This is a genomic window from Streptomyces viridochromogenes (assembly GCF_001270495.1).
Lineage (GTDB): Bacteria > Actinomycetota > Actinomycetes > Streptomycetales > Streptomycetaceae > Streptomyces > Streptomyces viridochromogenes_A.
The window spans coordinates 1-83507 of record NZ_LGUR01000205.1; the positions used below are offsets into that span (position 1 = coordinate 1).

69 protein-coding genes and 1 pseudogene are annotated in these 83507 nt (G+C 70.8%); 25 read left to right on the forward strand and 45 right to left on the reverse strand.

Features of this window, described 5'->3' with window-relative positions:
• The 12 genes from ADK36_RS24560 to ADK36_RS24615 form a co-directional block, all read right to left on the reverse strand.
• On the reverse strand, window positions 1-603 hold a 603-nt coding region (locus tag ADK36_RS24560), incomplete at its 3' end, for an ABC transporter substrate-binding protein (protein ID WP_159391191.1).
• A gap of 207 nt (window positions 604-810) precedes the next feature.
• Complete coding sequence (locus ADK36_RS24570) at window positions 811-2145, reverse strand: sulfate adenylyltransferase subunit 1 (RefSeq protein WP_048582582.1); 1335 nt, start codon at window positions 2143-2145, stop codon at window positions 811-813.
• A 2-nt stretch (window positions 2146-2147) separates the two neighbouring features.
• A complete protein-coding gene (cysD, locus tag ADK36_RS24575; RefSeq protein WP_048582583.1) occupies window positions 2148-3095 on the reverse strand; it encodes a sulfate adenylyltransferase subunit CysD in 948 nt (315 codons plus the stop codon).
• Entirely contained in the window at window positions 3092-3688 is a 597-nt protein-coding gene (cysC, locus tag ADK36_RS24580) for an adenylyl-sulfate kinase (RefSeq protein ID WP_048582584.1), read from the reverse strand. Before cysC ends, cysD begins: the two co-directional genes overlap by 4 nt.
• A gap of 3 nt (window positions 3689-3691) precedes the next feature.
• Entirely contained in the window at window positions 3692-4402 is a 711-nt protein-coding gene (locus ADK36_RS24585; protein WP_048582585.1) for a phosphoadenylyl-sulfate reductase, read from the reverse strand.
• On the reverse strand, window positions 4399-4587 hold the full coding sequence (locus ADK36_RS24590; protein ID WP_053199054.1) for a hypothetical protein: 189 nt from the start codon (window positions 4585-4587) through the stop codon (window positions 4399-4401). The genes ADK36_RS24585 and ADK36_RS24590 overlap by 4 nt, the downstream gene beginning before the upstream one ends.
• Complete coding sequence (locus ADK36_RS24595; RefSeq protein WP_053199056.1) at window positions 4584-6281, reverse strand: nitrite/sulfite reductase; 1698 nt, start codon at window positions 6279-6281, stop codon at window positions 4584-4586. Before ADK36_RS24595 ends, ADK36_RS24590 begins: the two co-directional genes overlap by 4 nt.
• Before the next feature lie 129 nt (window positions 6282-6410).
• Window positions 6411-6494 carry a putative leader peptide gene (locus ADK36_RS51255; RefSeq protein ID WP_310591794.1) on the reverse strand — a complete coding sequence of 28 codons (84 nt, stop codon included), beginning with the start codon at window positions 6492-6494 and terminating at the stop codon, window positions 6411-6413.
• Between the two features lie 127 nt (window positions 6495-6621).
• Window positions 6622-7194 carry a GNAT family N-acetyltransferase gene (locus ADK36_RS24600; protein ID WP_053199060.1) on the reverse strand — a complete coding sequence of 191 codons (573 nt, stop codon included), beginning with the start codon at window positions 7192-7194 and terminating at the stop codon, window positions 6622-6624.
• 71 nt (window positions 7195-7265) lie between these two features.
• Window positions 7266-8555: a hypothetical protein gene (locus ADK36_RS24605; protein ID WP_048582589.1), complete on the reverse strand. Its 1290-nt coding sequence runs from the start codon at window positions 8553-8555 to the stop codon at window positions 7266-7268.
• Window positions 8556-8717: 162 nt separating this feature from the next.
• A complete protein-coding gene (locus ADK36_RS24610) occupies window positions 8718-10004 on the reverse strand; it encodes a helix-turn-helix domain-containing protein (RefSeq protein ID WP_048582590.1) in 1287 nt (428 codons plus the stop codon).
• Window positions 10005-10376: 372 nt separating this feature from the next.
• Window positions 10377-12011: an acyl-CoA dehydrogenase family protein gene (locus ADK36_RS24615; protein ID WP_048582591.1), complete on the reverse strand. Its 1635-nt coding sequence runs from the start codon at window positions 12009-12011 to the stop codon at window positions 10377-10379.
• Window positions 12012-12147: 136 nt separating this feature from the next.
• Between ADK36_RS24615 and ADK36_RS24620 the strand changes: the two genes are divergently transcribed.
• A complete protein-coding gene (locus ADK36_RS24620; protein ID WP_078916311.1) occupies window positions 12148-13293 on the forward strand; it encodes a YihY/virulence factor BrkB family protein in 1146 nt (381 codons plus the stop codon).
• Between the two features lie 46 nt (window positions 13294-13339).
• Here the strand turns inward: ADK36_RS24620 and ADK36_RS24625 are convergent, their stop codons facing one another.
• Window positions 13340-14191, reverse strand: coding sequence for an NAD(P)H-binding protein (locus tag ADK36_RS24625; RefSeq protein WP_048582593.1), 852 nt, complete (start codon window positions 14189-14191; stop codon window positions 13340-13342).
• A gap of 80 nt (window positions 14192-14271) precedes the next feature.
• Here ADK36_RS24625 and ADK36_RS24630 point away from each other — a divergent pair, with 80 nt between their 5' ends.
• Window positions 14272-15252, forward strand: a complete 981-nt coding sequence (locus ADK36_RS24630; RefSeq protein ID WP_053199061.1) for an AraC family transcriptional regulator — start codon at window positions 14272-14274, stop codon at window positions 15250-15252.
• Window positions 15253-15384: 132 nt separating this feature from the next.
• Window positions 15385-16062, forward strand: coding sequence for a helix-turn-helix transcriptional regulator (locus ADK36_RS24635; protein ID WP_048582595.1), 678 nt, complete (start codon window positions 15385-15387; stop codon window positions 16060-16062).
• Here ADK36_RS24635 and ADK36_RS24640 read toward each other — a convergent pair.
• From ADK36_RS24640 to ADK36_RS24650, 3 genes are all read right to left on the reverse strand, one after another.
• Window positions 16039-16446, reverse strand: coding sequence for a VOC family protein (locus tag ADK36_RS24640; RefSeq protein WP_048582596.1), 408 nt, complete (start codon window positions 16444-16446; stop codon window positions 16039-16041). The two genes, ADK36_RS24635 and ADK36_RS24640, sit on opposite strands and share 24 nt — an antisense overlap.
• A 51-nt stretch (window positions 16447-16497) precedes the next feature.
• Window positions 16498-17130, reverse strand: coding sequence for a VOC family protein (locus tag ADK36_RS24645; RefSeq protein WP_048582597.1), 633 nt, complete (start codon window positions 17128-17130; stop codon window positions 16498-16500).
• Window positions 17131-17204: 74 nt separating this feature from the next.
• Entirely contained in the window at window positions 17205-18230 is a 1026-nt protein-coding gene (locus tag ADK36_RS24650; RefSeq protein ID WP_053199092.1) for a DUF5954 family protein, read from the reverse strand.
• Window positions 18231-18403: 173 nt separating this feature from the next.
• On the opposite strand from ADK36_RS24650, the gene ADK36_RS24655 reads away from it, so the two are divergent.
• On the forward strand, window positions 18404-19051 hold the full coding sequence (locus ADK36_RS24655; protein ID WP_053199063.1) for a ThuA domain-containing protein: 648 nt from the start codon (window positions 18404-18406) through the stop codon (window positions 19049-19051).
• On the opposite strand, the gene ADK36_RS24660 is transcribed toward ADK36_RS24655, so the two are convergent.
• From ADK36_RS24660 to ADK36_RS24705, 10 genes are all read right to left on the reverse strand, one after another.
• On the reverse strand, window positions 19026-19952 hold the full coding sequence (locus ADK36_RS24660) for an aminoglycoside phosphotransferase family protein (RefSeq protein WP_048582599.1): 927 nt from the start codon (window positions 19950-19952) through the stop codon (window positions 19026-19028). The genes ADK36_RS24655 and ADK36_RS24660 overlap by 26 nt on opposite strands.
• 102 nt (window positions 19953-20054) lie before the next feature.
• A complete protein-coding gene (locus tag ADK36_RS24665; protein ID WP_048582600.1) occupies window positions 20055-21212 on the reverse strand; it encodes a ferritin-like domain-containing protein in 1158 nt (385 codons plus the stop codon).
• Window positions 21213-21402: 190 nt separating this feature from the next.
• A complete protein-coding gene (locus ADK36_RS24670; protein ID WP_107086911.1) occupies window positions 21403-21867 on the reverse strand; it encodes an SRPBCC family protein in 465 nt (154 codons plus the stop codon).
• Between the two features lie 171 nt (window positions 21868-22038).
• Window positions 22039-23091 carry a LacI family DNA-binding transcriptional regulator gene (locus ADK36_RS24675; protein WP_048582601.1) on the reverse strand — a complete coding sequence of 351 codons (1053 nt, stop codon included), beginning with the start codon at window positions 23089-23091 and terminating at the stop codon, window positions 22039-22041.
• 181 nt (window positions 23092-23272) lie between these two features.
• A complete protein-coding gene (locus tag ADK36_RS24680) occupies window positions 23273-24874 on the reverse strand; it encodes a family 43 glycosylhydrolase (protein ID WP_053199065.1) in 1602 nt (533 codons plus the stop codon).
• Between the two features lie 22 nt (window positions 24875-24896).
• Window positions 24897-25835 (reverse strand): carbohydrate ABC transporter permease, encoded by a 939-nt coding sequence (locus tag ADK36_RS24685; RefSeq protein ID WP_053199067.1) that lies wholly within the window; start codon window positions 25833-25835, stop codon window positions 24897-24899.
• Window positions 25835-26719, reverse strand: a complete 885-nt coding sequence (locus ADK36_RS24690) for a carbohydrate ABC transporter permease (RefSeq protein WP_048582604.1) — start codon at window positions 26717-26719, stop codon at window positions 25835-25837. The genes ADK36_RS24685 and ADK36_RS24690 overlap by 1 nt, the downstream gene beginning before the upstream one ends.
• A gap of 10 nt (window positions 26720-26729) precedes the next feature.
• Entirely contained in the window at window positions 26730-28061 is a 1332-nt protein-coding gene (locus ADK36_RS24695) for an ABC transporter substrate-binding protein (protein WP_053199069.1), read from the reverse strand.
• A gap of 471 nt (window positions 28062-28532) precedes the next feature.
• Window positions 28533-29624, reverse strand: a complete 1092-nt coding sequence (locus tag ADK36_RS24700) for a LacI family DNA-binding transcriptional regulator (protein ID WP_048582606.1) — start codon at window positions 29622-29624, stop codon at window positions 28533-28535.
• Window positions 29625-30095: 471 nt separating this feature from the next.
• Complete coding sequence (locus ADK36_RS24705; protein ID WP_199830237.1) at window positions 30096-31109, reverse strand: hydroxyacid dehydrogenase; 1014 nt, start codon at window positions 31107-31109, stop codon at window positions 30096-30098.
• Between the two features lie 610 nt (window positions 31110-31719).
• Between ADK36_RS24705 and ADK36_RS24710 the strand changes: the two genes are divergently transcribed.
• The 8 genes from ADK36_RS24710 to ADK36_RS24745 all read left to right on the forward strand — a co-directional run bounded on the left by ADK36_RS24710 (window position 31720) and on the right by ADK36_RS24745 (window position 43672).
• Window positions 31720-33066, forward strand: a complete 1347-nt coding sequence (locus ADK36_RS24710; protein WP_048582608.1) for an extracellular solute-binding protein — start codon at window positions 31720-31722, stop codon at window positions 33064-33066.
• A complete protein-coding gene (locus tag ADK36_RS24715) occupies window positions 33063-34061 on the forward strand; it encodes a carbohydrate ABC transporter permease (RefSeq protein WP_048582609.1) in 999 nt (332 codons plus the stop codon). The genes ADK36_RS24710 and ADK36_RS24715 overlap by 4 nt, the downstream gene beginning before the upstream one ends.
• Window positions 34058-34930, forward strand: coding sequence for a carbohydrate ABC transporter permease (locus ADK36_RS24720; protein ID WP_048582610.1), 873 nt, complete (start codon window positions 34058-34060; stop codon window positions 34928-34930). The genes ADK36_RS24715 and ADK36_RS24720 overlap by 4 nt, the downstream gene beginning before the upstream one ends.
• Before the next feature lie 47 nt (window positions 34931-34977).
• On the forward strand, window positions 34978-36762 hold the full coding sequence (locus ADK36_RS24725; RefSeq protein WP_048582611.1) for an Ig domain-containing protein: 1785 nt from the start codon (window positions 34978-34980) through the stop codon (window positions 36760-36762).
• Between the two features lie 30 nt (window positions 36763-36792).
• Complete coding sequence (locus ADK36_RS24730; RefSeq protein ID WP_053199071.1) at window positions 36793-40122, forward strand: alginate lyase family protein; 3330 nt, start codon at window positions 36793-36795, stop codon at window positions 40120-40122.
• A 26-nt stretch (window positions 40123-40148) separates the two neighbouring features.
• Window positions 40149-41396: an alginate lyase family protein gene (locus ADK36_RS24735; RefSeq protein WP_048582613.1), complete on the forward strand. Its 1248-nt coding sequence runs from the start codon at window positions 40149-40151 to the stop codon at window positions 41394-41396.
• 93 nt (window positions 41397-41489) lie between these two features.
• Window positions 41490-43082, forward strand: coding sequence for a carboxylesterase/lipase family protein (locus tag ADK36_RS24740; RefSeq protein ID WP_199830238.1), 1593 nt, complete (start codon window positions 41490-41492; stop codon window positions 43080-43082).
• A 53-nt stretch (window positions 43083-43135) separates the two neighbouring features.
• On the forward strand, window positions 43136-43672 hold the full coding sequence (locus ADK36_RS24745) for a hypothetical protein (RefSeq protein ID WP_048582615.1): 537 nt from the start codon (window positions 43136-43138) through the stop codon (window positions 43670-43672).
• Between the two features lie 49 nt (window positions 43673-43721).
• Here the strand turns inward: ADK36_RS24745 and ADK36_RS24750 are convergent, their stop codons facing one another.
• The 3 genes from ADK36_RS24750 to ADK36_RS24760 all read right to left on the reverse strand — a co-directional run bounded on the left by ADK36_RS24750 (window position 43722) and on the right by ADK36_RS24760 (window position 47962).
• Window positions 43722-44783 carry a LacI family DNA-binding transcriptional regulator gene (locus ADK36_RS24750; RefSeq protein ID WP_048582616.1) on the reverse strand — a complete coding sequence of 354 codons (1062 nt, stop codon included), beginning with the start codon at window positions 44781-44783 and terminating at the stop codon, window positions 43722-43724.
• A gap of 88 nt (window positions 44784-44871) precedes the next feature.
• Entirely contained in the window at window positions 44872-45789 is a 918-nt protein-coding gene (gene mmuM / locus ADK36_RS24755; RefSeq protein ID WP_048582617.1) for a homocysteine S-methyltransferase, read from the reverse strand.
• A gap of 64 nt (window positions 45790-45853) precedes the next feature.
• Window positions 45854-47962 (reverse strand): autotransporter, encoded by a 2109-nt coding sequence (locus tag ADK36_RS24760; protein ID WP_048582618.1) that lies wholly within the window; start codon window positions 47960-47962, stop codon window positions 45854-45856.
• Window positions 47963-48162: 200 nt separating this feature from the next.
• Here ADK36_RS24760 and ADK36_RS24765 point away from each other — a divergent pair, with 200 nt between their 5' ends.
• Complete coding sequence (locus tag ADK36_RS24765) at window positions 48163-49284, forward strand: glycoside hydrolase family 43 protein (protein WP_048582619.1); 1122 nt, start codon at window positions 48163-48165, stop codon at window positions 49282-49284.
• Window positions 49281-50696 (forward strand): RICIN domain-containing protein, encoded by a 1416-nt coding sequence (locus ADK36_RS24770; RefSeq protein WP_048582620.1) that lies wholly within the window; start codon window positions 49281-49283, stop codon window positions 50694-50696. Before ADK36_RS24765 ends, ADK36_RS24770 begins: the two co-directional genes overlap by 4 nt.
• Window positions 50697-50703: 7 nt before the next feature.
• On the opposite strand, the gene ADK36_RS24775 is transcribed toward ADK36_RS24770, so the two are convergent.
• Window positions 50704-52368 (reverse strand): rhamnogalacturonan lyase B N-terminal domain-containing protein, encoded by a 1665-nt coding sequence (locus tag ADK36_RS24775; RefSeq protein WP_048582621.1) that lies wholly within the window; start codon window positions 52366-52368, stop codon window positions 50704-50706.
• A gap of 208 nt (window positions 52369-52576) precedes the next feature.
• Between ADK36_RS24775 and ADK36_RS24780 the strand changes: the two genes are divergently transcribed.
• Together ADK36_RS24780 and ADK36_RS24785 are read left to right on the forward strand one after the other, a co-directional pair.
• Window positions 52577-53653 carry a rhamnogalacturonan acetylesterase gene (locus ADK36_RS24780; RefSeq protein ID WP_048582622.1) on the forward strand — a complete coding sequence of 359 codons (1077 nt, stop codon included), beginning with the start codon at window positions 52577-52579 and terminating at the stop codon, window positions 53651-53653.
• A 233-nt stretch (window positions 53654-53886) separates the two neighbouring features.
• Window positions 53887-55593 carry a DUF2264 domain-containing protein gene (locus ADK36_RS24785; RefSeq protein ID WP_053199074.1) on the forward strand — a complete coding sequence of 569 codons (1707 nt, stop codon included), beginning with the start codon at window positions 53887-53889 and terminating at the stop codon, window positions 55591-55593.
• On the opposite strand, the gene ADK36_RS24790 is transcribed toward ADK36_RS24785, so the two are convergent.
• The gene (locus tag ADK36_RS24790; RefSeq protein ID WP_048582624.1) at window positions 55574-56998 is read right to left on the reverse strand and encodes a hypothetical protein; all 1425 of its coding nucleotides are present in this window, start codon (window positions 56996-56998) and stop codon (window positions 55574-55576) included. The genes ADK36_RS24785 and ADK36_RS24790 overlap by 20 nt on opposite strands.
• Before the next feature lie 104 nt (window positions 56999-57102).
• On the opposite strand from ADK36_RS24790, the gene ADK36_RS24795 reads away from it, so the two are divergent.
• Both ADK36_RS24795 and ADK36_RS24800 read left to right on the forward strand, forming a co-directional pair.
• Window positions 57103-57594, forward strand: a complete 492-nt coding sequence (locus ADK36_RS24795) for a hypothetical protein (protein ID WP_048582625.1) — start codon at window positions 57103-57105, stop codon at window positions 57592-57594.
• Window positions 57591-58370: an isocitrate lyase/PEP mutase family protein gene (locus tag ADK36_RS24800; RefSeq protein WP_048582626.1), complete on the forward strand. Its 780-nt coding sequence runs from the start codon at window positions 57591-57593 to the stop codon at window positions 58368-58370. Before ADK36_RS24795 ends, ADK36_RS24800 begins: the two co-directional genes overlap by 4 nt.
• On the opposite strand, the gene ADK36_RS24805 is transcribed toward ADK36_RS24800, so the two are convergent.
• The 11 genes from ADK36_RS24805 to ADK36_RS24855 all read right to left on the reverse strand — a co-directional run bounded on the left by ADK36_RS24805 (window position 58362) and on the right by ADK36_RS24855 (window position 72224).
• On the reverse strand, window positions 58362-58964 hold the full coding sequence (locus tag ADK36_RS24805) for a TetR-like C-terminal domain-containing protein (protein WP_048582627.1): 603 nt from the start codon (window positions 58962-58964) through the stop codon (window positions 58362-58364). The genes ADK36_RS24800 and ADK36_RS24805 overlap by 9 nt on opposite strands.
• A gap of 102 nt (window positions 58965-59066) precedes the next feature.
• Entirely contained in the window at window positions 59067-60386 is a 1320-nt protein-coding gene (locus ADK36_RS24810) for a jacalin-like lectin (protein ID WP_053199076.1), read from the reverse strand.
• Window positions 60387-60546: 160 nt separating this feature from the next.
• Window positions 60547-61287 carry an ABC transporter permease gene (locus ADK36_RS24815; protein ID WP_048582651.1) on the reverse strand — a complete coding sequence of 247 codons (741 nt, stop codon included), beginning with the start codon at window positions 61285-61287 and terminating at the stop codon, window positions 60547-60549.
• 70 nt (window positions 61288-61357) lie between these two features.
• A complete protein-coding gene (locus ADK36_RS24820; RefSeq protein WP_048582629.1) occupies window positions 61358-62164 on the reverse strand; it encodes an ABC-2 family transporter protein in 807 nt (268 codons plus the stop codon).
• A 1-nt stretch (window position 62165) separates the two neighbouring features.
• Entirely contained in the window at window positions 62166-63188 is a 1023-nt protein-coding gene (locus ADK36_RS24825) for an ABC transporter ATP-binding protein (protein WP_053199096.1), read from the reverse strand.
• A 137-nt stretch (window positions 63189-63325) separates the two neighbouring features.
• Window positions 63326-66196 carry a glycoside hydrolase family 2 TIM barrel-domain containing protein gene (locus tag ADK36_RS24830; RefSeq protein ID WP_053199078.1) on the reverse strand — a complete coding sequence of 957 codons (2871 nt, stop codon included), beginning with the start codon at window positions 66194-66196 and terminating at the stop codon, window positions 63326-63328.
• Between the two features lie 28 nt (window positions 66197-66224).
• Entirely contained in the window at window positions 66225-67121 is an 897-nt protein-coding gene (locus tag ADK36_RS24835) for a carbohydrate ABC transporter permease (RefSeq protein WP_053199080.1), read from the reverse strand.
• Complete coding sequence (locus ADK36_RS24840; protein WP_048582632.1) at window positions 67118-68083, reverse strand: carbohydrate ABC transporter permease; 966 nt, start codon at window positions 68081-68083, stop codon at window positions 67118-67120. Before ADK36_RS24840 ends, ADK36_RS24835 begins: the two co-directional genes overlap by 4 nt.
• Window positions 68084-68103: 20 nt before the next feature.
• Complete coding sequence (locus ADK36_RS24845) at window positions 68104-69369, reverse strand: ABC transporter substrate-binding protein (RefSeq protein ID WP_053199083.1); 1266 nt, start codon at window positions 69367-69369, stop codon at window positions 68104-68106.
• A gap of 192 nt (window positions 69370-69561) precedes the next feature.
• Window positions 69562-70812: an ROK family transcriptional regulator gene (locus tag ADK36_RS24850; protein ID WP_048582634.1), complete on the reverse strand. Its 1251-nt coding sequence runs from the start codon at window positions 70810-70812 to the stop codon at window positions 69562-69564.
• A 158-nt stretch (window positions 70813-70970) separates the two neighbouring features.
• On the reverse strand, window positions 70971-72224 hold the full coding sequence (locus ADK36_RS24855) for an FAD-binding protein (RefSeq protein ID WP_048582635.1): 1254 nt from the start codon (window positions 72222-72224) through the stop codon (window positions 70971-70973).
• 131 nt (window positions 72225-72355) lie between these two features.
• Here ADK36_RS24855 and ADK36_RS24860 point away from each other — a divergent pair, with 131 nt between their 5' ends.
• The 6 genes from ADK36_RS24860 to ADK36_RS24885 all read left to right on the forward strand — a co-directional run bounded on the left by ADK36_RS24860 (window position 72356) and on the right by ADK36_RS24885 (window position 80113).
• The gene (locus ADK36_RS24860; protein ID WP_048582653.1) at window positions 72356-73369 is read left to right on the forward strand and encodes a hydroxyacid dehydrogenase; all 1014 of its coding nucleotides are present in this window, start codon (window positions 72356-72358) and stop codon (window positions 73367-73369) included.
• Window positions 73370-73675: 306 nt separating this feature from the next.
• Window positions 73676-75013 carry a radical SAM protein gene (locus ADK36_RS24865; RefSeq protein ID WP_048582636.1) on the forward strand — a complete coding sequence of 446 codons (1338 nt, stop codon included), beginning with the start codon at window positions 73676-73678 and terminating at the stop codon, window positions 75011-75013.
• Window positions 75014-75202: 189 nt separating this feature from the next.
• Window positions 75203-76690, forward strand: a complete 1488-nt coding sequence (locus ADK36_RS24870; RefSeq protein WP_053199085.1) for a cellulose-binding domain-containing protein — start codon at window positions 75203-75205, stop codon at window positions 76688-76690.
• Between the two features lie 239 nt (window positions 76691-76929).
• The gene (rsgA, locus tag ADK36_RS24875) at window positions 76930-78033 is read left to right on the forward strand and encodes a ribosome small subunit-dependent GTPase A (RefSeq protein ID WP_053199087.1); all 1104 of its coding nucleotides are present in this window, start codon (window positions 76930-76932) and stop codon (window positions 78031-78033) included.
• 164 nt (window positions 78034-78197) lie between these two features.
• Window positions 78198-79598 (forward strand): DNA-3-methyladenine glycosylase 2 family protein, encoded by a 1401-nt coding sequence (locus tag ADK36_RS24880; protein ID WP_048582639.1) that lies wholly within the window; start codon window positions 78198-78200, stop codon window positions 79596-79598.
• Window positions 79599-79600: 2 nt separating this feature from the next.
• Window positions 79601-80113: a methylated-DNA--[protein]-cysteine S-methyltransferase gene (locus tag ADK36_RS24885; RefSeq protein WP_048582640.1), complete on the forward strand. Its 513-nt coding sequence runs from the start codon at window positions 79601-79603 to the stop codon at window positions 80111-80113.
• On the opposite strand, the gene ADK36_RS24890 is transcribed toward ADK36_RS24885, so the two are convergent.
• The 3 genes from ADK36_RS24890 to ADK36_RS24900 form a co-directional block, all read right to left on the reverse strand.
• Window positions 80073-80807, reverse strand: a complete 735-nt coding sequence (locus tag ADK36_RS24890; RefSeq protein WP_053199090.1) for a glycoside hydrolase family 95-like protein — start codon at window positions 80805-80807, stop codon at window positions 80073-80075. The two genes, ADK36_RS24885 and ADK36_RS24890, sit on opposite strands and share 41 nt — an antisense overlap.
• 337 nt (window positions 80808-81144) lie before the next feature.
• Window positions 81145-81627, reverse strand: coding sequence for a DUF456 domain-containing protein (locus ADK36_RS24895; protein WP_048582642.1), 483 nt, complete (start codon window positions 81625-81627; stop codon window positions 81145-81147).
• A gap of 101 nt (window positions 81628-81728) precedes the next feature.
• Entirely contained in the window at window positions 81729-82718 is a 990-nt protein-coding gene (locus tag ADK36_RS24900; protein WP_048582643.1) for a helix-turn-helix transcriptional regulator, read from the reverse strand.
• Window positions 82719-83191: 473 nt separating this feature from the next.
• Between ADK36_RS24900 and ADK36_RS50380 the strand changes: the two are divergent.
• A pseudogene (locus tag ADK36_RS50380) lies at window positions 83192-83507 on the forward strand (protein phosphatase 2C domain-containing protein); the annotation flags it as partial.

Sequence of the window (83507 nt, forward strand, 5' to 3'; positions counted from 1 at the left end):
GGCGTCCGGCGTGATCTTGTTGTCCGTACGGACGACGGAGACGTCACCCTTGCCGCTCTCCGCGTCGACCTTCCAGCCCTGCCCGGAGATCCAGTTGAGGAACGCCACGTCCTGGGTGTTGCCGAGCTGCGGCGTGGCGATCTTCCTGCCCTTGACGTCCTTCAGGGACTTGATCTTCTCGGGGTTGACGACCAGCTTCACGCCACCCGAGGCCGACCCGGAGATGATCCGCAGGTTGGTGCCGTTCGACTTGAGGTAGCCGTTGATGGCGGGGGAGGGCCCGATCCAGCCGATGTCGATGGACTGGGAGTTGAGCGCCTCGATCTCCGAGGGGCCGGCGTTGAACGTGGCGTACTCCGCCGTCGTGCCGCCCAGCTCCTTCTGGAACAGCCCCTCGTGCCGGCCGACCAGCGCCGTGGCGTGGGTGAGGTTCCCGAAGTAGCCGATCCGCACCGAGTCCAGGCCGTCGACCTTGGCCGCCCCGGCGATGGCGTGCTCCGTGTTCTCCTTGGCCTGGGAGCCGTAGCCGCAGGCCGCGAGGGCCAGCAGCGGCAGCGCGGCCAGGACGGCGAACGTCCGTCGGAGGGCGGGGGTGGCAGGCACGGGAGGTGTTCCTCTCGGTGGCCCGGCGCTACGCCCGTGTCAGGTCGTGGCCGGGGAGTCGGCAGGTTCGTACGGAACGGCGCGCATGCGGTGCACGCGGGTCAGCGCACACATCGCGCCACTCCGCCCTGCCCGCTGCCGACGGCGCCGCTGCCGACGCGGCCGCCCTCCTTCGCGAACGTGGAGTAGACGTCGTGGGCCTTCATGTCAGAAGTCCCACCCGTCGTCCTCGGCCTCGTCCTTGACCGGCTCCGGCGAGGCGAACGACTCGCCGACCATGCCCGCGGTGAGCGTGGTGCCGTCGTTCGGGTCGATCAGGATGAACGATCCGGTACGGCGGGAGTCGGCGTAGGAGTCGACCGGCAGCGGCTCGGCGGTGCGGATCTTCACCCGGCCGATGTCGTTGGCGACGAGCTGTCCCGGGTGCGGGTGCAGGGACAGGTCGTCGAGCGTGAGCCGGGACGGGATGTCCTTGACGATCGCCTTGACCGTGCGGGTGCCGTGCTTGAGCAGCACCCGGTGACCGACCGTCAGCGGGGCGTCGGCGACATGGCAGACGGTGGCCTCGATGTCCTGGGTCGTCGCGGGCGCGTCCTTGGTCGGCACGATCAGGTCGCCGCGCGAGATGTCGATGTCGTCCTCCAGCAGGAGGGTCACCGACTGCGTGGTCCACGCGATGTCCACGGGCTCGCCCAGCAGGTCGATGCCGGTGATCTTCGACGTACGGCCCGACGGCAGCACGGTCACCGACTCGCCGACCCGGAAGGAACCGGCGGCGATCTGACCGGCGTAGCCCCGGTAGTCGGGGAGCTCGGCGGTCTGCGGCCGGATCACGTACTGCACGGGCAGCCGGGCGTGGCAGTGGCTCAGGTCGTGGGTGACCGGGACCGTCTCCAGGTGCTCCAGGAAGGTCGGCCCGCCGTACCAGTCCATGTTCGCGGACGGGTCCACCACGTTGTCGCCGGCCAGCGCCGAGATCGGGATCGCGGTGATCTCCGGGACGCCCAGTTCGAGCGCGTACGCCGTGAACTCCTCGGCGATCGCGGCGAACACGGGCTCCTGGTAGTCGACCAGGTCCATCTTGTTCACGGCGAGCACGACGTGCGGCACCCGGAGGAGGGCCGCGATCGCCGCGTGCCGGCGGGTCTGCTCGACGACGCCGTTGCGGGCGTCGACGAGGATCACCGTCAGCTCGGCCGTCGACGCGCCGGTGACCATGTTGCGGGTGTACTGCACATGGCCGGGGGTGTCGGCGAGGATGAACCGGCGCCGGGGCGTGGCGAAGTAGCGGTACGCCACATCGATCGTGATGCCCTGCTCACGCTCGGCCCGCAGGCCGTCCGTCAGCAGCGCCAGGTCGGGCGCCTCCTGGCCGCGGTTGCGGGAGGCGTGCTCCACGGCCTCCAGCTGGTCGGCGAGCACCGACTTGGAGTCGTGCAGCAGCCGGCCGACCAGGGTGGACTTGCCGTCGTCGACGGAGCCCGCGGTGGCGAACCGCAGCAGGGTGGTGGCCGAGAGCTCCTCGGTCGTGATCGTGCTCATGCTTAGAAGTACCCCTCGCGCTTACGGTCTTCCATCGCGGCCTCGGAGAGCTTGTCGTCGGCACGGGTGGCGCCGCGCTCGGTGAGCCGGGAGGCGGCGATCTCGGCGATCACCTGCTCCAGGGTCACGGCGTCGGAGTCGACGGCACCCGTGCAGGACATGTCACCGACGGTCCGGTAGCGGATGAGCCGCCTCTCGACGGTCTCGCCCTCCTTGGGCCCGCCCCACTCGCCCGCGGTCAGCCACATGCCGCTGCGGGCGAACACGTCACGCTCGTGCGCGAAGTAGATCTCCGGCAGCTCGATGCCCTCACGGGCGATGTACTGCCAGACGTCGAGCTCGGTCCAGTTGGACAGCGGGAACACGCGCACATGCTCGCCGGGCGCGTGGCGGCCGTTGTACAGGTTCCACAGCTCGGGCCGCTGGCGGCGCGGGTCCCACTGCGAGAACTCGTCCCGCAGCGAGAAGACGCGCTCCTTGGCCCGCGCCTTCTCCTCGTCCCGGCGTCCGCCGCCGAACACCGCGTCGAACTTCTCGCTCTGGATCTTCTCCGTCAGCGGCACCGTCTGCAGCGGGTTACGCGTCCCGTCCGGGCGCTCCTTGAGCACACCCCGGTCGATGTAGTCCTGCACCGACGCGACGTGCAGCCGCAGGTTGTGCTTCTCGACCGTACGGTCGCGGTACTCGATGACCTCGGGGAAGTTGTGCCCCGTGTCGACGTGCAGCAGCGTGAAGGGCACCGGCGCCGGCGCGAACGCCTTCAGCGCCAGGTGCAGCATGACGATGGAGTCCTTGCCGCCGGAGAACAGGATCACCGGCCGCTCGAACTCGCCCGCCACCTCACGGAAGATGTGGACGGCCTCGGATTCCAGCGCGTCCAGGTGGGAGAGGGCGTACGGGGAGTCCGTACCGTCTTCGCCCCCCTTGACCGTGGCAACGGTCGTCGTCATGCCAGTCCCCTCTCGGTGAGCAGCGCGTGGACCGCGCCCGCGGATTCCTGGACGGTCTGGTTCTGGGACTCGATGCGCAGATCGGGCGACTCGGGCGCCTCGTACGGGTCGTCGACCCCGGTCAGTCCGCTCAGCTCGCCGGCGGCCTGCTTGGCGTAAAGACCCTTCACATCGCGTACGGAGCACACCTCGACCGGAGTGGCCACGTGCACCTCGATGTACGCCGTCCCGCTCTCCTGGTGGCGCCCCCGCACCGCGTCGCGGCTGTCGGCGTAGGGCGCGATCACCGGGACGAGCGCCTTCACGCCGTTACGGGCGAGCAGTTCGGCGAGGAAGCCGATGCGCTGCACGTTGGTGTGCCGGTCCTCGCGGCTGAAGCCGAGGCCCGCCGAGATGAACTCGCGGATCTCGTCGCCGTCGAGCACCTCGACGCGGTGGCCCTCCTCGCGGAGCCGGCCGGCCAGCTCGTAGGCGATGGTGGTCTTGCCGGCGCTCGGCAGACCCGTGAGCCAGACGGTGGCTCCGCTCGTCACGTGGTTCTCCAAATTCGCAGAATCCGCGGAAAACGCAGAAAACGTAGAAAACTCGGTCATGGGTCAGCCGTGCAGCCCGCACTCGGTCTTGGCGCGGCCCGCCCAGCGGCCGGCGCGCGCGTCCTCGCCCTCCAGGACCCGGCGGGTGCAGGGCGCGCAGCCGACGGAGGCGTAACCGTCCATCAGCAGCGGGTTGGTGAGGACGCCGTGCTCGGCGACGTAGGCGTCCACGTCGTCCTGGCTCCAGCGGGCGATCGGGGAGATCTTCACCTTCTGGCGCTTGTCGTCCCAGCCGACGACCGGGGTGTTCGCCCGGGTCGGGGACTCGTCGCGGCGCAGTCCGGTCGCCCAGGCCACATAGCCCTTCAGGCCCCGCTCCAGCGGCTCGACCTTGCGGAGCTTGCAGCACAGGTCGGGGTCGCGGTCGTGCAGCCGGGGGCCGTACTCGGCGTCCTGCTCGGCGACCGTCTGACGGGGGGTGAGGGTGATGACGTTGACGTCCATCACGGCCTCGACCGCGTCCCGGGTGCCGATGGTCTCCTCGAAGTGGTAGCCGGTGTCGAGGAACACGACGTCCACCCCGGGCCTCGCGCGGGACGCGAGGTGGGCGACCACCGCGTCCTCCATCGACGAGGTCACGCAGAAGCGGTCCCCGAAGGTGTCGACCGCCCACTGGAGGATCTCCAGCGCGGAGGCGTCCTCCAGGTCGCGGCCCGCCTGCTCGGCGAGCGCCTTCAGATCGTCTGTCGTGCGCTCTTCCTGAAGTGTCGTCATATCTGTTTTCCCCCTGCGTCGTGGCGCTGAAGGCCCTGGGCGAGCACCCCGAGGAACTTCAACTGGAATGCGCGGTTGCACGCCGCGCATTCCCACGCGCCGTGGCTGCCCTCCGAGGCTTCACTGGGCCGGAGGTCCTCGTCGCCGCAGTAGGGGCAGTAGAAGGGGGCGGCCCGCTCGCTCATGAGAGGGCCTCCTCGGAGGCGCGCGCGGCCCAGGTGGCGAACCGCTCGCCTTCCTCGCGCTCCGCCTGGAAGCGCTTGAGGACCCGCTCGACGTAGTCGGGCAGCTCGTCGGAGGTGACCTTCAGGCCACGCACCTTGCGCCCGAACCCGGCCTCCAGACCGAGCGCGCCACCGAGGTGCACCTGGTAGCCCTCGACCTGCTCGCCCTGGTCGTTCAGGACCAGCTGGCCCTTGAGACCGATGTCCGCAACCTGGATACGCGCGCAGGCGTTCGGGCAGCCGTTGAGGTTGATGGTGAGCGGCTCGTCGAAGTCCGGGATGCGGCGCTCCAGTTCGTCGATCAGCTGGGAGCCGCGCGCCTTCGTCTCGACGATGGCGAGCTTGCAGTACTCGATGCCGGTGCAGGCCATGGTGCCGCGCCGGAACGGAGAGGGCTTGGCCGTCAGGTCCAGTGCCTCCAGGGCCTCGACCAGCGGCTCGACCTGCGCTTCCTCGACATCGAGGACGATCATCTTCTGCTCGACGGTGGTCCGGATCCGGCCCGAACCGTGGGCCTCGGCCACCTCGGCGATCTTCGTCAGCGTGGCGCCGTCGACCCGGCCGACGCGTGGCGCGAAACCGACGTAGAAACGGCCGTCCTTCTGCCGGTGCACACCGACGTGGTCACGCCAGCGCTCGGTGGGCTCGGCGGGCGCGGGACCGTCGGCCAGCTTCCGCTTGAGGTACTCGTCCTCCAGGATCTGGCGGAACTTCTCCGGGCCCCAGTCCGCGACCAGGAACTTCAGACGGGCCCTCGTGCGCAGGCGCCGGTATCCGTAGTCGCGGAAGATTCCGACCACGCCCGCCCAGACGTCCGGGACCTCCGCCAGCGGCACCCAGGCGCCGAGCCGGACGCCGATCTTCGGGTTGGTCGACAGGCCGCCGCCGACCCACAGGTCGAAGCCGGGGCCGTGCTCGGGGTGGTCGACGCCGACGAACGCGATGTCGTTGATCTCGTGGACCACGTCGAGGAGCGGGGAGCCGGAGATCGCCGTCTTGAACTTGCGGGGCAGGTTGGAGAACTCCTTGCTGCCGATGTACCGCTCGTGGATCTCGTCGATCGCCCAGGTGCCGTCGATGATCTCGTCCTCGGCGATACCGGCGACCGGCGAGCCGATGACGACGCGCGGGCAGTCGCCGCAGGCCTCGGTGGTGGACAGCCCGACGGCCTCCAGCCGGTCCCAGATCTCCGGCACGTCCTCGATGCGGATCCAGTGCAGCTGGATGTTCTGCCGGTCGGTGATGTCCGCGCTGCCGCGCGCGAACTCCTGCGAGATCTCGCCGATCACCCGCAGCTGCTGGGTGGTGAGGCGACCGCCGTCGATCCGCACCCGCAGCATGAAGTACTTGTCGTCCAGCTCCTCCGGCTCCAGGATCGCGGTCTTGCCGCCGTCGATCCCGGGCTTGCGCTGGGTGTACAGGCCCCACCAGCGCATCCGGCCGCGCAGGTCGTTGGGGTCGATCGAGTCGAAGCCCCGCTTGGAGTAGATCGTCTCAATGCGTGTCCGCACATTGAGACCGTCGTCGTCCTTCTTGAACTGTTCGTTGCCGTTGAGCGGGGTGTGGTGCCCCATCGCCCACTGACCCTCACCGCGGTGACGGCTCACCTTGCGGCGGGGAGTCGTGGCGGCAGGTTTCTGCGGGGTGGCGGCCATGGTTGATACGTCCTTCGGGACAGGCGGGAATGCGGCTCTGACCTGCGCATACGCGCGCATGGGTAGATGTGCGCGTCATTGCGCGGGAATGAAGCGAGAAGAGGGAGATGTCGGGCGCTGCGGGGGCTGTCAGCGCGCCGGACAGATGGCGCTGGACATGCGGCCGAGGTCGACGTGCCGCCGACTCACCAAGGCAATTCCAGTTCCAGACATGACGGAAGCGTGTCACGGTGATCTGGACAGCGTCCAGCTTCGCCCAATATGTGGACACCCTTGTCTCGTAGCGTGAGACAAGGGTGGTGTCGGTCACATGGCCCGTAATGGACCGTTTCTCCCCGGCTCAGCCAGGGTAAGCCCCGGGCCACGGACCGGGCGAGGCCACCACGGCCTCCTCCTCGACCTTGGTGTCGAAGAGCTTGAAGCCACGCCGCAGATAGTTGTCCATGGCGTGCTCCCCGTCCTTGCTGCACGTGTGCAGCCAGACCCGCTTCGTCTGCGCCAGCCCCGGCCAGCGGTCCGCGAGGTCCCAGGCGCGGGCGGCGCCGTACGAGAGCAGATGTCCGCCGATGCGGCGTCCGCGGAAGGCGGGAATCAGCCCGAAGTACTCGATCTCCACGACCCCGTCGTCCTGGGCGCTCAGCTCCACGTACCCCGCGGGCGTCCCCTGGTCGTAGGCGACCCACGTCTCGACACCCGGACGCTCCAGGTGCTCCCGCCACCGCGCGTACGTCCAGCTCAGCCGGTCCACCCAGCGGATGTCCCCGCCCACGGACGCGTACAGGAACCGGCTGAACTCGGGGGAGGGCACCCCGGAGCGGACGATCCGAACGTCGCCCTCCGGGCCGGCGGCCGGGAGGAGGTCGGTCGGAGAGGTCTGCTCCAGGGACCAGGTGGTCACGGGGATGTTGGTCATGACGGCCAGGGAACCATCCGAGTGGCCGGTCTGTCGATCGGGATCCCCGTGGGCCCGCCCAGGGCGGTCCGCTACCCCAGCGCCCTGTCGATCGACGCCAGCGGCACGGCGAACAGCGCCCGGCCCGACTGGGACCAGACCTCGCCGGTCTCCTGCCAGTACGACAGCGGGCCGGCCTGGACGCCCCAGCAGCGTGGGGCATCCTCCGAGCCGCAGCGGGTCGCCTCGGCGCCCTCGCTGTCCTGGCGCCACAGGCTGCCCTGCCGGTCGGTGGAGCCCGGGGCGCGACTGACGTACCAGTCGGAACGGTCCGTCCCGGCGGAAGGGTGCGACAGGACCCCCGCGATGCCGGAGGCCTCCGTCTGATAGGCCTCGACCGCCGACGCGGATCCGGTGGCGTCGGTGGACAGCAGACCGGGGCGGGCCGGGTCCTTGCTGAAGTCGTAGCGCCACAGACGGGCGGGCCGGTCGCTGTCGGCGGCGGTCCGCTCGCTCGCGACCAGGCTGTCGGGTGCCGTGCCGCGGTCGAGGGAGATGCCGCCGAGGGCGGGGGCCGCGCTCCCGCCGGTCAGGCGGTACGAGCCGACGGCCGGCAGGACGAAGCGGTAGCCGTGGGCCGACCAGCCTTCCTCGACGCGGCCCACCGCGGCGCTGTCCACCGTGGTGCGCTGGACGCGGTTCATGTCGTACACGTACAGCCCGTCGCCGGCGGTGACCAGCAGCTTGTCCTGGTACCAGACCATGCCCGACAGCCGGGACGTCAGAGCGCGGTAGTCCCGGCCGCCGTCCACCGGGACGACGAGGAGGGCCGACGCGTACCGGAGACGGCCCAGGTCGTTCGCGTCGACGAAGGCGACCCGGGCGAGACCGCGGTCGGCCGTGCCCTGGTTCCAGCCGGAGAGCAGCACCCGGTTGTCGTTCCACCAGCCGTCGTCGTCGGCGTCCCCCGAGGTGGTGACCGCGCCGGCCCGCCAGGCCCGGGTGTCGGCGGCGTCCCAGCAGTACGCGCGCGTGGCCGTCGGCGCGACCGGAAGCGCCGTGCGCTCGGTCGCCGTACAGGCGGACGCGGTGCGCAGGCTCCGGTCGGCGGTCTCCAGGACGGCACGGACACCGACCGGCTTGCCCATCCCGGAGGCGAGTTCATCGAGGGTGGCCTGCGGGACCAGCTGCTCCTGAAGACGCAGAGCGCGGGTCTCCGCGGCCCTGGTGAGAGGCTCCAGCGCCCCGGGGTTGTCGCCGACCGTGGCCTGTGACGCGCTGATCATCGTCGCGGCGGCGGTGAGGGCCAGGGCGGTTCCGGCGAGGAACGCGCGCGCCGCGCGGCCCTGCTTGCGTCGACGGTGTCTGCCGCGGTGCTTCATCACAACCTCCCGAGGCGGGCCAACTGCGGCTATTGGTCCGTGCGTTGACCAAAGGAGCAGGTGGGGTGGCCCGTACAGGGATGCTACGGCAGTCGAGCACGGTTGCGGACTAAGACCCCGCAAATATGCGGAAGATGCACCCCGCGGGCCGCTGGACTCAGGTCAGGCCGGCCGGGATCCGCCCCGCACCACCACCGCCGGCGCCGTCGAGTGCGGCAGCAGATCGCGGGGGTCGTCCGGCAGCAGCACCTCGACCTCCGCGTCCTCGCGGAAGCGGTACGGCCGATGCTCCAGGAACGCCCCGAGATAGCGCCGTACCCGTGACATCTCGGCGCGCACCGTCACCGTACGGCCCGCGTCGCCGAACATGTCCTCGGCCAGCTCCGCCGCGCTGCGGCCGGACCGGCGCAGGGCCAGCAGGTACAGCAACTCGGCGTGCCGGGGGCTCAGTTCGTGGCTCCAGGTGCCCGCACCGCCGGACACCGTCACCGACCAGCGGCGCGGCTGGGTCAGGTCCAGCGCGATCCGCGTCGCCCCGGGCGGCACCGGCTCGTCGCAGGCCCGCAGCAGCCAGCCGCCCGCCAGCGGCTCCACCGAGCACAGGCCCAGCGGCGTCAGCCACCGGCGGCCCGGCGACAGCGACTTGGGCAGCGTGATCCGGTGCGTGTACGGCATCCCGGTCACCGCCGCGGTCCAGCCGTCCCGGTCCACCGCCAGAGCCCGGCCCGGCAGCCGGGCAAGCAGCGGCGCCGCCACCGCGCGCAACCGCTCCAGCGAGGTCAGATGCAGCTCCCGCAGCCGGGCCTCGGCGAGCTTGGCCACCGAGTCGACCCAGGCGAGCGTGGCCGGATGCATGGTCTCCAGCGGCCCGCTGACGTCCACCACACCGATCAGCCGGCCGTCCCGCGGATCCGTGATGGGGGCGCCGGTGCAGGTCCAGGAGGTCTGCGAGCGCTGGAAGTGCTCGGAGGCGAACACCTGCACCGGCCGGCGTACGACCGCCGGGGTGCCCACACCGTTCGTGCCGACGACGCTCTCCCGCCAGTCGGCGCCGAGTTCGAAGCCGAGGCCGTCCGCCTTGCGCAGCACGGAGGAGTTGCCCTCCCGCCACAGCACCCGGCCCTCGTCGTCGGCGACGACCATGATGTGGTGGGCGATGTCCGCGACCGTCAGCAGGCCCTCGCGCAGCACCGGCAGGACGTGTCTGAGGGTGGTGTCCTCCCGGCGCCGCTGCACCTCCTCACGGGACAGCAGCCCGGACCGGAAGTCGTGGTCCGGATCGACACCGCTGCGCAGCAGGCGTGACCAGGACTGCTCGATCACCGGGCGCGGCGCGATGGGCGCGCGCTGTCCGGAGAGCGTGGCGGAGCGGACCTCGCTGAGTACGCGCGCCGCCCGCGCCGCGTCCACGGCGGCCAGCTGCGTCACGTTCGTCGGCGAGAGCGGCAAGGGTCCTCCTGGTTCGGCTGCGCTGTTCGGCTGGATCGTGACCGTGTGTCTCATAGTGCCGCTCGACGCTCGTGGAAGCACACACTCCGCACACAGTCGCCAACAAGTTGCAACCCCTTGCAACCCTGGTGGACCGGCCTTGCCTGATTGAAGCTTGAGCAACGCCGTCCCGAGCGGCGTTCGCGGCCTCGAACGGGCCATGGTGGGGGTGGTGCCGTGTCGGCGCAGCACCACCCCCTACCTCCGGCGGTTGAGCAGGGCGCCTTGGGTGGGTGCCGGGTGGTGTCTCGTTGGCGTCTGCGGGTTCGTTGTGGCTGGTCGCGCCCACGCGGCGGAGCCGCACATCGACACAGCCCCGCGCCTCTGGGTCGGTCAGCTCACCGGCGTTGCACGGTTCACGACGGCCGTCAGTCCCGAGCTGTGCGGCAGCGTCCCGAACGCGGCGCCTCCGTCTACGCCCAGCCGCGAGGCACAGAACGCGTCCGCGACCTCCGGTGGTGCGAACCGGGCCAGCAAGGAACCCTGGAGGACCAGGGCGAGGCGTTCGGTGAGGCGGCGGGCGCGGGACTCGATGCCCTCCAGGTCGGCGAGTTCTGTCAACAGTCCCTTGATCGCCGCGTCCAGGCGGTGGTCGGCGCCGCGGGCCTTGCCGACCTCCTGGAGGTAGGCGTTGAGGGCCGCGGGCTCACGTTGCAACGCGCGCAGTACGTCCAGGGCCTGGACGTTGCCCGCGCCCTCCCAGATCGAGTTCAGGGGGGACTCGCGGACCAGGCGGGGCATGCCGGACTCCTCGACGTACCCGTTGCCGCCCAGGCATTCGGACGCCTCGACCGTGAGCGGCGTACAGCGCTTGGTCACCCAGTACTTGGCGGCCGGCACCGCGATCCGCAGCAGGGCGCGCTCCTGCTCGCCGCCGTCGTCGTAGGCGGCGGCGAGGCGAAGCGCGAGAGTGGTCGCCGCCTCGGACTCGACGGCCAGGTCGGCCAGGACGTTGCGCATGAGCGGCTTGTCGACGAGCTTTCCGCCGAACGCCTCGCGGTGGGCGCAGTGGTGGATCGCCTGCGCGACCGCCTGACGCATCAGTCCCGCCGAGCCGAGGACACAGTCGAGGCGGGTCGCCGCCACCATCTCGATGATGGTGCGCACCCCGCGGCCCTCTGCGCCGACCCGACGCGCCCATGTCCCGTCGAACTCGACCTCGGCGGAGGCGTTCGAGCGGTTGCCCAGCTTGTCCTTGAGGCGCTGGATCAGGAACACGTTGCGGCCGCCGTCGTCCAGGACGCGCGGCACGAGGAAGCAGGTCAGCCCGTCCGGCGCCTGGGCGAGCACCAGGAAGCCGTCCGACATCGGCGCCGAGCAGAACCACTTGTGGCCGGTCAGCGTGTACGTCCCGGCCTCGGTGAGCGGGGTGGCGGCCGTCGCGTTGGCGCGTACGTCGCTGCCGCCCTGCTTCTCCGTCATGCCCATCCCGAACAGGGACCCGGCCTTCTGCCCGGCGGGCCGCAGCTCACGGTCGTAGATCAGGGACGTCAGGCGCGGCTCCCACTCGGCGGCGAGCTCGGGGTCCGTGCGCAGGGCGGGGACCGCCGCGTGGGTCATGGACAGCGGGCAGCCGTTGCCGGCCTCGACCTGGGTCCACAGGAGGAACGCGGCCGCCCGTCGCACATGCCCGCCCGGCCGGGCCCAGGCCGCGGTCAGCCCCGCCGCGACGCCCTTGCCGAGCAGCCGGTGCCAGGACGGATGGAAGTCGACCTCGTCGATGCGGTGGCCGTAGCGGTCGTGGGTGCGCAGTGTCGGCGGGTTCTCGTTGGCCAGCACCCCCCACTCCTGCACCTGGGCCGATCCACAGGTCTTCCCGAGCGCCGCCAGCTCGCTCCGGGCCTCGGCCAGCACCTCCGGATCGAGATGACGTTCGACGGCCGCGCTCAGGGCCCGGTCAGAGGTGTAGGCGTCGTACCCGACGAGGGGCGGGGGCTGGTTGGTCACGATGTGCGTGCTTCCTGCCATGGCTGTGAACCTATCCCTGAGTGGGGCGCCGGTCTCCACCCTGACACGGCACCGGCAGAGGGGATCGGGCAGGTGACGGGCGTCTGGACCCGGCGCCGCGGTGAGTGCGCCCCCGCACGGCGGATACCTTTAGGTCGTGCAGCCAGCAAGTGAATCCCCCCAGCGGCCCTCCGGTCGTCTCCACCGCGCGCGTGTCCTCTACCGGAACGTCTCGAAGCGCAGGACCGCCTGGCTGTTGATCAAGGACACCGTCAACTCCTGCATCGAGTACCGCATCCTGGGCCTCGCCGCCGAGGCCGCGTTCTTCACGCTGCTGTCCGTGCCGCCGCTGCTGCTCAGCATGATCGGCCTCCTCGGCTACGTCGACGACTGGACCGGCACCGACACCATCAGCAGCCTGGAGACCAACCTCATCGAGGCCTCGCGCACCGTCCTGTCCGACAAGGGCGTGCGCCAGATCGCCCAGCCGATCCTGGACGACGTGATGCACGGCGGCCGCCCCGACGTCATCTCCGTCGGCTTCCTGTTCGCCCTGTGGTCGGGGTCGCGGGCGGTGAACGTCTTCATAGACACCATCACCGTGATGTACGGCCTCGACGGCGTCCGGGGCATCGTCAAGACCCGGCTGGTGGCGTTCCTGCTGTTCATCGCCGCACTGCTGATCGGCTCGGTGGCGCTGCCGCTGATGGTGGCGGGGCCGGACGCGGTCGTACGGATCGTGCCCTGGTCGGAGACCCTGGTGCAGGTCCTGTACTGGCCCGTCGTGATCGTCCTGTCGATCGCGTTCCTGACCACGCTCTATCACGTGTCCGTGCCGGTCCGCTCCCCCTGGATCGAGGACGTGCCCGGCGCGCTGGTCGCCCTCGGCATGTGGGTGCTGGGCAGCTTCCTGCTGCGCATCTACCTGACGAACACGATCGAGGGCGCGTCGATCTACGGCTCTCTCGCCGCCGCCGTCGCCGTGATGCTGTGGATCGGCGTGTCCGCGTTCGCCGTGCTCGTCGGGGCCGCGGTCAACGCCGCGATCGACCGCGTCTGGCCGGCCGCCGCGACCGCCGCGGCCCGCGCCGCGAACGAACGGCTGCGCGAGGCCCAGGTCGCCGAGTACGTGGCCCGCACGGCCGCGGTCCAGGAGCAGGATCCCGAGGACCCGGACATGCCGTCGGAGTTCCCCGAGCGGTGGACGCGCTTCCTGCCGCCGGAGGACGTGACGTCGCGGCTGCGGACCCATGTGAAGAGCCCGCACCACCACCATCCTCCGCACAAGCCGGAGGACTCCTAGGGCCTGTCGTCCGGACCCTTGGCCGCCCGGACGGCCGCCCGTCGGCTCAGGCCTTCCACGCCCCCGCCGCCGCGGCCTCCCGCGCGAAGTCGGCGAAGTCGCGCGGCTCGCGGCCCAGCACCTCGCGGACGTCGCCCGTGACATGGGCGTTGCGGCCGTCCATGAGGGTGTCGAAGACCTCGATCAGGAGCTCGACCTCCTCGGCCGGCACCCCGAAGCCGGTCAGGGCCTGGCCGTAGGCCCGGGTCGGGACCGGCGTGTACGTGATCGTGCTGCCCGCCGCCTCGGAGATCTCCGCGACCGCCTCCCGCCAGGACAGCAGCCGCGGCCCGGTCAGCTCCAGTGTCCGTCCCACATACCGGTCGCCGGACGTCAGCACGGCCGTCACCACGTCCGCGATGTCCCGCACGTCGACGAACGGCTCCTTCACCTCGCCCGCCGGGAAGACCAGCTCCCCGTGGACCATGCCCTCCACCAGCGGCCCTTCGCTGAAGTTCTGCGAGAACCACGTGGCCCGTACGATCGTCCAGTCCGCGCCGGACGACGTCAGCGCCGCCTCGGTCGGCAGCGCCTGGTCCTCACCGCGCGCCGACAGCAGCACCAGCCGCCGCACCCCGAGCCCGACCGCCTCCCGGGCGAGCGCCCCGACCCCCTCGGCCGCCGCCGGGGAGCCGACGTCGGACGGGTACATCAGATACGCCGCGTCCGCGTCCCGCAGGGTCTGAGCCCATGTCGTCGGGTCCTCCCAGTCGAAGCCCCGCGCCCGGGACGCGGCCCGCACCGTCAGCCCCGCCCCGCGCGCCGCTTCCGCCACCCGGCTCCCCGTACGACCCGAGGCCCCGGTCACCACTACCGTCATCCGCTGCGTGTTCGCTGTCTCGGCTGCCTTGTCCGTCATGCCTCCAGTCAACGGCCGTGCGCCCCAACAGCCCATCGCTGAACGGCTCATTCCCATACGTGGACGTCTAGGCTGACGGCATGGACGCCCTTGCCGGCCTGTTGGAGGGTCCACGCGCGCGTGGCGCCTTCATGATCCGCGCGTGTTTCGAGCCGCCCTGGTCCATCCGCGTCGAGGACCGCGCGCCGCTCACCGTCATGGTCATGGTCCGCGGCGACGCCTGGGTGATCCCCGACCAGGGCGAGCGAAGCGAGACGGAGGTCCCCCCGGCCGAAGGCCGGGGGAGGATCCGGCTGCGCCCCGGCGACATCGCCATCGCCCGCGGCCCCGACTCCTACACCTGCGCCGACGACCCCGGCACCGCACCCCAGACACTGATCCTGCCGGGCGCCGAGTGCCGCTACCCCGACGGACGCACCCTCAACGGCTCGATGGACCTGGGCGTGCGCACCTGGGGGGACCGGCTCGACGGCTCGGCCGTGATGCTGATCGGCACCTATCTGTGGCAGGGCGAGATCAGCGGGCGGCTGCTGAACGCGTTGCCGCCGCTGCTGTCCCTCACGGCCGACGTGTGGGACTGCCCCCTCACGCCGTACCTCATGGAGGAGATCGTCCGCGACGAGCCCGGGCAGGAGGTCGTCCTGGACCGGCTGCTGGACCTGCTGGTCATCGCCGCGCTCAGGGCCTGGTTCTCCCGTCCGGAGGCGGCGGCCCCGGCCTGGTACCGGGCCATGGCGGACCCGGTCGTCGGCCGCGTGCTGCGTCTCGTCCAGGACGACCCGGCCCATCCCTGGACGGTGGCCTCGCTGGCCACCAAGGCGGGGGTGTCCCGGGCGGCGCTGGCCCGCCGGTTCACGGAGCTGGTGGGGGAGCCGCCGATGACGTATCTGACGGGGTGGCGGCTCGGGCTTGCGGCGGATGCGTTGCGGGACAGCGATGACACGCTGGATGCGATTGCGCGGCAGGTGGGATATGGGAGCGCGTTCGCGTTGTCCAGTGCGTTCAAGCGGGTCTACGGGGTGAGTCCGCAGGAGCATCGGAGCCGGAGGGCCGAGGGGTAGCGGGGTTCGCCGTCGGGGTGCCGGTGCTTCACGGGGTGCGGGCGCGTCGTGGCTGATCGCGCCCGCGCGGCGGACCCGCACATCGACACAGCCCCGCGCCTCTGAGGGGCGTTGCGGCGTAGCCTCGCTCGTATGTACGCGGAGTGGAGGTCTCGGCTGCCTGGCGCCGTGGTGTGGACCAATGTGCCCGGTGGGCCCGGGCGTGTGCTGCCCGACGGGTGCATGGACCTGCTCTGGAACGACGGGCGGCTGCTCGTCGCCGGGCCCGATACGCGGGCGTACCTCACGCAGGGGCCGCCGAGCACATGGGTGGGGCTGCGCTTCCGCCCGGGCACCGCGCCCGCCTTCTTCGGGGCGCCGGCGAACGAACTGCGGGACCGACGTGTGGAGTTGGCCGAGCTGTGGCCCGCGGCGGAGGTGCGACGACTGCAAGGACGTGTCGCGGCCGCCGCTGACCCCGCGACGGCGCTCGAAGAGGTCGCACTGGAACGCGCGACCCCACCGGACCCCCTGCTGGACAGGCTGGTCCGGGCCCTCCACACCGGCCGACCTGTCGCCGCCACCGCCGACGAACTCGGCCTCGGCGCACGCCAGTTGCACCGCAGGTCGCTCGCCGCCTTCGGGTACGGTCCCAAGACGCTCGCCCGCATCCTGCGCCTGCAACGCGCGCTCGCCCTGGCCCGCGGCGGTACGCCCTTCGCGGACACCGCCGCGCGGGCCGGGTATGCCGATCAGGCCCACCTGGCCCGGGACGTCAAGGAGCTCGCCGGACTGCCGCTCGGGGAGCTACTCGGCCGGCGCGGCGGGTAGCGGCGCGAACAGGTCGACGCCGTTTCCGTCCGGGTCCTGCACGGAGGCGTACCGCTGGCCCCAGAAGGCGTCCCACGGCTTGAGCTCGCCGTGGTAGCCGGCGCCGACCAGTTCCTCGTACACCGCGTCGACCTCCGTCGGGTCGTCGCAGCGCATCGCCAGGGAGTGGCGGCCGCCTCCGCTGGGCGGCCGCCACTGCGGGAGGAAGGACCGCACCGATTTCTCGGTGTCGAGCAGCAGGCGTAGCCCGCCCGGGAGTTCGGCCTCGGCGTGGGGCTCGTGCTCGGCGTTCTCGGGGAACGCGAAGCCCAGGCGGCGGTAGAAGGCGACCGAGGCGGCCATGTCGGAGACGACGAGGCCGATGGCATCGAATCGTGGAGTCATGCGGCCAACGTAGGCAGCCGGGCCTCGTCGGGTCTTGAAGGAATCGGACACCTAGTGGAACGTGACCGGCCCCCTCGGCGTGTCCACCGTCCAGGAGATCCCCACCGGGCCCGGCGTGAGGTCGAGGTCCGTGCCGAGTGCCGACAGCAGGGGGCGGATCTCGTCCGGGTCGGGCGTGCTCGCGGAGAGGGACAGCAGGGGTGTGACGGGCAGGTCGGAGGCGGTGGGGTGGACCGTGGCGCTCCAGTCGATGAGGAAGGGGACGAGGCCGGAGGGGTGGGCGTCGTCACCGTCGGTGAGCCGCCACTCCAGCAGGGTGCCGTCGGGTCTGCGGCGGCGCATCGGCTGCGCCGCGCCGGGGTCGTACCCCTGGGCCCGGGCGGCCGCGATGGCCGCGTCCAGGTCGGGCGGGCTGATCGCCCAGGTGACCGTGCGCGGGGCGGTGAGCCCGTCGACCTCGAAGGGGCGGGGCTGTCCGGGCGCGGACTGCTCGGGGTCCGGGCCGATGATCTCCAGGTAGCGGGCGCCTCCGAGCGACACGAGATAGTTGCGGGTGCCGAGCCCGACATGTACGCCGCCCGGTGCGGGGGTCACGCCGGTGCGTCGGGCGAAGTCGGCGACGGTGGCGGACAGGTCGGGGGTCGCGAGGACGAGATGGTCCAGGAGCGCGGGAATGGCGTTCATCGCTGCCGAGGCTACGCAGAGCGGCGCGCGATATGGAACACCTGTGCGCCGGGCGGCAGAGGAAGGGGTGCGCCTCATTCGTCGTGGACGACCGTGCCGTCGTCGAGCAGCGTCGGGTGGATCTTCATCGGGCCGTACTCGTCCACGTCCGACGGGCGCGGGATCTCCGGGCCGTCCGGCCCCATGCGGAGAAGGCGCTCGGCCCGGCAGATCCGGAACACACGGCCGGCCACACGAGCCTCGTCGGCGCGTCCGAGCGCGCGGAACTCCTCGGCCGCCTTCGCGTACACGGCCTTCCGCTCGTCGTCGAACCGATAGAGCAGGGGCCACATCTCGACCATCGCGTCGTGCAGCACGCGCCGTGCGTCATGCGCGGTCGACTGGAGAGCGAGGGCCGGCTCCCAGCCGGCCCGTTCCCGCTCGACCACGCCGAAAAGGGTGGGCAACAGCACGATGTGAGGATGCGAGTGCACCGCCCGCTCCGAGTCACGGCGCACCGGGGCGGGGAACCGCACCCTCCGGTACGCGAACCCCCGCAGCCCCGCCCGCAGGGCGCCCGCCATCGGGCCGTCGTCCGCGATGTCCGGGTCGAGGACGAAGTCCAGGTCGGGGGAGGGCGTGTGGCAGGCTCGCAGGTCCCAGGTCCGTTCGGCGGGTTCCGGGTCGGTGGGCCGGGGCGGCTCCAGCCCGTCGTTGTCGTCGCAGCGCGTGAACTCGTCCCCGCGCACGATCCGGTACCGCACCCCGCACGCCTCGACCTCGTTCACCGGCTCCCTGCTCAACACGTCCACGGCGGCGAGCAGTTCGCGCCGTACGGCCGGATCGTCGGTGTCGTCCTTCGCGCGGAACCACAGGTGGGAGTTGAGCGAGTCCCGGCACACCTGCGGCATTCCGTTCACGACCGGCTGCAACACCCGCCACTGGGGCCCCGCCGCCGGATCCTGCGCGGCGACCCCGAACACCGGCCCCCGCAGGGCGAACCCGGGATACCGCAGAGAGGCATCCACGGCGTCGGCCTCCCGCACCCGGGCGGCAGGGTCGTCGCGCCGGATCAGCTCCTCGTGGAGCGCGTGGATCTGTTGCTGCCAGTCATGGGTCATGCACGCATGGTCGCGGAGTGGGTGCGCCCACAGGGGCGAACCGACCCAACCGACCGGGTTGTTGGCCCCGGCCAACCCTGTTGCCGGGCCGGCCCCTCCAGCCCCGTGATCCGAAAATTTCGGGTCCCTCGCAGGAGTGGGACCGCGCTCCCCGGCCACCTAGGCTCGGCCGCATGGCCGCACGACTCCTCGTCTACACCCGCACCACCGCCTACCGGCACGCATCCATCCCGGCCGGCGTCGAAGCCGTACGCACCCTCGGTGACTTCGAAGTCGACCACACCGAGGACCCGGCGGTATTCGACCGGCCCCTCGACGAATACGCGGCCGTCGTCTTCCTCTCCACCAGCGGCGAGGTGCTCACCCCCGCCGGGCGCGAGCGGCTCGCCGGGTACGTGGAGTCGGGCGGTGGCTTCGTCGGCGTGCACGCGGCGGCCTGCACCGAGTACGACTGGCCGTACTACGGCGAGCTGTTGGGCGCCCGGTTCGACCGGCACCCCGAGTACCAGCCGGGCAAGGCGGTCGTCGAGGACCACGAGCACCCGGCCACCCGGCACCTTCCCGCCGTATGGGACTTCGTCGACGAGTGGTACGACTTCCGCGGCAACCCCCGGGCTGCGGTACGGGTGTTGGTCTGCGCCGACGAGTCGTCGTACGACGGCGGCGGCATGGGCGAGGACCATCCTCTGGTGTGGTGCCGCGAGCAGGGAGCCGGGCGCGTCTTCTACACGGCCCTCGGTCACGCCGCCGAGGCCTACGACGACCCGGACTTCCGCGCTCATCTCCTCGGCGGCATCAACTGGGCGGCGCAGCCGGGCTAGCGAGCAGGCGGGCCAGTGCGGCGTGGCCGGGCGGGCCCCAGGTGGGCTTGCCGCCGGGGCGGCCGTGGACACCCGCCTCGCCGATGAAGACGCAGCCGAGGGCCTTCATCACCGCCAGGCCGCGGGCCCGGCGCAGGGTCGCGGTGTCCGGCGTCGGCTGGTAGGCGGCGTGAAAGCGGTCGGCGGCGCCGTCCGGCAGCAGGAGCCAGGCGGCGGCGAGATCGTAGGCCGGGTCGCCCGCGCAGAGGTCACCGAAGTCGATCACGCCGCAGAAGGTGCCCTGCGCGGTGAGGACGTTGGCCGGGTGCAGGTCGGCGTGGATCCACAGCGGCGGCCCCGTCCACCCGGGCGCGGCGACGGCGTCCTCCCAGACCGCGCGCACGGCGTCCGGGTCGGGAAGCAGGCCCAGTTCGGTGGCTGAGGCCAGCCCGTTGACGACCCCCTCGGCATGGTCCGTCAGCGGGCCCCCGCGGTCCCGGCCGGAAGGCGCCCCCGCGGGGGCGGGACGGTGAAGAGCCGTCAGGAAGGCGGCCAAGGCGTCGGCCGACGCCTCGGCGTCCGTGACGGGGGCGCGGTCGGCGGGTTCGCCCGGCACCCAGGTGGTGACGATCCAGGGCCGCGGAAACCGCTCGGAGGGGTGGCCGAGGCGCTGCGGGACCGGGACCGGCAGCGGAAGGTGCGGGGCGAGGGCGGGCAGCCAGGTGTGTTCCTTGTGCAGCAGCGCGTCCGCCGACTCCGTCGCCCAGGGCAGCCGGACCGCCAGGTCGTCGCCGAGCCGCCACAGCTGGTTGTCCCAGCCGCGGGCGCCGAGTGTCACGGGGCGATCGGCGAGATCGGGGTGCTGCTCGTGCAGCAGGTCCCGGACCAACTCGGCGGTGATCTCGATCTCGGTATGGGTCATGCGGAGCAACGGTAGCCGGACGGCCGCCCGGGCCGACGCGGGCGGGCCCCGGCGCGCTCGTCTCGCGCCGGGGCCCGCCGTGCACGGCTGCCGTCTACGGCGTCACGCCGCCGGCAGCCGCCTGGCGAGCGCGCGGAACTGGGGGCCGTAGGTACCGGGAACGTAGAGGTTCGGGGTCTCCATCAGTTCGACGGCGGGCCTCTCCAGGCCGCGCATGGCGTGGATGGCCGCGCCCAGGGTGCGGTGGCCGCCGCCGGCCCAGGCCGCTTCGAGGGTGTCCAGCACGGTGCTGTAGGTGGCGTCGAAGTGGTGCAGGAGCTGGCGGACCCGGGCCGGCGGGTTGGGCCAGCCGCCGACCGGGATCGGGGCCATGGGACGCACCTCGGGGAAGGGCACGGGCGCGCCGACGTACCGCCAGCCGTCGTCGGTGCGGCGCAGCTCCCGGCCGTGGTAGATCTCGCCGAAGGCGTAGTAGTGCGCAGGGTGGTCGTCCTCGAAGGAAGCCGACGGTGAGCTGGTGGTGCCCTCACCCTGCTCCATGATGATCCCGACGGCCTGCTCGACGTGGTCGAGGTTCCCGATCGGGGACAGGTCGTCGGAGAAGACGTACTGGGACAGCTGCCCCCGCACCGACAGCTCCGGCCGCACCGCCCGGAACGCGTTCAGCAGCTCCCCGTAGAACTCGCCGACGGTGGGGGAGGCCTGCGCGCTGCGGACGAGCGACTCCTCGGGGGCCTCGATCGCCATCATCACATCGCGTACGTAGGCCCTGGTGAGGCCCGAGAGGTAGACGGTCACCCCGGCCCGGACACCGCCGGGCAGCGGACCGGGGAAGACGGGCGCGGCGGCCTTGATCCGCGGCCTGCCGCCGACGGCCACAAGCAGGTTGCAGGCGATGCCGAGGTGGTACATCTCGTCGCCGACGATGCGCTGGATCAGCCGCGCGACCTCACTACGGCGGTCCTTGACGGACCACAGGCCGCAGAAGTAGGGCGGGATCGTGGCGAGTTCGAGTCCGACGGCGACCTGAAGGGCCGACCTGATCCAGTCGACCCCGCGGCCTTCCTGCGGAACAGCCAGCAGCCGCGCCACGGACCCGGCGGCGGGCGCCGCGAGGGCACCGCCCGCCGCCGGTGCGGCAGCCTGCGCGGGACCGGCGACCGCGACGGCGGCCGGCGCGCCGCTCGCCAACGCGGCCGACGCCAGGAAACTCCTGCGCCTGAACGGGGCAACTGTCTGCCTGTCCGGCTCTTCGCTCATACCCGTCACTCTCGACTCTCGCCTCAGCTCATCGCCACGGCCCCGCCACGGCTCGATGCCCGCGGGACCCTCGCACAGCTCGCGAAGCTAGCAATGATCAACGTCGCCACCAGAGCAGACGGGCCGGGCGGCGCATCAACCACCCTGTCGGTCCAACGCGATCAAGGAGGGCACGGCACCGGAGAACCGCTCAGTGACCGCGGGCGGCAACGGCGCTGTCGTCGGCCTCGCGCACCGCGATCCGGGCGAGTTTCGTCAGCATCATGCCGTTGCGGATCCGGACGAGATAGTCGACGGGGAGCCCGTGCATGCGCACGCCGGGGCCCCGCAGGGCGTGCCAGTCGAGGATGAAGAGGGTGTTCTCGCCCCAGGGGATCAACCGCATGGCGATACGGGCCGCGCCGAAGGGATCCGCCTTCGCCTCCAGCTCCAGACGCCGTTCGGGTTCGCAGATCCGGACGACGCAGGTGTCGTCGAGGACCAGCCGGCCGACCCCGACCCGGACCCGCAGACGGGCGCCCACGTCGGGCCAGTGCGGGTCGGCGGCGAGGACCTCCCGCGTTCCCGACACCCACTCCCCGTAGCGCCGGCCGTCGGAGAGCAGGCTCCAGACCTTCGACGGGGAGCTCAGGATCAGACGGCGGTTCCGGGCCACACCGACCACGCTCCTTCTGGAGGATCCCGAGCCGCCGGTGCTCCGACAGGCACTGGAACTGCCCTTCGACGCTAGCCGCCCCGTCCACCTCCGGCACCCGTAGTCCGGGCTCCGCCCGGCCAACCAGGTGACGGACTCAGTAACGGGCTCAGTAACGACTCAGAATCGGGCTCAGCAGGACGGCTCGCGTGGCCCGGCCGTGCTCAACCGTTCCACCAGCCGTGTCGACAGCTCCGTCCGCGTGCTCTCCGGCCGGTCCCCGTCCATCATCCGCACCAGCAGGCGCAGCGCCGTCGCCGCCATCTCCGACAGCGGCTGGCGGACCGTGGTGAGGGCCGGGGCGATCCAGCGGGCCTCCGGAAGATCGTCGAAGCCTACGACGCTCAGGTCGTCCGGCACGCTCAACCCCCGTTCCGACAGCGCCCCGTAGACCCCGAGGGCCATCCGGTCCGAGCAGACGAAGACGGCCGTCGGCGGTTCGGGCAGGTCGAGGAGTTCCAGCATCCGGCGCCGGGCGACCCCCTCGTCGAAGCCCGCGTGCCGGACGTACTCGGGACGGTGCCGCACCCCGGCCGAGGCGAGCGCCGAGCGGTACCCGGCCACCCGGGCGGTGCTGCACATCTTGCGCTGATGACCCGCGATGACCGCGATCCGCTCATGGCCCAGCGCCAGCAGATGCTCGGTCGCCGTCACACCGCCGTGCCAGTTCGCGGCGCCCACCGACACCACGCCCGGCGGCGGCTCCAGAACCGGGTCGATCATCACGAACGGGATGCGGTGCTGCTCCAGCCAGGAGTACTGCGACGCCGTCAGCTCGGCCAGGTTGAACAGCACCCCGGACGAGCCGCGCGCGGTGAGCTTGTCCAGCCAGCCGCGCTCCGGGCGCCCGCCCCGCGTCCGGGTCAGCCCGGCCGAGACCACCACCTCCAGCCCCGCGTCGTGGGCCGCCTCCTCCACTCCGTGCAGTACCGCACCCGACCACGAGGTGTCCAGCGAGTGCACGACCAGGTCGACCAGGCCGGGTGTCTTCGCCGCGTCGAAGCGCGGTCTGCGGACATAGCCGAGCCGGTCCAGCGCCTCGGTGACCCTGCGGCGTGTCTCGGGGGCAACGTCCTCCCGGCCGTTGACCACCTTGGACGCGGTCGGCACGGACACCCCGGCCTCGCGTGCCACGACGGCCAGGGTCGGCCCGGCCGCCACGCTCGCTCCGCCCGTACGGACCATCGGGAACCACCTCTCCGGCCCGCCCGAGGGCCATGAAAAGTTTCGAACAGCGCGGAAACAGTAAGCGCTTCCTACCCTAGGTTCGCCGCAATGAGTCCGGAAGGGGCCGGAGATCGCAGGTCTTCACGGTCCGCGACTTTCGAAACTTCGAACACGCCTGGGCTACCAGCAGGTGAGCGGGCTACCAGCAGTTGAGACGGAATGCCGTGAAATCGGCCGTGAACGACGCGTCCACGAGATCCACGGCATGGATGCCGGCCATCGCCCCGGTGAAGCGCAGCTTGGAGCCGTAGTCGTCGGACAGCTTGGTGAAGTCCAACGGCCGCCCGATCAGGGCGCGCACACCCCCGCGCACGTACCAGAACTGCGCCAGGCCGTCCTCGACCGTCACCCCCAGGGTCAGCGGCAGGCTCGCGTCCACGTCCACGACGGCGACCTGCCGGGTGCCGAACTCCTCCCGCTCCACGAGGCTCAGCACCGTACGGCCCCCGCCTCGCCACTGCTGCCCGTGCTGCCCCTCGCCCTCCGGTTCCGCCCAGGTGAGGTCGAGGCTCAGATAGGCCTCCGCGTTGTACCGCAGAACCAGCCCGGCGGCCTGGGTGAACGTGCGCGGCTCCGCCGCCACGGTGACCTCGGCCTCCGCACACTGCTCGGTGATCCGCCGGGCCAGCAGACTGTGCGCCCACCGTGACTCGGGACCGTGCCGACCGCGTAGCCGGATCCAGCCGGGGCGGGCGGTGGCGTCGGCCCAATTCGGGTCGGCATAGCCGCGGAGGGTGCTCCAGGGCCAGCCGAAGGGCTCGTCGGGATCGGCGTCGCGCGACCCGGGCTCTGGCTCCGGCTCGGCGGGCCGCGTCGGTACATCGACCTCGACCGCCGGATGCCACCCCCCGTGCCGCAACCGGGGCCACCCGCCCGCGTCCCAGGTCAGCACCTGGATCGCGGTCTCCCGGCCGAGTGGGCAGCGCGGGCCGTCGGGCGTCCGCAACGGCCGTGCCGTGAGGTGGCTCATCACCCACTCGCCCTCGGGCGTCTCCACCAGCTCCGCGTGCCCGGCCTTCTGCAACGGCACCGAAGGATCGTCGCGCGTCGTCAACAGGGGCTGGCTGTCGAGCTCGTACGGCCCGGTGATCGCACGACTTCTCGCCACCAGCACGCCGTGCTCGACGCCCGTGCCGCCCTCCGCGAGCACGAGGTAGAACCAGCCGTCCCGCTTCACCAGCTTCGGCCCCTCGATGAGCCGTTCGTGCTGGAGCAGCAGATGCGTTTCACCGATCGGGACGAGCGTCTCACGATCGACCTCGGTGAGGACGATCCCGGCGAACCGCCGACCGTCCGGACGGTGGTCGTTCTGGAGGTTGAGCAGCCACAGCCGCCCCTCGTCGTGGAAGAGCGCGGGGTCGAAGCCATGGCTCGCGATCCGCCGCGGCCGCGTCCACTCGCCGCCGGCCTCCGTGGCCGTACTGACATACGTGTCCGTGTCGAAGTACGGCGTGCCCACCGAGCGCACGACGGAGTACACCACCCAGAACCGCGCCCCGTCCCAGCTCAGCGACGGCGCCCAGATGCCGCCCGAGTCGGGCACACCGGCCAGGGAGTCGCCGGGGACCGCTCCCCGGACGTGACCCGCGTACTCCCAGTGGGCCAGGTCCCGGGAGCGGTGGAGCGGGATCGTGGGGAACCACTCGAAGGAACTCGTCGCCAGGTAGTACCAGTCGCCGACCCTGACCAGGGAAGGGTCCGGGGCGAAACCGCGGATGACGGGATTCTGCAGCAGAGTCACTCGAACACTCCCAGGACCACGGTCACTTGAGGGCACCCAACGTCACGCCGGTCCGCCAGTACCGCCGCATCGCGACCATCATGATCGCCATCGGCACGATGGACAGCAGCGCACCCGTCAGCACGAGACTGGTCACGTCGATGCCCGACTCCAGGCGCTTGCCGGACCAGTTGTACAGACCCAGGTTGAGCGTCCAGTTCTCCTCGCCGCGCAACACGGTCAGCGGCAGGAAGAACGCGTTCCAGGTGTTGACGAAGGCGAGCAGGAACACCGTCGCGCCGCCCGTCGTCATCATCCGCAGCACGATGCTGAAGAAGATCCGCAGCTCACCGGCGCCGTCGAGACGGGCCGCCTCCAGCAGCTCGAACGGGATGGTGGCCTCGGTGTACACCTTCGCCAGATACACACTGAACGGATTGATCAGACAGGGGATCAGCATCGCCCACGGGGTGTCGACCATCCCGATCGCCGAGAACAGCAGATACAGCGGCAGCGTCAGTAGCGCGATCGGAATCAGAAAGGACCCCACCACGCACGCGAAGACGGCACCGCGCCCGGGGAAGTCGAACCGTGCCAGGCCATAGCCCGTGGCGAGCGCGATGAGCGTGCCGCCGAGGGAGCCGACACCGGCGTACAGGAACGAGTTGGCGGTCCAGCGCAGGAAGATGCCGTCCTCGTAGGTGAAGACCTGCTGGATGTTGTCCCACAGGTGCCAGCCGGAGAACCACAGCCCGTTGCTCTGGTACAGCCCCACCCGGTCCTTGGTCGCGGCGATCATCAGCCAGTACACGGGGAACAGGCTGTAGGCACTGGCCAGGACCAGCCCGACCAGCATGAACCGCTGCCCGCCGCGCGAACGCGAGACGGGATCCGGCCGGGTACGCCGCCGGACACCACCCCCGCGAGGCGGCACGGCAGCCGTCCGCACCCCGCCCTCCTCGCGGTTTTCCGTCAGCGCCATCAGTCCGCCTCCTTCGAGGTCAGCCGGTAGAACAGGAGGGAGGCGATGCCGAGGATCAGGGCGAGCAGCACCGAAAGGGCCGCCGCGTAGTGGTAATTGCCGGCGTTGAACGCCTGGTTGTAGATGATCATGATCGGCGTGAAGCTGTCGCTGACGGTCTGCGGGGTCACGTTCCGGAACAGCGCGGGCTCGTTGAAGATCTGGAGCATCTGGATGATCGACAGCAGCGCGGTCAGGACGAGCGCCCCGCGTACGAACGGGATCTTGATGCTCAGCGCGATCCGCATCTCGGAGGCGCCGTCCAGTCGCGCGGCCTCGAACAGCTCGCGTGGCACGCCCTGGAGGGCGGCGTAGATGATCACCATGTTGTAGCCGATGCCGTGCCAGGTCAGCAGATTGCCGATGGCCGGCCACACCATGGAGGGCGCGAAGAAGTTCCAGTCGAACCCGAAGACCTCCCCGAGCGGGGTCAGCGGCCCCACCTCAGGGCTGTAGAGGTTGATCCACACGAGCGCCGCGACGACGCCCGGGATCATGTACGGCACCAGCAGCAGGATCCGGAACCGACCGGCCGCCCTGGAGCTGACGGCGTCCAGGAACAGCGCCAGCACCAGACTGACGAGCAGCATGAACGGAATCTGCACACAGGCGAAGAGAACGACCCGCAGGATGGAGGTCATGAACGCCGAGTCGGTGAGCCCGTTCTGGTAGTTCTCCAGCCCCACGAACTCCGTCGTGGCGCCGCCGAGCCCGAGCCCGGACTGCTTCTGAAGAAACAGCGACTGGTAGACCGCGTAACCGATCGGGAGCAGATACAGAAAGGCGAAGCCGAGCTGGAAGGGCACCGTGAAGGCGGCACCCTTCCAGCGCTGGGAGCGAATCATCGAGTCTGCCTCAGCCCTTGACGCTGATGCCGCGCTGCTTCAGGTCGTTGACCGTCCACTCCTGCATGTGGTCGAGCAGATCGGTGACCTTCTGCTTCTTGCTGACGACCGCGGCCCACTGGTCCTGCATCTCGGTGAACATCGCGGTCCAGTTCGGCCCGAAGGTCCAGTCGGTGGTGACGGTGCCCAGGCTGTCCGTGACGACCTTCTTGGCCGGCTCGTAGTTCTTGCCGAGCAGCTTCTCGGAAACCGCCTCGGAGACATACGAGTCGCTGTCGGCCAGCGCCGGCATCACACCACTGCCGGTCTCCGGGCTCGCCATGGTCTTCACCGCACCGGTGTCGGTGGACATCCACAGCGCCGCCTGGGCGGCCTGCTCCTTGTTCTTGCACTGCTCGCTGACCAGCGTCAGGTTGCCGCTCTGGTTGGTCGCGGCCGGCGTCTTGGCGGCCTCGCCCTTGAAGGTCGGCCAGGGCGACAGCGCCCAGTCGCCGAAGGACTTCGTGAAGTTCTGCACCATGCCGGACATCTGCCAGGTGGAGATCTGCCGGGTCGCGGTCCCGCCGTTGTCGTAGTTACGCTGCACGGCCGCGTAATCGGCGAAGGACAACTTCGAGTTCAGATCATTGTCGATGATCTCCTGGATCACCTTCGCGGCCTTGAGCGTGCCCTCGTCCTTGAAGTTCACCGCCCACGAGTCACCGTCGATGCTGTACCAGTGCGCCCCGGCCTGCATCGCCAGCACCTCCAGGGTGCTCGGGTCCTCACCGGCGTAGTTGGTGATCTTGATGTCGTGCTTCTTCAGTTCCTTGCCCGCGGCGATGAAGTCGTCCCAGGTGGCCGGCGCCTTGAGCCCGTACTTCTGGAAGAGATCCGTCCGATAGATGGTGAAGGCGGGCGCCGAGGCGGTCGGCACCCCGTACACCTTCCCCTGCACCTGACCGGTCGCCCACGACCCTGCGTTGAACTTGTCCTTGTCGCCCTCGACGTACTGGGTGATGTCGGCGAGCGCACCCTGCGAGACCCAACTGGTGACGTACTCGCCGGTGTTCTGCAGCAGACAGGGCGCGTTGCCCGCCTTGACGGCGTTGGTCAGCTGCTTCTGCATGGTCAGCTGGTCGGTGACCTTCGTGTACTTGAGCTGGACGTCCTTGTGGCTGGCGTTGAAGGCCTTCACGACCGCCTCCTGGCCGTTGGCCCAACCCCAGAAGTCGAGGGTGACCGGACCGGAGGACTCGGAGTCCTGGGAGTCGGACCCACCGCAGGCGGCGAGCAGACCCGACAGCGCGATACCCGCGACGGCGGCGGAGGCGAACCTTCTCCGGGGGCTGGTGAAGTTCATCTGACCGTGATCCTTCGGAATGAGTGCGTTCTTGCGGAACGGCGGCGGCTCGGTGGCGCCGGCCAGGAACGGCGGCCGGAAAATCGTCGGCTCGCGGTTGCGGGGGGTCGGCCAAGCGGAAGCTGTAGTAAGCGGTTGCAGGGACGGTAGGCCGAGGGCTCTGCTCATAGCAAGAGGTGCGCGGAAATTTGTTACGCCGTTTTGTCCGTGAGGTTAGGTCCGCGCGCCGGGTCGCGATCGGGCCGGGGAGCCGGACTCAGGCCCAGGTCAGACCCGGTCGGGGTGAGATCCGCAGGGGCGGCCGGGAGCGCTCCCAACCGCATCGGCGAGCTCTGGAAAACACAAAGAAACCGATTACGAAACGATCGCTTACCAGTCGATCGGACGGCCGATCGGACGGTCGGACGGTCGCCCGGATGGCTGACCGGCAGACCGTCCCTCGGAGCGATCGTCGTGAGGCTGAGACGTCCCTCAGTCGCGCCGTGCGGTAGGCGGCCGCACGGAGTTGCGTACGACGACATGGGTGCCCAGCACCAAGTGGTCGCCGTCTCCGCCCTTCCGGCGACCGGTACCACCCTCCCGCCGGTCGGCCACGGCACGCAGCGCCACCCGGCCCATCTCCTCGTACGGCACGTGCACGGTGGTGAGTTGGGGCGTGAGCTGGGAGGCGAGCGGGATGTCGTCATAGCCGACGATCGACACGTCCTCCGGCACCCGCAGCCCCGCCGCCCGCAACGCCTGCATGGCACCGGCGGCGACGACATCCGTCCCGGCGAGCACGGCGGTGAACTCCATCCCCTCCGCCAGGGCCTCCTCGACGGCCTCGTACCCGTGCTCGTAGTCGTACGGCCCATGCCGCACCATGTCCGGCTCGAAAGGCACGCCATAGGCATCGAAGGCCCGCCGGGCACCCTTCAACCGGCCCTGAGCCGTGGTGAGTTCGGCATGCCCCGGCAGCACGAGCACTCTCCGGTGCCCGGCGGACAACAGATGGCTGGCCATGGCATAGGCGCCGCCCTCGTTGTCGTAGTCGACGGTCGTCGCCGGCACGTCGCCCTCCAGCGGCGGCCTGCCCACCAGCACGAGGTGAGACCCGGCGGCATCCAGGGAACGGGCGAACCGGGCCATGCGCAGCTGGTACTCGTCGTAGTCGTACGCCCCACCCAGCAGCACCACGGCGGCGACGCCCTGCTGCCGCATGAGATTGACCAGGGCGAGTTCCCGCTCGGGATCGTCCCCCGTGGTCCCCACCAGCGAAAGCCAGCCACGCAGTGTGGCGGCCCCCTCAACTCCCTTCGCCACATGGGCGAACGCGGCGCCGGTGATGTTGTTGATGAGGATCGCCACGGTGGGCGTACCGCCGCCGGCCAGCGAACGGGCGTGGGCGTTGGTGACGTAGTCCAGGTCCCGGACGACCTTCATCACCCGGCGCCGCAGATCCTCCGACACCGGGTAGTTGCCCGACAGGACGCGCGACACGCTGGCGACGGAGACACCCGCGCGCTCCGCGACGTCCCGGATGGTGGCCCGACCGGCGTCGCCGGACACCTTGCGCTGACTCACCCTTGCGGCTCCTTCACCGTTGCGCCTGCCTCGGCATACGGCCGGAAAACGCGCCCCCACCGATACAGAAACCGTATCCCATGCTTCCCGCCCCAGCGCCTGCCGTCTGCGCACCCCGCTCGCTGGAGCGCGCCAACGCCGGGCACGTGCTCGCCAGCCTGTACTGGTCCGACGACGACACCGGTCGCGAGGAAGTCGAAGGGGCGCGCCGGTGGTCGCCCCGGCCGCCCCTACCCGTCCCATCCCCAGGGGCTTCGGGGCTTCGGGGCTTCGCCCCTTCGACCCCGGTCGTTCTTCGGGTGCGGGCGGGTGGGGGCTGGTCGCGCCCACGCGGCGGAGCCGCACATCGATACAGCCCCGCGCTCCTTCTGGGGGCTGCGCCTCCAGACCCCCGCGCTCCTCCTGAGGGCTGCGTCACCCAGACCCCCGCTATCGGCCCGAAGGGGCCTCGTCCTCCCTACCCCCAACCCCTCAAGCAACCCGAGCCATATCCGCATGCACCACCTCATGCCGCAACCCCCCGCCACCCCCCACCCGCTCCAACTCCTCCACCACGATCTGCCCCAGCCGCTCCAGCTCGTTCCCGAGCGACCCGGCGATGTGAGGGGTGAGGAAGACGTTGGGCAGGTGATACAGCGGTGACCCCGCGGGCAGCGGCTCCGGCTCCGTCACGTCGAGCACCGCGTGCAGCCGCCCGGAAACCAGCTCATCCGTCAGCGCCTCGGGGTCGATCAGCGCTCCCCGCGAGGTGTTGATCAGCACGCCCCCGTCCCGGATCAGCCCCAGCCGCTCAGCGTCCAGCATCCGGTAGGTCTCCGGGATGTCCGGCGCATGCAGGCTGACGATGTCGCTGTGCCGGAGAAGGTCGTCCAGCGACTGCAGCTCGGCGCCCAGCTCCGCGGCCTCGGCGGCGCTGACGTACGGATCGTGCAGCAGCACCGTGAAGTCGAACGGCCGCAGCAGTTCCAGCAGCCGTCTGCCGACCCGCGACGCCCCGATGAGGCCGACCCGGCGGCCGACGTTGCCGATCGCGGCGGTCTCGCGCTGCGTCGGGTAGGCGTGTGTGCTGCGAAAGCGCTCCCGATGCCCGAAGGTGTCCTTCCCGGCGAGCAGGATCATCGCGAGCGTGTACTCCGCGACCGGCAGCGCGTTGCCGGTGACCGCGCTGGAGACGGTGACACCGGCCTTCCACAGCGCGTCGCCGACGAGTGAGCGGACCGAGCCGGCGGCGTGCAGCACGGCGCGCAGCTTGGGCGCGGCGGTGAGGACGTCGGCGTCGAGGTGGGGGCAGCCCCAGCCGGTGATCAGTACTTCGGTCCGGGCGAGGACCTCGGCCGTCGCCGGGTCGGTGAAATCTCGTACGACGAGAGCGGGGTCCAGCTCGGACGCCTGCCTCAGCCGGGCCATGAGATGCGGCGGGAAGAGCAGGGGGAGGTGCACCGGATCCATTGCGAACACGGCCCTCGGCGGGTGCGGGCTGGGCATGACTCTCCTGAGGCGCTGAGTTGAGACGCTGGTTGAGGCATCGATCGCGGCCTCGATCGATGCACTGATCGCGGCACTGACCAGGCGCCGATCGATGAACCGGTCGAAGAAGCCGATCGATGAGTCGATCGACAGGCTGAGCGGAAACTGTTTCAGAAAGCGCCTTCTACCGTAGATCCGGAGCGAGGGCCGGTCAATCACCGGGATGAAGAGCGCAGTTCTCAGGGCTGACCGTGTGGCTGGCGTGTCGATGTGTTGCCCTGTGCCTGGCGCTGCGAAATCGGTTACTAGCCGTTCCCGGAGTGTGGGCCGCCACCGAAAGGCTTGGCGACAACCGGTTCCCGTCCAGACCGGTCGGATCGCCGTCCCCGTCCTTGCCGATCGCCCTGCTCAGGGAACACTTCAACGCCCCTGCGAGCCCTTGCTCATCGTGAAGCCGAGGTTACGCAGACTTTTCGAAAGTTCGTCAGGGCTCTTGACGCGCCTCCCGGCCCGGAAGAAGCTCTGCCCCAACGTCATAGCAACCGGTTGCCACATTGGCCGGTTCTCGACCGGCAGGCCGATTGTTGGCCGGTATACCGAACGAACCGAGCAGGGAGGTGGTCCGCTCATGCGCCCACATGCCGGCGCCCCACTGAGCCGCCGCCGTTTTCTCGCCCTCGCCGCAGGCGGCACCGCGGCCGGTGCGGCGTTGAGCGGCTGTGCCATGCAGGTGTCGACCGGGGTCGGCGGATCGGGTGAGACCGTCACCGTGATGGTCAAGTCCGGAGACATCCTCCCGGAGCAGATCCAGCAGGCCAAGAAGGAACTCGGTATCAAGATCGCCCTGGTGAGGTACGACATCACCAAGCTGATCGCGATGCTCACCAGCGGCAACCCGCCCGACCTGGTACGCGGCGTCGGTGCCGTGGACGCGCCGTTCTTCGCCGCGCGGGGGGTGGCCGAGGAACTGGACCCCTACTTCGCCCGGAGCGGCGTCCTCAAGCTCGACGACCTCGACCCCGTCAACGACCTGTGGCGGTTCGACGGCCGTACGCAGGGCAAGGGCCCGCGCTACGGCATGGCGAAGGACTTCTCCCAGGACTCCATGTTCTGGTACAACGGCTCGGCCTTCGACAAGGCCGGTGTCGACTACCCGTCGGCGACCGAGCCGGTCACGTACGAGGAGTGGCTGGACACCGCCAAGCGCCTCGTGCAGCGCAAGAGCGGACAGACCTCCGTCTTCGGCGGCAGCTACCAGGGCGTGACCCGGTCCACGCTCCTCGCGACCATGACGGCGTCCGCGGGCGGCAGCCTCTTCAACGACGACTTCTCCCGGGTCGACTTCACCACCCCCGAGGCCCGCAGGGCCCTGGCCTGGGTCATCGACTACTGCAAGACCAAAGTCGGGCCGAGCCTCATCCAGCCCGACCCCAACGGCTGGGACGGGCCCACCTACCAGGCCGGGCGGCTGGCCATGTCGAACGCCGGCTACTGGATGGGCGGCATGATCTACCCCGACAAGAAGCTCGCGGAGGCGTCCCGCCTGGCGCCCGCTCCCGTCTTCGCAGGCGGCCCGCGGATCAGCGCCTGCCAGGCCGGCACCGGCCTGTGGATGCCGCGCGGGGCGAAGAACAAGGACGCCGCGTGGAGAGTCTTCGAGTGGTTCTTCGGCGAGGAGCCGGCCAAGGCGCGAGCCTCCGGCGGCTGGGGCATCCCCACCCTGAAGTCCTTGCGTTCGTTGATGCCGGACCAGGAGGAAGCCCAGAAGCGGGCGCTTGAGGTGCAGGAGAACGAGCTGAAGCACTTCTCGGTGGTCTCCTTCACCCCCTACACCACAGCGGACGCGCTCGACGCCCTCTTCAACCAGATCGCCCCCGCCGCGATGAACGGCCAGATCTCCGTCGACACCCTCGCCGGGCGCCTCAACTCGGCCATCAACGAGCAGATGAAGCGCGGTAAGGAGCAAGTGGGATGACGGTCGACGAGATCTCCTCCGTCGCGAGCCGGCCCGACGCCGCCGCGAGGGGCGGACGCGCACCGGCCGCCGGCCGACCGCGGGCCTCCATGACCGCGCGCAGGCACCGGGCGTTCTACATGTTCACCTCGCCCTGGATCGCCGGGTTCCTCCTGCTGACCGTCGTGCCGATGCTGTACGCGCTGTGGCTGAGCTTCACCACGTTCGACGGCATCTCGCCCAACTGGAAGTACGTCGGACTCGGCAACTACCGCGAGCTGCTGAACGATCCGGTGACCTGGGACGCGCTCGGCCGCGCGGGCCTGTTCGCGGTGACCTCGGTGCCGCTGTCGATCATCGCGGGGCTCGCCCTCGCCGTCCTGGTCAACCGGCCGATCAAGGCGCGCGGTCTGTTCCGCACCCTGCTCTATCTGCCCGCGGTGGTGCCGCCGGTGGGCGCGGGCCTCGCCTTCAAGCAGCTCTTCGACCAGAACTCCGGTGCTGCCAACGGCATCCTGAATGTCTTCGGTATCGACGCCCTCGGCTGGCTCGCCGACCCCTACGCCCGCTACGTGCTGCTGATGACGGTGCTCTGGACTGCCGGAAACGTCATGATCATCTCGCTGGCCGGGCTCCAGGACGTACCCCGCGAACTCCACGAGGCGGCCCGCATCGACGGGGCGAGCGCCTGGCGCACCTTCCGCAGCATCACCGTGCCGCTGCTGTCACCCGTCCTGCTCTTCCAGACGGTGACCGGGATGATCGCCTCGGTGCAGACCATCATGCCGCTGCTGCTGGCCCCGCTCGGCGGCACGGAGGGCGTCACCTCGGTCCCGCAGTCCAACTACCTCTACATGATGCACGTGTTCGCGCAGTACTTCGCGCTCGGCCGCTACGGCTACGCCTCCGCGCTGCTGTGGGTGCTCTTCGTCCTGATCCTCCTCGTGACCGGACTCATCTTCAAGTTCACGTCCGGCGCGGTGTTCTACAACGTCGACCCGGAGGCGAAGAAGTGACCGCCACCACTCTGCCGCCCACGTCATCGACGACCGACAGTCGCGTGCGGGTGCGCGCCAAGCGCCTCGTCCTCTACACGGTCCTCGTCTCCGTCACCGGCCTGTTCCTCGGCCCCTTCGGCTGGCTGATCCTCTCCGGCCTGAAGACCCAGGGCGAACTGGCCGCCTCGCCCGTGCACTGGCTGCCCGAGGTCTTCCAGTGGCACAACTTCGCCGAGGCCTTCACCCAGATCGACTTCCTCGGCTACGCCCGCAACTCCCTGATCGTCGCCCTCCTCTACGCCACGCTCGTCACCCTCAGCTCCGCCTGGGTCGGCTTCGGCTTCGCCCGGCTCGACGCGCCCGGCAAGAAGGTGCTGTTCGGTGTCCTGCTCGGCTCGATGATGCTGCCCCAGATGGTCACCCTGCTGCCGACCTACCTGATCTTCGCCAAGCTAGGCATGGTCGACACGTACTGGCCGTGGGTGCTGTGGGGCCTGTCCGCCGCCCCGTATCTGGTCTTCCTCTTCCGGCAGTTCTTCGCGGGCATGCCGCGCGAGCTGGAGGAGGCCGCGATCGTCGACGGCTGCGGATACACGTCGATCTTCTGGCGGATCTTCCTGCCGCAGTCGTGGCCCGTGCTGTCCGCGAGCTTCATCATCGCCTTCACCTGGACCTGGGGCGACTACATCGCCCCGCAGCTGCTGCTGTCCACCGACCGCACCACGCTCGCCGTCGCCGTGATGACCACCTATGTCAACGAGGGCGGTGCGCCCGTTCCCGAGATCCAGGCCGCGGCCTCCGTCATGTACGTCGTCCCGATCCTGCTGATCTTCCTCATCGCTCAGCGCGGGTTCGTCGCCGGGATGTCCACGTCCGGCCTCAAGTGACCTTCCTCGTATCCCTCATCTGCCTCGCCCAACGAAGGAACCGCTCCATGAACGACACCCAGAGCACCGGTCTGTCCCGGCGCACCCTTCTCCAGGCCGCCGGCGCAACCGCCGCCGCGTACTCCCTGATCGGCGCCGCGGCCGGCACCGCGAGAGCCGACGACACGCCCTCATCCGCCGACAAGCTGGTGGTCTACCCCATCCCGAGCGGGGTCCCCACCAACTCCAGCTTCTCCGTCAAGGCGCGTACGCCGGGCGGCGAATGGCAGACGGTGCCCGTCTACCGCGCCCGGGCGAAGCAGATCGACGCGAACACGGGCAGCGGCCCGGTCTTCAACTCCTCCGTCGCCACCTTCGACTTCAGCGGCACCGTCGAGGTCGCCGTCACCTCGTCCAAGGGCGCCATCGGCTCCGCGCGGATCCGCCCCCTGTCGTACGACACCCAGTTCACGGTGGCCGGCGCCACGGTGAGCTTCACCCTCACCGAGCCGCGCAACCTCTCCATCGAGATCGACGGGGAGATCTTCAACAACCTGCAGCTGCACGCCAACCCGATCGAGACGAACGTCCCCGACCCGGACGACCCCGACGTCATCTACATCGGCCCCGGCCTGCACAAGACCACCGACAACGTGGTGAAGGTGCCCAGCGGCAAGACGCTGTACCTGGCGGGCGGTGCCGTGCTGACCTCCCGGGTGGAGTTCCAGAACGTCGAGAACGCCCGGCTGATCGGCCGCGGTGTGCTGTACAACTCGCAGAACGGCGTCCTGGTGAACTACTCCAGGAACATCGAGATCGACGGCGTCATGGTGCTCAACCCGAGCAGCGGCTACTCGGTCACCGTCGGCCAGTCGAAGCAGGTCACCGTCCGCAACCTGCACTCCTACAGCCACGGCCAGTGGGGCGACGGCATCGACGTCTTCTCCAGCGAGGACGTCCTCATCGAGGGCGTCTGGATGCGCAACTCCGACGACTGCATCGCGATCTACGCCCACCGCTGGGACTACTACGGCGACTGCCGCAACATCACCGTCCGCGACTCCACCCTCTGGGCGGACGTCGCGCACCCGATCAACGTCGGCACGCACGGCAACACCGACAAGCCGGAGACCATCGAGAACCTCGTCTTCAGCAACATCGACATCCTCGACCACCGCGAACCGCAGATGGACTACCAGGGCTGCATCGCGCTCAACCCCGGCGACAGCAACCTGCTGCGCAACGTCCGCGCCCAGGACATCCGGGTGGAGGACTTCCGCTGGGGCCAGCTGATCAACATGCGGGTCATGTACAACAAGAGCTACAACACCTCCGTCGGACGGGGCATCGACGGAGTGTTCATACGGAACCTGACGTACACCGGCACGCACGCCAACCCGTCCGTCATGGTCGGCTACGACGCGGACCACGCCATCAAGAACGTGACGTTCCAGAACCTCGTCATCAACGGCAAGTTCATCGGCAACGGGATGAAGAAGCCCGGCTGGTACAAGTTCACGGACATGATGCCGGCGTACGCCAACGAGCATGTGATCAACCCGCGGTTCCTGAACTCCACCGAGGCCACGTCGAGCGACGCGCCCAGGATCACCAGCCCGGAGAAGGCGGCCGCGACCAAGAACCAGGTCTTCAACTACCTGATCACGGCCAGCGGGCTCCCGACGAAGTTCAACGCGGACGGGCTACCGAAGGGCCTGGACATCGACACCGACACCGGTCTGATCTCCGGGACGGCCAGGGACAACGTCGGCACCTTCACGGTCACCGTCTCGGCCACCAACAGCGTGGACACCGCCACGCAGACCGTCACGTTCACCATCGAGCACGCGTGACGCGGCACCACTGAACCAGGAGACACCCCCGTGCATTCCTTCAGCCGACGGTCGTTCCTCGGCGCTGCCGGGCTCACGGCCGTGGCCGCGGGCGGACTGCTGTCCGCCTCAGCCACGGCCGCCTGGGCCCAGTCGGCCGCCGCAGCGGCGTTCTCGTTCAGACACCCCGGTCTCCTCCACTCCGAGGCGGACCTGGACCGCATGAAGGCCGCGGTCGCCGCGCAGGAGTCCCCGGTCTACGACGGCTACCTCGCGTTCGCCGCCCACGCCCGGTCGAAGTCCACGTACACGATCCAGAACACCGGACAGATCACCTCCTGGGGCCGCGGCCCCACCAACTTCCAGAACCAGGCCGTCGCCGACTCGGCCGCCGCCTACCAGAACGCCCTGATGTGGTGCGTCACCGGCAACCGTGCCCACGCGGACAAGGCGCGGGACATCCTCAACGTCTGGTCCAGGTCGCTCACCGCGATCACCGGGGCCGACGGGCCGCTCGGCGCCGGCCTCCAGGCGTTCAAGTTCGTCAACGCGGCCGAGCTGCTCCGGCACGGTGACTACGACGGCTGGGCGGACTCCGACATCGCCCGCTGCGAGCGGTCCTTCCTGAACGTCTGGTATCCGGCCGTGTCCGGCTACATGCTGTACGCCAACGGCAACTGGGACCTGACGGCCATACAGACGATCCTGGCCATCGGCGTGTTCTGCGAGGAGCGCACCCTCTTCGAGGACGCCCTGCGCTTCGTCGCGGCCGGCGCCGGCAACGGCAGCGTCCGCAACCGGGTCGTCACCGGCGCCGGTCAGGGGCAGGAGAGCGGCCGCGACCAGGGACACGAGCAGCTCGCCGTCGGTCTGATGGGTGACGCGGCACAGGTCGCCTGGAACCAGGGCGTCGATCTGTGGGCCTTCGACGACGACCGCATCCTCGCCAACGCCGAGTACGCCGCCCGCTACAACCTCGGCGGCGACGTCCCCTTCACCCCCGACCTCGACCGCACCGGCAAGTACATCAAGACGACCGTCTCCGACAAGGTCCGCGGCAATCTGCCCCCGATCTACGAGATGTACTACGCCCACTACGCCGGCGTCCGCGGCCTCGACACCCCGTACACCAAGGCGGCCGTCTTCCGCGGCACCGGCGGCGCCCGCATCGTCGAGGGCAGCAACGACGACCTGCCCAGCTTCGGCACCTTCGCCTACGCCGGGACGAAGGCACCGTCGCCGACCGCGCCGACGGCCCCGGCGGGCGTCACCGCCCTCGGTGACTCCGACGCCGTGACGGTGGCCTGGCTGCCGTCGGCGTGGGCGACCACGTACACCGTCCGCCGGGCGAGCCGTCCCGAGGGGCCGTACGAGGAGATCGCCTCCGGCGTCGACAAGCCGGCGTACACGGACGGCGACGTGCGCGCGGGACGGACGTACCACTACACCGTCACCTCCACCAACTCGCGGGGCAGCAGTGAGAGTTCGAGCCCCGTCACCGTCACCGCCGGACTCCCCGAGCCCTGGTCCACCCAGGACGTCGGCGAGGTGCGGATCCCCGGTTCCGCCTCCTTCGACGGCGAGCGGTTCGTGCTGGAGGCGTCCGGCACCGCCGACACCTACCGCTCCGTCCATCTCCCGCTGCGTGGCGACGGCACGATCACCGCGCGGATCGTGTACCCGCTCAGCTCGCAGTACGCCAAGATCGGCGTCACCCTGCGCGACTCCCTCGACGCGGACGCCGCGCACGCCTCGATGCTGATCCAGGGGCTGCCGCTGCACACCTGGAGCGGTGTCTGGAGCGTGCGGTCCCAGGCGGGGGCGGCCGTCTCCGCCACCGGCAGCACGCCCGTGCCGCCCTCCCAGCAGCAGGCCATCACCACGTCCGCCGCCTTCCCGATCTCCGACCTCGGCACGCTGCCGGAGTCGGCGACCCCGCTGGAGGCCCCGTACGTCGAGGGCGCGGGCGACGGCTACCGGCTGCGGGCGCCCTACTGGGTGCGGGTGACCCGCAGGGGCCGCCGCTGCACCGGCGCGATCTCCCCGGACGGCATCCGCTGGAACCAAGTCGGCTCCAGCGAGGTCGAGTTGGGCCGCACCGTGTACGCGGGCCTGGTCCTCACCTCCTGCCTCGGCGTCGACACGGGATACGCCGAGACCGGCACCGGCGCCTTCGACCACGTCACCGTCGCCTCGACCACGGCCGGTGAGGTCTGGTCCGCACCCCGCCCCGCCCGCCCCGCCACCGGCCTGAAGGCGTCCACCGGCGCCGACGCCGTGGAGCTGGCCTGGACCGACCCGGACCTCTCCGCCCGCTACAAGGTGCTGCGCGCCACGGGCGCCGACGGCCCCTACGAGACGATCGCCACCGGCATCGGGCCCGTCGGCTTCGGTGCCCGCGTCCGGTACGCGGACGCCACCGGCACGCCCGGGACGGCGTACCACTATGTCGTCGCGAAGACGAACTGCGGCGGCCGAGGCCCGCTCTCCGAACCGGCCGCCGCGCGGATGCCGACCCCGGACCTGCCCCAACCCACCTCCGCGACCATGGCGTTCGGCAACCAGGGCGTCCCCTTCCGCCACCTCCTGCGCGGCTCGCACGAGCCCGTACGGTTCGCGGCGACCGGACTCCCCGACGGCCTCCGCCTCGACAAGCGCACCGGCCTGGTCTCCGGAACGCCCACCGAGAGCGGCGAGTTCACTGTCACCACCACCGTGGGCAATGCGGCGGGCGACGGCACCGGCACGCTCACCCTCACCGTCGGCACACCCCCGCCGGCCCCCTGGACGTACGGCGACCTGGGCGACCCGGTGCTCGACGACCGCGACTTCGGGACGCTCGGCGTGGTCGCGATCCGCACCCCGGGCAGCACCTCGTACGACGGCGGCACCTTCACCGTGCGCGGTGCGGGCATCGACCTGAGCACCAACAACCAGGGAATGACCGGGCAGTTCGTGCGACGGCCCGTCACCGGTGACTGTGAGATCACCGCCCGGCTCGGCTCCCGCACGGGCGCGAGTGCCGACCAGGTGGGACTGCTGATGGCCAAGTCGCTGTCGCCGTTCGACCAGGCCGCCGGGGCGATCGTCACCGGCGGGACCACCGCGCAGCTCATGCTGCGCACGACCGTCGCCGGAAAGTCGGCCTTCACCGGGAGCGGCCCCGCCACCGCGCCCTGTCTGCTGCGGCTGAAGCGCACCGGGACCGCCTTCACCGCCGCCCTGTCCACCGATGACGGCGCCACCTGGACCACCCTCGCCACCGGCGGGATCCCCGGGTTCGGTGACGCCCCCTACTACGTGGGCCTCGTGGTCTGCTCCCGCAGCCAGCTGGCCCGCTGCACCACCGAGTTCGACGAGGTGAGTATCACCACCGACTGATCCCCCCACGGATTGGAGTCGTACCAATGAGCCGCACTTCCCCCCATCAGCACCGTGCCACAGGTGCCTTGAGCCGCCGCGGTCTGCTCAAGACCGCCGGTGGTCTCACCGCGGCCGTCGCCGTGGGCGCCGCGTCCGTCGCCACCACGGCGGACGCGGCGCCCGCGACCTTCACCCACCCCGGCATGCTGCACAACGCCGGTGACATCAACCGGGCCAAGGTCAGGGTCGCCGCGGGCACCGACCCCTGGCTGTCCGGCTGGAACCGGCTGACCGCCAACTCCCACTCACAGTCCACCTGGACGCCCCGTCCCACGGCCACGATCATCCGCGGCGGCGACGGCCAGAACTACCCCCAGCTCTACAACGACATCCACGCCGCCTACCAGAACGCGCTGCGCTGGCACGTGGCCGGCACCGCCGCGAACGGCGACTGCGCCGTACGCATCCTCAACGCCTGGTCGTCCACGCTCACCAGCATCACCGGAGACGCCGGCCGGTTCCTGGCCGCCGGCCTCTACGGCTGGCAGTTCGCGAACGTCGCCGAGCTGATGCGCGGCTACGCCGGGTTCGACCTCAACCGGTTCAAGACGATGATGCTCAACGTCTTCTACCCGCTCAACAACCAGTTCCTGACCGGCCACAACGACGCCTGCATCACCAACTACTGGGCCAACTGGGACCTGTGCAACATGGCCTCGATCATGGCCATCGGGATCCTGTGCGACGACGGCGCCAAGTACGACCAGGCCGTCAACTACTTCAAGAACGGCGGCGGCAACGGCGCCATCAAGAGGGCCGTCCCGTTCCTGTACAGCAACGTCGAGGGCTACGACCTCGGCCAGTGGCAGGAGTCCGGCCGCGACCAGGGCCACACCGTCATGGGCATGGGCCAGATGGGCGCGCTCTGCGAGATGGCCTGGAACCAGGGCGAGGACCTGTACTCGTACGACGGCCGCCGCTTCATGAAGGCCGCCCAGTACGTCGCCAAGTACAACCTGAACATGAACGTGCCCTACACCACCTACACCTGGGGCAGCGGCCAGAACTGCGCCCAGCAGTCACAGACCGTGATCGGCTCCGGCAGCCGCGGCCAGGTCCGCCCGGTGTGGGCCATGCTCCACTACCACTACGGGCGGCGCCTGCTCCTCGACGACAAGTACATCGCCCAGATGTGCTTCTCCGTCGCGCCCGAGGGCGGCGGCGGTGACTACGGCACCACCAGCGGAGGCTTCGACCAGCTCGGCTTCGGCACGCTGATGTACGCCAAGTAGCCCTCTGACCCGCTCGTGCACCGGAATATCGGGCCACAATGAGTTGCTCTGATCTTCACGGTGCACGAGCGCGGTGAGGAGGCTGGTGGACGTATGACAGAAGTCCAGACAGATTCCGGGACAGACCCCGTGGTGAGCACGCCTTACGGTGCCGTACGGGGCCGGTACGAAGGCGGCGTCGCGGTCTTCCGGGGCATTCCCTACGCGGCCCCTCCGTTCGGCCCACGCCGGTTCCGGCCGCCCGTGCCGCCGGAACCCTGGGACGGTGTGCGCGAGGCCGTCGCCTTCGGGCCGACCCCGCCGAAACCGCCGTACTCCGAGGCCTTCGCGCAGTACCTGTCCGACCCCGTCGTGCCTGGCGACGACTGCCTCAACCTCAACGTCTGGACCCCCGAGCCGGGCCCCGGCGCCCGGCTGCCGGTCATGGTGTGGCTGCACGGCGGCGCCCTGACCCGCGGCTCCGCGGGCATGCCCGTGTACGACGGCAGGTCCTTCGCCCGCGACGGGGTCGTCCTCGTCTCGGTCAACTACCGGCTGGGCGTCGAGGGCTACGGCTACTTCCCGGACGCCCCCGCCAACCCCGGCCTGCGCGACCAGCTCGCCGCCCTGGAGTGGGTGCACGAGTCCATCGCGGCGTTCGGCGGCGACCCCGACCGCGTCACCCTGTTCGGGCAGTCCGCCGGCGCGATCAGCATCGGCGCGCTGCTCGCCGCCCCGCAGGCCCAGGGCCTAATCCGGCGGGCCATCCTGCAGAGCGGGCCGCCCGAGGCCGCCGAACGGGACAAGGTACGGCGCATGGTGCGCCGTATGGCCACCCGGCTGAAGATCCCCGCCACGGCCGCCGCCTTCGCCGAGGTCGACCGCGAGCTGCTGCTGCGTACCCAGGCCGAGGTGGGGCGGCTCAGCAGCCCCGTGCTGGGCGGGCCCGCCTTCGGGATCGTCATCGACGGCGACCTCGTGCCCCGCCATCCCCTGGAGGCGCTCACGGAGGGTGACGCCGCGGCCGGAGTCGACCTGATGATGGGCTGGACGCGCGACGAGTACCGGCTGTGGCTGGTGCCCGGCGGGCTCCTGGAGCGCGTCGACCGGCTCGGCGCGGTCGCCCTGGCCGGTGCCATGGCCCGCTGCCACGTCGGCGCCGACGTGCCCCGCGGCTACCGCGCCCTGCACCCGGCGGCCGGCACCGCCGAGATCGTCGGCCAGATGGTCACCGACCACCTGCTGCGCGCCCCCCTGCACCGCCTGGCCGACGCCCGGCCCGGGTCGTCGTACGTGTACGAGTTCGCCTGGCCCTCCACCCTCCCCGACCTGGGCTCCTGCCACGCGCTGGAGCTCGGCTTCGTCTTCGACACCGGCGACGTCCCCGAGTCCCGCAGGCTGGCCGGCGAGGGGGCCCCGCGGGAGCTGGCCGAGGAGATGCACCGGGCTTGGGTGCGGTTCGCGGTGACGGGCGACCCCGGCTGGCAGTCCTGGGACGACTCGCGTCCGGTGCGGGTCTTCGGTGACGGTGAGACCCACACAGCGCTCGGCCCGCGCGACGCCGAGCTCGCCCTGTGGGCTGCGGCGGGCACCCCTCCGGAGCCCACACCCGCCGCGGTCCCGCCCCTCGGCCAGGCCGGACGCGGTACGGAACTGCGCGCGGTGGTACGACGCCTGCGACTGCCCGGCGTGGTACGCCGGCACTGACTCCGCGGGGGCGGGCATCCGGCCGGCCTCGCCCGTACGGCAAGATCCTTTGCATGTACGAATACGAGGATCCCTCGCGGTGGATGCCCGAACCGGTGCGGCCCCAAGGGCAGTTGACCCTGCTCTTCATCGCGAGCGTGGTGTTCTTCCCGGTGCTGGTCGTGGTGTGGTTGGCGGCGTTCGCCGTGCTGCTCGCCGTGGGCCTGCTGACCGAGGTGATCGCGGCGTTCAGCGACCGGTACGAGCAAGGGTTCCTGAAACTGATGGACCGGACCCTGGACCTTCTGGCGGGCCTGGCCTCCTGGTGCGTGACCTGGCCGGAGCTGCGGCACGAGGGCGACACGGCGTACTACCGGGCCCGTGTCGACAAGGTGGTCGCCCGCTGGACGGCCCGCGCTTCGGCGCCGGCCCGGCCGAACAGGGTGAAGCCGCCCGTGGAGTGCGCCATACGCCTGCGCGACTACCGCGGAGTGGGGGGCGGGTACGTCACCGAGGCGGCCCGAGCCCAGGGCTGGGAGCTGCGGCCCACGGATGTGCGCAAGGAGGTCCGCCTGCGGTGGGCGGCCGCCTCGCAGCCGGCGCCACGCTGACCGCGCCCGCGCCCGTCGGCGGGCCGGATGCCGTCTCCGGCATCGTGCGCTACGCGCCCCGCTCCGCCGGCCCCACCGAGTCCCGGACCACCACATGTGTGCCCAGCAGCAGGTGCTCGTCCGGGTTCTCCGGGGTCCGGCCGAGCGCGGTGCGTACGGCGAGGCGGCCCAGCTCCTCGTAGGGGACGTGGACCGTGGTCAGGGCCGGGTGCAGGTCGCGGGCGAACGGGATGTCGTCGTAGCCCGCCAGCGAGACGTCGCCGGGCACGTCCAGGCCGGCCTCGTGCAGGGCGGTGAGCGCCCCGGCCGCGACCATGTCGGTGGCGGCGACAACGGCCGTGAACTCCAGCCCCTGATCGAGGGCCTCGCGCATCAGCCGGTGCCCTGAGTCGCGGGTGAAGTCGCCGTGCAGGAGCAGTCCCGGGTCGGGGTCCAGGCCGCGGGCGCGGTGAGCGGCGAGATAGCCGCGCTCACGGCCCTGCGCGGTGGTGTGGTCGGACTTGCCGCCCAGGAACAGCACGCGCTGGTGGCCCTGGGAGAGGACGTGGGCGACCAGCGCGTGGGCGCCGCCCTCGTTGTCGTACTCGATGACGGTCACGGGCGCCCCGGGGCCGAGCGGCGGCCGCCCGCACAGCACCAGCCTGGACCCCGCCGACGCCAGCGAGTCGGCCATCCGGCGGGTGCGCTCGCGGTACTCGCGGGTGTCGGCCGAACCGCCGACCAGGATCACGGCGGCGGCGCGCTGGGCGCGCATCATCTCGACGAACTCGACCTCGTGCTGGACGTCGCCCTCCGTGGTGCACACCAGGCACAGATGCCCGAGCCGCCGGGCCTCCCGCTCCACCCCGTACGCCATGTGCGCGAACGACGGCCCGGTGATGTCCTCCAGCACGAACGCCAGCGTGGGCGTCCCGACCCCCGCGACCGCCTTGGCGCGCGCGTCGGCCACGTAGTCAAGGTCCCGCACCGCCCGCATCACGCGCGTACGCGTCGCCGAACTCACCGGATACACCCCGCCGAGCACCCGCGACACGGTGGACGCGGACACCCCCGCACGGGCCGCCACATCCCGGATGGTGCTCCGCCCCGCGTCCTCGCTCTTCCTGGTCATCCCTGCCTCGCCCCCTCGAACTGCGGGAACACGGCAGCAACCGGTTCCCGTCCGGAGGCTAGCAGTGCGGTGGGGGAGCCGACAGACGTTATGCCTTCAATGCCCCCGCGATCCCCGAGATCGCCTCCGGCCCCACCCGGCAGCACCCCCCGATCAGCCGCGCCCCGGACGCGCGCCACCCGCGCACCTGCTCGGCGGCGAAGGTGGAGCGGCCGTTCCAGGCCCGCGCCTCGGCGTCCCAGGTCTCCCCGCTGTTCGGGTAGACGACGACGGGCTTGCCCGTCACCCGGGCGGCGGTCTCGACGGCGCCCTCGACGTCCTGCGGCGCGCAGCAGTTCACGCCGACCGCGATCACCTCGTCGGCGTCGGCGGCCAGGGCGAAGGCATCCTCCAGCGGCTGCCCGGCGCGGGTGCGGTCGCCGGCGACGGAGTACGACAGCCAGGCCGGCACCCCGAGCCCGCGCACCGCCCGCAGCAGCGCCTGGGCCTCGTCGGCGTCCGGGACGGTCTCCAGCGCCAGTACGTCGGGACGGGCCCCGGCCAGCACCTCCAGCCGGGGCCGGTGGAAGCGTTCCAGTTCCTCGACGCTCAGCCCGTACCGCCCCCGGTACTCGGAGCCGTCCGCCAGCATCGCCCCGTACGGCCCGACCGACGCGGCCACCCACAGCGGCCGCGCGACACCCTTGCCCTGCGCCTGCCGGGCCGCCTCGCGCGCCAACTCCACGCTCAGGGCGAGCAGTTCGGCCGCCCGCTCCCGCCCGATCCCACGCCCCGCGAACCCCTCGAACGTGGCCTGGTAGCTCGACGTGATCGCCACGTCCGCCCCCGCCTCGAAGTAGGCGAGATGCGCCTCGGCGATCGCCTCCGGCTGCTCCGCGAGCAGCCGCGCCGACCACAGCTCGTCACTCAGATCGTGCCCGGCGGACTCCAGCTGGTTGGACATACCGCCGTCGAGCACGACGGTTCCGGCGGCGAGGGCTTGGGCGAGGGTGATGGTGCTGGTCATGGTGGTGACGGTAGCCGAGGTGGGGGAGCAGTTCACAGTTCACCGTGCCCTGCCCGTACGTCCCCTACGCCGCGTGCCGCCCACCCCGTCGGCGTCCCCGTCCCCGTCCGCGCCCGAACCTCGTCGCCGGTAGCGCCAGCCCGGCGAGGAGGCCCGCGGCCAGGACGTACGGCCACCAGCCGAGGCCGTTGGTCGTGGCGCTCGCGGTGCGGGGGGCCGAGGAGGTGAGTGCGTCGGCTGCTGTGTCGGAGGTGGGGGAGGGGCTGGGGGTGACGGCGGTGAGGACGACGTCGTTGCCGTCACCGCCTCGGTAGCTGATCCGGTAGGCGGCGTCGTCCAGCTGGAGTTTCGCGCCCTCATCGAGGCCGGTGAAGGTGCCGGTCGTCCTCGCGCGCCCCTGGTGGTCGAGGACGGTGATCCTGCGGGGGGAGCCAGATGCGGTGGCGGCGGTCGCGAGGTCCAGGTCGCCGGCCAGGCGGACCGCGCCCGTGACCTTCAACGGGCCGTCGCGCAGGACCAGCTCGCCCCGCGCCGACTGCGTGTAGTCACCGGAGACCGTCAGGCCGCTCGCGACCACGCCGGCGTTCGTCACCGCTCCCTGCACCCTGCCCTTGCCGGTCAGGGTTTTCCCCCCGCCCACGCGCAAACCCGAAGTCGACGCGTCCAGACGGGACTTGGCCGACGTGAGCCGGATCGCCCTGCTGCGGGCGAGCGTCGCGCCGCCGCGCAGGGCGAGGGTGCCCCGCTTGACCGTCGTCGTGCCGGTGTAGGTCACCGCGCCGCCCGTCAGGGTCGTCGTCGCGGTCCCCGACTGCGTGAGCGACCCGCTGCCGCTGATGCGGGACAGGGACAGGGGCTTGCTCGTGTTGTTCAGGACCAGTGAGCCGTCGTTGACGACCTTGTAGAGGTCGCCGCGCGTGTAGAGCCCGCCGTCGCCGCCCGGCCTGCCGCTGCCCAGCCGCAGCACGGCACCCTTCTCGACGGTCGTCGAGCCGTCGTAGTACTGCACGGCGGCGAAGGTGACGTCGTTGCCCCTCGTCCCCTTGACGACGATGTCCCCGGCGCCGGGCGCGGCGAGCGTGTCGTGGAACACGCCGCCGCCGATGGGGGCGCCCAGCGTCACCGGGCCGTTGTAGTCGAAGGTGAGGAGCGAGCGGGAGCGGGCCGCCAGCAGATTGATGTAGACGGTCTCCGCCGTGCCCGGCATGAAGATCTTGTTCGTCGTGCCGTCGCCCCACTGGACGTTCGCGCCCTTGATGTTGGTGCCGCGCTTGTTGACGTTCTTGCGCGCCGGGGTCCAGTTCAGAGCCGGGTCGCTGAGGGAGGGGTTGGTGTCGCCGCCCTGGTCCGACCAGCTGTACTGGCCCGTCAGGATCACCTTGCCGCCCGGTCGGGACTGGACGTTGATGTCGCTGCCGTACTCGCGCTGGTAGAAGTCCATCCCCATGGTCACGGTCTGGCCCAGCGGGGTGTCCACGGTGTACGTGCCCTGGTTGAGGAGCTTGCGCAGGTTCGGCAGCGACGTCGCGAACTCCGGGCGTCCCGCGTTCACCTGCGTGCCGTTGTCGATCACCCCGGAGAAGGGGTGGCTGCCCGACAGGTCCCAGGTGCCCCAGAGGAACCGCGGCTGGGTGATGAGCCCGGAGCCGCTGATCGTGCCCAGGTTGTAGGCGCTCCTCAGCGACAGCCGCAGGGTGCCGTCGACCCGGATGTTGTCCTGGTTGAGCCGGAATGCCGGGGTGTTGTACGGGAAGTGGCCGATCAGGCCGGTCGTGCCGCCGTTGCCGTACTGCAGGGTCGCCCCGCGCTCGACCGTGATCGCCGGCGGGTCCGCGGCGGTCGTCGTGACGTACGGGTGGTTGCCGCCGAGGACGCTCACCTTCTGCCGCTGCCGGGACTTCGGCAGGGTGAAGTCGCTGTCCCTGGTCAGGACCAGCGTGCCGGTGCCGCGCACGGTGAGCGTGCCCTCGCCGCGGAAGACGCCGTCGTACGTCGTCGTCCCCGACGGCACGGTGACCACCGTGTCGCCGCTGAGCGTCACGTCCCGGTCCGCGAGGACGTCGGCGGTCACGTCCCGGCCGGCGGCCGCCGCCGGGGGAGCGGCGAGGGTCAGGGCGGCCACCGCCGCGAGGGCGCCGACGGCCGCTGCTGTCTTGTGGGTATGACTGCGCACGTCATCGGAGACGGGCGGGGAGGGCGCCGATAACAGAAAATCGCGGCTTTTTGGAAAGCGCTCTCCCCGTCACGTCGAACCCGTTGACCTCCTGGTTCCACACCCTTACCTTTTCGGCGTTCGTAATAACAGATCATGTCCGTCATTTCGAACAGCCCCCCTCGAACAACTCCCCCCTGAGAACCCGAGAGGCAGTCCGCATGAGCCGCGCAGACGACCTGCCCCAAGCTCCTGAACTCCCCCAAGCCCCTCAAGTCCCCAGTCGCAGACTGCTGCTGAAGGGCGCCGCGGCCGCCGGCGCCCTGACCGCGGCCTCCGCCCTCCCCGGTGTCGCCCACGCCGCACCCCCGAAGGCGGCCCCCTTCGTGAACCCCCTCGTCCAGCAGCGCGCCGACCCCCACATCAACCGCCACACCGACGGCTTCTACTACTTCACGGCCACCGCCCCCGAGTACGACCGCCTCATCCTGCGCCGCTCCCGCACGCTGAACGGCCTGACCACGGCCGCCGAGTCGGTCATCTGGCGGGCCCACGCCACCGGCGACATGGGCGCGCACATCTGGGCGCCGGAACTGCACCGCATCGGCGGCAAGTGGTACATCTACTTCGCCTCCGCGCCCGCCGAGGACGTGTGGAAGATCCGGATCTGGGTCCTGGAGAACTCCCACCCCAACCCCTTCAAGGGCACCTGGGTGGAGCGGGGCCAGGTCAAGACCGCCTGGGAGACCTTCTCCCTCGACGCCACCACCTTCACCCACCGCGGCACCCGCTACCTCTGCTGGGCGCAGCACGAACCCGGGCAGGACAACAACACCGGGCTCTTCCTGTCCGAGATGGCCAACCCGTGGACCCTGACAGGACCTCAGATCCGCTTGTCCACCCCGGAGTACGACTGGGAGTGCGTGGGCTTCAAGGTCAACGAGGGCCCGTACGCCCTCAAGCGCAACGGCCGCATCTTCCTCACCTACTCGGCCTCCGCCACCGACCACCACTACTGCGTCGGCATGCTGACCGCCGACGCGGACAGCAACCTGATGGACCCGGCCAGTTGGGCCAAGTCCCCGACCCCGGTGTTCACCAGCAACGACACCACCAAGCAGTACGGCCCCGGCCACAACTGCTTCACCGTCGCCGAGGACGGCCGCAGTGACGTCCTCGTCTACCACGCCCGCCAGTACAAGGAGATCGTCGGCGACCCGCTGAACGACCCCAACCGCCACACCCGCATCCAGAAGCTCGGCTGGAACCCGGACGGCACCCCGAACTTCGGCATACCCGTGGCCGACGCCACCGCCGCGACCGTGAAGGAGAGTGCCGGATGACGAGACGTGCGTACGCGGTCCTGCTCGCCCTCTGTCTGGCCCTGGCCGGCGCCCTCGCCACCGCGGGACCGGCGCAGGCGGCACCGCAGACCGTCACCAACGGCACCCAGTTCACCGACCTCTCCGGCAACCCCGTGCACGCCCATGGCGGCGGGGTCATCAAGGTCGGCTCGTACTACTACTGGTTCGGTGAGCACCGCAACAGCGACAACACCTTCCGGTACGTGGACGCCTACCGCTCCACCGACCTGAAGAACTGGGAGTTCAGGAACCACGTCCTGACCCAGTCCAGCGCCGCCGAGCTGGCCACCGCCAACATCGAGCGCCCGAAGGTCATGTACAACGCCTCCACCGGCAAGTTCGTCATGTGGATGCACAAGGAGAACGGCAGCGACTACAGCGAGGCCCGCGCCGCCGTCGCCGTCTCCGACACCGTCGACGGCAACTACACCTGGCAGGGCAGCTTCCGCCCGCTCGGCCAGCACATGTCCCGCGACATCACGGTGTTCGTCGACACCGACGGAACCGGCTACATGGCCTCGGCCGCCCGCGAGAACTACGACCTCCAGATCTACCGTCTGACCAGCGACTACACCGGCATCGCGGCCCTCGTCGCGGACCCCTGGCACGGCGGCCACCGCGAGGCCCCCGCCCTGTTCAAGCGGAACGGCGTCTACTTCATGCTGACGTCGGGCGCGACCGGCTGGAACCCCAACCAGCAGCAGTACGCCACGGCCACCAGCATCGCGGGCCCGTGGACCGCGATGAAGAACATCGGCGACTCCACGACGTACGGCTCGCAGACCGCGTACGTCCTTCCCGTGCAGGGCACTTCGACCACCTCGTACCTCTACCTGGGCGACCGCTGGGGCAACTCCTTCGGCGGCACCGTCAACGACTCCCGCTACGTCTGGCTGCCGCTGACCTTCCCCTCCTCGACCTCGATGTCCATGTCCTGGTCCCCGGAGGTCACCATCGACACGGCCACCGGCTCGGTCAGCGGGACCAGCGCCACGTACAACACGCTGATCGCCCGGAACTCGTCCAAGTGCGCCGACGTGACCAGCCAGTCGCTGTGGCAGGGCGCCCAGATCAAGCAGTACGACTGCAACGGCGGCAACAACCAGAAGTACTGGTTCAAGTCGGTGGGCAGCGGCTACTACCAGCTGCTGGTCCGGAACAGCTCCCTGTGCGTGCAGGAGAACGCGAACACGGTGACCCAGGAGAACTGCAACGCCTCCTCGACCAGCCAGCAGTGGTCGGTGACCACCACCGGCTCCTACGTGAACATCAAGTCCCGCGCGACCGGGGAGTGCCTGGACGTGAACGGCGCGTCCACCGCCAACGCCGCCGCGATCATCACGTACACGTGCAACGGCGCGACGAACCAGCAGTGGACGCGCGGAACATGAGGAGCCGTCAGGCGAGCAGGTCGATCGCGTCGATCGCCGTGCCCGCGCTGAGATAGCCCGTCGTCCCCGAACCGCTCACCACGTCGATCTTCAGCACGTTGTACTGGCCGGTGTCCGTCTGCCAGGCGGACGCCGGCACGCTGTACGTGAACGTGTGGTTGTTGCCGCGGTAGGAACCGTTCGTCAGCGACCGGGTGTTCGGCTGCGTGGGCGGGGAGGGGATGGCGGACGTCCAGTTGCCGTTGACGGACACCTGGGGGCGGCCGTTGGCGTACGCCGTCGTCACCCCGATCCGCAGGGTGTGCGCGGCCGCCGCCTGGGCCGCCGTCAGCTTGAAGTACACCAGGATCCCGCTGTTGACGTCCTTCCAGAGGTAGCAGGGGAAGGACGCCGTCTCGTTGTTGCCGATCACCACGTTGCCGGTCCAGGAGGCGGCCCGGACGTCCGAGGGGTGCGCATACGTCATCAGGTCGGCGTTCTTGAAGCCGCTCGGCGCGCCGTTCCAGTCGCCGATCCGCCAGATCGCGGTGGCGTTGCTCGGGTCGTTCGAGGAGGGGATGGCGATCGTGTTGAGGGTGGTCGTGCCGCCGGCGGTGACCGTCACCGACCCCGTGTACACGGCGAGTTCGCCCTTGAAGACGGTCAGGGTGTACGTCCCCGGCAGCACACCCCCGATCGAGAAGAAGCCGTCCGACGAGCGCGCCGAACCCCAGTACTGGGCCGTCGAGTTGGCGATGCCGACCGTGTACGGGTAGGCCGTGTTCCGCCCGGAGATCCCGACCCCGGCCACCTTGCCGCGCCCGCTCGCGCCGACGTACCCGGACATGCCGAGCGAGTCCGCCCACGAGGTGGTGAGCGTGCCGGGGAACAGCGACGAGGAGGGTGCCCCGCCGTCGGTGAGGGCGATGACGTACGGGCCCTGGAGGCCGAAGCGCTGGGCCTCGGTCTGGTTCTGGCCGTAGTACAGGATCTCGTACAGGCCGCCGCCGTCCGCGCTCTGGTGCCGCAGCAGCGAGCGGTAGAACGGGCCGCCGGACGCCTTCTCGTGGTTGCTGCGCACGATCCACAGGCCGACGTTGCCGGTCTTCCAGCCGATGTAGTCGTAGTCCATCACCCGCAGCTTGGAGTAGTGCTTCGAGCGGGTCTGGCCGTCGGACTTCGCGAAGACGTCGGAGGCTTCGATGGTGCTGTTCGTGTACGTGTAGGAGTCGGGCTCGTCGTTGAGGAACAGGCCCTTCTTCACGCGCAGGATGTAGCGGGTCGCGGAGACCGACGTGTCGGCCTTGTTGGTCCACAGGTAGATGTTGTTCTCGCCGCTGCGGGCCGCGTAGTAGTGCCGCAGCGTGCCGTAGGCGACCGAGATCAGGATCGTCGTGCCCGACTGCCTGATGGACACGGTGGAGCTGCCGAGGCCGGACTCGATGTGCGAGTTCATGCCGCCGTAGCCCTGGTACTCCGTGCCGCGGTAGACCAGCGAGGTCAGGTCGCCGTTGGACTTGCTGACCTTGAAGACGAGGTTGGCGCCGGTGTTGACGACGTAGTTCGAGCCGTCGTCACTCCAGCCGAAGGCCGCGGCGGAGGCCGTGCCGCTCAGCGCGGCCGTGCCTGCGGCGGCCGCGGTGCCGAGTACGAAGGTGCGGCGTCGGACCGGTCTGTTGGCGGATCCGGACATGGGGGTGCCTCCTTCGAGAGGTCTGTGGGGGTGGTGGTGAGGGGGTGGTGCGGGTGAGAGCGAGGGTGACAGTTGAATCGATTTCGCGAAAGGGCTTTCGTGACGGAGAAGTTGGCAGTCTTATGAAATCGGGCCTAGGTCTAGAAAGCGCTTGCGGAACCGGGTACGGTCCAGCGCCAGACCTTGTCGTCTGTGGAGGAGCCGACGAATGAGACGTTTCAACCTCGCCGTCCTGGCGGCGGTGACGCTGAGCACCGGCCTGTCCGCCGTACCGGCCCAGGCGCACGGGTCGTACGACGGCCGGCGCCCCCTCGGCCTCGCCGACTGCACCGCCACCGCCTGCCACTTCGACGTCCCGCCCGGCACGTACGACGTGAAGGTCCTCCTCGGCGGCGAGGCCGCGTCCAGCACGAGCGTCACCGGCGAGACGCGCCGCGCCCTGCTCCCCGAGACGGCCGCCCCGGCCGGCGAGCGTGTCTCCCGCAGCTTCACCGTGAACGTCCGCACGCCGGAGGGCGAGCCGACGGGCCCCGCAGGGACCCCCGGCCTGGACCTCGTCCTCGGCGGCTCGGCGCCCGCACTCGCCGACATCAGGGTCACCCCGGCCCGGCACTCCCGCCAGATCTTCCTCGTCGGTGACTCCACGGTCTGCGACCAGCCCGGCGACCCGTACTCCGGCTGGGGCCAGCAGCTGCCGCAGTACCTCCGCAAGGGCGTGTCCGTCGCCAACTACGCCGACTCCGGCGAGAGTACGGTCACCTACTTGGGGAACCCGCAGCTCTGGGCCACCGTCCAGCCGCAGATCCGCCGCGGCGACCTGGTCCTGATCCAGCTCGCCCACAACGACAAGACGACCGACGAGGCGACGTACCGCGCCAACCTGGAGGCGCTGGTGGCGGGCGTGCGCGAGAAGCGCGGCGAGCCCGTCCTCGTCACCCCGATCGTGCGCCGCTGGTTCAACGCCGACGGCACGCTCAACAACGGCACGGCCCTGCTGGTGAACGGCCTGGGCGTGGACCATCCGGCCGTCATCCGCTCGATCGCCGCCGCCGAGGACGTCCCGCTGATCGACCTGACGGCGAAGACGAAGGCGGTGGTGGAGTCCCTGGGCGTCGAGGCATCCAAGGCGCTGTACCTCTACAACGAGAAGCGGGACAACACCCACACCTCGGTGCACGGCGCCACGGTGTACGCGGGCCTGGTCCGCGACGAACTCTTCGCTCAGCATCTGGTGCCAGGACCTGTCTTTCGGCCCGGCCCGACCTTGCCCGACGGCACCTCTTGAACCAGGGTGAGCGGGGTCTGGTGCGCGTAGCTGCAAGGCGGAGGAGGGAGTCGACGCGATGGGGGAGTCGGCGACCGACGACAAACGCGGCAGATGTGCGTGCCAGACCCCGCGACCAGGGCTGGGCCGAAAGACAGGCCCTGGGCCTGGTGCGGGTGGGATGAACCCCTGGGGCGTTCCGACCGGAACCGGGGCGCCCCAGGTCTGAACCAAGCCGGCGAGAAAGAGAACCGATGCACCTGCCTCCGGATGACCGCACGCTGAGCCCGCGCACCGGCTACACCCGCGCCCACTGGGAGGCGGCCGCCGACGCCCTGCTCGGCGCGGTCGAGCCGTACGCCACCGAGGACCGCGCCCTCTACCACTTCCCCGGCGACCGTCAGAGCTGGTCGGGCCGCCTCTCCGACGGCTTGGAGGGCTACGCCCGTACGCTCCTCCTCGCGGCGTTCCGCCGGGACGAGACGGCGTTGGAGCGCTACGCCGACGGCCTCGCGGCCGGCGTGTGCGGCGTCTGGCCCCGCATCGAGGACCGGAGCCAGCCGCTGGTCGAGGCCGCGTCGATCGCCCTCGCCCTGCGGCTGACCCGGCCGCTGCTGTGGGACCGGCTGGACGACGCGGTACGGCAGCGGGCGGCGGCCTGGCTCGGGGACGGGCTGACCGCCGAGGCATGGCCCTGCAACTGGGAGCTCTTCCCGGTGACGGTGGGCGGCTTCCTCCAGGAGGTCGGGTACCAGGCCGAGGAGTCCCGCAAGGCGATCGACCGGGGCCTTGAGCGCATCGAGCAGTGGTACGTCGGCGGCGGCTGGTACACGGACGGCGACGGCCGGAAGTTCGACTACTACAACGGCTGGGCCATGCACCTCTACCCGGTGCTGCACGCCTGGCTGGCCCAGGACGAACGGCTCCTCGACCTGTACGGCGGCCGGCTCTCCCGGCACCTGGAGGACTATGCCCGCCTGTTCGGCGGCGACGGCGCCCCCCTGCACCAGGGCCGCTCCCTCACCTACCGTTTCGCGACCACGGCCCCCCTGTGGCTCGGCGCCCTCACCGGCCGTACGCCGCTCACCGCGGGAGAGACCCGGCGGCTGTCCTCCGGCGCGCTGAAGTACTTCCTGGAGCGGGGCGCCGTGGACGGGCGCGGCCTGCTGACCCTCGGCTGGCACGGCCCGGACGAGGCCGTCCTGCAGGGCTATTCGGGCCCCGCCTCCCCGTACTGGGCGAGCAAGGGCTTCCTCGGCCTGCTCCTCCCGGCCGACCACGAGGTGTGGACGGCGGCGGAGGAACCCGCCCCCGTCGAGCGCGCGGACGCGGTCACCGCCGTCGCCGCCCCCAACTGGCTTCTCCAGTCCACGCGTTCCGACGGCCTGGTCCGCCTCCACAACCACGGCAGCGAGGACGTCCGCTACGACCCGTACTACACGCGCCTCGCCTACTCGACGGTGACGGCGCCCGCCCCCACGTACGACAACAGCGTGATCGTCGGCGACGATCCGAGCCGCACGGACATCGTGCCGCTGGGGGTGGGGGAGGGCTGGGCGGCTTCCCGGCACTCGGTCGGCGACGGGATCCGGGTCGGCAGTGTGGTGCTGGCCGAGGGTGCGGTGGAGGTGCGCGTCCATCGGGTCGTGGGCGCGGCTCCCGGGACGGCGGTGCGGGTGACGGGGTGGGCGGCGGGCGAAGGCTGCCGGTCCGAACTCGCGCCCGTGCACGGCCTGTTGGGGGACTCGGAGCTGACGGGCGCGACGGAGGACGGCCCCACGGTGTTCGTCGCCCTCGCCCGCCTCACCGCCGAAGCGGACCCCGCACCCCTTCACGAGCTGGTGTCCGTGCGGGTGGCGGAGACCGGTGAGATCCGCGTCCGCTGGAGCACGGGGCGCGAGGTGCGGGTCCGGTTCGCGGGAGAGGGCGACCAAGTGGACGTCAGGGCTTCAGACGAGTGATCTGCAGAGTCGTCGTAGTGGGCGACGCACCGGTGAGGGGCGTCGCGTACGACGGCTTGACCGGCACGGACGCCCAGACCAGCGTGGAGTCCTTCTGGACCGCGATGTCCCCGGTGATCCGGGTGCCGACGACCTTCGTGGCGCTCTGGAACCTGCCGTTCCAGTCGATGAGCCGGAAGCTCGTGCCCGCGAACGTCCCGGTGCAGGTGCCGTTCTCGCACTCGGCGTTCTTCAGGGACTCCCAGGACAGCAGCAGCCGGTCCTTGCCGTACGGGGCGAGGCGGACGTTGACGTGCTCCGTGCCCTTGGTGTCGGACAGGCGGATCGCCTTTCCGGGCCCGGAGCTGCGGTTCTTGAGGAAGGCCACCGCCACCTGGTGGGTGCCGGTCATGGGCGTGACCGTCCAGCCGCGCCCGCTGGAGTCCGCCGGGTTCTTCTTGGCGGAGGCGGCGCCTCGGGAGGCGAAGGCGGTGGCGTAGCGGCCGGTGGAGGACTTCACGAGGTCGCCGGTCCGGCCCGGGTAGGTGCCGCCGCAGTAGCCCGCCCAGCACTGCTCACGCTGGACGACCGGGGCGTTGTCCGGTGCGCCGATCCCCGTCGACACGAACAGGCCCGAGCGCCAGTCGTCGAAGCAGAGGGAGGTGAAGGCGCCCGTCTTCTCGGGGTGGAGGGCGATGCCCTCGTTGTGGCTGCACCCCCAGCTCCAGCCGCCGCTGAGCTTGGCGCCCTTGGCGCTGACGTACGACAGCTTGTCGCCGAAGTGCCCGTCGGCGAAGCCGCCCGCGCCGTGCACGACGAAGTACGCGCCGTACTTGGTGCCGTTCCAGGTGAGCTGGCCGTCCAGCGTCGGGGATGTGTCGTTCGTGGCGGTGCCGGTCAGCTTGGTGCGGAAGGTCTGCTTGCCGTTCGTGTAGCGCACGATGGCGGCGGCCGTCTCCTTCCACTTGTTGGTGTCGGCGACCCGGGTGAGCAGCGCGAAGCCGTCGTTGTGCGCGACGAGGCCGCCGACCTCCTTGGTGCCCTTGACGACCGTGTCCGTGCCCGAGCGCTTGCCGGCCGCGGTCAGCGGGGTGACGTGGACGCCGTCCGCCGCGGGCCAGGCGACGCGCAGGGTGCCGTTCGGGGCGACGGCCGTGGCCGTGCGCGTCCACTCGCGGGTGTTGTTGTAGCCGGCGGACAGGTAGGGGAACTTGGCCGGCAGGCTCACCGCGGTGGACTTGGGCGTGAGGTCGGGGGACGTGCTCGGCGCGGCGCCGGCGGTGGCGTACCAGGCTCCGACCAGGGCGGCGGTGGCGGCGAGGCCCGCGACGAGGGGCTTGCGGGCGGCACGGGACCGGCGATGGCCGGGCGCTCCGGAGGCGGGCGGGGGTGTCGACGGGGAAGTCGAGTGTCTTGCGGAAGTCATGCCCTGCGGTCGCCGCCGGGACACGCCAGGTTGCTGAAGGTTCAAGAGCGTGGTCCAGATCACTTCGGCCGGCACCGAAACGACGTGCGCCTAGCGTCTCGGGCATGACCGAAACCGTCCGTCAGGCCCCCTCCACCGCCGTCACCGGCATGGTCGACCACGTCCTCACCCTCGCCGCGACCTGGCCTGACTGGGACGGCCGCCTCGCCCATGTCGACGACCGTGTCTACACCCCGCACAAGGCGGTCCGGCGCGTCGCCGATCACCTCATCGACCATCTGGCCGAGCTGGAGGCCAGGCTCGCGGGCGAGGAGCCCCGGCCCGACCGCTGGCACGCGTCCACCGTCACCACCGAGGCGGACCTCGCGCCCTTCACCGTGGAGGACCTGGACGAGGCACGCAGCCGGCTGACCCGCCTCGCCCGTATCTGGGCGAACCGACTCGACGCCCTCAGTGAGGACCAGCTGGACCACTCGCCCGGCGTCGGCTGGAGCTTCCGCGAACTCGCCCGGCACCTGGCGGGATCGACGTACTACGCCGACGCCGTAGGAGACCTCTCGCCGGCCGCCGCCGTGCCGGAGGAGGGCCGCTCATGACCGAGTTCGCCGGACTCCACCATGGCGACGAGCCTCTGCTCCTCCCCAACGCCTGGGACCACGCCTCGGCGAGAGCACTCGCCGACCAGGGCTTTCGCGCGATCGGCACGACCAGCCTCGGTGTCGCCGCGGCCGCCGGCCTGCCCGACGGGACGTCGGACACACGTGACGAGACCCTCCGGCTCGCGCTCGCCCTCGGCTCCGATCCGTACCTTCTCTCCGTCGACGCGGAGGACGGCTACAGCGAGGACCCCGACGAGGTGGGGGAGTTCGCCCGGGAGCTCGCGGCCGTAGGCGCCGTCGGTGTCAATCTGGAGGACGGTCTCGGCTCCGTCGCGCTGCACGCCGCGAAGATCGAAGCCGTCAGGTCGGCGGCACCCGGCCTCTTCGTCAACGCCCGCACCGACACGTACTGGCTGGGTGACGGAGAGGGCACGCTCGACCGTCTCGACGCGTATCAACAGGCCGGCGCCGACGGTGTGTTCGTGCCGGGTCTCACCGAACCCCGGGAGATCGACGCGCTGGTGAAGCGACTGGACGTGCCCCTGAACGTCCTCTACTCGCCGGCCGGCCCCACCGTCCCCCACCTCGCCGACCTCGGCGTCCGTCGCGTCAGCCTCGGCTCGCTGCTCTACCGGCGGGCGCTGGGCGCGGCGCTGGAGGCCGTCGCGGAGATCAGGCAAGGACGTGCGCCGGGCGGAACCGTCCCGTCGTACGACGCCGTGGACGCGCTCAGCCGCCGAGGAGGGGACACGGCGCGCTCCCGGTCAGCCTGACACCCGGGGCGGCTGCCGGTCGGGCTCGTTGCGCGGCCAGTTCGCGAGGGCCACGTGCAGGGCGTCGACAGCACGCTCCCAGGACCTGGCCACCTCCCGGGGAGCGCCGAAGGCGCCGGTGGACTCCAGCGCGCAGTAGCCGTGAAAGGTGCTGCGCAGCAGGCGGACAGCGTCGGTCAGGTCGGGTTCGTCGAGGCCGTAGGCGCGGAGCATGCCGTAGGTGATCTCGGCGGTGCGGCGCATGGCGGGGGAGTCGGCGACGAGAGCCTGGTCGACCCGGGTCTGGGTCGCCGCGTAGCGGCCCGGGTGCTGGAGGGCGTACTCCCGGTAGGCGTCCGCGAAGGCGGCGAGGGCGTCCTTGCCGGCCCGTCCGGCGACGGCGGCGGCGATCCGGTCGATCATCTCGCCGCCGGCCAGCAGGGCGACCCGGGTCCGCAGGTCCTGAAGACTCCTGACGTGCGAGTACAGACTCGCGTCCCGCACCCCGAAGTGCCGGGCCAGCGCGGACAGGCTGACGTGCTCGAACCCGACCTCGTCGGCGAGTTCGGCGGCGGCCGCGGCGAGGCGGTCGGCGGTGAGTCCTGCGCGGGCCATGGGGCGGTGACCTCCGGATACGTACCTGGCCAGGGACGCCTGGCCCCCTGGGAGCATCCTAGAGTGAGGCCGGTCAGCCGCCCGCCGCCCCGTCGGCGCCGGTCAGCCGATCGGCGCGTACAGCACTCCCAGCTTGTCGATCTCGTCACCGGCCCGTCCCGTGAACCCGACGATCTGCCGGCCGGACGGTGCCGTGAAGGTCGTCGTGTCCGAGGTCGCCGTACCGGCGGACAGCGTGCGGCCCTTGTCGGTGGTGAAGGCCGCCGAGAAGATCCGCGTACGGCCGTCCCTCTGGCCCTGCGTCAGCTTCACGGAGGTGAGGTGCTCGCCGGCGGCCAGTGTCAGGGACGTCGCCGTGCCGCCCGTACCGCCGTGGGTGAGGGTCGTGCCGCCGTCGTGCGTCAGGGACAGCCCGTCCAGGCGGGAGCCGCCGCGCAGGGTCAGGGTGCGCGGGGACACGGAGGCCGGCAGGTCGTCGGCGTCGTTGAAGGCCGTGCCGTGCGGGCCGCCGAAGAAGTCGCTCGCCGCGAGGGACGAGTTGAGGGTGTAGGAGAAGTCGACCGTGTGCGGGAAGTGGTCGGAGAGGTTGCCGCCCGCGGAGTCCAGGAACGACGCCCACTCGTTGTTGTAGCGGGTGGCGTCGAGTGTCAGGAGCCTGCTGCCGCGGTAGAGGACCTTGTCGACGACCTCGCAGCCGTTCGGCGGCGCCGTCGTCGGGCACACCAGCGCGTCCGCGCCCTGCGTCGGCCGCACGCCGCCCTTGACCAGCCGCACCCACGCGTCCGTCAGACCGTTCTCGTCGGCGAGGGTGCGGATGTTGTCGCCGCTGCGGGTGTACCGGGTGTTGGTGTCCCCCATGACGATGACCGCGTTGCCGGCCGAGTTCGCCTGGATGAAGTCCGACAGCTGCTCGACGTTGGCGCGCCGCGCGGCCAGCGCGTCGTCCGTGGCGTCGGCGTTGGTGTGGACGTTGTAGAGGTCCACGAAGACGCCCTCGGCGAGCCGGACCCGGGCGAGCGAGAACCCCTTGGGGGTCAGGCAGTTGGTGCCGGTGCAGTTGTTCCACTTCACCCGCTGGAAGTCCTCGAAGGCGTAGTCCGAGAGCGTGTTGAGGCCGTCACCGAAGGGCACGCCGCCGCTGGTCGCGGTGCGGTACGGGTGGTTGTCGCCCGCGTACAGGGCCGCGTGGTAGTTGAAGTCCTCCTGGACGTTCACGATGTCGTACGCCGCCAGCCGCGGCGAGATCAACGGGGTGTTCGTCGCCGGATTGCCGGAACTCAGGCCCTCCGGAAGGCCCGCGACGTTGTACGTCAGCACATTGAAGGTGCCGGAGGCGGCGGCCGCCGCGGGCGTGCTGCCGGTGGCGGCGAGGCCGGTGACGGCGAGGGCGGCGGCCGCGAACGCGCCGAGGAGTCTTCTCATGGTGGGGGTGTCTCCGCTCAGGAAACGGCAGGGAAGATGAACGCTGTTCAGGTTCGACGGCAACCAGTGTGACGGGCAAGGGCGGTTGGGGAAACAGTGGGAGTCAGGGGAGTTGAACGCCTCCAGTGAGAAGGCCCCGCCCCGCCACCCGTAGCCACGGTCATCCGTTCACGCCCGCGTAGTGCCCCAACCCCCACCGCCACAGCCACCGTGCTCCCAGATACGCCAGCAGCCCCAGCAGGGGCGAGGACGCCGCCAGCCAGTACGGCACGGCCGTGTCGTGGCCCGTGAGGACCGCGGCGGGGAAGTACGCCACGAAGGCGAGGGGGAGGGCGAAGGTGAGGAAGCCGCCGACCGCCTTGGGAAGCACGTTCAGGGGGTAGCTGCCGAAGGTGCCGAGGAGTTCCTCCAGCCAGCGCCCCCAGTAGTCCGCGGCGGGATAGCGCAGGCACGCCGAGGCCACCGCCGTGAACAGGGCCGCCTCCAGCAGCATCCCGCCGATCACCGCGGCGATCAGATAGGAGACCCGGCCGGCCGACCAGTCCAGGGTGCTGCGGCTGAGCGCGCCCGCCATCAGGCCCGCCGCGACCGTCAGGTCACCGATCGCGTTGGTCGGGAAGTAGGCGAGCTGGACCTGGCGGTGCACCGGCATCGGGCGGAGGAGATAGATGTCGATCCTCCCCTCCTGGATCTGCCGGCCGATGAAGTGCGTACGCCCCAGCAGGAGCACGAACAACCCGTGAGCGAGCATCCGGATCGCCGGGATCAGCAGTACGTCCGAGCTCTCCCAGCCGCCCATCCCGGTGAACCGCGCCAGCAGCACCGTCGCGAACACGATCACCGACATCTGCCAGATCGCGCCGATCGCGATGTTCAGCAGGAACTCGGTGCGGTACTCCATCGCGGCACGGATGTTGAGCAGCGAGATGCGCCACACGATGCGCAGGGACTTCACAGCCTTGACGGACACCTCAGCCTCCCTGCGAGATCACGCGCCGCGCGGCCCGCCGCCACACCCACCGGGTGAACAGCGCCAGCGCGACGACCCAGGCCGCCTGGACGGCCAACTGGGCGCCTGCGTCGGACAGTTCGATCCGGCCGACATAGATCGACAGCGGCACGCTCAGCGTCGCCTGGAACGGCAGGAAGCCGCTCAGCGTGATGAACCAGTCGGGAAAGAACCACAGCGGCGCGTACACCCCGGACAGCAGGTTCTGCGCGAAGATCAGGATCAGCATCGCGGAGTTGTTGCGGATGGTGAAGAAGCACAACTGGTCGAGCAGGAGCATGACGTAGTACAGGACCCACTGTCCGAGCACCATGCTCACCACGAACACCCCTGCCACGGCCGCCGACCCGGGTGGTTCCACGACCCCCGCGGCGAGGCACACCACGTATCCGCCCAGTGCCCACGCCAGCCCGTACAGCTGCTCGCCGAGGGCGCGCAGGGCGTAGTAGCGCTGGGGCGGCAGCGGGCGCAGATACCAGTACACGATGGTGCCGAAGTGCATGTGCTGAAGGACGGTGTCCCGGCCCGCGTACTGGTCCAACTCCCGCAGGCGGGAGGCGAGTACGGCCAAAACGGCGTAGGTGACCGCCTGGTCGCGGCTCAGTCCCGCGGTGGTGCCGGTGTGGGAGTACAGGCCGCGCCACAGCGACGCGACCAGGACCACCTGGACGGTCAGCCGGAGCAGGACGGCCGTCATCCGGGGCGGCGTGTGCAGCTCGCCGAGCGGCGTGACGCGGGCGGCGCGCCAGCCGTGCAGTACGGAGGCCATCTCAGGCTCCTTCCGCCGCGGCCTCGGCGGGCGCGGGCTCGGCATGCGCGTACGCGGCCCGCATCACGTCCTCCAGGTCCGCCTCGTCGAGGGCGAGGTCCGTCACCTCGTACCGTTCGATGACCTGCTTCAGCGCCTGGTGCACGGTCGGCGCGTCGGGGCCGTCCGGGCCGAAGACCGCCTGCGGGCCCTCGCGCCGCAGCAGCGCGACGCCCGGCAGCGAGCCGACCTCGGTGTGCGGGTCGGCGAGCGTCACCCGCACCTGCCAGGTCGAGCCGAACTCACGGCGGATCTCGTCGAGGGTGCCGTCCAGGACGAGCCGCCCGTGGTTGACCAGGACGACCCGCTCGGCGAGCCGCTCGACCTCGGTCATGTCGTGGGTGGTGAGCAGGACCGTACGGCCGCGCTTCTCCACCTGGTGCCGCAGGAACTCCCGCACCTGCTCCTTCACCACCACGTCCATGCCGATGGTCGGCTCGTCGAGGAAGACGACCTGCGGGTCGTGCAGCAGGGCGGCGGCGAGGTCGGAGCGGACCCGCTGGCCGAGGGAGAGGTGGCGGACCCGGGTGTCCCAGAAGGAGGAGAGGTCGAGGAGGTCGTCGAACTCCTTGAGCCTCGCCGCGTGTTCGGCCTTCGGCACCTCGTAGATGTCCCGCAGGATCGCGAACGACTCGCGCACCGGGAGGTCCCACCACAGCTGGGTGCGCTGCCCGAACACCGTGCCGATGTTGCGGGCGTTGCGCTCACGCTCCTCGTACGGCACCACGCCGGCGACGCGGGCCTCGCCCGCGGTGGGGGTGAGGATGCCGGTGAGCATCTTGATGGTGGTGGACTTGCCGGCGCCGTTCGGGCCGAGCAGGGCGAGGAGTTCGCCGGGGGCGACGGAGAAGGTCACGTCGGAGACGGCGTGCTTGGCGACCTTCCGCGGATTGACCAGGGAGCGGAGCGCGCCGGCGAAGCCGGGGCGGCGGACGGTGGTGTGGAAGGTTCGGGACAGACCGCGAACCTCGATATTGCCATTCAAGTGCATCAACTCCTTTGTTCTGAGCACAAGTAGCGGCCGGTCGGCATCTGCGCCGACCGGCCGCGGGCGACCCTCCGCACGCTGTCGGAAAGTCGATCAATCGGTCAATCGATTTACAGTTTTCTCACCATGACTTCTCACTCGTGGTTCGAGAACACGAACGAGAACTCCGCCGGCTCGGCGTTCAGGAAGTACCGCGGCAGCGGGCCCGGGCCGCAGGACTGCGAACCGATGCCGTGCTGGCCGTGGTCGAGGTTGATCCACAGGGTGTCGCCCGGCGTGAGGTCGGTCAGATGCCGGGCCGCGTCCAGCTGCTCGTTGGTCCAGGGCCGGGCGCTGAACCAGAACTCCGGGTCGCCCTCGATCCGCAGCCCGCCCAGCTCCGCCCAGCGGACGTCGGCACGGGCGCCGTTCTCCTGCGGGCGGACGTACGGGGTCCGAAGGTCGTCGATGCCCGGCAGCCACTGGCCGAGCTTCGAGGCGGCGCGCGTGTCCGGGTACGCCTCGGACCCGCCACCGAAGTACAGGACCTCCCGCGCGGCGTCGGCCGGCAGTCCGAAGCGGATGCCGAGCCGGGGCAGCGGCACGGTCCAGTCGCCCTCGGGAGTCACGGACACGGTCAGCTTCAGCAGGTTGCCGTCGGACGTCCAGCGGTACACCGTGCGCAGGCCCACCTCGGCGGCGGCGGGCGCCACCCGGGTGCGGACGGTCAACGCGTCGTCGCCCAGCTCCACGGCGTCCAGCCGGTGCTGCATCCGGTGCAGACCGAGCTTGCGCCACAGCGCGTCGTAGCAGGTGTTGTCCTGCCAGCCCCCCTCGTCGTTGTCCGTCGTCGCCCGCCACACGTCCAGGCGCAGCCCGGTCACGTCGAGGCCGCAGATCGTCGTCGGCCGGCCCGAGCGGGCGTCGAAGGACGCCGGGCCGAGCGTGATCAGCCGCTCCTCGCGCACGGGCCGTTCCGCGGCGGCGACGGTCACGGGCGTGCGCGGGGCGACGGTCTCCTGGCCCCACGCCACCTCGTGGCCCTTGGGCCCCCAGGCCGTGTCCTCGGCAAGCAGCGCGCGAACCGTCCACAGGACCTCGTCGCCCTGGCCGTCGGGGGCAGCCGTCGGAAGCTTGACCTCCGCCGACTCACCCGGCGCGAGGGGAGGCACGGCCAGCGTGTGCGCACCGGTGGGGAGCCCGTCCACCGCGTAGGAGAACTCGAACTCCAGGTGTGAGAGATCGGCGAAGTCGTACGCGTTCGTCACCCGTACGGTGCCGCCGGCGCCGTCGCCCTCGATGCGGACGGGCTCGATCACCTTCTTGTACTCGGCGAGCCCCGGGGAGGGCCGCCGGTCCGGGAAGACCAGCCCGTCGCAGACGAAGTTGCCGTCGTGCAGCTCCTCGCCGAAGTCGCCGCCGTAGGCGTAGCCCAGCTCGGGGTGGGCGACGCCGTGGTCGATCCACTCCCAGATGAAGCCGCCCTGGAGGCGCTCGTACCGCTCGAAGACCTGCTGGTAGTCGGCGATCCCGCCCGGCCCGTTGCCCATCGCGTGCCCGTACTCGCACTGGATGAAGGGGAGTTCGCGCCTCTTGTGCGTGCCACCGTCCAGGCCCTGGCCGATGCGCTCGACCTCCTCGTGGGAGGCGTACATCCGCGAGTACACGTCCGTGTCCCGGCAGTCCCAGTCGCCCTCGTAGTGCACCAGCCGCGAGGCGTCCCGGCCGTGGATCCACTCGGCCATGGCGGTCAGCCCGCGTCCGGTGCCGGCCTCGTTGCCGAGGGACCAGAAGACGACGGACGGGTGGTTCTTGTCGCGCTCGACCATCCGGGCGGCGCGGTCCAGCAGGGCCGGCGTCCAGCGGTCGTCGTCGACGGGGTTGTCCCGCCAGTTCTGCTCGGTGAAGCCGTGCGTCTCCAGGTCGCACTCGTCGATGACCCACAGGCCGTACTCGTCGCACAGGTCGAGGAAGGCCGGGTGCGGCGGGTAGTGCGAGGTGCGCACCGCGTTGAGGTTGTGCCGCTTCATCAGCAGCACGTCCTCGCGCATGGTCTCCAGGTCGAGCGCCCGGCCCTTCTCGGGGTGCCACTCGTGCCGGTTGACGCCCTTGAAGAGGATCGCCCTGCCGTTGACCTTGACCAGGCCGTCTTCGAGGACGACGGTACGGAAACCGATGCGCAGGGGAACCCGCTCGCCCTCGGTGACCAGCTCGCCGTCGTACAGCTTCGGCGCCTCGGCCGACCACGGCTCGACGGCGACCGTCACCGGTTCCCCGGTGGCGACATCGATGTCGAGGGCGGGCACGGACACCCGCCCGTCGACGTCGGAGTCGACGCGCAGGGTGCCCTCGCCCGTGGTGTGGTCGTAGGCGGCGTGCACGAAGAAGTCGCCCACGCTGCCCGTCGGGCGGTGCAGCAGGGTGACGTCACGGAAGATGCCCGGCAGCCACCACTGGTCCTGGTCCTCCAGGTACGAGCCCGCCGACCACTGGTGCACCCGGACGGCGAGCACGTTCCCGGCCGGCTTCAGCAGCTGCCCCACCGCGAACTCGTGCGGCAGCCGGGAGCCCTTGAACTCGCCGATCTCCGTGCCGTTCAGCCAGACGCGGGCGCAGGACTCCACGCCGTCGAAGCGCAGGACGGCACCGCCGTCGGCCGGCCACTCGTCGGGCAGGTCGAAGACCCGCACATGGTCGCCGGTCGGGTTCTCGGTCGGGACGTGCGGCGGGTCTACCGGGAAGGGGTAGAGGTGGTTGGTGTAGATGGGCGAACCGAACGCGCCGTCGCCCTGGAGGACCCAGTGGCCGGGGACCGTGACCTCGGCCCAGTCCCCGGCGTCGTACCCCTCAGCGGCGAACGAGTCGTCCTCGGCGTCGGCGGTCGCCGACAGCCGGAAACGCCAGCTGCCGTTGAGTGACAGGGACTGCGCGTCCGAGGAGGCGTACCAGGCGCGGGGCGGCAGGGCCCCGCGGCCCGGGGAGACGTCCTCGACGTAGTCGACGGAGGGGGTGGTGCGGAAAGACATCGGTCTCCAGCTCTTGAGAATGAAGGCGTCAGCCCTTGATACCGGTCTGCGCGATCCCCTGCACCAGCCAGCGCTGGAGGAAGAGGAACACGAACACCAGGGGCAGGATGGAAACGGCCGTGGCCATGAAGATCAGGTGGAAGACGACGGTCTGGTTGGTCATGTAGCTGGAGAGCGCGACCTGGACGGTCCACGAACTCGGGTCCTGCCCGATGACCAGCGGCCACAGGAAGGCGTTCCAGCCCGCGATGAAGGTGATGGTCGCCATCGCCGCGAAGAAGTTCAGCGAGTTGGGTACGACGACACGCCAGTACGCGCCCCAGTAGCCCAGGCCGTCCATGCGTGCCGCCTCCTCCAGTTCCTTGGGGAACCCCAGGAAGTACTGCCGAAAGAGGAAGCAGGTGAAACCACTGAACAGGCCCGGAATGATCAGGCCCCGGTAGGTGTCCACCCAGCCGAGCGAGGAGACCAGCACGAAGCTCGGCACGAAGGTGACCGCGGTCGGGACCATCAGGGTGCCCAGGACGGCGTAGAACACCTTGTTCGCGTGCTTGTACGGGATGCGGGCCAGGCCGTAGCCCGCCAGCGAGCACACCAGCAGGACGCCGACGGTGTGCAGGGTGGCCACGACCGCCGAGTTCCACAGGGACTGGGCGAACGGGACCGTCTCGTCGCTGAAGAGCTCGCTGATGTTGCCCCACTGGATGTCCGTGGGGAAGAACTTCCAGTTCTCTCCGGTGATCTCGGCGTCCGTGGAGAGGGCGTTGCGGACGAGGATGTAGAACGGGATCAGGAAGAGGAAGGCGGCGACGCCCGTGGCGATGTAGAGGCCGGTGGAGCTCATCACTCCGCCACCGCGCCTGACCCGGCTGGGTGTGTCCGACTTCGGTGCGGACTTGCGCACCTTGGGGATGGTGGAGGTCACTTGGACTCGTCCCCCCTTCCGAAGCCCATGATCTTGCCCTGGAGCAGGGTCACGGCACAGATCAGCACGGTCAGAATGAGCGCGCCCGCGCTGCCTGCGCCGTAGTCCTGGCTCTCGCCCAGGGCCTTGTAGTACAGCTCGACGAGGGGCGGGCGGCCCCAGGTGGTCTTCGACAGCAGGTTGAAGAACTCGTCGAAGGCCTGGTAGGCGGCGACGAGCAGCAGCAGGATCACCGCGGTGGACGTGGCGCGCAGCTGGGGCAGGGTGATGTACCGGAAGGTCTGCCAGCCCGACTTGGCGCCGTCGATGGCGGCGGCCTCGTACAGCTCGTCCGGGATGTTCTGCAGCGCCGCGATGAACAGGATCATGTAGAAGCCGGACTGCAGCCACAGCCGGGCGGTCACGATGACCAGCCAGTACCAGGGCGGGTTGGGGTCGATCAGCCAGGCGATGTTCTCGACCCCGAACCAGCCGAGGACCGTGTTCATCAGGCCGAAGCGGACCCCGCTGAAGATGGACATCTTCCAGATGAGCGCCGCGGCGACATAGCTGACCGCGGTCGGCAGGAAGAAGACCGAGCGGAAGAACGCCCGCATGAAGCGCATCCGGTTCACCAGCAGGGCGAGCCCCAGCGACAGCGCCCAGGTGGTGGGCACGATGAACGCGGCGAAGATGGTGAAGGTGCCGAGCGAGCCGACGAAGTCGTCGTTCGTCAGCATGTACTTGTAGTTGTCGAACCCGACGAACTTGTCCGGCGTGACGGTGAAGCGGGCCTCGAAGAAGCTCAGCCACAGGCTCCAGAGGATCGGCGCGTAGACGAAGATCGCCAGACCGATCAGGAACGGCCCGGTGAAGAGCCAGAAGGTGAAGGTGGGGCTGCCCCGCAGACCCCGCCGCGGCTTGGCCGGTGAGGCCTTCGCCGAGGCGGAGCTCGCGAGGTCGAGCTTGGTGGTCGTCGACATGTCGTGGTCCGTCCCGCGGCCTATCCGAACAGCTTCTTGAGCTCGCGGTTGACGGCCGCGTCGCACCTGTCGAGAGCCTTCTCCGGGTCCATGTTCTTGCGCACGCAGTTGGCGAAGACGTCCTCGAAGGCGGTGCGCATGGCCTGGGTCCAGCCGATGTTGTCGAAGTGCCCGAACTCGTTGAAGAGCTTGACGCCCTCAGCGGCGTTGCCCGACTTGAGCTTGGTGGCGGACTCGGCGAGCGAGGTGCGCGGCGGGATGTGGAAGCCGTAGGAGGTGGCCCAGTCCTCCTGGTACTCCTTCTGGTCGATCCACAGCCACTTGACGTACTCCTTGGCCGCGTCGACGTTCTTGCCCTTGGCGTTGACGAACATCGACCAGCCGCCGTTGTAGACAGACTGCTTGCCGTTGTCCGTGACCTTCGGGAAGGGGAAGACACCCCAGTCGTCGCCGAGCGCGTCCTGGATCGCCGGCATCGCCCACATGCCGCAGAACTGGATGGCGCACAGGCCCTGGTTGAAGGAGGAGGGGTCCCAGGACTCGGTCGGGGCGCCGAGGAGAAGGTCGCCGCTGGTGAACAGCGTGCGCATCTTCTTCAGGCCCTCGACGACGCCGTCCGTGTGATAGGCGATCTGGTTCTTTTCGTCGAGGTGCTGGGCGCCGGCCGACCAGATCAACGTGTCGTTGACGCTGTGCAGGTCGTTGCCCATGTACAGGCCCTTGACCTTGCCGGTGGTGAGCTTGGCGGCGGCCTCCATCAGCTCGTCGAGCGTGGTCGGCACCTCGACCTTGGCCTTCTCCAGCATCGACTTGCGGTAGAAGAAGAACTGCGGGTCGTCGATCATCCGGACGCCGTATATCTTCCCGTCGACCGTGTGCGACTTGATGTCGGCCGGGTTGAAGTCGTCCTTGACCGGGTCGATGATGTCGGTCAGGTCCGCCACCTGGCCGCTCTTGACCATCTGGATCTGCGGGTGGAACTCGAAGAGATCCGGCGCGTTGTCGGTGAGCAGGGCCGAGAAGAGCTTGCTCTCGAAGTCCGCGCTGGTGATCCACTGGGTGGTCACGTTGGCTTCCTTGTACGCCTTCGCGTACCGCTTGATGGCCTGCTCGGTGCCCGCCTCGCCGTACGCGTGGAACATCTGCACGAGGTTGGTGCCCGAACCGGACCCGCCACCGCGGCCGTTGTTGCCGCCGCACGCGGCCAGCCCGCCGGCGGCGGCCAGACCGAGCGCGGCCCGGAGTGCGGTGCGGCGGTCGAAGTTCCTGTTGCTCAATGCCGACATGCTGACGTCCTTGTCTCGAGTACGGCTGCGGCTCTGGGCCCGTTGCCTGTGGCTGGAGCGGCTCAGCGCCAGTTGGCTCAAAGGGGGTTGCGGTGCGGGACGTTAACCTTCGGCTAAGGCTTCGGCAAGGGGTTGGACGAAGTCTGTGCGAAGCGTTGTGCAACGTTCGGCATACCGGACATGGCGGGGGTGCTAGGAGGGCGGTGCGGTACGGCTTCTGACGTGCGCGGCGGTCCGCTTCGGCTGCCTCTGTCCCACCGACTGCAAGGCTCCCTCAAGCGCGAACGTCGCCGCGCCCAGGCAGACCGGGTCGGTCGGAATCGGGGAGAGGACGACCTCGGTGGCGGCCATCGGCCGCGGCAGCGCGTGCCGGGCGACGGCCTCGCGCACCTCCGTGACCAGGGGTTCACCGAGGGCGGCCGCGACCCAGCTGCTGAGCACGACCACTTCGGGGTTGAACAGGTTGACCAGGTCGGCGATGCCGGCACCGAGGTAACGGACCGTGTCCCGGAGCACCTTGAGCGCCACCGGGTCGCGTCCCCGCAGTCCCCGGGCGAGCGCGTCGATGGTGGCCGTCTGGTCCTCCGGATGCAGCAGCGGGCTGTCGGCGCTCAGCTCCCGCAGGGTCAGCATGATCCCGGACGCGCCGACGTACGCCTCCACGCAGCCGTGTTTGCCGCACCGGCACAGCCGTCCGTCCAGGACGATCGTGGTGTGGCCCCACTCGCCGGCGCTGTTGCTGACGCCCCGGTGCAGCCCGCCGCCCAGGACCAGTCCGGCGCCCACGCCGGTGCCCAGGTTGACCACCACGGCGTCCCCGCTCCCGCGCGCGGCCCCGAACCACAGCTCGGCCACCGCGCTGGCCCGCAGCGGGTTGTCCAGGTACAGCGGGTAGGCGATGTGCTCGGTGAGCAGGTCGAGCAGCGGCACGTCGTGCCAGTCCCAGTTGGGCGCGTACTCGGAGAACCCGGTGGCGCGGTCCACCTGCCCCGGCACGCTCACCCCGACGCCGAGGACGCGCGCGCCCTCGATGCCGGCCTGCGCGACCACCGAGCCGACGGCGGCGGCGACATGGCCCACCACCTGCTCGGGGAGGCTCTCACCGGGGCGGACGTCCTCCTCGGCGCGGGCCAGCACGTTCAGTCCGAGGTCGAACAGCTCGACATGGACGTACGTCTCCGCGATGTCGACGCCGATCAGGGCGCCGCCGGACGCGTTGACGGCCACGAGCCCCCGGGGGCGGCCGCCGGCCGAGTCCTCGAACCCGACCTCCGTGATCATGCGGAGGTCGAGCAGCTCGCCCACGAGGGTGGCGACCGTGGCGAGACTGAGACCGGTGGCGGCCGCCAGTTCCTGCCGGGAGGTGGGCGACGCGGCGATGATCTGGCGCAGCACCTCGTAGCGGTTGGCGGTGCGGATGTCGCGTGATGTGCCGCGCTTCATCGAACTCCCCTCACTGGCGGGCGCCGGCTCGGTCGGGTCGGCCGGGGGTCCGTCCCTTCACGTCATGCCGGGTCGGCACCGGCGCGGCGCAAGGCTATGGCGTGCGGGGACTTTCGACAAGGGGTTAGGAAAGGGGGTTTACGAAGTCTCCCAAGAGCTCACGCACCCAGTATGCCCTGCACGAAGGCGTTGGCGAATTTCCGACCGGGGTCCAGCTCCCGCGCCAGCGCCCGGAAGTCCGCCAGCCGCGGATACCGCCCGCGCAGCACCTCCGCCGGCACCGCGAACACCTTCCCCCAGTGCGGCCGCGGCTCGAAGGCGTCCAGCGCCGACTCCAGCCGCCGCACCACGGGCAGCACGGCCGCGGTGTCCTCGATCCACGTGAAGTGCAGCGCCACCGTGTCCCGCCCGTAGGAGGGGCTCAGCCACTGCTCGTCGGCGGCGACCGTCCGCACCTCGCAGGTCTGGAGCACGGACGCGACCGTCTGCCGGATCCCGTCAACGGCGTGCAGCGCGTCGACGGCGTACCGGCGCGGCAGCAGGTATTCCGACTGGAGCTCGGCCCCGCTGCTGGGCGTGAACTCCGCCCGGAAGTGCGGCAGCCGCTGATGCCACGGCCCCGGCACCCCGAACTGCTCCGTGCAGTTGACCGCGGGCATCCCCGGCACCGGGTGCAGCTTCTCGGTGGCGGGCGCGGCCCACGGGAAGTCGGCCGACGGCTGGTCGGTGCGCCGCTTGAGCCAGACCTGCCGGAAGCCCGGCGCGCGCCAGTCGGTGAACAGGCTCACGCTGTATGCCGACGCCATCACCGTCTCGAACGCCGCGAAGTCCAGCCCGTCCAGCGGCAGTTCGGTGAAAAGGTGCTGCTCGACGTCGAAGGACGGCTCCAGGTCCAGGGTGAGCGCCGTGACGACGCCGAGGGCGCCCAGCGAGGTGACGGCACCGCCGAACCGCTCGTCGTCCCGCCCGACGACCACCACCGACCCGTCCCCCGTGACCAGCTCGACCTCCCGCACGGACGTGGCCAGCGCGCCGTTGCCGACCCCGGAGCCGTGCGTGCCGGTGGCGACCGAGCCGGCCACCGAGATGTGCGGCAGTGACGCCATGTTGGGCAGCGCGAGCCCGTGCGCGTCCACCGCGCGGGCGAGTTCGGCGTACCGTACGCCGCCCGAGACCCGCACCGTACGGGCCGTGCGGTCCACGTCGATCACCGGCGGCAGGCCGGCGATCGACAGCAGGACGCCCTCGGGGCCCGGCTCGGCGATCCCGTTGAAGGAGTGCCCGCTGCCCAGCACCCGCACCCGCTCGCTCCCCGCCACCAAGGCCCTGATCGCGTCCAGCGAGTACGGCCGGTGCAGCTCCTTGGCGGTGTAGGTGATGTTGCCCGCCCAGTTGGTGATCGTCTCCGTCATCCCTCGCCGTCCTTCAGGGTGTGTGCGTGTGCGTTGACCCTCTCATCCGCGGCTGCCTACGGTAGATACCGTTTTCCATGCCACTTTCGCCCGACCTCGACCTCGACCTGACCGAGCCGGAGGCCACGTCCTTGACACAGCGGCCGTACGCCATATTCGCCATGTCCGCCGAGAACGTGCCGCAGGTCTTCCCGCCGGAGGTGCTGGAGCGGCTGCGGGAGTCGGTGGACATCGATCCCGCCCTGGTGGCCGAGGACTTCACGGACCCGGGCCCGCGCCTGCGGGACGCGCTCGCCCGTGCCGAGATCCTCGTCACCGGCTGGGGCTGCCCCCGCCTCGACACGGCCGTACTCGACGCCGCGCCGAAGCTGCGCGCGGTCCTGCACTCCGCCGGCTCGGTCAAGGGCCTGGCCACGCCCGAACTGTGGCGGCGCGGCATCGCGGTGAGCTCGGCGGCCGTGGCCAACGCCGTGCCGGTCGCCGAGTACACGCTGGCCATGATCCTCCTCGCCGGGAAGGACCTCTTCGCCGCCCGCGACCGCCTGCGCACCGAGCGGGCCTTCCCGGGCTGGGGGCTCGTCCCCGGCATCGGCAACCACGGCCGCCGGGTCGGAGTGGTCGGGGCCTCGCGTATCGGCCGCCGGGTGATCGAACTCCTCCGCCCCTTCGACCTGCGGGTGAGTCTCACCGACCCGTACGTCGACGAGGCGGGCGCCGCCGTGCTCGGCGTACCGCTGCTGCCGCTGGACGACCTCCTGCGCACCTCGGACGTCGTGACGATCCACGCCCCCGAGACCCCTGAGACCCGTCACCTCGTCGGCCCCCGCGAGCTGGCCCTGATGCCCGACGGAGCGGTCCTGATCAACACCGCGCGCGGCGGCCTGGTCGACCACGAGGCCCTGATCGCCGAACTGAGCACCGGCCGCCTGTCCGCGATCCTCGACGTCACCGAGCCCGAGCCCCTGCCTGCCGACTCACCCCTGTACGACCTCCCGAACGCCTTCATCACCCCGCACCTCGCGGGCTCCCAGGGCAACGAGGCGGCCCGCCTGGGTATCGCGGTCGCGGAGGAGGCGGAACGGCTTGGCGCCGGGCAGCCGTTGGCCCACGGGATCGCCCAGTCCGAACTGGAACGCATGGCGTGACGGCTGTTTGTTTCCGCCCCCGCCGCCCCTACCCGTCCCGTCCCCGGGGGCTGCGCCCCCAGACCCCCGCCATCGGCCCTGCGGGCCTCGTCCTCAAACGCCGGACGGGCTGAGAATGCCTGGCGAATCCAGCCCCTCCGGCGTTTGAGGGGCGGGTCTGGGGCGGAGCCCCAGGAGGATGGGGCGGGGAGGGGCGGCGGGGGCGAGAAGTACCGCGGGCGGCCTCGAAGGGGACCCGGCGCCGTTCACGCTCGGGCAGGGGCATACCGTGAGGAGTCGTACGCCTGAGCCGGGAGGAGATTACGGATGGGCAGCCGCACCGCACTGGTCGAGGATCTGATGGAGCGATTCCCGCACGTTCCGCGGGAAGCCGTCTTCAAGGAGGATCTGCTGCGGGGTGGCGTGGCCTTCGACCCGTCCGCCCTCAGCGACAACGAGGGCGGTGAGGTCAAGCCGAAGTCGTACTTCATCTTCTCCTTCGACCACGGCACCCTCCCCGAACTCGGCGAGGCCGCGCTGCGGCGTCCGCCGGAGGAGATCATCCTCACCGGCGGCCCGTACGACCTGCGCCGCACCGTCGTCTCCGTGCGCGTGAACCCGTCCTCGCCGTACCGGGTCGCGGCCGACGAGGAGGGCGTGCTCGGCCTCTACCTCGACGGCAAGCGGATCGCCGACGTCGGGGTGCCGCCGATGCCGGAGTACTACCGGCACACCCTCGCCAACGGGAAGTCGGTGATGGAGGTGGCCCCGACCATCCAGTGGGGCTACCTGATCTACCTCACCGTCTTCCGGGTCTGCCAGTACTTCGGCGCCAAGGAGGAGTGCCAGTACTGCGACATCAACCACAACTGGCGCCAGCACAAGGCGGCCGGGCGCCCGTACACCGGGGTGAAGGACGTCGAGGAGGTCCTCGAAGCCCTGGAGATCATCGACCGGTACGACACCGCCAAGGCGTCCACCGCCTACACGCTCACCGGCGGCGCGATCACCAAGTCCGTCGCCGGACGCGACGAGGCCGACTTCTACGGCCACTACGCCAAGGCCATCGAGGAGCGCTTCCCGGGGCGGTGGATCGGCAAGGTCGTGGCCCAGGCGCTGCCGCGCGACGACGTGCAGCGCTTCAAGGACTACGGCGTGCAGATCTACCACCCCAACTACGAGGTGTGGGACGAGTACCTCTTCAAGATGTACTGCCCGGGCAAGGAGCGCTACGTCGGCCGGGACGTGTGGCACAAGAGGATCCTCGACTCGGCGGAGGTGTTCGGGGCACGCAACGTGATCCCCAACTTCGTCGCGGGCGTCGAGATGGCGGAGCCCTTCGGCTTCAAGACGGTCGACGAGGCGATCGCGTCGACCACCGAGGGCCTGCGGTTCTTCATGTCGCACGGGATCACGCCCCGCTTCACCACCTGGTGCCCGGAGCCGACCACCCCGCTCGGCAAGGCCAATCCGCAGGGCGCCCCGCTGGAGTACCACATCCGGCTGCTGCAGGCCTATCGCCGGACGATGGAGGACTTCGGCCTGTCCTCGCCCCCCGGCTACGGCCCGCCCGGCCCCGGCAACGCGGTGTTCTCGGTCAGCTCCTTCATGGACAGCCTCCCGGCGGTGGAGTCCCCGGCGGCGGAGGATTCCGCCACGGTGTAGTTGAGACAGACGGGGCCCGCGTCCGTACAAGTGGCTGGAGTTGTAGGGGCGCGCGGCCTGTCATGACATCTGAACACGACGCTTGTCAGTTGTGTTGAAGACGTGAAAGGCTCATGCCCTGCCGCGAGGTTCCCCCCAACTCCATTGCCAATATGGCGAGTTGACCTCGCATGTGGATGCAGGAGTCTCATGCCCGACCTGCCGACCCCCCAGGACGCCACCGAGGCAGCGCTGTTCTCCGAGTGCTGGGACGCCGTGCTGTCGTACTCCGACCTGTGCACGGCCGGCTCCACCGCGGCCAACCAGCTGGCCACGGAAGCGTTCTCGACCGGTATACGTGAGGCCCGCGACACCGAGGCCGGGTCCTTCCGGAGTGCCGGCCGTCGCCCGGCCCGGCTGCCCCGCGTCCCCCTGCTGCTGACCGCCGTACGCACCACGGCGGCCGCCTGGGAGGAGAGCGGACAGGGCCACAAGCTCGCCCCCGACCTGCGCCTGTGGCTCAACTCCGAGAAGGCCGACCGATACACCGGCCCCCCGCTCCAGCGCCCGCTCGCGCTGCGCGGACTGCGCGACATGCAGGAACCGGACGCGGCACTGCTGTGGCTGGCCGAGGTGGAGGGGCTGCCGCTGCACGTCGTGGCCCGCCGGCTCGGCCTCGACCCGGCCACCGTGTCCGACGAACTCAACCAGGTCCGCGTCCTGTTCAGGGACCGCTGCCAGCGCAACCAGCTCGACACCCCGATGGACGCACGGTGCCGCAGCTACGCCCGCCTCCTCGACGCCGTCACCCGCTCGACCGGCGCCGACGCCCCCGGCGACCTCTCCCGCCACCTCGCCACCTGCGTGCAGTGCGCCGAGGCCGCCGCCTGTCTGCGGCTGAACGGTTCCGGGCTGCCCGCGGCCCTCGCGGGCGGTGTCCTCGGCTGGGGCGGCCTCGCCTACCTGGAGCGCCGCCGCCGAGCCGCCGAGGTGCGGCTCGGCGCCGGACACCCCGACCCGGTGGACGCCGGCCCGCCGAACCCCGGCGCGCACAAGGCGCGCGTCGTGCGCAACGGCCTCCTCGTCGCCGCAGTCCTCGTCTCGGTGCTCGCCCTCGCGGTGTCGATCATGCCCGCCGGCTCCAGCGGCGACGGCGTGGCGACGGGCGGCGACCCCTCCGACCGCCAGCCGGTCGCCGACCCCGGCTTCACCCTGCCGGCCACGGCCGCGACCCAGCCCTCCGAGGGCTCCCCGGAGCCGTCGGACAGCGCCACGGACGCCGACGACTCGCCCGACCCGAAGAAGCCGGGCCCGGGGCCGCAGGGCACCACGTCGTCCACGGCCGGCGAGGACGACCCGGACCGGCCGGACCCCTCCGCGAGCGAGCCGGTGACCTGCAGCGTCGACTACGACCTGGTCAACGAATGGCCCGACGGCTTCCAGGCCACCATCACCGTCACCACCGAACGAGCCCTCGACGACTGGCACGTCGCCTGGTCCTTCCGCAACGGCCAGGAGGTCGGCCAGATGTGGGACGCGAGCTTCGCCCAGAACGGCTCCCGGGTCACCGCCACGGCCGCGGACTACAACAAGACGGTCCCCGCCGGCGGCGAGCTCGCCTTCGGGTTCCTCGCCTCCCGGGACGGCGAGAACTCCAAGGCGTACGACTTCACGCTGAACGGGCACGACTGCGCGTAAAACCGGTTGACGGGCCTTCGTGGGCCCGGGCTAGAGTGACGGAAGATCAGGGCGGTGGCCGGTGGCCGCCGCCGTCGAACGGACGTGAGTGAGGAGGTGTCGACCGATGGCTGTCTTTGCGACGAGCGCTGCCCGCATCCAGTTCATCAAGTCCACCTCCGTGGCCGCCGGCTGAACCACTCCTCTCTCCGCGTCTGACGGGCGCGGCTGCCGGGGCCACCCTTGTGAAGGGTCACCCGTTGACTTCCACCTCTACGTCCACCTCTGTTTTCTCCGCGTTGGCCCCCTACGGCTGGGACTCCGCCTGGGCCGACGCGTTCACCCCGTACGACGCCGAAGGGCTGCTGCCCGGACGGGTCGTGCGGGTCGACCGCGGGCAGTGCGACGTCGTCACCGCCGACGGTCCCGTACGGGCCGACACGGCGTTCGTCACCCCGCACGACCCGATGCGGGTCGTCTGCACGGGCGACTGGGTCGCCGTCGAACCGGCCGGGAACCCGCAGTACGTACGCGCGTATCTGCCGCGCCGTACCGCCTTCGTGCGCTCCACCTCCTCCAAGCGGTCCGAGGGGCAGATCCTCGCCGCGAACGTCGACCACGCCATCGTCGCCGTGTCGCTGGCCGTCGAACTCGACCTCGGGCGCATCGAGCGCTTCCTCGCGCTGGCGTGGGAGTCGGGCGCGCAGCCGCTCGTGGTCCTCACCAAGGCCGACCTCGTGCCGGACGCGGTGACGCTCTCGCATCTCGTCCAGGACGTGGAGACCACGGCGCCGGGTGTGCCGGTGCTGTCGGTCAGCGCGCTGGACGGGGCCGGGCTCGACGTCCTCGTCGCGGTCGTCTCCGGCGGTACGTCCGTGCTGCTCGGGGCGTCCGGCGCGGGCAAGTCGACGCTCGCGAACGCGCTGCTCGGCGAGGACGTGATGGAGGTCCAGGCCGCGCGCGACGTCGACGGCAAGGGCCGTCATACGACCACCACGCGCAACCTTCTCGCCCTGCCGGGCGGTGGCGTCCTGATCGACACCCCGGGGCTGCGCGGCGTCGGCCTCTGGGACGCCGAGACCGGGGTCGGCCAGGTGTTCTCGGAGATCGAGGCGCTGGCCGAGCGGTGCCGCTTCCACGACTGCGCGCACGACAGCGAGCCGGGGTGCGCGGTGCGCTCCGCGCTCGACGCCGGTGAGCTGCCCGAGCGGCGGCTGGAGAGCTACCGGAAGCTGGTGCGCGAGAACCAGCGGATCGTGGCCAAGACGGATGCGCGGCTGCGGGCCGAGATCAAGCGGGACTGGAAGCGGAAGGGAGCGGAAGGGCGAGCGGCGATGGAGGCGAAGAGGGGGCGCTGGCAGTGACGGTGCCGGTGTCCGTGGGGCTGTCGACGAGGGCTGCCGCCTCCGGGCCCCCGCTTCGGCCCTGAACGGGCCTCGTCCTCGAACGCCGGACGGGCTGGTGGGGCAGCGCCATGTCCGATTTCCGCCAGCCGGCCCTTCGGTCAGGGCGGACACTGGACGGTGTGATGGACGAAGACACCAGGTACGAGGCCGTGCGGAGCCGTGACGCCCGTTTCGACGGCGAGTTCTTCTTCGCCGTCGAAACGACCGGCATCTACTGCCGCCCCAGCTGCCCGGCGGTCACGCCGAAGCGGCGCAACGTGCGGTTCTTCGCTACGGCCGCCGCCGCGCAGGGCTCGGGATTCCGGGCCTGCCGGCGGTGCCGGCCGGACGCCGTTCCCGGGTCCGCCGAGTGGAACGTACGGGCCGACGCGGTCGGGCGGGCCATGCGGCTGATCGGCGACGGCGTCGTCGACCGGGAAGGCGTCGCCGGGCTCGCCACGCGGCTCGGCTACAGCGCCCGGCAGGTGCAGCGCCAGCTCACCGCCGAGCTGGGCGCCGGACCGGTGGCCCTCGCCCGCGCCCAGCGGGCGCACACCGCGCGCGTTCTGCTGCAGACCACCGAGCTGCCGATCACGGAGATCGCGTTCGCGGCCGGGTGGGCCAGTGTGCGGCAGTTCAACGACACGATCCGGGCCGTCTACGCCTCGACCCCGAGCGAGCTGCGCGCCGCCGCGCCGACGGGCGGCCGCCCTTCCCGGCGTACGGCCACCCCAGCGGCCGGGATCCCGCTGCGGCTCGCCCACCGGGGCCCCTACCAGGCCGGCGCCGTCTTCGACCTGCTGGCCCGCGAGGCCGTCCCGGGGATCGAGGACGTCTCGGGTCCACCGGGCCGCCGCACCTACCGCCGTACCCTCCGGCTGCCCCACGGCACCGCCATCGTCGCGGTGGAGGAACGGCCGGGCGGCGTGGGGAGGCGCGCGCGGGCGGCTCACCCCGGCGGCTGGCTCGACGCGCGGATACATCTCACCGATCCCCGCGACCTGACCACCTCCGTCCACCGGCTGCGGCGGCTGTTCGATCTGGACGCCGACCCGTACGCCGTCGACGAGCGGCTCGGCGCCGACCCCCGGCTCGCTCCGCTGGTCGCCGCGCGGCCGGGGCTGCGGTCGCCCGGGACCGCCGACGCCGAGGAAGTGGCCGTACGGACGCTGGTGGGGCCGGAGCGGGCCGAGGTGCTCGTGCGGCGGTACGGCAAGGTGCTCGACGCGCCCTGCGGGAGCCTCACCCATCTGTTCCCCGAGGCGGCCGTCCTCGCCGAGGCCGAGCCCCACGGCCCGCTGGGCGCGCTCACCGCCGCCCTCGCCGACGGCGCCGTACGGCTGGACCCGGGCGCCGACCGGGACGAGGCGGAGGAGGCGCTGTTCGCGCTGCCCGGACTCGACGCCCGTACCGTCGCGGGCATCCGCACCCGTGCCCTCGGCGATCCGGACGTCGCACCCCCCGGCGTCGACGCCCCTGACAGCTGGCGCCCCTGGCGCTCTTACGCCTCGCAACACCTGCGTGCAGCAGGGGAGTTGGAGTAACCATGATTGTCCCGACCACGCACTGGACCGAGGTCGACAGCCCTGTCGGCCCGCTCCTCCTCGCCGCCGACCCCGACACGGGCGCCCTGACCTCCCTCTCCGTGCCGGGCCAGAAGGGCGGTCGTACCGTCCAGGACGGCTGGCGGCGCGACCCCGCGCTCTTCCGCGCCGCCGAGGAACAGCTCGCCGCCTACTTCGCGGGCGAACTCAAGGAGTTCCAGCTGGAGTTGAGCACGGGCGGCAGCGAGTTCCGGGAGCGGGTCTGGGCCGCCCTCGACACCGTTCCCTACGGCGCGACCACGACGTACGGCGAGATCGCCGCCCGGATCGGCGCCTCCCGTGCCGCCGTGCGGGCCGTCGGCGGCGCGATCGGCGCCAACCCGCTGCTGATCGTCCGCCCCTGCCACCGGGTGATCGGGGCCGACGGCTCGATGACCGGGTACGCGGGCGGCCTCGAACGCAAGGTGCGGCTGCTCACGCTGGAGGGCAGGCTCCAGGGGCCGCCCCGTTCCTAGGGAGCCCCCAGCGCGGTACCTCCTCGTTCGGCCGCACCGGCGCGATCGTCAGGTCCGGGCGGTCGCCCCGCGCCGTGACCAGCGCCGAGTCGCCCCTCCGCAGGGCGATGCGGATCGCGCCCTCGCCGGCGTCGGAGTGGCGGAGCGGGCGGCCCCGTCCGTCCCGCACCTCGACCGGTCCCGCGATGCCGTGCCGCACGACGCAGGGCGCCCCCGCCTCACTGGTCAGCCGCACCCAGCGGGTGACCCCGCCCGCGCGGACCGCCGACAGCAGGAACGCGCCCTGCGTACGGAAGTCGTGCACCGTCAGGTCCGCCCAGGCGGCGGGGAGGGCCGGGAAGACGCGGATCACCCCGCCCCAGGACTGGCAGACCATGTCGTGCAGGGACTGGGCCGCCGACAGCGGTGTCTCGATGACCGGGCCCGACTCCTTGTACATGGTGTTGGGCTGGACGAAGCGGGACATCAGCTCGCCCAGGTACCGCAGCGCGTCCTCGCCCTTGCCCAGCAGCGCGGACATCGACGCCGCGCCGGTGAAGGTGTAGCCCTGGAGGGCGCCCTCGAAGCCCACCCAGTGGGCCGACGACCGCTCGATCAGGGCCCGTTCGTCGGCCGTGCGGCCGGTCGCGCGGCAGCGGCCCGAGCCGAGGAAGCCGTTGCCCAGGAAGGGGCCCTCGTACCAGGTCGTCGGCATCCGCTGCCAGACGAGGTCGGCGTCGTCGAGGACGCTGCCCAGGGGTCGGAGCGGGCGTCGTGGCCGGGGTTTCCCGTGGCTTCGGAGTCGGCCGCGCTCGCCTGTGCGGGGAGCCCGCCCGCGAGGACGGTCCCGCCGAGAGCGGATCCGGTGGCGAGCACGGTACGTCGGGACGGGCTGGGCATTGCGCCTCCATCTGAACGCCGAGTCATCGGAGCTATCCCGCGACGCAACGTAGAGAAGGGGGGAGGAGTCGTCAATATGGAGGAAGAGACCCGATGTATCGGCCCCAGGGTGCGAACTCCGGATCGTCAGCCCAGTTCGTCGGGCCAGTTCGTCAGCCCCAGACCACCGCACCCACCCACGCCCCCGCGATCAACTGGCATGTGAACAGCTCCGCCAGCACGCTCGACCCCCCCGACCGCATCGCCGTCCGCAGTGCGGCCCTCGCCTCACCGTGGCGGCCGAGCCGGAGCCGTTCGCCGAGGTAGGCGCCGGCCATGAAACCGGGGATCGAGCCGACCACGGGGATCAGGAAGAAGCCCAGGAAGGACCCCGCTCCGGCGTAGACCGTGACGCGGCGGCCGGCCCAGTTCGGGCGCAGTCGGCGGGGCGGCAGGGCCCAGCGCACCACCTGGGAGAGGAACAGCGCGACGGTGGCCCCGACCAGCACCCACCACGCGACCGGCTGGGGGTCCTTCAGCGCCCACCACATCACCGCGGCCCACACCAGCCACGACCCCGGCACACCGGGCACCAGCACTCCGCAGAGGCCGAGCAGGAGGACCAGGCCGACCAGCACGAGGTCCCACACTCCCATCTGACCAGAGTGCCGGAGGCCGCGAGAACGCGCAGATCAGGCTTGTCGGGGCGGGGACACCGCGGTCACCCCCCCCCGCCTCCGCCGCTCCCGCGCTCCCGTCACCCCTGCCGCTCCCGCGCCACCCACCCCCGCTCGTACGCATGCCACCCCAGCTGCAGCCGTGTCGTGACCCCGGTCAGCTCCATCAACCGCTTCACCCGGCGCTGTACGGTCCTCAGGCCCAGGTCCAGCTGCTTGGCCACGCTCGCGTCGGTCAGGCCGGCGAGGAGCAGGGAGAGCACCTCCAGGTCGGTGTCGTCGGGTCCGTCGGGCTGCTGCTCGGTGACGCCGGATGTGCCGAGACGCAGCGGCAGCGCCTCCTGCCACACCGACTCGAACAGTCCGGACAGCAGCTCCAGCAGCCCGCTCGCGTGGACGACGAGCGCGGCGGGCTCCGCGGTGTGCGAGGTGAGCGGCACCAGGGCGAGCGTCCGGTCGGCGATCACCAGCTTGGTCGGGACCCGGTCCACCACCCGTACCTGCTCCTCGCGGGCGAGGGCGGCGGACAGCTCGGTGATGCCGTCCGGCTGGTCGAGGACCGCCCGCTCCAGGACCACCCGGTAGCGGACGCCGCGATCGGCGGCCTGCTCCTCGGCGTCGTTCTCCATGCCGGTGACGGCGACCGGGTTGCCGGTGACCAGCGCGCACACCTCCTCGCTCGCCCCGAGCTGGAGCTGGAGGAAGCGCTGCGAGACGGCAGCCGCGCCGATCACCACCTCCACGAGATCGTGTACGGCGGGCTCGGCGGCCCCCGCCCGGTACTCCTCGGCGAGCATCGCGGCCGCCAGCTCCGCCTTCTCCAGCTCGTGCCGCCGCTGGGTGAGCAGCGCGCCCAGCGCCACCCCGGGCGGCGCGGCGACCCAGCGGCCGGGCCGGGCCGAGGACTGGGCCGCGAGTCCGTGCCGCTCCAGACGGCGCAGGGCGCGTTCGGTGTCGTACTCGCCGAGCATCAGCCGCCGCGCGAGGTCCGGCACGTCGGCGGCGCCCACGGACACCAGGGCCCGGTACGCCGACTCATGCGTCTCGTCGAGACCAATCACTCCCAGCATCGGGCCGCGCCCCTCCTCACAGAACACCGGTGTTCGGTCCGTGGCGGAAAACGGCCACGGCGCGAAACCGCCTCGGCACATCATCGCCGCACCACCGGTCACTCTGCCAAGGTGTCGCCACCGCAGCATCAACCACCGCATCGCCCCCCCTCATCGGCCGCCGCCCGAGCCGGTCACACTCAGGACCGTCCCGACCGATGCGAACGGTACGTCGATCACCCGGATCGTGATCCGGGCCCACACGCGCGCCGACGCGCGCGAAGGGGATCTGGGCCCGGGTCACTCGGCAGTCGCCGGGCGGTTCTCCCGTGGGGGGTGGGATCGCCCGGCGACCTGTTTCGCCTCTTGTTCCGCCCGGTGTATCGCAAGGCCGTTCCATGCCTCACCCGACAACGCCTTTCGAGGCGCTTCACCGGGTCGGATTTTCCTGATGCCCCGTTTTCATCCGGCCCGTGCGGTGGACAATTGGGGGCATGAGCCAGCAGGGGGGAAGGCCCACCGGTCACGAGGACGACTGGTGGGGGCAGCTGTACGGTGACTTCGCCGAGGACACGGGCCCCACGGCGGCGCCCGACTCACTGGACGACCGTTTCGCCTCCGCGGCGGGGGCGGTGAACCAGCGCTCGGGGGGAGGGGGCCCGGGAGCGGGCGCGGCTGTTCCGTCGCCGCGGGCCGACACCGATGCCGCACCGGGCCGGGCGACGTTCCCCCCGGGTCTGCCGAAGCCGCCGGGGTTCACGGTGGAGTCACCGCCGGCCGACGAGGGATCGCCCCCGCCCGACCCCACCC

Bases quoted from the DNA above. Each gene is read 5' to 3' on its own strand.
- ADK36_RS24570 (WP_048582582.1), bottom strand. From the start codon at position 2,145: ATGAGCACGATCACGACCGAGGAGCTCTCGGCCACCACCCTGCTGCGG.
- cysD (WP_048582583.1), bottom strand. From the start codon at position 3,095: ATGACGACGACCGTTGCCACGGTCAAGGGGGGCGAAGACGGTACGGAC.
- cysC (WP_048582584.1), bottom strand. From the start codon at position 3,688: ATGACCGAGTTTTCTACGTTTTCTGCGTTTTCCGCGGATTCTGCGAAT.
- ADK36_RS24585 (WP_048582585.1), bottom strand. From the start codon at position 4,402: ATGACGACACTTCAGGAAGAGCGCACGACAGACGATCTGAAGGCGCTC.
- ADK36_RS24590 (WP_053199054.1), bottom strand. From the start codon at position 4,587: ATGAGCGAGCGGGCCGCCCCCTTCTACTGCCCCTACTGCGGCGACGAG.
- ADK36_RS24595 (WP_053199056.1), bottom strand. From the start codon at position 6,281: ATGGCCGCCACCCCGCAGAAACCTGCCGCCACGACTCCCCGCCGCAAG.
- ADK36_RS51255 (WP_310591794.1), bottom strand. From the start codon at position 6,494: ATGTCTGGAACTGGAATTGCCTTGGTGAGTCGGCGGCACGTCGACCTC.
- ADK36_RS24600 (WP_053199060.1), bottom strand. From the start codon at position 7,194: ATGACCAACATCCCCGTGACCACCTGGTCCCTGGAGCAGACCTCTCCG.
- ADK36_RS24605 (WP_048582589.1), bottom strand. From the start codon at position 8,555: ATGAAGCACCGCGGCAGACACCGTCGACGCAAGCAGGGCCGCGCGGCG.
- ADK36_RS24615 (WP_048582591.1), bottom strand. From the start codon at position 12,011: ATGGCAGGAAGCACGCACATCGTGACCAACCAGCCCCCGCCCCTCGTC.
- ADK36_RS24625 (WP_048582593.1), bottom strand. From the start codon at position 14,191: ATGACGGACAAGGCAGCCGAGACAGCGAACACGCAGCGGATGACGGTA.
- ADK36_RS24630 (WP_053199061.1), top strand. From the start codon at position 14,272: ATGGACGCCCTTGCCGGCCTGTTGGAGGGTCCACGCGCGCGTGGCGCC.
- ADK36_RS24635 (WP_048582595.1), top strand. From the start codon at position 15,385: ATGTACGCGGAGTGGAGGTCTCGGCTGCCTGGCGCCGTGGTGTGGACC.
- ADK36_RS24640 (WP_048582596.1), bottom strand. From the start codon at position 16,446: ATGACTCCACGATTCGATGCCATCGGCCTCGTCGTCTCCGACATGGCC.
- ADK36_RS24645 (WP_048582597.1), bottom strand. From the start codon at position 17,130: ATGAACGCCATTCCCGCGCTCCTGGACCATCTCGTCCTCGCGACCCCC.
- ADK36_RS24650 (WP_053199092.1), bottom strand. From the start codon at position 18,230: ATGACCCATGACTGGCAGCAACAGATCCACGCGCTCCACGAGGAGCTG.
- ADK36_RS24655 (WP_053199063.1), top strand. From the start codon at position 18,404: ATGGCCGCACGACTCCTCGTCTACACCCGCACCACCGCCTACCGGCAC.
- ADK36_RS24660 (WP_048582599.1), bottom strand. From the start codon at position 19,952: ATGACCCATACCGAGATCGAGATCACCGCCGAGTTGGTCCGGGACCTG.
- ADK36_RS24665 (WP_048582600.1), bottom strand. From the start codon at position 21,212: ATGAGCGAAGAGCCGGACAGGCAGACAGTTGCCCCGTTCAGGCGCAGG.
- ADK36_RS24675 (WP_048582601.1), bottom strand. From the start codon at position 23,091: ATGGTCCGTACGGGCGGAGCGAGCGTGGCGGCCGGGCCGACCCTGGCC.
- ADK36_RS24685 (WP_053199067.1), bottom strand. From the start codon at position 25,835: ATGGCGCTGACGGAAAACCGCGAGGAGGGCGGGGTGCGGACGGCTGCC.
- ADK36_RS24690 (WP_048582604.1), bottom strand. From the start codon at position 26,719: ATGATTCGCTCCCAGCGCTGGAAGGGTGCCGCCTTCACGGTGCCCTTC.
- ADK36_RS24695 (WP_053199069.1), bottom strand. From the start codon at position 28,061: ATGAACTTCACCAGCCCCCGGAGAAGGTTCGCCTCCGCCGCCGTCGCG.
- ADK36_RS24705 (WP_199830237.1), bottom strand. From the start codon at position 31,109: ATGCCCAGCCCGCACCCGCCGAGGGCCGTGTTCGCAATGGATCCGGTG.
- ADK36_RS24710 (WP_048582608.1), top strand. From the start codon at position 31,720: ATGCGCCCACATGCCGGCGCCCCACTGAGCCGCCGCCGTTTTCTCGCC.
- ADK36_RS24715 (WP_048582609.1), top strand. From the start codon at position 33,063: ATGACGGTCGACGAGATCTCCTCCGTCGCGAGCCGGCCCGACGCCGCC.
- ADK36_RS24725 (WP_048582611.1), top strand. From the start codon at position 34,978: ATGAACGACACCCAGAGCACCGGTCTGTCCCGGCGCACCCTTCTCCAG.
- ADK36_RS24735 (WP_048582613.1), top strand. From the start codon at position 40,149: ATGAGCCGCACTTCCCCCCATCAGCACCGTGCCACAGGTGCCTTGAGC.
- ADK36_RS24740 (WP_199830238.1), top strand. From the start codon at position 41,490: ATGACAGAAGTCCAGACAGATTCCGGGACAGACCCCGTGGTGAGCACG.
- ADK36_RS24745 (WP_048582615.1), top strand. From the start codon at position 43,136: ATGTACGAATACGAGGATCCCTCGCGGTGGATGCCCGAACCGGTGCGG.
- ADK36_RS24750 (WP_048582616.1), bottom strand. From the start codon at position 44,783: ATGACCAGGAAGAGCGAGGACGCGGGGCGGAGCACCATCCGGGATGTG.
- mmuM (WP_048582617.1), bottom strand. From the start codon at position 45,789: ATGACCAGCACCATCACCCTCGCCCAAGCCCTCGCCGCCGGAACCGTC.
- ADK36_RS24765 (WP_048582619.1), top strand. From the start codon at position 48,163: ATGAGCCGCGCAGACGACCTGCCCCAAGCTCCTGAACTCCCCCAAGCC.
- ADK36_RS24770 (WP_048582620.1), top strand. From the start codon at position 49,281: ATGACGAGACGTGCGTACGCGGTCCTGCTCGCCCTCTGTCTGGCCCTG.
- ADK36_RS24775 (WP_048582621.1), bottom strand. From the start codon at position 52,368: ATGTCCGGATCCGCCAACAGACCGGTCCGACGCCGCACCTTCGTACTC.
- ADK36_RS24780 (WP_048582622.1), top strand. From the start codon at position 52,577: ATGAGACGTTTCAACCTCGCCGTCCTGGCGGCGGTGACGCTGAGCACC.
- ADK36_RS24785 (WP_053199074.1), top strand. From the start codon at position 53,887: ATGCACCTGCCTCCGGATGACCGCACGCTGAGCCCGCGCACCGGCTAC.
- ADK36_RS24790 (WP_048582624.1), bottom strand. From the start codon at position 56,998: ATGACTTCCGCAAGACACTCGACTTCCCCGTCGACACCCCCGCCCGCC.
- ADK36_RS24795 (WP_048582625.1), top strand. From the start codon at position 57,103: ATGACCGAAACCGTCCGTCAGGCCCCCTCCACCGCCGTCACCGGCATG.
- ADK36_RS24800 (WP_048582626.1), top strand. From the start codon at position 57,591: ATGACCGAGTTCGCCGGACTCCACCATGGCGACGAGCCTCTGCTCCTC.
- ADK36_RS24805 (WP_048582627.1), bottom strand. From the start codon at position 58,964: ATGGCCCGCGCAGGACTCACCGCCGACCGCCTCGCCGCGGCCGCCGCC.
- ADK36_RS24810 (WP_053199076.1), bottom strand. From the start codon at position 60,386: ATGAGAAGACTCCTCGGCGCGTTCGCGGCCGCCGCCCTCGCCGTCACC.
- ADK36_RS24815 (WP_048582651.1), bottom strand. From the start codon at position 61,287: ATGGAGTACCGCACCGAGTTCCTGCTGAACATCGCGATCGGCGCGATC.
- ADK36_RS24820 (WP_048582629.1), bottom strand. From the start codon at position 62,164: ATGGCCTCCGTACTGCACGGCTGGCGCGCCGCCCGCGTCACGCCGCTC.
- ADK36_RS24830 (WP_053199078.1), bottom strand. From the start codon at position 66,196: ATGTCTTTCCGCACCACCCCCTCCGTCGACTACGTCGAGGACGTCTCC.
- ADK36_RS24840 (WP_048582632.1), bottom strand. From the start codon at position 68,083: ATGTCGACGACCACCAAGCTCGACCTCGCGAGCTCCGCCTCGGCGAAG.
- ADK36_RS24845 (WP_053199083.1), bottom strand. From the start codon at position 69,369: ATGTCGGCATTGAGCAACAGGAACTTCGACCGCCGCACCGCACTCCGG.
- ADK36_RS24850 (WP_048582634.1), bottom strand. From the start codon at position 70,812: ATGAAGCGCGGCACATCACGCGACATCCGCACCGCCAACCGCTACGAG.
- ADK36_RS24855 (WP_048582635.1), bottom strand. From the start codon at position 72,224: ATGACGGAGACGATCACCAACTGGGCGGGCAACATCACCTACACCGCC.
- ADK36_RS24865 (WP_048582636.1), top strand. From the start codon at position 73,676: ATGGGCAGCCGCACCGCACTGGTCGAGGATCTGATGGAGCGATTCCCG.
- ADK36_RS24870 (WP_053199085.1), top strand. From the start codon at position 75,203: ATGCCCGACCTGCCGACCCCCCAGGACGCCACCGAGGCAGCGCTGTTC.
- ADK36_RS24880 (WP_048582639.1), top strand. From the start codon at position 78,198: ATGGACGAAGACACCAGGTACGAGGCCGTGCGGAGCCGTGACGCCCGT.
- ADK36_RS24885 (WP_048582640.1), top strand. From the start codon at position 79,601: ATGATTGTCCCGACCACGCACTGGACCGAGGTCGACAGCCCTGTCGGC.
- ADK36_RS24890 (WP_053199090.1), bottom strand. From the start codon at position 80,807: ATGCCGACGACCTGGTACGAGGGCCCCTTCCTGGGCAACGGCTTCCTC.
- ADK36_RS24895 (WP_048582642.1), bottom strand. From the start codon at position 81,627: ATGGGAGTGTGGGACCTCGTGCTGGTCGGCCTGGTCCTCCTGCTCGGC.
- ADK36_RS24900 (WP_048582643.1), bottom strand. From the start codon at position 82,718: ATGCTGGGAGTGATTGGTCTCGACGAGACGCATGAGTCGGCGTACCGG.